Origin of the sequence: Actinosynnema sp. NPDC023587 (assembly GCF_040640215.1) — a bacterium.
GTDB lineage: Bacteria > Actinomycetota > Actinomycetes > Mycobacteriales > Pseudonocardiaceae > Actinosynnema.
In genome coordinates this window covers 283,135-398,477 of record NZ_JBFABG010000006.1, presented here as the reverse complement: position 1 = coordinate 398,477, position 115,343 = coordinate 283,135, and the positions used below count along the sequence as shown (strand labels likewise).

Annotated in this window: 104 protein-coding genes (2 of these 104 only partly in view); 52 read left to right on the top strand and 52 right to left on the bottom strand. The window is 71.9% G+C overall.

Features of this window, described 5'->3' with window-relative positions; genetic code table 11:
- Together AB0G01_RS19630 and AB0G01_RS19625 are read left to right on the top strand one after the other, a co-directional pair.
- Window positions 1-1,874: the 3' portion of a transglycosylase domain-containing protein gene (locus tag AB0G01_RS19630; RefSeq protein ID WP_360947340.1), read on the top strand. Its footprint begins 241 nt before the window's first position; only the last 1,874 of its 2,115 coding nucleotides appear in the window; its start codon lies beyond the left edge, outside the window; its stop codon occupies window positions 1,872-1,874.
- Between the two features lie 697 nt (window positions 1,875-2,571).
- A complete protein-coding gene (locus AB0G01_RS19625; protein WP_360947338.1) occupies window positions 2,572-3,537 on the top strand; it encodes a M23 family metallopeptidase in 966 nt (321 codons plus the stop codon).
- A 146-nt stretch (window positions 3,538-3,683) separates the two neighbouring features.
- Here AB0G01_RS19625 and AB0G01_RS19620 read toward each other — a convergent pair whose 3' ends face one another.
- Window positions 3,684-4,142, bottom strand: a complete 459-nt coding sequence (locus AB0G01_RS19620) for a peroxiredoxin (RefSeq protein WP_360947336.1) — start codon at window positions 4,140-4,142, stop codon at window positions 3,684-3,686.
- 129 nt (window positions 4,143-4,271) lie between these two features.
- On the opposite strand from AB0G01_RS19620, the gene AB0G01_RS19615 reads away from it, so the two are divergent.
- The 6 genes from AB0G01_RS19615 to treZ all read left to right on the top strand — a co-directional run bounded on the left by AB0G01_RS19615 (window position 4,272) and on the right by treZ (window position 13,780).
- A complete protein-coding gene (locus AB0G01_RS19615; protein ID WP_360947334.1) occupies window positions 4,272-5,204 on the top strand; it encodes a LacI family DNA-binding transcriptional regulator in 933 nt (310 codons plus the stop codon).
- 179 nt (window positions 5,205-5,383) lie between these two features.
- The gene (gene malQ, locus AB0G01_RS19610) at window positions 5,384-7,246 is read left to right on the top strand and encodes a 4-alpha-glucanotransferase (RefSeq protein ID WP_360947332.1); all 1,863 of its coding nucleotides are present in this window, start codon (window positions 5,384-5,386) and stop codon (window positions 7,244-7,246) included.
- An 87-nt stretch (window positions 7,247-7,333) separates the two neighbouring features.
- Window positions 7,334-7,717, top strand: a complete 384-nt coding sequence (locus AB0G01_RS19605; RefSeq protein WP_360947330.1) for a hypothetical protein — start codon at window positions 7,334-7,336, stop codon at window positions 7,715-7,717.
- A 50-nt stretch (window positions 7,718-7,767) separates the two neighbouring features.
- On the top strand, window positions 7,768-9,891 hold the full coding sequence (glgX, locus tag AB0G01_RS19600) for a glycogen debranching protein GlgX (protein WP_360947328.1): 2,124 nt from the start codon (window positions 7,768-7,770) through the stop codon (window positions 9,889-9,891).
- Window positions 9,888-12,056 (top strand): malto-oligosyltrehalose synthase, encoded by a 2,169-nt coding sequence (gene treY / locus AB0G01_RS19595; protein WP_360947326.1) that lies wholly within the window; start codon window positions 9,888-9,890, stop codon window positions 12,054-12,056. Before glgX ends, treY begins: the two co-directional genes overlap by 4 nt.
- Entirely contained in the window at window positions 12,053-13,780 is a 1,728-nt protein-coding gene (gene treZ, locus AB0G01_RS19590) for a malto-oligosyltrehalose trehalohydrolase (protein ID WP_360947324.1), read from the top strand. The genes treY and treZ overlap by 4 nt, the downstream gene beginning before the upstream one ends.
- Here the strand turns inward: treZ and AB0G01_RS19585 are convergent.
- Window positions 13,729-14,211 carry an ANTAR domain-containing protein gene (locus tag AB0G01_RS19585; protein ID WP_360947322.1) on the bottom strand — a complete coding sequence of 161 codons (483 nt, stop codon included), beginning with the start codon at window positions 14,209-14,211 and terminating at the stop codon, window positions 13,729-13,731. The genes treZ and AB0G01_RS19585 overlap by 52 nt on opposite strands.
- Before the next feature lie 787 nt (window positions 14,212-14,998).
- On the opposite strand from AB0G01_RS19585, the gene AB0G01_RS19580 reads away from it, so the two are divergent.
- A complete protein-coding gene (locus AB0G01_RS19580) occupies window positions 14,999-15,727 on the top strand; it encodes an SDR family oxidoreductase (RefSeq protein WP_360947320.1) in 729 nt (242 codons plus the stop codon).
- A gap of 94 nt (window positions 15,728-15,821) precedes the next feature.
- Here AB0G01_RS19580 and AB0G01_RS19575 read toward each other — a convergent pair whose 3' ends face one another.
- The 3 genes from AB0G01_RS19575 to AB0G01_RS19565 form a co-directional block, all read right to left on the bottom strand.
- A complete protein-coding gene (locus AB0G01_RS19575) occupies window positions 15,822-16,226 on the bottom strand; it encodes an arsenate reductase ArsC (protein ID WP_360947318.1) in 405 nt (134 codons plus the stop codon).
- 88 nt (window positions 16,227-16,314) lie between these two features.
- The gene (arsB, locus tag AB0G01_RS19570; protein WP_360947398.1) at window positions 16,315-17,343 is read right to left on the bottom strand and encodes an ACR3 family arsenite efflux transporter; all 1,029 of its coding nucleotides are present in this window, start codon (window positions 17,341-17,343) and stop codon (window positions 16,315-16,317) included.
- Window positions 17,344-17,405: 62 nt separating this feature from the next.
- Entirely contained in the window at window positions 17,406-17,774 is a 369-nt protein-coding gene (locus AB0G01_RS19565) for a metalloregulator ArsR/SmtB family transcription factor (protein WP_360947316.1), read from the bottom strand.
- A gap of 83 nt (window positions 17,775-17,857) precedes the next feature.
- On the opposite strand from AB0G01_RS19565, the gene arsM reads away from it, so the two are divergent.
- Window positions 17,858-18,670: an arsenite methyltransferase gene (gene arsM / locus AB0G01_RS19560; RefSeq protein WP_360947314.1), complete on the top strand. Its 813-nt coding sequence runs from the start codon at window positions 17,858-17,860 to the stop codon at window positions 18,668-18,670.
- A 111-nt stretch (window positions 18,671-18,781) separates the two neighbouring features.
- Here the strand turns inward: arsM and AB0G01_RS19555 are convergent, their stop codons facing one another.
- Window positions 18,782-19,300 carry a lytic polysaccharide monooxygenase auxiliary activity family 9 protein gene (locus AB0G01_RS19555; RefSeq protein ID WP_360947312.1) on the bottom strand — a complete coding sequence of 173 codons (519 nt, stop codon included), beginning with the start codon at window positions 19,298-19,300 and terminating at the stop codon, window positions 18,782-18,784.
- A gap of 632 nt (window positions 19,301-19,932) precedes the next feature.
- Window positions 19,933-20,844: a helix-turn-helix domain-containing protein gene (locus AB0G01_RS19550; protein ID WP_360947310.1), complete on the bottom strand. Its 912-nt coding sequence runs from the start codon at window positions 20,842-20,844 to the stop codon at window positions 19,933-19,935.
- Between the two features lie 299 nt (window positions 20,845-21,143).
- Between AB0G01_RS19550 and AB0G01_RS19545 the strand changes: the two genes are divergently transcribed.
- The 4 genes from AB0G01_RS19545 to AB0G01_RS19530 all read left to right on the top strand — a co-directional run bounded on the left by AB0G01_RS19545 (window position 21,144) and on the right by AB0G01_RS19530 (window position 24,912).
- Window positions 21,144-21,638: a hypothetical protein gene (locus AB0G01_RS19545; RefSeq protein ID WP_360947308.1), complete on the top strand. Its 495-nt coding sequence runs from the start codon at window positions 21,144-21,146 to the stop codon at window positions 21,636-21,638.
- A 226-nt stretch (window positions 21,639-21,864) separates the two neighbouring features.
- Complete coding sequence (locus AB0G01_RS19540; protein WP_360947306.1) at window positions 21,865-22,896, top strand: AI-2E family transporter; 1,032 nt, start codon at window positions 21,865-21,867, stop codon at window positions 22,894-22,896.
- A gap of 101 nt (window positions 22,897-22,997) precedes the next feature.
- On the top strand, window positions 22,998-23,171 hold the full coding sequence (locus tag AB0G01_RS19535) for a hypothetical protein (RefSeq protein ID WP_360947304.1): 174 nt from the start codon (window positions 22,998-23,000) through the stop codon (window positions 23,169-23,171).
- Window positions 23,172-23,436: 265 nt separating this feature from the next.
- Window positions 23,437-24,912, top strand: coding sequence for an HEXXH motif-containing putative peptide modification protein (locus tag AB0G01_RS19530; RefSeq protein ID WP_360947302.1), 1,476 nt, complete (start codon window positions 23,437-23,439; stop codon window positions 24,910-24,912).
- 6 nt (window positions 24,913-24,918) lie between these two features.
- On the opposite strand, the gene fxsT is transcribed toward AB0G01_RS19530, so the two are convergent.
- From fxsT to AB0G01_RS19500, 6 genes are all read right to left on the bottom strand, one after another.
- Window positions 24,919-29,250, bottom strand: coding sequence for an FxSxx-COOH system tetratricopeptide repeat protein (gene fxsT, locus AB0G01_RS19525; protein WP_360947300.1), 4,332 nt, complete (start codon window positions 29,248-29,250; stop codon window positions 24,919-24,921).
- Complete coding sequence (locus tag AB0G01_RS19520) at window positions 29,247-30,254, bottom strand: MoxR family ATPase (protein ID WP_360947298.1); 1,008 nt, start codon at window positions 30,252-30,254, stop codon at window positions 29,247-29,249. The genes fxsT and AB0G01_RS19520 overlap by 4 nt, the downstream gene beginning before the upstream one ends.
- Window positions 30,251-31,753, bottom strand: a complete 1,503-nt coding sequence (locus AB0G01_RS19515) for a hypothetical protein (RefSeq protein ID WP_360947296.1) — start codon at window positions 31,751-31,753, stop codon at window positions 30,251-30,253. Before AB0G01_RS19515 ends, AB0G01_RS19520 begins: the two co-directional genes overlap by 4 nt.
- A gap of 120 nt (window positions 31,754-31,873) precedes the next feature.
- Window positions 31,874-32,812, bottom strand: a complete 939-nt coding sequence (locus AB0G01_RS19510) for a hypothetical protein (protein ID WP_360947294.1) — start codon at window positions 32,810-32,812, stop codon at window positions 31,874-31,876.
- A gap of 104 nt (window positions 32,813-32,916) precedes the next feature.
- Window positions 32,917-33,231 (bottom strand): hypothetical protein, encoded by a 315-nt coding sequence (locus tag AB0G01_RS19505; RefSeq protein ID WP_360947292.1) that lies wholly within the window; start codon window positions 33,229-33,231, stop codon window positions 32,917-32,919.
- A gap of 147 nt (window positions 33,232-33,378) precedes the next feature.
- Entirely contained in the window at window positions 33,379-33,615 is a 237-nt protein-coding gene (locus tag AB0G01_RS19500) for a hypothetical protein (protein ID WP_360947290.1), read from the bottom strand.
- A gap of 540 nt (window positions 33,616-34,155) precedes the next feature.
- Here AB0G01_RS19500 and AB0G01_RS19495 point away from each other — a divergent pair.
- From AB0G01_RS19495 to AB0G01_RS19450, 10 genes are all read left to right on the top strand, one after another.
- On the top strand, window positions 34,156-34,563 hold the full coding sequence (locus tag AB0G01_RS19495; RefSeq protein ID WP_360947288.1) for a hypothetical protein: 408 nt from the start codon (window positions 34,156-34,158) through the stop codon (window positions 34,561-34,563).
- Between the two features lie 834 nt (window positions 34,564-35,397).
- Entirely contained in the window at window positions 35,398-35,826 is a 429-nt protein-coding gene (locus tag AB0G01_RS19490; protein ID WP_360947286.1) for a hypothetical protein, read from the top strand.
- Complete coding sequence (locus tag AB0G01_RS19485) at window positions 35,823-36,440, top strand: DUF3558 domain-containing protein (protein ID WP_360947284.1); 618 nt, start codon at window positions 35,823-35,825, stop codon at window positions 36,438-36,440. The genes AB0G01_RS19490 and AB0G01_RS19485 overlap by 4 nt, the downstream gene beginning before the upstream one ends.
- 5 nt (window positions 36,441-36,445) lie before the next feature.
- Window positions 36,446-37,741, top strand: a complete 1,296-nt coding sequence (locus AB0G01_RS19480; RefSeq protein WP_360947282.1) for a hypothetical protein — start codon at window positions 36,446-36,448, stop codon at window positions 37,739-37,741.
- A gap of 45 nt (window positions 37,742-37,786) precedes the next feature.
- Window positions 37,787-38,557 carry an ESX secretion-associated protein EspG gene (locus AB0G01_RS19475; protein WP_360947280.1) on the top strand — a complete coding sequence of 257 codons (771 nt, stop codon included), beginning with the start codon at window positions 37,787-37,789 and terminating at the stop codon, window positions 38,555-38,557.
- A gap of 10 nt (window positions 38,558-38,567) precedes the next feature.
- Entirely contained in the window at window positions 38,568-38,903 is a 336-nt protein-coding gene (locus AB0G01_RS19470) for a hypothetical protein (RefSeq protein ID WP_360947278.1), read from the top strand.
- Between the two features lie 10 nt (window positions 38,904-38,913).
- Window positions 38,914-39,432, top strand: a complete 519-nt coding sequence (locus tag AB0G01_RS19465) for a YbaB/EbfC family nucleoid-associated protein (RefSeq protein ID WP_360947276.1) — start codon at window positions 38,914-38,916, stop codon at window positions 39,430-39,432.
- Window positions 39,426-39,761 carry a hypothetical protein gene (locus AB0G01_RS19460; protein ID WP_360947274.1) on the top strand — a complete coding sequence of 112 codons (336 nt, stop codon included), beginning with the start codon at window positions 39,426-39,428 and terminating at the stop codon, window positions 39,759-39,761. Before AB0G01_RS19465 ends, AB0G01_RS19460 begins: the two co-directional genes overlap by 7 nt.
- Window positions 39,758-41,056 carry a hypothetical protein gene (locus AB0G01_RS19455; RefSeq protein WP_360947272.1) on the top strand — a complete coding sequence of 433 codons (1,299 nt, stop codon included), beginning with the start codon at window positions 39,758-39,760 and terminating at the stop codon, window positions 41,054-41,056. Before AB0G01_RS19460 ends, AB0G01_RS19455 begins: the two co-directional genes overlap by 4 nt.
- The gene (locus tag AB0G01_RS19450; RefSeq protein WP_360947270.1) at window positions 41,053-42,252 is read left to right on the top strand and encodes a hypothetical protein; all 1,200 of its coding nucleotides are present in this window, start codon (window positions 41,053-41,055) and stop codon (window positions 42,250-42,252) included. The genes AB0G01_RS19455 and AB0G01_RS19450 overlap by 4 nt, the downstream gene beginning before the upstream one ends.
- A 659-nt stretch (window positions 42,253-42,911) precedes the next feature.
- Here AB0G01_RS19450 and AB0G01_RS19445 read toward each other — a convergent pair.
- Both AB0G01_RS19445 and gabT read right to left on the bottom strand, forming a co-directional pair.
- The gene (locus AB0G01_RS19445; RefSeq protein WP_360947268.1) at window positions 42,912-44,339 is read right to left on the bottom strand and encodes an aldehyde dehydrogenase family protein; all 1,428 of its coding nucleotides are present in this window, start codon (window positions 44,337-44,339) and stop codon (window positions 42,912-42,914) included.
- Window positions 44,336-45,616, bottom strand: coding sequence for a 4-aminobutyrate--2-oxoglutarate transaminase (gene gabT / locus AB0G01_RS19440; protein WP_360947266.1), 1,281 nt, complete (start codon window positions 45,614-45,616; stop codon window positions 44,336-44,338). The genes AB0G01_RS19445 and gabT overlap by 4 nt, the downstream gene beginning before the upstream one ends.
- An 81-nt stretch (window positions 45,617-45,697) precedes the next feature.
- Between gabT and AB0G01_RS19435 the strand changes: the two genes are divergently transcribed.
- The 3 genes from AB0G01_RS19435 to AB0G01_RS19425 are packed head-to-tail and all read left to right on the top strand — an operon-like array spanning window position 45,698 to window position 48,031.
- The gene (locus tag AB0G01_RS19435) at window positions 45,698-46,990 is read left to right on the top strand and encodes a PucR family transcriptional regulator (protein WP_360947264.1); all 1,293 of its coding nucleotides are present in this window, start codon (window positions 45,698-45,700) and stop codon (window positions 46,988-46,990) included.
- A 47-nt stretch (window positions 46,991-47,037) separates the two neighbouring features.
- The gene (locus AB0G01_RS19430) at window positions 47,038-47,520 is read left to right on the top strand and encodes a hypothetical protein (RefSeq protein WP_360947262.1); all 483 of its coding nucleotides are present in this window, start codon (window positions 47,038-47,040) and stop codon (window positions 47,518-47,520) included.
- A 10-nt stretch (window positions 47,521-47,530) separates the two neighbouring features.
- Entirely contained in the window at window positions 47,531-48,031 is a 501-nt protein-coding gene (locus AB0G01_RS19425) for a hypothetical protein (protein WP_360947260.1), read from the top strand.
- 37 nt (window positions 48,032-48,068) lie between these two features.
- Here AB0G01_RS19425 and AB0G01_RS19420 read toward each other — a convergent pair whose 3' ends face one another.
- Window positions 48,069-48,212 (bottom strand): hypothetical protein, encoded by a 144-nt coding sequence (locus AB0G01_RS19420; RefSeq protein ID WP_360947258.1) that lies wholly within the window; start codon window positions 48,210-48,212, stop codon window positions 48,069-48,071.
- Between the two features lie 190 nt (window positions 48,213-48,402).
- On the opposite strand from AB0G01_RS19420, the gene AB0G01_RS19415 reads away from it, so the two are divergent.
- Window positions 48,403-49,752 carry a serine/threonine-protein kinase gene (locus tag AB0G01_RS19415; protein WP_360947256.1) on the top strand — a complete coding sequence of 450 codons (1,350 nt, stop codon included), beginning with the start codon at window positions 48,403-48,405 and terminating at the stop codon, window positions 49,750-49,752.
- Between the two features lie 7 nt (window positions 49,753-49,759).
- On the opposite strand, the gene AB0G01_RS19410 is transcribed toward AB0G01_RS19415, so the two are convergent.
- From AB0G01_RS19410 to AB0G01_RS19380, 7 genes are all read right to left on the bottom strand, one after another.
- The gene (locus AB0G01_RS19410; protein WP_360947254.1) at window positions 49,760-50,716 is read right to left on the bottom strand and encodes an LLM class F420-dependent oxidoreductase; all 957 of its coding nucleotides are present in this window, start codon (window positions 50,714-50,716) and stop codon (window positions 49,760-49,762) included.
- A gap of 10 nt (window positions 50,717-50,726) precedes the next feature.
- Window positions 50,727-51,374 (bottom strand): HAD family hydrolase, encoded by a 648-nt coding sequence (locus tag AB0G01_RS19405; protein WP_360947252.1) that lies wholly within the window; start codon window positions 51,372-51,374, stop codon window positions 50,727-50,729.
- A gap of 113 nt (window positions 51,375-51,487) precedes the next feature.
- Window positions 51,488-52,210, bottom strand: coding sequence for an alpha/beta fold hydrolase (locus AB0G01_RS19400; RefSeq protein WP_360947250.1), 723 nt, complete (start codon window positions 52,208-52,210; stop codon window positions 51,488-51,490).
- An 81-nt stretch (window positions 52,211-52,291) separates the two neighbouring features.
- Window positions 52,292-53,212 (bottom strand): sensor histidine kinase, encoded by a 921-nt coding sequence (locus AB0G01_RS19395; RefSeq protein ID WP_360947248.1) that lies wholly within the window; start codon window positions 53,210-53,212, stop codon window positions 52,292-52,294.
- A 42-nt stretch (window positions 53,213-53,254) separates the two neighbouring features.
- Entirely contained in the window at window positions 53,255-53,761 is a 507-nt protein-coding gene (locus tag AB0G01_RS19390) for a GNAT family N-acetyltransferase (protein ID WP_360947246.1), read from the bottom strand.
- A gap of 64 nt (window positions 53,762-53,825) precedes the next feature.
- Window positions 53,826-54,203 carry an STAS domain-containing protein gene (locus tag AB0G01_RS19385; RefSeq protein ID WP_360947244.1) on the bottom strand — a complete coding sequence of 126 codons (378 nt, stop codon included), beginning with the start codon at window positions 54,201-54,203 and terminating at the stop codon, window positions 53,826-53,828.
- Between the two features lie 12 nt (window positions 54,204-54,215).
- Complete coding sequence (locus AB0G01_RS19380) at window positions 54,216-55,130, bottom strand: exopolyphosphatase (protein WP_360947242.1); 915 nt, start codon at window positions 55,128-55,130, stop codon at window positions 54,216-54,218.
- Window positions 55,131-55,328: 198 nt separating this feature from the next.
- Here AB0G01_RS19380 and AB0G01_RS19375 point away from each other — a divergent pair, with 198 nt between their 5' ends.
- Complete coding sequence (locus AB0G01_RS19375) at window positions 55,329-56,891, top strand: S8 family serine peptidase (protein WP_360947240.1); 1,563 nt, start codon at window positions 55,329-55,331, stop codon at window positions 56,889-56,891.
- A 108-nt stretch (window positions 56,892-56,999) separates the two neighbouring features.
- Window positions 57,000-58,583 (top strand): S8 family serine peptidase, encoded by a 1,584-nt coding sequence (locus AB0G01_RS19370; RefSeq protein WP_360947238.1) that lies wholly within the window; start codon window positions 57,000-57,002, stop codon window positions 58,581-58,583.
- Window positions 58,584-58,689: 106 nt separating this feature from the next.
- On the opposite strand, the gene AB0G01_RS19365 is transcribed toward AB0G01_RS19370, so the two are convergent.
- Both AB0G01_RS19365 and AB0G01_RS19360 read right to left on the bottom strand, forming a co-directional pair.
- Window positions 58,690-59,298 carry a YdeI/OmpD-associated family protein gene (locus AB0G01_RS19365; protein ID WP_360947236.1) on the bottom strand — a complete coding sequence of 203 codons (609 nt, stop codon included), beginning with the start codon at window positions 59,296-59,298 and terminating at the stop codon, window positions 58,690-58,692.
- An 88-nt stretch (window positions 59,299-59,386) separates the two neighbouring features.
- On the bottom strand, window positions 59,387-61,057 hold the full coding sequence (locus tag AB0G01_RS19360) for a DUF885 domain-containing protein (RefSeq protein WP_360947234.1): 1,671 nt from the start codon (window positions 61,055-61,057) through the stop codon (window positions 59,387-59,389).
- 392 nt (window positions 61,058-61,449) lie between these two features.
- Between AB0G01_RS19360 and AB0G01_RS19355 the strand changes: the two genes are divergently transcribed.
- Window positions 61,450-63,258, top strand: coding sequence for a trypsin-like serine protease (locus tag AB0G01_RS19355; protein WP_360947232.1), 1,809 nt, complete (start codon window positions 61,450-61,452; stop codon window positions 63,256-63,258).
- Window positions 63,259-63,451: 193 nt separating this feature from the next.
- On the opposite strand, the gene AB0G01_RS19350 is transcribed toward AB0G01_RS19355, so the two are convergent.
- Entirely contained in the window at window positions 63,452-63,835 is a 384-nt protein-coding gene (locus AB0G01_RS19350; protein ID WP_360947230.1) for an ATP-binding protein, read from the bottom strand.
- 136 nt (window positions 63,836-63,971) lie between these two features.
- Here AB0G01_RS19350 and AB0G01_RS19345 point away from each other — a divergent pair, with 136 nt between their 5' ends.
- Window positions 63,972-64,295, top strand: a complete 324-nt coding sequence (locus AB0G01_RS19345; protein WP_360947228.1) for an STAS domain-containing protein — start codon at window positions 63,972-63,974, stop codon at window positions 64,293-64,295.
- A gap of 3 nt (window positions 64,296-64,298) precedes the next feature.
- On the opposite strand, the gene AB0G01_RS19340 is transcribed toward AB0G01_RS19345, so the two are convergent.
- Complete coding sequence (locus AB0G01_RS19340) at window positions 64,299-65,690, bottom strand: PP2C family protein-serine/threonine phosphatase (RefSeq protein ID WP_360947226.1); 1,392 nt, start codon at window positions 65,688-65,690, stop codon at window positions 64,299-64,301.
- 152 nt (window positions 65,691-65,842) lie between these two features.
- Here AB0G01_RS19340 and AB0G01_RS19335 point away from each other — a divergent pair, with 152 nt between their 5' ends.
- Window positions 65,843-70,237, top strand: coding sequence for a HAMP domain-containing protein (locus AB0G01_RS19335; protein ID WP_360947396.1), 4,395 nt, complete (start codon window positions 65,843-65,845; stop codon window positions 70,235-70,237).
- A gap of 31 nt (window positions 70,238-70,268) precedes the next feature.
- Here the strand turns inward: AB0G01_RS19335 and AB0G01_RS19330 are convergent, their stop codons facing one another.
- The 6 genes from AB0G01_RS19330 to AB0G01_RS19305 all read right to left on the bottom strand — a co-directional run bounded on the left by AB0G01_RS19330 (window position 70,269) and on the right by AB0G01_RS19305 (window position 74,642).
- Complete coding sequence (locus tag AB0G01_RS19330) at window positions 70,269-70,637, bottom strand: STAS domain-containing protein (RefSeq protein WP_360947224.1); 369 nt, start codon at window positions 70,635-70,637, stop codon at window positions 70,269-70,271.
- A 61-nt stretch (window positions 70,638-70,698) separates the two neighbouring features.
- On the bottom strand, window positions 70,699-71,079 hold the full coding sequence (locus AB0G01_RS19325; RefSeq protein WP_360947222.1) for a response regulator transcription factor: 381 nt from the start codon (window positions 71,077-71,079) through the stop codon (window positions 70,699-70,701).
- A complete protein-coding gene (locus tag AB0G01_RS19320) occupies window positions 71,076-72,137 on the bottom strand; it encodes a PAS domain-containing sensor histidine kinase (RefSeq protein ID WP_360947220.1) in 1,062 nt (353 codons plus the stop codon). Before AB0G01_RS19320 ends, AB0G01_RS19325 begins: the two co-directional genes overlap by 4 nt.
- A gap of 26 nt (window positions 72,138-72,163) precedes the next feature.
- The gene (locus AB0G01_RS19315) at window positions 72,164-72,541 is read right to left on the bottom strand and encodes an ATP-binding protein (RefSeq protein WP_360947218.1); all 378 of its coding nucleotides are present in this window, start codon (window positions 72,539-72,541) and stop codon (window positions 72,164-72,166) included.
- Between the two features lie 87 nt (window positions 72,542-72,628).
- Window positions 72,629-73,276, bottom strand: a complete 648-nt coding sequence (locus AB0G01_RS19310; protein ID WP_360947216.1) for a response regulator transcription factor — start codon at window positions 73,274-73,276, stop codon at window positions 72,629-72,631.
- A 175-nt stretch (window positions 73,277-73,451) separates the two neighbouring features.
- Window positions 73,452-74,642: an XRE family transcriptional regulator gene (locus AB0G01_RS19305; protein ID WP_360947214.1), complete on the bottom strand. Its 1,191-nt coding sequence runs from the start codon at window positions 74,640-74,642 to the stop codon at window positions 73,452-73,454.
- 270 nt (window positions 74,643-74,912) lie between these two features.
- Here AB0G01_RS19305 and pcaH point away from each other — a divergent pair, with 270 nt between their 5' ends.
- Genes pcaH through pcaC form a run of 5 tightly spaced genes read left to right on the top strand, consistent with a single transcriptional unit; the run spans window position 74,913 to window position 78,638 of the window.
- Window positions 74,913-75,641, top strand: a complete 729-nt coding sequence (gene pcaH / locus AB0G01_RS19300; RefSeq protein WP_360947212.1) for a protocatechuate 3,4-dioxygenase subunit beta — start codon at window positions 74,913-74,915, stop codon at window positions 75,639-75,641.
- Entirely contained in the window at window positions 75,634-76,194 is a 561-nt protein-coding gene (gene pcaG, locus AB0G01_RS19295; protein WP_360947210.1) for a protocatechuate 3,4-dioxygenase subunit alpha, read from the top strand. The genes pcaH and pcaG overlap by 8 nt, the downstream gene beginning before the upstream one ends.
- Window positions 76,169-77,509, top strand: coding sequence for a 3-carboxy-cis,cis-muconate cycloisomerase (gene pcaB / locus AB0G01_RS19290; protein ID WP_360947208.1), 1,341 nt, complete (start codon window positions 76,169-76,171; stop codon window positions 77,507-77,509). The genes pcaG and pcaB overlap by 26 nt, the downstream gene beginning before the upstream one ends.
- Window positions 77,506-78,261, top strand: coding sequence for a 3-oxoadipate enol-lactonase (gene pcaD / locus AB0G01_RS19285; RefSeq protein ID WP_360947206.1), 756 nt, complete (start codon window positions 77,506-77,508; stop codon window positions 78,259-78,261). Before pcaB ends, pcaD begins: the two co-directional genes overlap by 4 nt.
- Complete coding sequence (gene pcaC, locus AB0G01_RS19280) at window positions 78,258-78,638, top strand: 4-carboxymuconolactone decarboxylase (RefSeq protein WP_360947204.1); 381 nt, start codon at window positions 78,258-78,260, stop codon at window positions 78,636-78,638. Before pcaD ends, pcaC begins: the two co-directional genes overlap by 4 nt.
- Before the next feature lie 37 nt (window positions 78,639-78,675).
- Here the strand turns inward: pcaC and AB0G01_RS19275 are convergent, their stop codons facing one another.
- Complete coding sequence (locus AB0G01_RS19275) at window positions 78,676-79,215, bottom strand: MOSC domain-containing protein (protein WP_360947202.1); 540 nt, start codon at window positions 79,213-79,215, stop codon at window positions 78,676-78,678.
- Between the two features lie 82 nt (window positions 79,216-79,297).
- On the opposite strand from AB0G01_RS19275, the gene AB0G01_RS19270 reads away from it, so the two are divergent.
- Window positions 79,298-79,534 (top strand): hypothetical protein, encoded by a 237-nt coding sequence (locus AB0G01_RS19270; RefSeq protein ID WP_360947200.1) that lies wholly within the window; start codon window positions 79,298-79,300, stop codon window positions 79,532-79,534.
- A gap of 74 nt (window positions 79,535-79,608) precedes the next feature.
- Here AB0G01_RS19270 and AB0G01_RS19265 read toward each other — a convergent pair whose 3' ends face one another.
- Complete coding sequence (locus AB0G01_RS19265) at window positions 79,609-80,103, bottom strand: FBP domain-containing protein (RefSeq protein ID WP_360947198.1); 495 nt, start codon at window positions 80,101-80,103, stop codon at window positions 79,609-79,611.
- A 67-nt stretch (window positions 80,104-80,170) separates the two neighbouring features.
- Between AB0G01_RS19265 and AB0G01_RS19260 the strand changes: the two genes are divergently transcribed.
- The 5 genes from AB0G01_RS19260 (at window position 80,171) to AB0G01_RS19240 (ending at window position 84,708) form a co-directional block, all read left to right on the top strand.
- On the top strand, window positions 80,171-80,737 hold the full coding sequence (locus AB0G01_RS19260) for a WHG domain-containing protein (protein WP_360947196.1): 567 nt from the start codon (window positions 80,171-80,173) through the stop codon (window positions 80,735-80,737).
- Window positions 80,738-80,749: 12 nt separating this feature from the next.
- Window positions 80,750-81,325 carry a hypothetical protein gene (locus tag AB0G01_RS19255; RefSeq protein ID WP_360947194.1) on the top strand — a complete coding sequence of 192 codons (576 nt, stop codon included), beginning with the start codon at window positions 80,750-80,752 and terminating at the stop codon, window positions 81,323-81,325.
- A gap of 343 nt (window positions 81,326-81,668) precedes the next feature.
- Window positions 81,669-82,997: a lysine N(6)-hydroxylase/L-ornithine N(5)-oxygenase family protein gene (locus AB0G01_RS19250; protein ID WP_360947192.1), complete on the top strand. Its 1,329-nt coding sequence runs from the start codon at window positions 81,669-81,671 to the stop codon at window positions 82,995-82,997.
- Between the two features lie 378 nt (window positions 82,998-83,375).
- Entirely contained in the window at window positions 83,376-84,182 is an 807-nt protein-coding gene (locus AB0G01_RS19245; protein WP_360947190.1) for an ABC transporter ATP-binding protein, read from the top strand.
- A 247-nt stretch (window positions 84,183-84,429) separates the two neighbouring features.
- The gene (locus AB0G01_RS19240) at window positions 84,430-84,708 is read left to right on the top strand and encodes a GNAT family N-acetyltransferase (RefSeq protein ID WP_360947188.1); all 279 of its coding nucleotides are present in this window, start codon (window positions 84,430-84,432) and stop codon (window positions 84,706-84,708) included.
- A gap of 128 nt (window positions 84,709-84,836) precedes the next feature.
- Here AB0G01_RS19240 and AB0G01_RS19235 read toward each other — a convergent pair whose 3' ends face one another.
- Genes AB0G01_RS19235 through AB0G01_RS19225 form a run of 3 tightly spaced genes read right to left on the bottom strand, consistent with a single transcriptional unit; the run spans window position 84,837 to window position 87,950 of the window.
- The gene (locus tag AB0G01_RS19235; RefSeq protein WP_360947186.1) at window positions 84,837-85,274 is read right to left on the bottom strand and encodes a response regulator; all 438 of its coding nucleotides are present in this window, start codon (window positions 85,272-85,274) and stop codon (window positions 84,837-84,839) included.
- Window positions 85,267-86,757, bottom strand: coding sequence for an ATP-binding protein (locus AB0G01_RS19230; protein ID WP_360947184.1), 1,491 nt, complete (start codon window positions 86,755-86,757; stop codon window positions 85,267-85,269). The genes AB0G01_RS19235 and AB0G01_RS19230 overlap by 8 nt, the downstream gene beginning before the upstream one ends.
- Window positions 86,757-87,950 (bottom strand): fused response regulator/phosphatase, encoded by a 1,194-nt coding sequence (locus tag AB0G01_RS19225; RefSeq protein ID WP_360947182.1) that lies wholly within the window; start codon window positions 87,948-87,950, stop codon window positions 86,757-86,759. Before AB0G01_RS19225 ends, AB0G01_RS19230 begins: the two co-directional genes overlap by 1 nt.
- Window positions 87,951-88,060: 110 nt before the next feature.
- Here AB0G01_RS19225 and AB0G01_RS19220 point away from each other — a divergent pair, with 110 nt between their 5' ends.
- Window positions 88,061-88,762, top strand: coding sequence for a lysophospholipid acyltransferase family protein (locus AB0G01_RS19220; protein WP_360947394.1), 702 nt, complete (start codon window positions 88,061-88,063; stop codon window positions 88,760-88,762).
- Window positions 88,763-88,834: 72 nt separating this feature from the next.
- Here AB0G01_RS19220 and AB0G01_RS19215 read toward each other — a convergent pair whose 3' ends face one another.
- On the bottom strand, window positions 88,835-89,287 hold the full coding sequence (locus tag AB0G01_RS19215; RefSeq protein WP_360947180.1) for a YkvA family protein: 453 nt from the start codon (window positions 89,285-89,287) through the stop codon (window positions 88,835-88,837).
- A gap of 192 nt (window positions 89,288-89,479) precedes the next feature.
- Window positions 89,480-90,715: a family 2 glycosyl transferase gene (locus AB0G01_RS19210; protein ID WP_360947178.1), complete on the bottom strand. Its 1,236-nt coding sequence runs from the start codon at window positions 90,713-90,715 to the stop codon at window positions 89,480-89,482.
- Window positions 90,716-90,938: 223 nt separating this feature from the next.
- On the opposite strand from AB0G01_RS19210, the gene AB0G01_RS19205 reads away from it, so the two are divergent.
- Together AB0G01_RS19205 and AB0G01_RS19200 are read left to right on the top strand one after the other, a co-directional pair.
- Window positions 90,939-91,502 (top strand): sigma-70 family RNA polymerase sigma factor, encoded by a 564-nt coding sequence (locus tag AB0G01_RS19205; protein WP_360947176.1) that lies wholly within the window; start codon window positions 90,939-90,941, stop codon window positions 91,500-91,502.
- 3 nt (window positions 91,503-91,505) lie between these two features.
- Complete coding sequence (locus tag AB0G01_RS19200) at window positions 91,506-92,255, top strand: zf-HC2 domain-containing protein (protein WP_360947174.1); 750 nt, start codon at window positions 91,506-91,508, stop codon at window positions 92,253-92,255.
- A gap of 60 nt (window positions 92,256-92,315) precedes the next feature.
- Here the strand turns inward: AB0G01_RS19200 and AB0G01_RS19195 are convergent, their stop codons facing one another.
- The 6 genes from AB0G01_RS19195 to AB0G01_RS19170 all read right to left on the bottom strand — a co-directional run bounded on the left by AB0G01_RS19195 (window position 92,316) and on the right by AB0G01_RS19170 (window position 100,318).
- Entirely contained in the window at window positions 92,316-92,660 is a 345-nt protein-coding gene (locus AB0G01_RS19195; protein WP_360947172.1) for a DUF742 domain-containing protein, read from the bottom strand.
- Window positions 92,661-93,322: 662 nt separating this feature from the next.
- Window positions 93,323-95,089, bottom strand: a complete 1,767-nt coding sequence (locus tag AB0G01_RS19190; protein WP_360947170.1) for a 1-deoxy-D-xylulose-5-phosphate synthase — start codon at window positions 95,087-95,089, stop codon at window positions 93,323-93,325.
- Window positions 95,086-96,012: a 4-hydroxy-3-methylbut-2-enyl diphosphate reductase gene (ispH, locus tag AB0G01_RS19185; protein ID WP_360947168.1), complete on the bottom strand. Its 927-nt coding sequence runs from the start codon at window positions 96,010-96,012 to the stop codon at window positions 95,086-95,088. Before ispH ends, AB0G01_RS19190 begins: the two co-directional genes overlap by 4 nt.
- Window positions 96,013-96,167: 155 nt before the next feature.
- A complete protein-coding gene (locus tag AB0G01_RS19180) occupies window positions 96,168-97,208 on the bottom strand; it encodes a family 2 encapsulin nanocompartment cargo protein polyprenyl transferase (RefSeq protein ID WP_360947166.1) in 1,041 nt (346 codons plus the stop codon).
- A 215-nt stretch (window positions 97,209-97,423) separates the two neighbouring features.
- A complete protein-coding gene (locus tag AB0G01_RS19175) occupies window positions 97,424-98,830 on the bottom strand; it encodes a family 2B encapsulin nanocompartment shell protein (RefSeq protein WP_360947164.1) in 1,407 nt (468 codons plus the stop codon).
- Between the two features lie 81 nt (window positions 98,831-98,911).
- Entirely contained in the window at window positions 98,912-100,318 is a 1,407-nt protein-coding gene (locus AB0G01_RS19170; protein WP_360947162.1) for a family 2B encapsulin nanocompartment shell protein, read from the bottom strand.
- Between the two features lie 929 nt (window positions 100,319-101,247).
- On the opposite strand from AB0G01_RS19170, the gene AB0G01_RS19165 reads away from it, so the two are divergent.
- Window positions 101,248-102,042, top strand: a complete 795-nt coding sequence (locus AB0G01_RS19165) for a cyclase family protein (RefSeq protein ID WP_360947160.1) — start codon at window positions 101,248-101,250, stop codon at window positions 102,040-102,042.
- A 70-nt stretch (window positions 102,043-102,112) separates the two neighbouring features.
- Here the strand turns inward: AB0G01_RS19165 and AB0G01_RS19160 are convergent, their stop codons facing one another.
- Window positions 102,113-103,621: a GGDEF domain-containing protein gene (locus AB0G01_RS19160; protein WP_360947158.1), complete on the bottom strand. Its 1,509-nt coding sequence runs from the start codon at window positions 103,619-103,621 to the stop codon at window positions 102,113-102,115.
- 59 nt (window positions 103,622-103,680) lie between these two features.
- Between AB0G01_RS19160 and AB0G01_RS19155 the strand changes: the two genes are divergently transcribed.
- From AB0G01_RS19155 to AB0G01_RS19140, 4 genes are all read left to right on the top strand, one after another.
- Window positions 103,681-104,199 (top strand): MarR family transcriptional regulator, encoded by a 519-nt coding sequence (locus AB0G01_RS19155; protein WP_360947156.1) that lies wholly within the window; start codon window positions 103,681-103,683, stop codon window positions 104,197-104,199.
- Between the two features lie 252 nt (window positions 104,200-104,451).
- A complete protein-coding gene (locus AB0G01_RS19150; RefSeq protein ID WP_360947154.1) occupies window positions 104,452-105,075 on the top strand; it encodes a DUF4360 domain-containing protein in 624 nt (207 codons plus the stop codon).
- Window positions 105,076-105,155: 80 nt separating this feature from the next.
- Window positions 105,156-105,791 carry a DUF4360 domain-containing protein gene (locus tag AB0G01_RS19145; protein WP_360947152.1) on the top strand — a complete coding sequence of 212 codons (636 nt, stop codon included), beginning with the start codon at window positions 105,156-105,158 and terminating at the stop codon, window positions 105,789-105,791.
- 167 nt (window positions 105,792-105,958) lie between these two features.
- Complete coding sequence (locus AB0G01_RS19140) at window positions 105,959-106,855, top strand: hypothetical protein (protein ID WP_360947150.1); 897 nt, start codon at window positions 105,959-105,961, stop codon at window positions 106,853-106,855.
- Between the two features lie 594 nt (window positions 106,856-107,449).
- On the opposite strand, the gene AB0G01_RS19135 is transcribed toward AB0G01_RS19140, so the two are convergent.
- The 5 genes from AB0G01_RS19135 to AB0G01_RS19115 all read right to left on the bottom strand — a co-directional run.
- Window positions 107,450-108,889 carry a glutamate synthase subunit beta gene (locus AB0G01_RS19135; RefSeq protein WP_360947148.1) on the bottom strand — a complete coding sequence of 480 codons (1,440 nt, stop codon included), beginning with the start codon at window positions 108,887-108,889 and terminating at the stop codon, window positions 107,450-107,452.
- Window positions 108,882-113,366: a glutamate synthase large subunit gene (gltB, locus tag AB0G01_RS19130; protein WP_360947146.1), complete on the bottom strand. Its 4,485-nt coding sequence runs from the start codon at window positions 113,364-113,366 to the stop codon at window positions 108,882-108,884. The genes AB0G01_RS19135 and gltB overlap by 8 nt, the downstream gene beginning before the upstream one ends.
- 401 nt (window positions 113,367-113,767) lie before the next feature.
- On the bottom strand, window positions 113,768-113,980 hold the full coding sequence (locus AB0G01_RS19125) for a hypothetical protein (RefSeq protein ID WP_360947145.1): 213 nt from the start codon (window positions 113,978-113,980) through the stop codon (window positions 113,768-113,770).
- Between the two features lie 226 nt (window positions 113,981-114,206).
- Window positions 114,207-114,911: a VIT family protein gene (locus AB0G01_RS19120; protein WP_360947143.1), complete on the bottom strand. Its 705-nt coding sequence runs from the start codon at window positions 114,909-114,911 to the stop codon at window positions 114,207-114,209.
- 93 nt (window positions 114,912-115,004) lie between these two features.
- Window positions 115,005-115,343 carry the 3' portion of a hypothetical protein gene (locus AB0G01_RS19115; RefSeq protein WP_360947141.1) on the bottom strand. The gene runs 225 nt beyond the window's last position, so the window shows 339 of its 564 coding nt (coding positions 226-564); the start codon falls outside the window, past its right edge — the gene reads right to left on this strand; it ends in the stop codon at window positions 115,005-115,007.

Below are 115,343 nucleotides of genomic sequence, written 5' to 3'. Positions count from 1 at the left end.
CGGTGCCGTCCTCCGGGATCTCCGACACCATGAAGGCCGCGATCATCGCGATCGAGGACAAGCGCTTCTTCGAGCACAAGGGCGTCGACTGGCAGGGCATCGCCCGTGCGGCGGCGAAGGCGGGCGTCGAGGGCGAGACGTCCCAGGGCGCGTCGACGCTGACCCAGCAGTACGTGAAGAACTACCTCGCGTTCGTCGTGGGCGAGGGCAAGCAGGAGGCCTACGAGAAGGCCACCGAGGCGACCATCGGCCGCAAGATCAGCGAGGCCCGGATCGCGACCCAGCTCGAACAGAAGCTGAGCAAGGACGAGATCCTCACCGCGTACCTGAACATCGTCCCGTTCGGCAACGGCACCTACGGCGTCGGCGCGGCGGCCAAGACCTACTTCGCCACGACGCCGGACAAGCTCACCGTCCCGCAGGCCGCGATGCTCGCCGGCCTGGTCAACGAGCCCAGCCGGCTCAACCCCGGCGCGGCCGTGGAGCCCGCGATCAAGCGGCGCAACACGGTGATCGACAAGATGCGCGACAACGGCGCGTTCGGCTCGGACTCGAAGGTCGCCGGGGAGAAGGCCGACGAGTACAAGGCGGCGGACATCGGCGTCGTGCCGGACCTCCAGTTGCTGCCCAACGGCTGCGTCGGGGCGGGCGACGGCCCGGTGTACGGCTTCTTCTGCCGGTACCTGGTCGACTACCTGGACACCGCCGGCATCCCGGTCGACAAGTTGACGCGGGGCGGCTACACGATCCACACCACGATGGACCCGGTCGCGACCCGCGCCGCGAAGGAGTCCGCCGAGGCGCAGGTGCCCAAGACCCAGCCCGGCGTCGCGAACGCGATGGCCGTGGTCGAGCCCGGCGGCGACAAGCACCGCGTCCGCGCGCTGGCCGCCAACCGCGACTTCGGCAACAACGCCGACGCGGGCCAGAGCGCCTACTCGATCCCGGCCGAGGTGACCAAGTTCGGCGCGGGCTCCATCTACAAGGTGTTCACCGCCGCGGCTGCCCTGGAGAAGGGCATCGCCGGCATCGACCGGCCGATCGACGTGCCCGCCACCTACACGTCCAAGGTGTACAAGGACAACGGCAAGGGCTACACGGTGAAGAACGCCGGCACCTACAAGGAGAAGATGACGCTGACCGAGGCGCTCGCGCAGTCGCCGAACACCGCGTTCATCATCCTGGAGGAGAAGGCGGGCCTGGACACCGTGGTCGACATGGCCCACCGGCTGGGCCTGCGCGAGTCGATGCAGGGCGTGAACAAGAACGGCGACCCGCTCAAGCGGGACGGGTCGAACGGCCCCAGCCAGGGTGACGTCTACAAGCGCGACAACAGCGGCTCGTTCACCCTCGGTGCCGGCCCGACCAGCATCCTGGAACTGTCGAACGTCGCCGCGACCATCATGAGCGGCGGCAAGTGGTGCCCGCCCACCCCGGTCGAGAAGATCACCGACCGCAACGGCAACCCGGTGCAGATCGAGGAAGCCGCCTGCGACCAGGCCGTGGCCCCCGAGATCGCCAACGCGCTGGCCACCGGCATGAGCGCCGACACCAAGCCCGGCGGCACCGCGCACGGCGCGGCCGGCGGCTGGGACCGCCCGATGATCGGCAAGACCGGCACCACCGAAGACCACTGGTCGGTCGCCTTCATGGGCGCGACCCCCCAGTACGCGGGCGCGGTGATGACCTTCACCGACGGCGTCGCACCCCAGGTCATCTGTAGCGGCAACCCGCCCCGCCTCTGCGGCACCAACGACGCGGGCGGCGTCTTCGGTGGTCAGGTGGCGGCCCCGACGTGGTTCAACGCGATGCGGACGATCCACGGTGCCTCGGAGATCAGGCAGCTACCGCCGGTGGACCCGCGCTACCGCTAGACCCCGCCCCACGAGCCACTCTCTGCCCACCCCACAGAACCCCGCCTGCCACCCGGCAGGCGGGGTTCGCCACACCCACGCCCCTGCGCGCCGGCCCGCCGCCCTGCCACGCGGCGCTCGCACCGCTCGATGGTTGATTCCCAGGGGTGGGCACCTGGAGCTGAGAGGCGCGCCTCTGCGCACTGGGCGGTCTGCTGGTCGCCTTCGCGTCGACCAGTGCCGGGCCGATGAACGCACCACCGTGCCCGTCCCCCCGACGCCGTTCGGCCAGATGCCCGACTGTGGTGGTGCGGCGGCTGCCTCCTGTCAAAAGTCAGCAAGTCGTCCCGGACGTCACCGCGTCCGCGCGAAGTAAACCGATTCGTGCCCCACATCTTCGCGGTGAGTCAGGGGACCATCGCTGGCCGTAACAAGATCACGGTCCGTTGCCTTCGGGAGGCCGGGGACACCCCACCTCTGACCTGCGGTTTATAACGGAGCAATACGGAACCTGCGAGTATCTCATCACTCCGTGTAGCAATCAGTGGTTTATCTCACCAATTTGCCCCTGTTCGAGAGGTGTGGGTTGCCTTCGTTCATCACGGCGGGTTACGTTCCCCGCCGCATGTCACAGTTCGGTCACCAAAAGGACACGGCGGAGCTCCCCGAAAGCTCCGCCACCCGGATCCCCCGCCGGGTGTCCTGACCGGGCTCCCCGATGCAGGAAGGCACTCCCTTGGCACGGCATACCAAGGCCCGTGGTCGCAGCGTGTTCTGCACGCCCCCGAGCACCACCGGCAAGCGCGGCTCCCACCGCGCGGATGACGAAAGATCCCCGGCTACCGGCAAGATCACCGTTGTGGTGGCGCTCGGAGCACTGACCGCCGGCGTCGGCGTCGCGGCCGGCACGTCCGGATCGCAGATCACGCCGCTGGCGGGGTCCACCAACCTCGCTGCCGCGTTGGCGGTCTCCGTCACCCCGCAGCAGTCGCCCCAGCCCCGACAGCCCCAGGAGATCCAGACCCGGCACGTCATCGAGCCGGGCCTGGAAACCGCGAAGCTCATGCGGTCCGAGGGCCTGTACGCCCGGCAGTACGTCGACCAGGCCATCAAGCACGCCTCGGACGGCTACGCGAACCGCCAGGCCGAGCTCAAGCGGCAGAAGGACGCGGAAGACGCCGAGAAGGCACGCGTCGCCGCCGAAGAGGCCGCCCGGCAGCCCGCTCCGGCTCCGGCCGCACCGGCCGCACCGGCCGCCGGGACCACGCAGTCCGCCGGGGCCGCGAAGTCCACCGGCGCTTCGGCCGCCAAGCCCGCCGAGGGCACCTTCACCTCCGGGTACGGTTCGCGGTGGGGCACCACGCACTTCGGTGTCGACATCGCGAACTCCATCGGCACCCCGATCCTCTCCGCGCTCGACGGCGTGGTGGTCGAGGCGGGTCCGGCCAGCGGGTTCGGGCTGTGGGTGCGCGTCCAGCACTCGGACGGCACCATCACGGTCTACGGGCACGTCAACGAGATCCTGGTGAACCAGGGCCAGCAGGTTTCCGCCGGTCAGCAGATCGCGACCATGGGCAACCGGGGCCAGTCCACCGGGCCGCACCTGCACTTCGAGGTGTGGGTCGGCGGCTCGCAGAAGATCGACCCGATCGGCTGGCTGGGCGCGCGCGGCATCTCGCTCTGACGCTGCTCGGACCACTCGACACCAGCGCCCGACACCAGCGCTCGACACCAGCGCCCGAAACCAGATCCCCATCCGGACCCGTCCCCCTGGTCCGGATGGGGATCTGGTCGTCTGACCCACGGCTGCCCGGGAGCGCGCGGTGGGGGTCAGCGGCCGGTGTGTGCGCGCAGGGTGGTGAGGGCCTTGTCGGCGTGGGTGTTCATGGAGAACTCGGACTTGATCACGTCCAGCACCGTGCGGTCGGTGCCGATGACGAACGTGTGGCGCTTGACCGGCAGGGGGCCGAAGCGGCGCTTCACCCCGAACCGGGCCGCCACCTCGCCCGACTCGTCCGACAGCAGCGGGTAGTCGAAGCCGTGCAGGTCCGCGAACTGCTTCTGCTTCGCCACCGGGTCCGTGCTGATGCCCACCCGCTGCGCGCCCGCCTCGGCGAACTCGGCCGCGAGGTCGCGGAAGTGGCAGCTCTCCGCCGTGCAGCCGCCGGTCATCGCGGCCGGGTAGAAGAACAGCACCACGGGACCGTTCGCGAGCAGGTCGGACAGCGCGCGCGGCGTGCCGTCCTGGTCGGCCAGGGTGAAGTCGGGGGCGGTGTCGCCTGCCTTCATGGGTCGGCGCGTCCTTCCACTCTGAGGTCCACCGGGGGTGGCGATCACCTCCCCCACGGTGTTCGCGGCAGGGCGACCGTACGGTTCTGGCTAATCTCGTGTCAGGCCGGGAGGTGTGCATTGACCAGCATGTCCGATGTCGCGCGGGCCGCCGGCGTGTCGGCGGCCACCGTGTCGCGCGCGCTGCGGGGCGAACCGGGGGTGTCCGAGGCGACCCGCCGCTACGTCACCGAGGTGGCCAAGCGGATGCGGTACGCGATCGCGCGGGACGCGTCCAGCCTCGCGGGCGGGCGCAAGTACGCGGTGGCGGTGCTGACCGCCGACGTCGGGCGCGGTGACGTGCTCACGGGCGCGGAGGGCGCGTTGCGCGACGCCGGCTACGACGTGCTGCTCTACGTGCTGCGCGACGACGCCGCGCGGGCCAGGTTCTTCGACGACCTGCCCCCGCTCGGCCGACGGGTGGACGGCGTCCTCGCGCTGTCCGTCGACTTCTCCGACGACGAGCACCGGGCGCTCGACGCGCTGGACGTGCCGGTGGTCGCGGTGCGGCCCGACGACCTGCGGGACGCGCTGCGGCTCGCGGCCGGGCACGTGCTGGAACTCGGTCACCGCGAGGTGGCGCTGGTGCTCGCCGAGGACGTGGACGAGTCCTACGACGAGCTGCTGGTCGCGGAGGGTCTGGACGTGCGTCCGGAGTGGACGCTGTGGTCGTCCTCCACGGTCGCGGGCGGTGAGCAGGTGGCGGACGCGCTGCTGGACGGCGACCGGCTGCCCACGGCGGTGGTCTGCTCCAGCGGCGAGGTGGCGCTGGGCGTGTTCCTGCGGCTGCGCCGCGACGGTCGGGACGTGCCCGGCGACGTGTCGATCGTCAGCCTCGACGGCCCGGAGCTGGCCCGCGCGGTGGGCATCACGGCCGTGGAGGGCGCGTGGCGGGAACGCGGCGCGCACGCGGTGGCCCGCCTGCTGGCCGAGCTGCGCGACGAGCCGCACGACGACCGCCCACCGCCGTCGCACCTGGTGGTCCGGGAGTCGACCGGCCCACGGGTGACCGGCTCCCGATAACCCCGCCCGGTGGCCCGCGCCCGGTGGCGCACCCCCGGTGGTCGAGAGCCGACGACCGCGCCGGTGACGATCTCCGCGCCGGTGCGGTCCGTGAACGCCGGTGAACCTCCTGCGACCTTCGGGTGACCACCGAGACCCCGCCTGGCACCCGGGCACCGGGAACGACGAAGCTGTCCCACGTGGACGACGATCTGGCCGCACTGGCCGAACTGCACGGCGTAGCCACCTACTACGAGGACGCCGGACAACGCCGCGCGGACGTGGACCCCGACGTGGTCGTGGCCGTCCTGGCGCAGCTCGACGTGGACGCCTCGACCCCGGAAGCGGTGCGCCGCGCGCTCGCCGCGCCCCGCCCCGAGCCGAGTACCGTGGTGCTCCGGGCGGGTGACGTGCTGCCCGGCCCCGGCGTGCTGGGTCTGGAGGACGGCGGCGCGCTGACCCTGCCCGCCGCACCGCCGCTGGGCTACCACCGGCTGGACGACCGCACGGTGGTCGTCGCGCCGCACGCCCTGGCCCCGGTGCCCAAGTCCTGGGGCTGGATGCTCCAGCTCTACGCGATGCGCTCGGACGAGTCCTGGGGCATGGGCGACTTCGCCGACCTGGCCACGATCGCCCGGCGCAGCGCCGACGAGCTCGGCGCGGGCGTGCTGCTGGTCAACCCGGTGCAGGCGATCGCGCCGACCGCCCCGGTGGAGCGCTCGCCGTACTCGCCGTCCAGCCGCCGGTTCGCCAACCCGCTCTACCTGCGGATCGAGGACGTCGACGCGTACCGGGAGGCCGACGACGCCACCCGCGCGGCGGTCGACGCGCTGCGCCCCGACAACGACACCGAGCTGATCGACTACGACGCCGTCTGGGCGGCCAAGAGGGCCGCGCTGGAGCTGCTGTGGCCGCTGGTCGAGCACCCCGCCCCGACGGGCGAGCTGCGTGATTTCGCCCGGTTCTGCGCGCTCGCCGAGGTGCACGGCGCGGACTGGCGGCGGTGGCCCGAGCCGCTGCGCGACCCGGCCACCGCGACCGCCGACCCGGACCGGGTGGCGTTTCACGCGTGGCTCCAGGAGCTGTGCGAGCGCCAGCTCGCCGATGCCCGCCGGGCCGCCGGGTCCATGCCGGTCGGCATCGTGCACGACCTGCCGGTGGGCGTGCACCCCGGCGGGGCGGACACCTGGGCGATCCGCGACGCGTTCGCGCCCGACGTGCGGGTGGGCGCGCCGCCGGACGCGTTCAGCCAGCTCGGCCAGGACTGGGACCTGCCGCCGTGGCGGCCGGACCGGCTCGCGGAGCAGGGCTACGAGCCGTTCCGCGCGGTGCTGCGCAACGTGCTGCGGCACGGCGACGGCATCCGGATCGACCACGTGGCGGGCCTGTGGCGGCTGTGGTGGATCCCGCCGGGCGAACCGGCCAAGCGCGGCACCTACGTGCACTACGACGCCGAGGCGATGCTCGCCGTGCTGACCCTGGAGGCGCACCGGGCGGGCGCGGTGGTGGTGGGGGAGGACCTGGGCACGGTCGAGCCGAAGGTCACCGAGAGCATGCACGAGCACGGCGTGCTCAGCTCGGCCGTGCTGTGGTTCCAGCGCGACTACGACCGGCCCGGCCACCCGCTGGTCCCGCCGGGGCGGTGGACCACCTCGGCGATGGCCAGCATCTCCACCCACGACCTGCCGACGGTGGCCGGTTTCCTGAGCGCGGAACACGTTCGGCTGCGAGCCGAACTGGGGCAGTTTGCGGGCGATCCGGAAGGGGAATTCCGGAACGCCGAGCGCGAGCGCGGCGAACTGCTCGACCTCCTCAAGCGGGAAGGGGTGCCTGCCGATGACCTGGTTATCGCTTTTCACGAGCTGCTAGCCAAGGCTCCGTCGCTGCTGCTGCTGACGTCGCCCCAGGACGCGCTGGGTGAGATCCGCCAGCCGAACCTGCCCGGCACCGTCGACCAGTACCCGAACTGGCGAATTCCGCTGCCGGTCCGGGTGTCGGGTCTGTTCGCGGACGCCCGCGTCCGGCGGGTGGGCGCGGCGCTGGCGAGGGGGCGCGGCCGGTGATCGGGGACGTGCCTGTCACCGCGCACCGCACCGCTGCGGAGTATCGTCGAACGTCACCCGCGTCATGGTTGGAGGTGGCATTCACCCGTGAACACCGACTTGGTGTCCCGCACCGGGATGGTGCCCGAACAGATGTCCCCTAATGTGCCCGCCGTCGCGTTGGAGGGGGCCGTGGAGTACGCGCTGGCCGCCGTCCGCCCGTCGGATCCCGTCGACGCGCTGTCGAATCCGCGCGCGGACGGGGAGCCCGGCGCGGCACCGGACGTGCTGTCCAGTGCGAGACAAGCGGAAGAATCCCTGGTGGACGCCCTGCGCCGTACCGACCCCGGCCTGGACGACGCCTTGGAACAGGCGGTGGCGTGCGCGGCAGCGGCTGCCGAGCACCTGCGCTACGGGGAGCTCCAGGAAGCCAGGCTGCTGCTCGTGGCCGCCCGCGGCCAGCTCGTCCGGTCGCACTCCCGCAGACCATGATCTAAAACGGTGGGGTCGAAATCGTTCCCGCTTTTTCCCGAGGAGCACCTGTGCGGCCCTGGCCCGGAACGCCCTACCCGCTCGGCGCCACTTATGACGGCGTCGGCACGAACTTCACCTTGTTCTCCGAGGTGGCGGAGTACGTCGAACTGTGCCTGTTCGACGAGGACGGGACCGAGACGCGGGTCCGGCTGCCGGAGGTGGACGGCTTCGTCCACCACGGCTACCTGGTCGGCATCGGTCCCGGCCAGCAGTACGGCTATCGCGTGCACGGCCCGCACGACCCGGAGCACGGGTTGCGGTGCAACCCGAACAAGCTGCTGATCGACCCGTACGCGAAGGCGATCAACGGCACCGTGGACTGGCACGAGTCGCTGTTCGGCTACCGGTTCGGTGCACCCGAGGAGCGCAACGACCAGGACTCGGCCGGCCACGTGCCGCTGTCGATGGTGGTCAACCCGTTCTTCGACTGGGCCAACGACCGCCCGCCGAAGACGCCGTACAACGAGTCGGTCATCTACGAGACCCACGTGCGCGGCCTGACCATGCAGCACCCCGAGGTGCCGCACCGGTTGCGCGGCACGTACGCGGGCCTCGCGCACCCGGTGATCATCGACCACCTGAAGGCGCTCGGCGTCACCGCGGTGGAGCTGATGCCGGTGCACCAGTTCGTCAGCGACCACGGCCTGTCCGAGAAGGGCCTGCGGAACTACTGGGGCTATAACACGATCGGGTTCTTCGCGCCGCACGACGGCTACTCCGCGCTGCCGCAGCAGGGGAACCAGGTCCAGGAGTTCAAGGGCATGGTCCGCGCCCTGCACGAGGCGGGCATCGAGGTCATCCTCGACGTGGTCTACAACCACACGGCGGAGGGCAACCACCTCGGGCCGACCCTGTCCATGCGCGGTATCGACAACCAGGCGTACTACCGGCTGGTCGAGGACGAGCCGCAGTACTACATGGACTACACCGGCACCGGCAACTCGCTCAACGTCCGCAGCCCGCACACCCTGCAACTGATCATGGACTCGCTGCGGTACTGGGTGACCGAGATGCGGGTGGACGGGTTCCGGTTCGACCTGGCCGCCACCCTGGCGCGCGAGTTCTACGACGTCGACCGGCTGTCCACGTTCTTCGACCTGGTCCAGCAGGACCCGGTGGTCAGCCAGGTGAAGCTGATCGCCGAACCGTGGGACGTCGGCCCCGGCGGCTACCAGGTGGGCAACTTCCCGCCGCTGTGGACGGAGTGGAACGGCAAGTACCGGGACACCGTGCGGGACTTCTGGCGCGGCGAGCCGGCCACCCTGGGCGAGTTCGCGTCCCGGATCACCGGGTCGTCCGACCTCTACCAGGACGACGGCCGCCGACCGTACGCGTCGATCAACTTCGTCACCGCGCACGACGGGTACACCCTCACCGACCTGGTGTCCTACAACGACAAGCACAACGAGGCCAACGGCGAGGACGGCCGCGACGGCGCGGACGACAACCGGTCGTGGAACTGCGGCGTCGAAGGTCCGACCGACGACCCCGAGATCAACGAGCTGCGCGCCCGGCAGCGCCGCAACCTGCTGGCCACCACGCTGCTCTCGCAGGGCGTGCCGATGCTGCTGCACGGCGACGAGCTCGGCCGCACCCAGCAGGGCAACAACAACGCCTACTGCCAGGACAACGAGCTGTCCTGGGTGGACTGGACGCTGGTCGAGAAGAACCGGGACCTGCTGGAGTTCACCGCCGCGCTCACCGACTTCCGGCGCAGGCACCCGGTGCTCCGCCGCCGCCGGTTCTTCCAGGGCAAGCCGATCCGCAAGGGCGACGAGCTGCGCGACATCGCCTGGTTCACCCCCGCCGGCGAGGAGATGACCGAGCAGAACTGGGGGGACGACTTCGGCCGCTGCGTCGTGGTCTTCCTCAACGGCGAGGGCATCCCGAGCCTGGACCAGCGCGGGATGCGGGTGCTCGACGACTCGTTCCTGCTCGCGTTCAACGCCCACCACGAGGACATCGAGACCACGCTCCCCGATCCGAGCTACGGTCCGCAGTGGACGGTGGTGGTCGACACGGCGACCGGCGTGGTGCAGGACGCCGACCGCGGCGACCCGGTGCCGGCGGGCGGCGTGGTCACGCTGACCGCGCGCTCCCTGGTGGTGCTCCAGCGGACGGGTGTCGAATGAGCCCCACGTCGACCTACCGGATTCAGTTCACCCCCGATTTCACCTTCGCCGACGCCGAAGCGGTCGTCGACTACCTCGACGCCCTGGGCGTCGGCGCGCTCTACGCGTCGCCGCTGCTGGAGGCGGTGCCGGGGTCCACGCACGGCTACGACGTCGTGGACCCGACGCGGGCGCGCGAGGAGCTCGGCGGCGAGGCCGGCCGGCAGGCGCTGGGCAAGGCGCTGCGGCAGGCCGGGCTGGGACTCGTGGTGGACATCGTGCCCAACCACATGGCGGTCGAGGACGGCCCGGTCAACCCGTGGTGGTGGGACGTCCTCCAGCACGGCGAGGAGTCGCGGTACGCGCGGTACTTCGACGTCGACTGGTCGTCGGGGAAGCTGCTGCTGCCGTTCGCGGGGTCACCCGAGGACGAGCGGGAGCACGAGAACTACGTGTCGGCGTTCTGGCGGCGCGGCAACACCGAGCTCAACTACCGGCGGTTCTTCGACATCACCACCCTCGCCGCCGTGCGCGTGGAGGACCCGGAGGTGTTCGAGGCGACGCACGGCGAGGTGCTGCGGTGGGTCGCGGCGGGTGACGTGACCGGGCTGCGGGTGGACCACCCGGACGGCCTGGCCGACCCCGGCGGGTACGTGCGCCGGCTGCGCGACCGGGCCGGCTGCTGGCTGGTGGTGGAGAAGATCCTCGGCCCGGACGAGGCGCTGCCCGCGAGCTGGCCGGCCGACGGCACCACCGGCTACGACGCGCTGCGCGAGGTGTGCGGGCTGTTCGTGGACCCGGCGGGCGAACCCGGCTACACCGCGCTGGCCCGGGAACTGGGCGTGGCCACGGACTTCGCCGCCGTCGAGCACGAGTGCCGGAACCTGGTGACCGACACGATCCTGCGCGCCGAGGTGCGCCGGATCGCGGCGCTGGTGGACCACCCGGACCGGGAGGCCGCCGCCCTGGCCGTGGCCCGGGTGATGGCCGCCTTCCCGGTCTACCGGTCCTACCTGCCGGAGGGCCGGGACGCGTGGGACGCGGCGGTCCGCTCGGCGGCGGGCCCGGGTGCCGACCCGGCGGCGGTGCGCGCGCTGGACGAGCAGGTCCGGGCGGACCCGCGCGGCGAGCTCGCCACCCGGCTCCAGCAGACCTCCGGCATGGTCGTGGCCAAGGGCACCGAGGACACCGCCTTCTACCGGTACACCCGGTTCGTCGCGCTCAACGAGGTGGGCGGCGCGCCGGACCGGTTCGGGATGTCCCCGGACGAGTTCCACGAGCGCGCGGCGGCCCGCGAGGCCGGGTCGCCGGCCGCGATGACCGCGCTGTCCACCCACGACACCAAGCGCTCCGAGGACGTCCGGGCCCGGCTGGCGGTGCTCGCCGAGATCCCGGACGAGTTCGCCGGCGCGGTGCGGCGGTGGACCGCCGCGCACCCGATCGACGAGCCCGCGCTGAACCTGCTGGCCTGGCAGTCGCTGGTGGGCGCGTGGCCGATCACCGCCGAGCGGATGGCCGGGTACCTGGACAAGGCGGCCAAGGAGTCGAAGATCCGCACCACGTGGGTGGACCACGACGAGCCGTTCGAGGCGGCCGTCGCGGCGTGGCCGGACGAGGTGCTGAGCGGTCCGGTCGCCGCCGACGTGGCCGCGTTCGTGGACCGGGTCGAGGCGCACGGCTGGTCCAACGCGCTGGGGCAGAAGCTGGTGCAGCTCACCGCGCCCGGCGTGCCCGACGTCTACCAGGGCACCGAGCTGTGGGACCTGTCCCTGGTCGACCCGGACAACCGGCGGCCGGTGGACTACGCGGTGCGGCGCGACCTGCTCGACGCGATCGCGGACGGCCTGCTGCCGCCCGTGGACGCGACCGGCGCGGCCAAGCTCCTGGTGGTGCACAAGGCGCTGCGGCTGCGGCGCGAGCGGCCGGAGCTGTTCCGCGGCTACCGCCCGCTGCCCGCGTCCGGGCCCGGCGCGGCGCACGCCGTCGCGTTCGAGCGGACCGGCCTGGTCGCGGTGGCCACCCGGCTCCCGGTGGGGCTGGCCGCCGCCGGCGGCTGGCGGGACACCGAGCTGCCGTTGCCGCCCGGCACGTGGACCGACGTGCTCACGGCCCGGCCGGCGCGGGCCCGCCTGGGCGACCTGTTGGACCACTACCCGGTGGCACTGCTGGTGCGAGGAGATCAGTGAGCTTTTCGGTGTGGGCCCCGCGACACGAGCGGGCCCAGGTGCGGGTGGACGGGCAGGACCACGAGATGACCGCCGGCGACGGCGGGTGGTGGCACTCGACGGCGGTCGGCGTGGACTACGCCTTCGTGCTCGACGGCGACGCGCTGCCCGACCCGAGGTCGCTCCGGCAGCCGAACGGGGTGCACGAGGCGTCCCGGGTCTACGACCACGCGGCCTTCGAGTGGACCGACGGGTCGTGGACCGGGCGCGGGCTGCCCGGCGCGGTGATCTACGAGCTGCACATCGGGACGTTCACCCCGGCGGGCACCTTCGACAGCGCCGTCGAACGGCTGGACCACCTGGTCGACCTCGGTGTCACGCACGTCGAGGTGATGCCGGTCAACGCGTTCGACGGGGTCGCGGGCTGGGGCTACGACGGCGTGCTGTGGGGCGCGGTGCACGAGCCCTACGGCGGGCCGGACGGCTTCAAGCGGTTCGTGGACGCCTGCCACGCGCGGGGCCTGGCCGTGCTGCTCGACGTGGTCTACAACCACCTCGGGCCGTCCGGCGCGTACCTGGACCGGTTCGGGCCGTACTTCGCGGGCAGCAACGACTGGGGTCCGGGCCTGAACCTGGACGGCGCGGACTCCGACGAGGTGCGCCGGTACGTGATCGACAACGCGCTGGGCTGGCTGCGCGACTTCCACGTCGACGGGCTGCGGCTGGACGCGGTGCACGCGCTGGTCGACCGGGGTGCGGTGCACCTGCTGGAGCAGCTCGCGGTCGAGGTGGACGCCCTGTCGGCGGCGGTCGGCCGGCCGTTGGAGCTGATCGCCGAGTCCGACCTGAACGACGCGAAGCTGGTCACCGCGCGGGAGGCCGGCGGGTACGGGCTGTCCGCGCAGTGGTCCGACGACCTGCACCACGCGCTGCACGTGGCGTTGAGCGGGGAGACCTCCGGCTACTACCCGGACTTCGTCGGCGCGCTGCCGACGACGTTGCGGGAGGTGTTCTTCCACGCCGGCACGTGGTCGTCGTTCCGCCACCGCCACCACGGGCGTCCGGTGGACAAGCGCCTGCCCGGCTACCGGTTCCTGGCCTACTCGCAGAACCACGACCAGGTCGGCAACCGGGCGACCGGCGACCGGCTGTCCGCGACGGTGCCGTTCGGCCGGCTCGCGGTCGGCGCGGCGATCGTGCTGTGCTCGCCGTACACGCCGATGCTGTTCATGGGCGAGGAGTGGGCGGCGAGCACGCCGTGGCAGTTCTTCGCCTCGTTCCCGGACCCGGAGCTGGCGGACGCGGTGCGCACGGGACGGCGGCGCGAGTTCGGCCGGCACGGGTGGGGCGAGTCGGAGGTACCCGATCCGATGGACCCGGCGACGGTCGAGCGGTCCAAGCTGGTGTGGGACGAGCTGTCCGCCGACCCGCACCGCCGGGTGCTGGAGCTCTACCGGTCGCTGATCGCGCTGCGGCGGGCCCGGCCCGAGCTCTCCGACCCCCGGCTGGACCGGTTCCGGGTCGAGGGTGACGGGGACGTGCTGGTGCTGGTGCGCGGTGGGCTGCGGGTGGCGTGCAACCTCGGCGCGGCGGACGCCGAGGTGCCCCTGTCCGGTGAGGTGCTGCTGGCGTCGGGTGGGGCGGTGGTGGCCGGGCAGGCCTTGCGCCTGCCCGCCGAGTCGTTCGCGGTCGTTCAGTTGTCGGGCAACCAGCCGACTTCGGCCAGTTTCTCGGCGAGTAGCTGACCGGCCAGGGTGACCTGGTCGGCGAGCTGTCTTCGCACCTCGGGGCGTTCCGCGCCGGCGGTGTTGGCCGCGTCGTAGGCCGCGACCAACTGCCGTGCGGCGTGGACCACGTCGACGCCCGGCCAGTCGGCGCGGTCGCCGTTGCGGTCCGACTGGTGCACCGCGCGCAGGGCCCGGCGCGGTCCCAGTTCGGCGGCGAGGTCGAGCAGTTTTACTGCGATCGTGTGCAGCTTCACGTTGTGGTGCTGCGACATGGCGACCAGTAGGCGGAACCCCTGCTGCGGGCTGCACCCCTGCACGGCCGCGATCAGGCCGGTGGCCTGTCCGATGACCGTTCGGGTCTGCACCGCTTTGCGCAGCCCCGCCACCTCGGCCTCCAGGCCGGCGATCCGCGCGGACAGCGTTCCGTCCAGTCCGTCGTCCCCGACCACGGTCGGGCTCCTCTCGCACGTCGAAAACGGGTCGGCGCGCGCGAGGACAGGCGGTGCCAGCACTCCGGCAAGCCCTCAGCGGTCGCTGACCCTGGTGCCCAGCACGCTGGACTCCGGGTGGCTTGCGGCTGGCTTTTCAACCGCGTGAACGATCACCGTAGTCGAGGCCGGCGAGACGTCCGGTTTCGGGGCCGCGGTTCGCGGTCGGAGGTACGCGGCGGTGGTGGCGACCAGCGGAGAGCGGGGTTCGCGGCCGGAACGGGTCGGCTCCCGACGTATCGCCGCGCGGTGCCGCGCGGTCGTCGGACGGCGCGGGACGGGCCCGGGATGTGCCGCTGCGCGGGCGTCGCGGGCCTCTGCCGCGCGGCCGGCGCGGGGTGCCGCTGCGCGGGCGTCGCCGGGGACGTCCGTCGGGCGTGCCGCTGCGGGTGCCATTGGGCGGGTGCCGTCGGGCGGGGCGAGCGCGTGAGCACTGTGCGTGAGCGTCCGGGAACGTGAAACGGCCCCCGGACCGTCTCCCGCACGGGGTGCGGGCCGAGCTGGACTGGGCTCGGGGTCACGGGGGCCGGGTGGCTGCCTGGGATTCGCCCAGACCACCTAGGGGGAGGTCCTAGCGGACGGCCACCTCACGTCGAGTCCTGTAGCTGTGCAACTTCGGACCACCTCCTTCCTCGTGTACCGGGAACGCTAGGCGATCACCGGGGACCTCGCAACGGGTTTCCGGACCGCCGGCGCGACGTCCGATTGCCGCCGGGTTTCCGGTCGCCGACCGGTCACGATCGCTCCCATGAACATCGAAGGCAAGGTCGCCCTGGTCACCGGCGGTAGTCGGGGGATCGGCGCGGCGGTGGCGGCGCGGCTGGCGCGCGAGGGCGCGGACGTCGCCGTGACCTACCGGAACAACGCGGACGACGTGGTGGAGGAGATCAAGGGCATCGGCCGCCGGGTGGTGGCGATCCGGGCGGACAGCGCGGACCCGGCGGCGGTCGCGGCGGCGGTCGCGGAGACCGCCGCGACGCTGGGCCGGCTGGACATCGTGGTGAACAACGCCGCGGAGTTCCTGGTCGGGCCGGTGGAGGAGCTGGGGGTCGAGGAGTTCGACCGGACGTTCGACGTGAACGTGCGCGCGCCGTTCCTGGTGGTCAAGGCGGCGCTGCCGCACCTGGGGCCCGGCGGGCGGATCGTGAGCATCGGCAGCAACGTGGCGGAGCGGGCCGCGTTCCCGGGCTTCTCGCTGTACTCGGCGAGCAAGGCGGCCCTGCTGGGGCTGACCAAGGCGCTGGGCCGGGAACTCGGCCCGCGCGGCATCACGGTCAACCTGGTCTGCCCCGGTGCGACGGCGACCGACCTGAACCCCGAGGACCACCCGATGGCGGACGCGATCCGCGCGTTCACCGCGGTCGGCCGGTACGCCCGACCGGAGGAGATCGCGTCGGCGGTGGCGTACCTGGTCTCCGAAGAGGCCCGCTACATCACCGGGACGCAGTTGGCCGTGGACGGCGGTTTCACGAGCTGAGCGGACGGGGGCGTGCCCGCAGGTCGGGCACGCCCGTGCCGGGCACCGGTCGTACGCGGGGTGGTGCGGCCGTTCCCGCCGCTGCCGCGTGCCGTCAGGCGGGTGCGAGTTCGGCGAGCAGGGCGGTGACGCGGCGGTCGATCTCGTCGCGGATGGGGCGGACGGCGTCGAGGCCCTGGCCGGCGGGGTCGTCGAGTCGCCAGTCGAGGTAGCGCTTGCCGGGGAAGACCGGGCAGGCGTCGCCGCAGCCCATGGTGATCACGACGTCGGCGGCCTGGACGGCTGCGGTGGTCAGCGGCTTCGGGAACTCCCGCGACAGGTCGAGGCCGAGTTCGGCCATGGCCTCGACGACGGCGGGGTTGATCGTGTCGGCGGGTGCGGACCCGGCGGAGCGGACCGTGACGCGGCCTTGGGCGTGGTGGTGCAGCAGGGCGGCGGCCATCTGGGAACGGCCGGCGTTGTGGACGCAGACGAACAGCACCTCGGGCAGGTCGGACACGGTGGCTCCCTGGTTCTTGGCGGTGGCTTCGAGGCGTTGCCGGGCGAAGCGGGCGGCGAGGACGGGCAGGTGGCTGCCGGCCCCCGGGTCAGCGGAGTGCGGGGGCGAAGCGGCGGCGCAGCGCCAGGGAGACGTAGACCAGGCCGACGAGCACGGGGACCTCGATCAGCGGGCCGACCACCCCGGCGAGCGCCTGGCCGCTGGTCGCGCCGAAGGTCGCGATGGCCACGGCGATGGCCAACTCGAAGTTGTTGCCCGCGGCGGTGAACGCCAGGGTGGTGGTGCGCGCGTAGCCCAGGCCGATCGCCCGGCCGAGCGCGAAGGAACCCGCCCACATCAGGGCGAAGTAGACCAGCAGGGGCAGCGCGATCCGGACGACGTCCAGCGGCCGGGTGGTGATCTGGTCGCCTTGCAGCGCGAACAGCACCACGATGGTGAACAGCAGCCCGTAGAGCGCGACCGGGCCGATCTTGGGCAGGAACCGGGACTCGTACCAGTCGCGGCCCTTGGCCTTCTCGCCCAGTCGGCGGGTCAGCCAACCGGCCAGCAGCGGCACGCCGAGGAAGATCAGCACGCTCTTCGCGATCTGCCACCCGGAGATCGCCAGGTCGGTGGTGGGCAGGCCGAGCCAGCCGGGCAGCACGGACAGGTAGAACCAGCCGAGCAGGCCGAAGGCGATCACCTGGAACACGGAGTTCAGCGCGACCAGGACGGCGGCGGCCTCGCGGTCGCCGCACGCCAGGTCGTTCCAGATGACCACCATCGCGATGCAGCGCGCCAGACCCACGATGATCAGCCCGGTGCGGTACTCGGGCAGGTCGGGCAGCAGCAGCCACGCCAGCGCGAACATCAGCGCCGGGCCCAGCACCCAGTTCAACACCAGCGAGGACCACAGCAGGCGGCGGTCGCCGGTCACCGTGTCGAGGCGGTCGTAGCGGACCTTGGCCAGCACCGGGTACATCATCACCAGCAGCCCCAGCGCGATCGGCAGCGAGATCCCGTCCACCGCGACCGCGTCCAGCACCCCGCCCAGCCCCGGAACCCACCGGCCGGCCAGCAGGCCGACGACCATCGCCGCGCCGATCCACACCGGCAGCCACCGGTCCAGCACGGACATCCGGGCCGCGACCGGGCCGGTCGGCGTCGGATCGCCGCCGGGGGCGGTGGTGGGCGACGCGGTCACCGCGCCACCTCCGCCGGGCGGGTGAGCAGCGCGGCGAGCCGGTCGGTGACCTCGGGCCGCAGCCGGTAGTAGACCCAGGTGCCGCGCCGCTCGGAGTCGATCAGGCCGGCCTGGCGCAGCAGCTTGAGGTGGTGGGAGATGGTCGGCTGGGACAGCTCGAACGCCGGGGTCAGCTCGCACACGCACACCTCGCCGCCGGCGCGGGAGGCGATCATCGACAGCAGCCGCAGCCGCACCGGGTCGCCCAACGCCTTGAACACCGGTGCCAGCTCCGCGGCCTGCGCCGCGCCCAACGGCGCGGTCAACAGCCCCGCGCGGCACGCGTCGGTCTGGTCGAGCGCCGCGACCGGCTCTTGTTTCGGCATGCTTCTATATTGACAAGTGTCGATCTAAAGCGCAAGGTCGAATCGAAGAACGTCGAATCAGGAACCACGAGAAGGGCCACCCGATGAGCGACCAGGCAACCGACCTGCGCGAGATCGTCCGGCAGCGCTACGCCGCCTCGGCCGTCGCCGTCACCACCGGCGGCGCGACCGCCGGCTGCTGCGGTGCGGACCCGGTGGAGGTGGACTCCACCTTCGGGGCCGGCCTGTACCCGGGGGCCGACCGCGACGCCCTGCCCGCCGAGGCCGTCGCCGCGTCACTGGGCTGCGGCAACCCGACGGCGGTCGCCGACCTCCGCGAAGGTGAGCGGGTGCTGGACCTCGGGTCCGGGGGCGGGATCGACGTGCTGCTCTCCGCCCGCCGCGTCGGACCCACCGGCAAGGCGTACGGGGTGGACATGACCGAGGAGATGCTGTCCCTCGCCCTGGCCAACGCCCGCGAGGCGGGCGCGACCAACGTCGAATTCCTCAAGGGCACCATCGAGGCCGTCCCCCTGCCCGCGAACACGATCGACGTCGTGATCTCCAACTGCGTGGTCAACCTCTCGGTCGACAAGCCCGCCGTGTTCGCCGAGATGGCCCGCGTCCTGGTCCCCGGCGGGCGGATCGGCATCTCCGACGTCGTGGCCGACGACCACCTGACCCCCGACCAGCGCGCCGAGCGCGGCAGCTATGTCGGCTGCATCGCCGGGGCGCTGTCCTTCGCCGAGTACCGCGACCACCTGACCGCCGCCGGTTTCACCGACGTCGAGATCACCCCCACCCACCAGGTGGCCGAGGACATGTACTCCGCGATCATCCGCGCCACCAGGCCCGCGGTCGGTCCGGCGCAGCCGTCCGTTCCGGCGACGACCGGCGGCTGCTGCGCCGCCTGCTGACTCTCCCGGGACCGGGGGCACACCCGGTCGACGCATCTCACGAGCGGTGTCGCGTCGGACGCCGCTGCGACACCGCCCGTGAGATCACGACATCAGTTCCATGAACCTACGTCAGCTCACGTTGACGTCGATGCACGAGTAGAACGCGTTCGGGGTGTCGCCGATGTTCCAGATGGCGAGCACCTTCTGCGGCCCCGAGACGCCACCGAGGTTGATGGTGTGCGACACGGACGCCGGCGGCTGCTGCATCTTGCCGTCGACGAAGCCGACCCGCTTGCCGCCCACGTAGTACTCGTAGTTGGAGGTGCGGTGCCGAGCGGTGAACACCCAGTTGAACGTCACCGTCTGACCGACGCTCGTGGCCTTCCAGCCCTTGCTGTCGTTGTTGAGGTCGGCGAACCCGGCAACGCCGCCGTTACAGCTCCGCAGGCCCTTCGGGCCTTCCACGCTCTGCGGCTCGTACTTGATGCTGCCGCAGCTCACGGTGCCCTTGGCGCACTGGGCCTGCCTGCTGGGCGGTGAGGACACGTATCCGTGGGCGAACGCCTGGGAGGTCGGCAGTGCGACCACCAGCAGCGGCGCGGCGAGAACACCGGCCGCCAACGCGGCGATCCGTCGGCGGAGTGCCATGTGTCAGCTCCTTTCGGGTGGACAGGACTTCGCTGGGCGGGTCCGTTTCCGAAGCAGCCGAAACCGCTTTGGGTGGACGTTCACCCAACGCGGCGGCAGGTCTAGACCATACTCTCAGTGATTGCGAGGTGACAACTTTTATCGGGAAGCCCAGGTCCGGGATGTCCTGTCCGGCTGAAGGGGTCGGTGTCCGGACCTGATTGTCGGTGGTGATGTCGGCGTCCGGAGGTACCTGTCGGGGCCGGTGAGGCGACGCTCGCGCCGCCCGGGGGAATGCCGCCGTGCCGTCGCTTGATCATCTCTCTGGCGGAGCGCCGTCGGTGCCGGCCGAGCGGTTCGGGCTCGCGTGCGCCGACGAGCGCGGGGAGCAGCGTGTGCCGCTGACCGAGGCGTGGTCAGTGCCGTTCGAGGCGTGCACGCCTGTGCGCGGGTTCCCCTCGTACCAGGGGCAGCGCCACTTCAAGGGGCGCTGGTGGACGGCCACGACCGGCTGGTGCTGCCGGACCTGGTTGTCGGTGAGTCCGCGCTTGCGTCGTCCGGGAGAGTGCGGACCGCACGGCAACGGGTGTGCCGAACATCGTTGCCCCGGAGGCTCAAAGAGCTCTGACCTGCCGTTATAGCTGATATTGGTCCTAGCTGCGCACTTCTTCCAGCAGACCTGTCGCGTGTGCGGTCCGCTGGTACATCACGTAGCGCCCGGCTCTGACCTTGGTGACCAGGCGTGCGCGGTGCAGTGCGCTGAGGTGGTAGGAGACGGTGCTCGGGGCGTATCCGGTCCGGGTGGCGAGTTCTGCGTTGGACCGGGCGGTGTCGAGGTCGGCCAGCAGGGCCGCCCGGACGTTGCCGACCACTTGCGCGATGCTTCCGGACCTGCGACCCCGGCCGGCTCCGATCCGCTGGGCGGGGTAGTAGAGGACGAACTGCCCGGGGGTGTCGACCTGGATGACGACGTCGGGCCGGCTGAGCACGCTGGGGGCGAGGACCAGGTCCCGGCCGGTGACGTCGATTTCGTCGTCCCACGACGTGGCGAGGGTGACCGCGTCCCCGGCCCAGTCGATGTCGGGGTGGAGTGCTCCGAGCGCCCGGCCGACGCCGTGGGTGGCGATGGCCGTCGCGCGCCGGGCGATGTCCTGATCGATGATCGAGCGCAGTTCGGGCCAGCCGTCGGAGAGGGCATCCCGCCAGAACCGGGCGAGACCGTTCGCCAGCCGTCGCTGCATCCGCCCCGATTCCGCGATTCGGCGGGTCGCGGCCCGCAGCGGTCTGCTCCAGTGGGTCTGCGTGTAGGTGAAGACCTGGGTTTCGAGGTCGTCCTGCGCTGCCGCCTCGATCTGCGCGATCTGCTCGTCGAGCAGGTCACGGCGATGGACGTCCGTCCCCGGCTGCGGGGTGAGCAGGTCGGGCGTGTAGGTGTCCCCGTCCTGCGGCAACAGGTCGGCGAGCAGCGCGACGTCGGGATGGGCGAGTGACGCGCGGGCGAATGGTCCGGGATCACCGAACACCGGGTGCTGTCCCGACGCGGCGGTGAGTTTCAGCCACGCCATGGACTCCGCCGCCGGGGACGGCGACAACCGTGTCCTGGCAACAGTGTCAGCGTCTACACGCAGCGTGAGCACCACCCCGACGGTAGCAGTGGTGGCGGTGGATTTGAACGGGCTCGAATTCATCGCGGCGCGAGGTCCACGCGGGGTTGGGTGGTGTCGGGCGAACAACGGCAGCGACGTTCACCGCTCGATCCGAGGCGGTCGCCTCCGCACGGCGGTGATACGTGGCTTGTGCATCCCGTTGCCCGAAGAACCCGGGAGTGGTTGTCACAGTGAGGCGGAGAGACACGATGAAGGCGATGAGCCGCAGAAGGAAGATCGGGGCGGTCGTGGCGGCGGTGACGTGGGTTGCGGGGACGGTCTTGGCGGCGGCACCCGCCACCGCCACCGCCTACCCCACCAGCACCTTCCCGATCGAGGTCGGAGCGAGCTACTACATCGGCACGGTCACCTGGTACAACCGGGCAGTCGGCGTCGACGGAGCGTTCAAGGCCGTCGGGGAGCGGCGGGTCTACGCGCAGGCGTGGGCAGGCAGAACCTGGCTGGACTGGGAGAGTTCCAGCACCTGGACCAACAGGTCCGGGCCCGCGTCCCTTCCCCTCACCGCGGATGTCGCGGGCGGGTCCACCAGGGTCAACGTCTGGATGACCAGCGACGACCCCTACGACGGCCTCGAATACTTCACCTGCTACCCCACCAACAGCGTCTGCTCCGGGCCCTACGTGGGCAAGCCTCCGCAGGTGCCACCCCTCGATGGCCCGCCGATTGCGGCACGGTCCGGCCTGAACCCGTGACCGCGTAGAGGTGCCGAACCCGCCAGGCAGGTCCGGACAACTCGGCGGCCTGCCGTCCGGACCTGCCTGGCGGACCGCAGTTGTCGACGGAACCCGCCGTGTCACCGCGTGCGGGCGCGGCGCGGTGCGCGTCCGACACCGGCACCAGCGCGCCCAGCGCGTCCTCGCGCACGAGCCGGCGCGCTACCGGCGGGCCGGGTCGCCGTGGGCGCTCTACCCTCCGAAGATGAATCTGCCCCGAGGGCTCGTGGTGCTGCTGGGCACGGCCGCCGCAGTGGTGGCGTGCGCCGGGATCTCGGCCCTGTCGTGGCTGATCGGCCCGGTGTTCCTGGCGCTGACCCTGGTCATCGCGGTGAGCCCGGTGCACGGGTGGCTGCGCCGCCGGGGCCTGCCGAACTGGGTCGCCACCACCGCGCTCGTGGTGGGCGTCTACGCGATCCTGCTGTCGCTGCTCGTCGTGCTCGTCGTGTCGGTGGCCCAGTTGACGACGGAGGTGCCCCGGTACGCCGACCGGGCGCGGGACCTGGTCGACGCGGCGGCGGGCGGGCTGTCCCGGTACGGCGTCGGCGCGGAGGAGCTGCGCAAGGTCGCCGACAGCCTCGACGTGGGCAAGCTCGCGGGCATCCTCGGCACCGTGCTGAGCAGCGTGGGCAGCCTCGCTTCCAACATCGTGTTCCTGCTGTCGCTGCTGCTGTTCCTCTGCGTCGACGCGGGCAGCACCGGCGCGCGGGTGGCGGTCCTCGCCGCCGACCGCCCGGAGGCGGCGGCGGCGCTGGGGAGGTTCGCCGCCGGCACCCGGAACTACCTGGTGGTCTCGACGGTCTTCGGGCTGATCGTGGCGGTGCTGGACGGTGTCGCCCTGGCGATCATGGGCATCCCGCTGCCGATCCTGTGGGCGCTGCTGTCGTTCATCACCAACTACATCCCCAACGTGGGCTTCGTCCTCGGCCTGGTGCCGCCGGTCGTGCTGGCGCTGCTGGAAGGCGGGTGGCAGACGGCGGTGTGGGTGATCGTGATCTACAGCGTGCTGAACTTCGTGGTGCAGACCCTGATCCAACCCCGGTTCGTCGGCGATTCGGTGGGGTTGTCCGCGACCGTCACGTTTCTCGCGCTGCTGTTCTGGGCCTGGCTGATCGGTCCGCTCGGCGCGGTGCTCGCCATCCCGCTCACCCTCCTGGTGAAGCTGCTGCTCGTCGACATCGATCCCCGGGCCCGCTGGGCGGACGCCTTCCTCACCGCCCGAGTGCGCCCGGAATAGACCTGTTGGCCGGTGGGGGAATAGCCGGCTGGCGGCAGACGTGGCCGCAGATGTTCGGGCATCATGCGACAGGGGCGGACGAACGTGGGGAGGCGGTCGGCGTGGCAGTGCTTTCACCGACGGAACTGCCGTCGGATTTGCTCGATCTCACTTCGATGTCGTTGGCCGAGCTCAGAGAGCTGCGCGAACCGCGCCTGGACGAGGAGATCCGCCGCGCCGTGGGCCGGGTCCGGGCGGGCCGGTTCGGCGATTCCATCCAGGGGCAGCGTGACTAGTGGTGCCGCGCGACCGGTCGGGTTGACCACGCACCGGCTACCGCGATTCGTCTTCGACGAGATCTGTTCCGGGCCGGTGTCGAGTACCGGAATCGCAATTTTGCGGAAAGGTCAGCACAGTCTGCGCAGGCTTCGACTCCGGGCGTTCGCGGAAGCGGTGCAGCCGCTCTTGCCGCACTTGGGCCCGTTCGCGGATGTCGACCACGCGTGGTCTTTGCTGGCCGACGCCGAGCGAATCGCGCCTGCGGTTGTCGAAGAGGTGCTGATGCACCCCTCGGTCGGGGTGTGGCTGGGCCGGGCCCTGCGCCACGCGGTGGGAGTCGCGCCCGACGCGACCCCGTTGCGCGCCGAAGTCGGCGGGTTCCACGCGCTGGCCGCCGCCGCCGCGCTGCGCTGCGGACTGCCGTGCGAGATCCCGGTACCGGTGGTGCACGGCGCGGTCAGCCTGCCGTCGGTCGGCGCGTTCCGGCTCGACACCGGCTTCCCGGTGGGCCACGCGGTGTTCCGGCACGACACCTCCGGTTCGACGCTGACCGCGCTCGGCGAAACCCGGTCCGTGCCGCTGGACGCGGTGAAGCGGCACCGGAGCACGGCGCGGGGGCGCACCGTCGAGCTCGCGTTCGACGACCTCGACCCGTACCGGGAGTTCGGCGCGCCGATCCGCGCCCGGCCCCTCGGCGAGGCCGAGTACGACGAGTGGCGCAAGCTGATGGACGAGGCGTGGCGGCTGCTCACCGGGGCGCACCCGGCGTGGGCCGAGGAGCTGGCGGCCGGCCTGGCCACGGTGATCCCGCTGGACGCCGCCCGCGACGTGTTCGCCGCGTCGTCGGCCGCCGCGTTCGGCAGCATCGCCATGTCGCCCAAGCCGTCGGCGGTCAAGTTCGGCGAAGCCCTCGTGCACGAGTTGCAGCACTCCAAGGTCAACGCGCTGATGGACCTGGTCGACCTGGACGACGGCAGCGCCGACGAGCGGTTCTACGCGCCGTGGCGCGACGACCCGCGACCGGTGGCGGGCCTCCTGCACGGCGTCTACGCGTTCGTCAGCGTGGTCGAGTACTGGGACGTGCAACGCCACCGGCTGCCGGCCGACCTCGCGGCCCCGGCGCACTTCAGCCACGCCCTGCGGGCGCACCAGGTGGGGGAGGCCGTCGCCGCGCTGCGCGGCCTGGCCGAGCTGACCGACCTCGGCCGCGAGTTCGTCGCCGCCGCGTCGGTCCGCCTCGCCGCGTGCGCACCGGTCGGCCCGGCCGCCGAACCCGCCGGGACCGTCGCCCTGCTCACCGACGTCCACCGGGCCACCTGGCGGCTGCGGCACGCCCGCCCGGACCGGTCCGGGGTGGCCGCGCTGGCCGACGCCTGGGCCGACGGCGGTGCGGCGCACCCGGTGCGCGGACCGGAGATCGTGCCCTCGGCGCAGTCCGGGGACTCCCGGCTCGCCGCGCTGCTCCGGCTGCGGGCGCTGGACCCGCGACGCCACGGCCGGGTCGCCGACGAGGGCGGTCCGGACGCGGCCCTGGTGCGCGGCGACCGCACCGCCGCCGCTACCGGGTTCCTGGCCCGGCTGCGCGCCGCGCCGCACGACGTCCCGTCCTGGGTCGGGCTCGGCCTCGCGCTGGACTCGACCGCGCTGCGCCGCACGCCGGAACTGGTCCGGTCGGTGCACCACCGGATCACCGCGCGGACCGGCGCGGCACCGGACCCGGACCGGTTGGCCGCCTGGCTCGACCAGGCCGCCGGCTGACCCGTCTCAGAGCTGCATGGTGTCGCTGTCGCAGTTGGCCCGGGTGTGCTGGGTGGCCGCGACCGTGCCCGGGTGCTCCTCGCCCAGCACGGTGCGCAGGCCCTGCACGGTCTTGCTGTGCAGCAGCGCCGCCTCCGACTCCTCGCCCAGCGCCGCCAGGTCGATGGACAGGTTCAGCGCCACCGCCAGCGTCGACGGGTGCTCCGGCCCGAGCACCTGCTCGGACTTCGCCCGGGTCTCCTCGTCCAGGCCGCGCGCCGCGAGGTGGTCGCCCAGCGCCGCGAGGTCGCTGGCCAGGTTGGTGGCCGCGATCAGCGTCGTCGGGTGGCTCGCGCCGAAGACCTCCAGCAGGATGGCGTAGGTCTGGCGGTCCAGCTCCAGCGCCTCGGCCAGGTCGCCGCGCAGCCGCAGGATCACCGCCAGGTTCAACGCCGCGACCAGGGTGTACGGGTGCTGCGGGCGGTGGATCTCGCCGAACACCCGGTAGCTGCGCCGGCCCAGTTCCAGCGCCCGGTCCAAATCGCCCAGGTGGCGCAGGTCGGTGGAGACGTTCATCTCCGCCGTGACGGTGTCGAAGTGCTGGTCGCCGTGCCGCTTGCGGTAGCGCGCCAGGCAGTCCTCGGAGTACTCCTTGGCCCGCACGTGGTAGCCCGCCTTGCGCAGCGCCACGGACAGGTTGCGGGTCGCGCCGATCGACTGCGGGTGGTCCGGGCCCGCGACCTCCAGCAGGTGGACCAGCGTCTCCTCCTGCTCCTTGGCCGCGTCCACGTACAGGCCGCACTCGCGCAGGTCCATGCACAGCGCGTTGCGCGAGCCGAAGGTCTGGAGGTGGCTCGCGCCCAGCACGGCGGTGCGCCGGCGCAGGTTCTCCTGGTCCAGGTCGCGGGCCTGCTCGTAGTCGCCCATCAGCCGGTAGCAGCTCGCCAGGTTGTTGGCGTAGGCCAGGGTCTCCGGGTCGTCCTCGCCGAGGATCTCCCGAGCCCGCTCGTACACCTCCTGCTGGAGCCGGAGCTCCTCGGCGAACAGGCCGAGCGCGCGGCGGTCGGCGGCCACCGTGTCCAGGATCGCCAGGTACTGCTCGTCGTCCTCGCCGACCTCTTCGCGCAGCAGTTCCAGCGTCCGCTCGTTGAGCGTCCGCGCCTCGTCGGTGAACCCGAGCCGGCGCAGCGCGATCGCGTACCGCCGGGTGACCTCCAGGGTGTCGCGGTTGTTCTCGCCCAGCGTCCCCGTCCAGTGGCTCCGGGCCTGCCCGGCCAGGTCGCGCGCGCCGCCCCAGTCGCCGATCCGGATCAGGTAGCGGACCAGGTTGATGACCAGGACCCGCACCCACTTGTCCGCGCTGTCCACCGCCCGCGACATCAGCGCGTGCGGCAGCAGCTCGGCGTAGCGGGGCCAGTTGGCGGCGGTGTCCGGGTCGCCGGGGTCGCCGTTGACGAGCAGCACGTGCACCGCGTGGCGCATGGTGTCCTGCTCGGCCGGCGAGAGCTTGTTCTTGAGGACGGTCTGCACCAGCCGGTGCAACTGGAGCGCGTTGTTGCGGTGGTCGATCTTCGCCAGGCTGTACCGGGTGATCTCCTTGACCGCCCGGCTGATCTTGATCGGGTCGCCGAACGCCTCCGCGAGCGCTTCCGGCACCGGCACGTCGCGGGCTCCCCGGAACAATTTCTGGGAAATGGGTTCCGGCCCGAAGAAAGCGCACACCTGGAGCAGTTGCAGCGCGGCCGGCTGATCGGCCGCCAATCGGTTCAACGGCACGTTCCAGGCCGCCGCCACCGGCAACTGGTCCTCGGTCGGGGTATTCGTCTCCAGCAGTTCGGTGCGGTTCTGCTCCAGCAGTTCCAGGTATTCCGAGACCTGCATCCCGGTCTGCGCCCGCCAGGCCGCCGCCTGCTCCACCGCCAGGGGCAGGTCGCCGAGCGCCTCGGCCAGCGCGTCGGCTTCCGCGTGCTCGATCCCACCGCCCCGCCGGCGGAGCAGTTCGATGCTCTCCTCGCGGGTGAACAGGTCGACCTCGACCGGCCGGGCGAATCCGCCCCACTCGGAGTTCCGCGAGGTGACCACGATGTGCCCGGTGCCCGCCGGGAAGAACTGCCGGACGTCCTGCGGGCGGTCGGCGTTGTCGAACACCAGGATCCAGCGCTGGTGCGGCACGCCCTTGCGCAACGCCTCCAGGACGGCGGGCACGGCGGTCTCGGCCGAGCCCGAGGCGGCCACGCTGAGCTTCTTGGCGAGTTCCACGAAACTGGCCCTGATCTGCGCGGGGTGTTCCGCCGGGATCCACCAGACGACCTCGTACTCCGAGGCGTGGCGGTAGATGTACTCGATCACCGTCTGGGACTTGCCGACGCCGCCCATGCCGTGCAGCGCCTCCGGCAGGACCGCCGTCGTACCCGATTCGCCGAGGCGCACCCGGAGTTGGTCGAGGAGTTGTTCCCGGCCCACGAAGATCGGATTTCGCAGCGGCACCTGTCCCCACACCTGCGGTTGGAACGCGGCCGACCGGTGCCCGGTCGCGCCTTCGTCGTGGATACCGGGAGCAGACAAGTTCGCTTCTCCTTGTGGCCCGACAGCCGCGTTGACGATCGGCTGAGGCTCGGTTACAGTCAATTCGTTCTCCCGGTTCGCCTTTGTTTCCGCCCGCCGACCGCGATGCGATACCAGGGGGGTCGAGCCCAAAGCCGCGCGCAAGCGCTTGGACTTGAGCAGATACGGCCCGGACAATGCGCGCAGCACCGCTTCCTGGACCTTGAGGTAAGGCGTCGACTCGGGAGTGACGTCGGGATCGTCGACCGTCGGGTCGTCCACCGCCGCGCGATAGGCGCGCAGCGCCGGGATGTCCGATCCGGCGTGGTCGTCCAGGACTCGCGCCACCCGCGCCGTGTCGCTCCGGCGGCCGATGGCCAGCAGTTCGTTCCGGACCCCGTCGTGGAAGTCGAACGCGACCGCGTCCGGCCGCTCGGGGTCGTCGTCGGCGGGGAGCCGGGTGAGCAGACCGCCGAGCAGCACCTCGGCGAGCACGGTCAGGTCCGAGTTCGGCAGCAGGACCTTCTGCACCAGCGTCATCAGGCGCGGCACCAGCGGCGTGGCCGCCAGCAGCACGGCCAGGTCGATCGCCTGCACCGACGCGTACGTGCGGAACCGGCGCACCCGCTCCCGGCCCGCCACCGCCCGGCGGTCGGGCACCTCCGCCGGGATCGACTCGCCCTGCGGGCCGACCATCGCGGCGGTGGTCTCCACCCACTCGGCACCGGGCGAGGTCAACAGGCGCGCCCAGCCCGCGAGCCACTCCTCGGTCAACCCGAGCACCGGCACCGGGATCGTCCGGGGGTCCGCCTTGCCCGCCGTCCGCAAGCGCCGGTTCGCCGTGCCGGGCGCGGGCGCGGACAGCCGCATCCGCTGGGACGGCAGGCCGCCCCACGGCCACAGCCGGTGGCCGAGGGTCTGCACCACCGCGACCGGCGTCCGGCAGCCGTACTCGTAGAGCACGTGCCCCACCGCGCCGCTGTGCCAGCCGGCGGCGACGGTGTCCGTCAGGACCAGGATGATCCGGTTCCCGGTCGGTTCGACCAGGTGCCGCCAGTCGTGCAACGCGCCGCCCTCGCTGCGCAGCGTCAGCGAGTCGGGGTCGGTGTGCGCCGAGTCGAGGTGGTAGGTCCGGACGTCGCGGAACGCACCCTGCCGGTCGAGCAGCGTGCGGAAGTCGGCGACGGTCGGCCCCCAGATCTCCGGCGCGACCGCCGTGTCGACCACCAGGGCCACCTCGAACCGGTGCCACGGTGCCGCCCGCAACTGCGGTATCCACAGGCCGTCCTGCGCGGCCCGCACGGCCGTCGCCTCCTCGTGCAGGACCTGCCGCCACGGGGACGGCTGGCTGCGCGCCAGCGGGCGCAGCGCGCGGCTCAGGCCGCGCCGGTCCGACAGGCCCGGGATGGTCGGCCAGGTCTGCGCGGCGCGCGGCAGGTCGTCCACACCGTCGAGCGGGGTCTCCGCGGCCGGCACGGAGAGGGGGCCGCGGGTCCACTCCCGCGAATCCGGTCGGGGTTCGGGGGCGGTCTGGTCGGCGGCGTCGGATTCCGTGGCAGCCTCCTCCGGGGGCGGCTGTTCCGTGGCTGCCGGTTCCCGGTCCCCGTCCTGGGCCGCGGGTGGTGGCCGGTCGGGTCGCGGCGCGGACGCGGGCGGTGCGGCAGGGTCCTGCAACCAGGTCGCGAGCCACAGCGCGTCCCGGACCTCCCTGAGGGTGAGGTCCGCGGTGCCCAGTCGCTCTTCCCGGCCTTCGGTCGCCTCCCAATGCTGGAGCAGCACCCGGCGGATCGCGGGCTCGTCAGCCGGTTGGGTCATCCGGATTCCGCCGATAGTGGATGCCACAGGTTGTCGAGGAGCGCGCCCCACTCACCGTCCGGCTTGTAGGCACCCGATGTGCTCAACCGGGTGGCCATCTCGACCGCGTTCAACAACTGGTCCGCCGCCAGCGGGCCGACCTTGTCGGCGCGCCGCTGGAAGTCGTCGATGAGCTGCGCGATGTCCAGGTCGTGGTCGTGCCCGAAGTGCGCGGCGACCATCCCGGCGAGCCGTTCGCGGTCCGGCTGCTCGATCTTGAGCCGCAGGCAGCGCCGCAGGAACGCCGGGGGGAACTCCCGCTCGCCGTTGCTGGTGATGACCACGATCGGGAACTCCCGGCAGCGCACCCGGCCGGCGCGCACCACGGCCTGGTGGCCGGTGTCGGCGGTCAGCACGCCGACCTCCGGTTGGACCTTGGCGTAGCGGACCAGCTCGGGGATGTCGTACTCGCCCTCCTCGAAGATGTTGAGCAGGTCGTTGGGCAGGTCGATGTCGCCCTTGTCCAGCTCGTCGATCAGCAGCACGCGGGGCAGGTCGGCGGCGAGCAGCGCGGTGCCGAGCGCGCCGAGGTGGATGTAGTCGCCGATGTCGGGGACCGCGTCCTGGGTGTTCGCCGCCTGCACGCGCCCGATGGCGTCGTAGAGGTAGAGGCCGTCGACCAGCATGGTCCGGCTGGTGACCGGCCAGCGCAGCACCGGGCCCAGGCCCAGCTCGCGGGCGATCAGGTAGGCCAGCGCCGACTTGCCGGTGCCCGGCGCGCCGGTGACCAGCAGCGGCCGGCGCAGGTAGATCGCCGAGTTGACCATCTCGACCTCGTGGGGCGCGGGCGTGCGCGGCACGCCGGGCACCCGACCGACCTTGCGCGCGCCCTCCCCGCCGTCGTCGGCCGGCCGGGTGGCGTGGCCCTCCCCGGTGAAGCGCCGCCACGACGGCGGTTCGGGCAGGGCGTCGATCGCGGCGGCGGCGACTTCGCCGGTGCCCCGGTAGATGTGCCAGCCGCTCACCCGAGCGCCACCTCCTCGGGCGGGGCGGCCCGGTGGGGCAGCACCCGCCGCATCGGGTCGTCGTAGAGGACGGTCAGGTCGCCGCACGGGTTGCGGCTGTGGTTCTCGCCGAACGCGGTGGCCCGCGCGCGGCGCACCCGTTCCAGGAACGGGTGCTCGTCGTCCTCGTCGTGCAACAGGTACTCCACCGCGCGCACGAGCCCGTCGGCGTGGCAGTCCTCGCGGTGCCAGATGATCAGCGGCACGCCGGCCTTGACCGCCGCCATGACCTCGTCCTGCGGCTCGGGTTCCGCGTGCGGCGGGCGGCTGAGCAGCAGCGAGACGACGTCCTGCCGGCGGCTCAACATGCCGCGCAACTGCTTCACGCCGTCCTGGCCCGCCTCGTCGGCTCGGACGAACCCGTCGCGGGCCACCGGGCGGGTGGTGCGGGCCTGGCCGGCGAGCCGCCGCCAGCGGTGCCGCCACAGGCGGAGGTACTTGTCGTCGGAGTTGCGCTCCAGGCTGCGGACCACCGTCGAGTACCGGCTGCCCAGGGGTTCCGGCACGGCCTCGTCGGCCTCGGCCGGCCACTGGTCCACGGCCAGGTTGATGTTGTCGCGCTCCAGCACGAACTCGACCCGGATGTCGGGGTCGTACCAGGCCCAGTCGCGCTCGGCCTGCTCGACCACCGCGACCACGTGGTCCTTGATGCCCGCCAGCGTGTCGACCCGGTCGCCGACCGGCAGCGGCGACCACACGTCGTCGATGCCGAGGTGGCGGGAGGTGGACAGCCGGTAGCGGTCACCGGTCGGCCCCTCGGTGCGCAGCACCAGCACGACGTAGGCGATCGCGCCCGGCTTGGGCCGCACGTCGTCCGGCGGATCGGTGCGCAGGTCCTCCCGCAGGGACTCGACCTCGGCGACCAGCCCGCGCTTCACGGCCTGGTCGTCCACCCAGCGCCGCAGTTCCAGGGCGAGTTCCTTCCGCACTTTTGCGGCGACGTGTTCGATGAAGACGATCGGGGGCGGGATGCCGTCCGGGCGCGCGTTCGAGTTCTCCAGCGCGCCGATGACCTCGCGGTAGTTCATCGCCCGGCGCAGACCTGGTGCGGCGTCGCCGGCGACCGCGCGGTAGATGTCCGCGATATCGGGTACGACCATGCCGGCGAGCAACTCGAGCAGCCTTGTCAGATCGTCGTTCTCGAACAGTTCGAGGGTGTGCATACCGGCGACGAGTCGCCGGAGATCCATCATCGGCTTGGAATCCTGCTCCATCAGGGCTAGTGCGCGCAACAGGGCGGCCAACCGCTTCGGGTGCTGGTTGCAGGCTTCGGCCAGGTTCAGCAAGTGCACGTTCGGGTTGGCGTGGTCCTCTATTGTGAGCGGTTCTCGCAATTCCGACGCGAGTAGTCTGATCACCATTTTCCGGGAGGCGTGATCGGTCAGGCACGGTATCTGCCGCAACGCCCTGACCAGCGGCAGCAGCAGCCCGCCTGCCACATCCTCGTCCCCGTGGATCATTCCGCGGTTCCCCCGTCCGTGTCCCCGCCCGTGCACCGTAACAACGTGACCGGTCCGCTGTTCCGCACACCCGTCCGTGGCATCGGGTTCACCGCACGGGCGTTACCCGCCGGATCGGTGTCATGTCCACGGTGACAGCGCCGCGTGCAATCTCCGCATGGGCAGGCTTTCCCCCTCCAGGTCGACCAGTGCTTTGTAGAGCTGCGCCAGACCGTCCTCGTAGTCGAGGCACGCGAGGATCAACCCGATCACGTACGGCCTGGTACGGGCGTTGCTCGGGATCGCACCCGCGATTCCGGCCGGCAACAGGCCGAGCACGGTGAGCCGACCGCGCTCGTCGATGATGGACGGAACGGACTGGAGCGCGTCCGCCAGTTCGGCCAACTCGCCGGAGACCGGCGGCGGAACCGGCTGCCGAACCGACTGCGGGATCGACTTCGGTGGTTCCGCCGGAGCGGAATCACCCGGACGGGTGCCCACCGACCCGGACGACCGGATCCAGGCGGTCTCGCGCATCCCCTTCACCGACACCCGCACCTCGCGGAAGGCGCGCGGCTCGGCGGCCGGGTCGTGGGCGACGACGTTGCGGTAGAAGCCGTCGGAGACCATCAGCGTGATCGGCTCGTCGGACGCCTTGTGCGCGGCGCGCAGCTCGTCGGAGTCGAGCAGCCGGCACGCGACCGCGATCGCGCTCCCGATCTGCCCGTCCGGGACCTTGCGGACGGGACCCTCGTGCAGCACGAAGCGCAGGCGCATCCGGGCTTCCAGCGCGGACACCTCGTTGTGCCGGCGCACGGCGGCCGTGATCCGCGAGGGCAACCGGTCCACCAGGAGGCTGCCGGAGACCTGGGCGGGCACCAGGACGATCATCCCGTCGCCGGTGTTCTCCACGGTGCACAGCGCCCAGTCCACCGCCACGTCGGCGAAGGCCTGGCGCAGCGCGGCGAACAGGCCCAGGTGCAGGACGCGGCGGTGCTCGTCGGTCCGGGAGGGGTCGGTCCACCGCTCGATGTCCACGACCAGGATCGTGTGGTGCAGGGGCGGACTCTCCGGTGCCAAGCGCGCTCACCTCGATCCGGGAGGCGTATCAGGCCACCGTCACGGTAACCACCGCCCACTCCCGCAGGCATAACCCGAAAGGGCGATCTGGCGAGCCGATCAGGTCACGAGGCAGGCCACCAACCCCGAACCCGCGTCGCCGAGGCCGCCGGCCCCGCGCCGGGCAACCGGACCAGGATTTCCCACGCGGCGGACAGATCCGCCCGCGCCCGCCCGGAGTTCCCGGCCTCCAGCCACGTCAAGCCCAACTCGGTGCGCGCTTCCGCCTCCCCGTGCAGGTCGGCGAGACCGCTCAACACCGCCAGGCACCGTTCGAGGCACTCGACCGACTCGGGGAAGCGCCGCCACCGCCGGTAGATGACACCCAGGCCGAGCAGGAACCGGGCCATGTCGTGCCGGTTGCCCACCGCCTGCGCCATCCCGATGATCACCCGTGCGGTGGCGATCCCGTCCTCGGCCTCCTGGCAGATGTGCAGCGCAGTGCCGACGGCGTGCGGGGGTGCCGGACTCCTGGAGGGTCCGGAGCGCCTGCTCGCAGGTCGCCACCAAGTCGTCGACCAACCCCATCACGCGGTACACCTCGCCCAAGCGGCGTCGCCGAGGACGGACCGCTCGCGGCCGGTCCACGCCAACACCTCCCGGACGCCGGCGAAGCGGTTGGACGCGGTCGGCCTGCCGCCGCACCACAGGTGGGTGTCGTGGAACGCGGTCGCGTAGTGGTCGACCAGGCGGGTGACCGCGAGTTCGCGCTCGGGATCGGTGGCGGCGAGATCGGTGGCGTACGCGCGGAGCAGGTCGTGCATCCCCCAGGTGTCCGGGGGTGCTCGCCGGGTGGACGAGGTGGGCGCGGGACAGCCTGCGCAGCAGGTCGCGGGCCCGGCCCGGGTCGGTGCCGACCAGAGCCGCGACCGCTTCGGTGCCCAGGTGACCGTTCGGGTGCAGGCCCAGCAGGCGGAACACCCGCGCGTGCTCGGCGTCGAGGTTGCGGTACGACAGGTCGAATGCCGCCCGCACGGCCGGACTCCCGTCGTAGTGCAGCACTTCCCGCCGCCGGTGGACGTCGGCCGGGGAGTCCGCCATGTCGGTGACCGAGCGGTCGGGGCCGGCGACCAGCAGCGCCGCCGTCACCCGGAGGGCCAGTGGGAGGCCGCCGCACAGGGTCGCGCGATCCGGCTCGTCGCGGCGACGTCCGCCGCCGCCCGGCGAGCATCCGCACCGCTTCGGCCGTGGGCAGCACGCCGACGTGCAACGCCCGCGCGCCGTCGAGGTCGGCCAAGCGGTCCCGGCTGGTCACCAGGACACGGTGCGCCGACGTGCCGGGCAGCGGGGGGCGGACCTGGGCGGTGGACGAGGCGTTGTCAGCGACGACCAGGGTCGGTTCCCGGGACGCCAGGACGGTCCGCCACAGCCGCGCCCGGTCGTCCACCTCGTCGGGGATGTGCTCGTCCGGCACGTCCAGCGCGCTCACCAGTGCGGCCGAGGAGGATACCCATTTGTACCCGCGCAGGTCGATCATCCCGCCCACACCACGATTGCTCGACGCACGCGGTAAATGGACCAAGGCAGTCGCCTACGAGGCGACCCGATCTGCACGTGTACTGCCGGCGTTGGATCAAGTTCCCGCCGAAGGAGGGTCGGGCAAGGCGATCGAAATCAGCGACGAGTCCGAGATCCAGCACGCCAACGCGATCCGACGGGCCGTCTTCGGGAGCACCGACGATGACCCGCTGAAGCAACTTGGCGAGGCATAGACCTGCTTCGTCCTCTTGAAGTGGAACGAGTTCGCCGGATCGTGGTGGGTGTCGGACGACCGTGAAGCACTGCGCTAGGCGCGCTTTCAGGGAGTCGCGACTCGTGAAACGATCGACCTCGTCAGCATCGCAGTCGTCAATGGCAACATCGGGTTACAAGAAGGCTTCAATTTAATGCAGCAGAGGGCAGACCGTGGCCGGCGGCTTCGGCTCCCGGCTTCGACCGCAGATCTTCTGCGCTGATCAGCCACAGCGCGCGCCTGGTCTGAGTACAGGCAGGCTACATCCAGGTATTGACCGGGTGGTCATGACGACCCCCGCCTGGCCGGTACCGCAATGCCAGGTGACAGGCATCGCAAGACACCTGTGCGGCACGACGGGCGGGTTCTTCCAAGAAGCCGGCAAGAAAGCCGGCCGAGCGTTGGGTCGGCTGGCTGCTCGTACCAGGGGCGTTGTTCGCGGTCGGTGCGTTCCCGGGCATCCGTCCGAACACGCACTGCGCTGGACGGTGGCAGTACGCGGGTAACCGGAGAATCCTTGTGACCTTTCGGTTTCTGTCGTCCTGCCGACGTGATGGGTGTTCCACACCGACGCCGCCGGACAGCCCGCAGCCCCTAAGCGGCATCGACGAGGGTGCGCGCTGTCTTGACCACGGCCACGGGCGAAGTCCTCCATCTGTCACACCAGGCTGACCAGGCTCCCGGAGAAGTCGGAGACGCCGGCCCGTCACGCTGCGGAGCGCGTTCTGCCACCTGAGTGACGACTTCGCCTGACAGCGGAACCCGTGCTCTGCCATCATCGTCTACCAGTCGGCCGAGGGGAGCGCGGACGGACATGGCTGAAGAGGGCGGCGGGATGTGGGCCCAAGCGGGTGAACGCATCAGCTTCGCGGCCGAAACGGTCGGCACAGTGGCGGCCGGAGTCGCCGGCGGGGTCTGGGCGAACATCACCCAGACGCAGTTCAGCATCGATATCGCTCAAGCACCCAAGCTGATTGAGACCCTTGGGCAAGCCATCAAAGAGCTTGACAAGGCTTACCAGAAGTCGACTGCGCTGCGCAGCATCCAATCTCCAGGAAAAGACCCGTACAGCGGGTTCACCGCCTTGGCTATTCGGCAGTCGGCGGGCGACGGGGAGGGTGGCTACGGTTGGGCGAACAGGGAAGCGCGCAAGGCTTTTGAGCATACGATTGAGAATATCCAGAAGGCGATCGACGATTATGGCAAGACCGATGATGCCGCTCGCGAAGCACTGAAGCAGTGAAGGATGAGCAATTGAAGTCGAAGACTCTGGTCCTGTTTGCTGCGGCAATGCTGGCGAGTATCGTATCCGGCTGCTCCGAGCAGAGTCCCGGCACTCCGACTTCTCCGACTTCTCCGACAACCACTGGCGGGCCAACTCGAACGACGGCCGCCGACAAGTCCGCCTTCCCCGAACCTGAGCTTGACCCCAAGAAGTTCGCCGACCGGCCATGCGACCTGCTCAAGCCTGCCCAGTTGGCCGAGTTGGGCGAGTTCGACGCTCCGGAGCCTGATGACGGGGCTCTCGGCCCTGGTTGTGGCTGGGGAGCAAAGGATGTACTCAAGGGCACTCGTTACGATGTCACCATCTACGATGACGGCAGTACCATCGACACGATCATCGAAAGCGTCGAGGGTTCGCCGGTGGTCAAGGAGACCGAGGTATCCGGCTATCCGGCTGTCAGCTATGACATTACTGACGGAAAAGGGACGTGTTCGACAGCGGTGGGAACGTCGAGCGTCGGCGCAATTCTCGTTCAAGTGCTCAACGAGAATGAGGAGTCTGCCGAGTGGAAAGACTCGTGCGGTGCCAGTGAAAAGGTTGCCGCAACTGTTATCGGAAACTTGAAGGGATAGGGTCCGTGCCTGGTCCGGGCGGCAATGACATCGACATGGACCTAACCCTTTTTCTGCACGGGCCGCTAGGTGCTGCGCTGTGCGCGAAAAAGGTCTACGGCTGGTTTCATGAAGGCAAAGGGCCTGCGCGGACGACAGACCCCGCGTACGAGACGTGGGCCGAGGTCGCCGCGATGCAGTCTGAGATCAGCGATCTGGTCAGCAAGGCTGTGCGGGACTCGGGTGCCACGTGGGGCGGCTCTGCCGGTGATCAGATGCGTGGGTCGACTTCGCCGCTCGGTTCGTGGGCTGATGCCGCTGGTACAAGCGCTGCTGGTGGTTCGGCCACCGTGGCTGAGGTGAGTGACGCTTTCCGCACTACGCAGAATTCGGTTCAGCGGCCGGTGGATGTGCCGGATAAGCCTTGGTACAACGGCGTGGTTCCGTGGGACACGGACTACGACGAGGCGGTGGAGCGCAGCAGCGCCGTGGACGAGGCGAACATGCAGGCGCTCAACGCCTATGCGGAGCGCGCCAGCAGCAGCATGTCGTCGATGCCGAAGTTCGAGTCGCCCAACTCCTCGACGGCCACCGTCGCGGAAACCCCACCGCCACAGATCGAGCAGGTGGACCGGTACGAGGGGCACACCGACCGGACCGGCACCAGTGGTGTGGGCACTACGTCGTATCCGCCGGGTTCGACCTCGGGCACCACGTCGCCGTCGTGGACTGCTCCGATCCCCGCGGGGCAGAATCCGACGCTGCCCGGTGGCAATCCGCCGCCGACCGGTGGCGGATTGCCCGGGGTGCGGCTTCCCGGTGTGCCGTTGCCGGGTGTGCCGTTGCCGGGTGGTGGCCGGAACACCAGGCCCGGTGTCCCCGGACGTGGTGACAGGCCCGGTGTGCCCGTTCCCCGCCCGGGTGGTGCGCCGGGTGTCCGTCCTCCTGGTGCCCCCGGTGGTCCGGCGGCGGTCGGGTTGGGTCGTGGTGGCGCGGGTGGTCTGGGTGGCGGCGGGCCGCACGGGGCCGGTGGTCTGGGTGGTGCGCCGCGGTCGCCGGGTGGGTTCGGGCCGATGGGTCCGGGTGGCGGTAGCGGTGTGCTGGGCGATCAGGGACGCGGTTTCGGCCCGACCGGTGGTTCGGCTGCCGGTGCGGGTGGTCGTGGTTCTGGTGCCGGTGCGATGGGCGGCATGGCCGGCGGCGCGGGTGCGGGTCGTGGTGAGGGCGCTGACGACCTGGAGCACAAGACGAAGTACGTCGAGCCCAACGACGAGGCGTTCGGGGACGGCCGGATGGTCGCGCCACCGGTGATCGGTGAGTAGCGGCGAAGGGTCGGAGTTGTGCTGAGCGGCACGGTTGAGTTGCCCGTGGCGTCGGTGTACGTGGCCTGGCAGGCGGAGGGTCTGCCGGGTCTGCACCGCGCGCTGATGGTGGAGTTGGATGTCGATGGCGAGGCGATCGCCGAAGGCGACCTCGACGGTGGGTTGGCGGTGTTCCGTGGGGGTTGGGCGGCGTTGGAGCAGCACGGCCTGGCGCGTGGGCACCGCGTCCGTGACGACTTCGCCCGCGCATTGCGGCTGATCGCCGAGGCGAGCACCGAGTTCTACGCGTTCTTCAACCACGGTGACGAACCGACCCGCTCGGCGTTGGTCGTCGTGTCGGGTGAGGATGCCCTGCGGGTGGTGGTCACGCCCGACCAGCGATTCGTCCTTGAGTCCGTCCGGGCGGACGACGCCGCGCAGGCGCTGATCGCTGCACTGCCCGAAGCGCCGCCCGGTCGAGGGCGGATGATCTCGCTGCCGGCCGACGTGCTGAGCGAGAAGCCGACAAGCCCGGATGAGGGCGGCGGGTCGTTCCTCCAGGCCAACCGGCCGGTCACCACACCGCACCAGCAGCAGGTGCAGGAGCTGCGCCGGTTGCTGGCCGCGCCGAGGCTGGGCGGCGGGCAGCTGTACGCCTGCCGGCGGGATCGGCACGGCAACCGGGTGCGGTCCGCCGCACCGGTGACGTACTTCGACACGCCCGCCGGCCGGTACCTGCACTACCGCGTCGCGGGCGACGGCGGAACGTGGATGACGGTGCAGCCGGCGGACTTCACCACGATGGCGGGCAGGCTCGGTGCACTGGCGACGGCGTGAGGACCGGGCGGTGACCGGGCGGCTGGACGATCACCGGCCGGCGTTCCCGCGCGGCGAGATGGGCTCGCTGCAACGCCTGGCACGCCGCCGGCTGAACGCCATGCCGACGCTGATGCCATTCGGCACGGGCGTGACCTTCGCCGTCTCCGGGGCGCTGCCCGACGACGAGCGCTGTCGGGTGCTGCTGGCCGGGTTCATGCCCGACGAACCGGACTGGGTGCGCCAGTGGTGGGAGCTGAACTTGTGGAGTCGCCTCGAAGCCTGCGCCCGGCGTGTGCTGTCACACGACCACGGCTGGGTCGCGGGCCGGCTGCGCCGCATCGCCGACATGGTGGTTTCCTCGTGAGGAGAGCTTGATGACCGACCCCCACCGGATGATCGAAGATCACGAGAGCCGCACGTCGGCCCTCTTGGAGCGGGCTGAGGAAGCCAAAGCCAGGATCGCCGAGCTGACCGGTTCCGCCACCAGCTCCGATGGTGCGGTGAGCGTGAGCGTCAGCGCGGGCGGTGCCTTGGTGAGCTTGTCGTTCGGTTCGAAGGCCGACGACATGCCGAAGGAACGCCTGGCCGCGCTGGTGATGTCCACGGCAAAGCGCGCCCAGGCGCGGGCCGTCGACCAAATCGCCACGATCATGGCTCCGGTGGTCGGCGACAACAGCGACGCGATGCGTTTCGTCCGGGAGCAGATCCCGCCGATCGACGTCTCCGACGAGCACACCGGCGAGCCGCAGCCGCAGTTCGTGGTGAACGAGGAACAGCAGGACGCGGCGGCGACCCGGCAGACGCCAGCCGCCCGGCCGGTGCGTCGCCCGGTCGAGGACGACGACACCGATTACGACCAGCGCGGCCTGTTCAAGAAGGACGGTGGTTGGTGATGTCCGGCGGGTACCAAGTCGACCTCGCGGTGCTCGAAGCGCACGAGCGCGAACTCAAGGCGCTCATCACGGGACTCCCGGACGCGGCGGACGCGGCGTCCGACTACGTCGGCAACGTGCAGGCATGGGGCGTCGTCGGCCAGTTCTTCGCGCTGGTGATGAAGAACTGGACGGACGACGCGAGCGAGTACGTCGGCACGGTCAAGCAAGCGGGCGACGCGGTGGTGGAGCGTTTCGCCGGCATGCGCCAGACCTACGCCGACCAGGAAGAGGCAATGGCGCAGGCGTTCGGGAAGCTGCGTGAAGGCCTGGACGGAGCCAAACCGTGAGCGACGAGGAACCGAAGAACACCACGGAACTGAACCCCCTCACCGCGTCCGAGGGATTCGAAGCCGACGATCTCACCGGGTTCTCCAACTTCGACAGCCCGACCCAGGCATGGGACGCCTCCGGCATCTTCGGCAGCGCCGCCAACACGATCTACGACGGGGTCAAGGGCGACTGGGGTGCCGTCGCCGGTGACCTCGCCGCAGTCGGCATGGACCTGCTCGGGTTCGTGACCAACCCGCTGGGCAGCCTGCTGTCCGCGGGCATCGGCTGGCTCATCGAGCACATCGGATTCCTCAAGGAATGCCTCGACCTGCTCGCGGGCGACCCGGACGCTGTGAACGCGATGGCGACGACGTGGAACAACATCGCAGAGCGCATGCGGGAGACCTCCGAGAAGTACTCTGACACCCTCGACACGCTGAGCGGTTCCCAGGGTGCGGCGATCGACGGTTACCGCAAGGCCGTGCGGGACTTCTCCAACGTGGTCGCGGGCGGTGCCGGCCACGCCACCTCCGCCGCCCACGCCATGACCGTGGCCGCGTCGGCCGTCGGTGTCGTGCGCGGCGCGGTCCGTGACGCCATCGCGGCGTTCGTGTCGAACGCGATCATCAAGTTCGCGGCGGCGACCGCGCTGGCACCGGTCACGTTCGGTGCGTCCCAGGCGGCGTTCATCGCCGACACCGTCGTGCAGGGCGCGATCACGGCAGGCAAGAACGCCAAGAAGATCAGCAAAGTGGTCAAGCAGCTTGAGAAGGTCGCCGACGACGCCAAGAACTCGCGGAACATGATCAAGGGAACGACCAGGAACCTCGAAAAGACCGTGACGAACTACAACCGCGACGCCGCGAAGCACGCCAACCAGGCGCTGAACATGGCGAAGAAGGCGCAGGCGGGCAAGCTCGACGCGGGTGACGCCAAGCGGTTGGAGGCTCTCGGCGACCAGGGCGAGAAGCTGAAAGGCGACAAGAAGGACGCGATCGACTCGCTGGCGGGCACGCGCAACGACAACCTCCGCGAACGCATGGGCACCGGCGACCCCCGGCTGGACAACGCCGGCGACATGCTCGAACGAGAGATCTCCCTCGGGCCCGGCCGGCCGGAGGTCAGCCTCCCGAACTACCCCAAAATCCTCGGCAACGCGGCGGTCCAGGAGTGGAGCGACCAGACCCACCGCGAGGCCGATGCCCAGGTCAAACAGGACGTGAAAGACGAAGCCTGGAAAAAGCACTGGGAGGAGCAGCGCGGGAACGCGGGCAGGACGGACCCGTTCCGGCGCGTGGAAGGCGACCTGTGATCGAGGCGTTCGCGCGCAGGACGGCCGGACTGATCCTGGTCACCCTCGGCGCGGCCGTACCGGTCGTCGCCTACACGCGCCTTGATGCGTGGGACGCCGAACTCGCAGGCCGAGCCGATCCGTCCCCGACCGGGCCGGTCGACATGCTGTTGGGCGGCATCGGCATCTGGTTGATCATCGGCACCGGGCTCTGGTGGCATCGGCACCGCACGACGATGTGGCCGATCTGGGTCCGCTGGGCGGCAATTCCGGGTCTGTTCCTCGCGGTCTTCACCTGCCTCTCCCTCACGGAGAAGAGGAACGCGCCGATCGCGCTTGCGGTCGGCGTGGGGTTGATCGTGGCCTGCTGGGCGTTGAGCGAGGCAGTACGGCTCGTCATGACCCGCCCCGTCACGGACGAGTTGATCGCGTCGCGACTGGAGATCCCGTTTCGTGCCAGGGGTCTCAAGGCGCGGTTGTGCGTTCGGCACGACAGACTCGTACTGGACAGTCTGGCCTCACGCCGGAAGCGGTCACGTGACGCGATCGCGGTGCCGTGGCAGGCGCTTCGGTCCATCGAGTTGGTCGACGTCGAACAGGAGACGGTCTGCCGGGTGCTGGTGTTCTCCGGTCTGCCGGAGGCGAACGCACGCGAGTTCGACGTGACTCCCGGTCCCGCGCTGCACATCGTCGGCACCGCACGCGAACTGCTCGTGCCGGTTACGCATGGGGTCGGACGTACCGTTCTGCGCGCGGTCAAGGCGCGATCAGCCGAGGTGGAAGTCGACGACGGCGAACTCGCCGAGGACGAGTGGCGGCGGAAGAGCGGTGTCCGCAGGACCAACGCGCTCACCCGCGCCCAGCGCCGCGCCGGCGTCCACTACCGCACCGACTACCGACCGTACCGCCTGATCCCCGTGGCCGGCTTCCTGCTGATGCCACTGTTCGCCTTGTCGGGCATGACGCTGTCGCTGGCCACGGGCTCGACGAAGTGGCAGGAACAGTTCTACGTCGTGGACGGGGTGGTGAACCCCTGGAACGTCGCGATCCTCGCTGTCGCCTCCATCGGGTTCCTGTACGTCCTGTACCGCTTGGTGGTGAAAAGCTTCCTGAGCTTCATGGAGGGGCAGAACTACATCGAGGCATACCCCGAACCCCCTGCCCGAGTGAAGACCGGGACCGTGCCCGGCTCCGGCAAGCGCAAGAAGAAGCGGTGACCCGGATCGAGCCCCACGAGACCGTCGCTCCCGGCTCCCCGGCACTGTGCTTGCCGGGGATGCCGTTCGTGCAGGCCGGACCGCCTGGTGGTGGGTGTTGAGGAGGCCGCCCAGTCGCTGGTGTCGGCGGCGGCAGTCCGGACTTGTGTGCTCCGTATACCCCAACCTGCGTGGATGGGCTCATCGGCAAGCGCAGGGCAGAGGTGTTCACTACCTGGGCACCTCCGTGCGGCGGGCACGCCACAAACCCGACCGGGCCGTGGTTCGCGCGGGTTCGCACCTCACGGCGACTCTCTGTGGTCAAGCGACGCGGCCGGCCCGAACGAGAGCGGTGCTCACCGCCTCTTCACTCGGTAGGCGCGGACGGCAGAGCGCTGGTTCCGCTGTCACGAGAATCTGTCACTTGTCGCATTGCGTGCTTCATCTGGTGATCGGCTGCGGGCTGCGGGTTTTCCATGAGCATCGCCAGCTCAGTAAGGGTCACTACCGAGCCGCTATGGGTGCGGATCGCGGTTCACACCGCACGCGGTGACCGTGTGTTCGGCGGTTGGGTTCCGCATTGCTGCCGTCGTTCACGCCAGTAGATCCCCAACAGTCTGCCCGTGCGTGCTCTCCACACCGGCAGTGTGGAGAGCACGCGCGGGCAGCGGTCGGGTGGGTTACAGGTCCAGGCCGGTGAGGACCAGAACGCGCTCCTCGGTCAGGTCGGTCATCGCGGCCAGTACGCCTTCGCGGCCGGTGCCGGACTCCTTCACGCCGCCGTAGGGCATCTGGTCCGCGCGGAAGCTCGGGACGTCGCCGACGATCACTCCGCCTACCGCCAGGCGCTTGGACGCCTTGAACGCCAGCCGCACGTCGTTGGTGAACAGGCCCGCCTGGAGGCCGAACCGCGAGGCGTTGACCTTGTCGAACGCCTCCTCGACCGACTCCACCCTGGTCAGCACGACCACCGGGCCGAAGACCTCCTCGTCCACCACCTTGCAGTCCGCCGGCACGTCGGCCAGCACGGTCGGGGCGTACACCGCGCCGTCCCGGGTCCCGCCGGTCAGCAGGGTCGCGCCCGCCGCGACGGCCTCGTCCACCCAGCTCTCGACGCGCTGCGCGGCGGCCTCGTTGATCAGCGGGCCGACGTCGGTCGACGGGTCCTGGGGCGCGCCGGTGCCGAGCTTGCGCACGTGGGCCACGACCGCGTCGGCCACCTCGTCGTACACGTCGGCGTGCAGGTACACCCGCTGCACCGAGATGCACGACTGGCCGCCCTGGTACATGGCGAAGGTGGCGATCCGCTGCGCCGCCCAGTCCAGGTCCGCCCAGTCGGGGCAGACGACGGCGGCGGCGTTGCCGCCCAGCTCCAGCACGACGTGCTTGCGCGGCACGCGGTCCAGGATTCCGTAGCCCACCGGGCCCGACCCGGTGAACGACACGATCGGCAGGCGCGGGTCCGCGACGAGCTCGCCCGCGACCTCGTTGGGCACCGGGATCACCGACCACGACCCGGCCGGGAGGTCGGTCTCGGCCAGGATCGACCCCAGCAGCAGCGCGACCAGCGGGGTCGACGGCGCGGGCTTGAGGACGATCGGCGCGCCGACCGCGATGGCGGGCGCGACCTTGTGCGCCACCAGGTTCAGCGGGAAGTTGAACGGCGCGATGCCCAGCACGACGCCGCGCGGGGCCCGTCGGACCAGCGCCATCCGGCCGGAGGCCGCCGGGTCGGTGTCCAGGCGCTGGAGCTCGCCGGAGAACCGGCGGGCCTCCTCGGCGGCCCAGCGGAACGTCGAGACCGCCCGGGTCACCTCCATCCGGGACCACTTCAGCGGCTTGCCGGACTCGGCGGTGATCAACGCGGCGACCTCCTCGGCGCGCTCGGCCAGCCGGCGGGACACGTGGTCCAGCGCGGCGGCGCGGGCGTGCGCGGGCAGGGACGCGAACTCCTCGGCCACGTCGGACGCGGCGGCGACGGCGCGTTCCACGTCCTGCGCCGTCGCGTTCGACGTCGTGCCGGCGAGCGCGCCGTCGAACGGGCTGCGCACCTCCAGCACGTCCGCGCTCGACGTGGCCTGCCCGGCGACCCAGTACGGGGTGTTCATCGTCCGACTCCTTCGACTATTGCCTGTTCCAGCACCGCCACGCCCTCCGCCAGCACCCCGTCCGGGATCACCAGCGGCGGCAGGAGGCGGATGACGTTGCCGTGGGTCCCGCAGGTGAGGACGACCACGCCGGCCGCGTGGCACGCCCTGGCGACCCGGGCGGCGACCTCGGGGGTCCGGTCGGCGAACTCGACCGCCAGCATCGCACCGCGCCCGCGCACGTCGCCGTGCCCGCCGACGGCGGCGCGCAGCCGGGGGAGCACGGTCTCCTCGATGCGCTGGGCGGCGGCGTTCAGGTCGAGCTCGACCATGGTGTCGATCGCGCCCAGCGCGGCGGCGCACGCGACCGGGTTGCCCCCGTAGGTCCCGCCCAGCCCGCCGGCGTGCACCGAGTCCAGCACCTCGGCGCGACCGGTCACGGCGGCCAGCGGCAGCCCGCCCGCGATGCCCTTGGCGGTCGTGACCAGGTCCGGCACCACGTCCTGGTGCTCGCAGGCGAACCACGCGCCGGTGCGGCAGAACCCGGTCTGGATCTCGTCGGCGACGAGCAGCACGCCGCTCTCCCGGCACCAGGCCGCCAGCGCGGCGAGGAAGCCGGGGGCGGGCTCGATGAACCCGCCCTCGCCCTGGATCGGCTCGATCACCAGGCACGCCGGCTTGTCCACCTGCTTCTCGATCACGTCGACCGTGCGCGCGGCGGCCTCGGGGCCGGTCAGCCCGTCGCGGTACGGGTAGGACATCGGTGCGCGGTACACGTCGGACGCGAACGGCCCGAAACCGTGCTTGTAGGGCATGTTCTTGGCGGTCATCGCCATCGTGAGGTTCGTGCGCCCGTGGTAGGCGTGGTCGAACACGACGACCGGCGCGCGCCCGGTGGCGTGGCGGGCGATCTTCACCGCGTTCTCCACCGCTTCCGCGCCGGAGTTGAACAGCACGGAGCGCTTCTCGTGGGTGCCGGGCGTCAACGCGTTGAGCCGCTCGCACACCTCCACGTACCCCTCGTAAGGCGTGACCATGAAGCACGTGTGGCTGAACCGGTCGATCTGCTCGTGCACGGCCGCCGCCACGCGTGGCGCGGGGTTGCCGACACCGGTCACCGCGATGCCCGACGCCAGGTCGATCAGCCGGTTGCCGTCCACGTCGACCAGCACCCCGTCCTCGGCCCGCTCCACGTACACCGGCAGGGTCGAGCCCACCCCGGCCGCGACCGCGCCCTTGCGGCGGGCGGCGAGCTCCAACGACCGGGGGCCGGGGATCTGGGTGCGCAGTCGGGTCACGGGTCCAGCATCCGTCCCCGGAGCCGAACCGGCCAGTGGAGGGAATGGCGAACGTGGGCAGAGACACTGTACAAAGTGTCCATGCCGCTCACGGTGGAGAGCCTGGCCCGCGAGGTGGGCCTGACGGTGCAGGTCGACGCGGGCCTGGACCGGCCGGTGTCCTGGGTGCACAGCACGGAGCTGGCCGACCCGACGCCGTTCCTCGAAGGCGGGGAGCTGCTGCTCACCACCGGCATCGCGCTCGGCCCGCACCGCGCCTACGTGCGCCGGCTGGTCGGCGCGGGCGCGGCCGGCCTCGGGTTCGGCACCGGGCTGAGCCACCGGCACGTGCCCGCCGACCTGGTCGCCGCCGCCCGCGCGGCCGGGCTGCCGCTGGTGGAGGTCCCGCGCAAGGTCCCGTTCATCGCGATCACCAAGGCCGTGTCGCGGGCCGTCGCGGCGGACGAGTACGCCGCCCTGACCCGCACGAGCGACGCCCAGCGCGCGCTCACCCGCGCCGCGCTGACCTCGACCGGGACCGTGGTGCGCCGGCTGGCGGTGCTGATCGGCGGCGCGGTGGCGCTGCTCGACGAGACCGGCGCGACCGCGCACGCCGACGGGGAGCTGCCCGACCTGCGCGCCGAGGCCCGGCGGCTCGGCGCGGGCCCGGCGGGCTCGGCCTGGGAGGCGGACGGGCGGCACCTGGCGATGCAGGTGCTCGGCCGGCGCGGCTACCTGGCGGTGGCCACGGCCGGTCCGCTGGACGTCGCCGACCGCAACATCGTCAACACCGCCGCGTCCCTGCTCACCCTCGCGCTCGCGCAGTCCGACGCGGTGGGCGCGGTGCGCCGCGAGCTCCGCACCGCCCAGTTCCGCCTGCTGCTGGCCGGGCAGCCGGTCGCCGACGCGCCGGCGGGACCCTTCCGGGTCTTCGTGCTGCCGAAGGAACTCGCGGGGGAGGAGCACGCCGACCCGCCCGGTTTCCGGGCGGATCACGAAGGTCACGTCGTGCTGCTCGCGCGGGAGGTCGACGGGCCCGCGCACGGCTCCGGCGAGGTCGACGCGGGCAGCGTCGCGCGGGGCTACCGGGAAGCGCTGCGGGCCCGGGAGGAGCACGTCGCGAACTTCGCCGACGTGCCCGGATCCGGTTTGCTGGCACCGGATGTCGCCCACCACGCGGCCACCCTGCTGGCCCCGCTGGACGCGTCGCTGCGCGAGTCCCTGCGGGTCTGGCTGGGCTGCCACGGCCAGTGGGACCCGGCGGCGGCGAAACTGGGCGTGCACCGGCACACCATCCGCAACCGGATGCGGCGCGTGGAGGAGCTGCTGGGCCGGCCGCTGGACTCGCCCGGGGTGCGAGCCGAGCTCTGGTTCGCACTGCACGCCGGGGGTTAGGCTGGGCCCGGTGCCGCCGCGACCGTCCTGGATACCAGGGGGTTCTCTTGGCACGATTACGTTTCCTGGCGCACGCAGCCGCAGCGGTGACCGTGGCGGCCGGACTGCTGACCGCCGTGTTCGCGGGGACCGCGAACGCGTGTAGCTGCTTTCCCGGCGACAACGAGTCCTGGCGTTACGCCCGAGCAGACCACGTGTTCGTCGCTGTCGTGACGGCCAAACGCCGTGAAGTCCGCGTCGAAGACCAGTTCATCTACACGGTCCTGGTGGGCAGGGAGTACAAGGGCGACGTCCCGCGCCGCGTCGAGATCGCCACGCACGTCCAGGGGTCTGCGTGCGGCATCGAACTCAAGATCGGCACCAGGTACCTGGTGTTCGGCAAGAGCGACAGCACCGGCGGGCGCGTGAAGTCCGGCCTCTGCGACGGCACCCGCCTCGCCTCGGGCGGTCCGCCGACCACGACCGGGATGCCCACGTCCACCACTGTGGCCGCACCCACCTGCTCCACGTCCACCGCCCTGCCGAGTTGAGGAGCGTCCTGTGACCCGCTTGCGTTTCCTGGCCCACGCCGCAGCCGCGGCGACCATGGCCGCGGGGCTGTTGACCGTGGCGTTCACCGGGACGGCCAACGCGTGCAGTTGCATGCCCGGTGACACCGAAGCCACGCGCTACGCGAGAGCCAGTCAGGTGTTCACCGGCGTCGTGCTCAGCCAGAAGCTGGAGCCCAACAAGCCGGACACGCCCAACGACGACCAGTACCGCTACACGTTGCGGGTGACCAAGGAGTACAAGCAGGGCGACCTGCCGCGCCGCGTCGACGTGTTCACCGCGACCAACGGCGCGATGTGCGGCATCCGGTTGACCAGGGGCGTCGAATACCTGGTGTTCGCGCACAACGCCACTTACGCGACCCTGGGCACCCACCTGTGCAGCGGTACCCGGCTCGCGTCGGGCGGCCCGCCGAACACCTCGCTGCCGCTACCCCCCACCTCCTCCACCTCGGTGTGGCCGACGACGTCCGGAGCCACGTCGGCACCGTGACCCCGGCGCGACCGCCGGACCGCGCGCGGACCGGCGGTCACGTCTCGTCGTGGCGGTACTCCTCGTCCTGGTCGGCGTCCGGGTCCTGGGCTTCCCTGGTCCCGTCGACCTCGCCCAGCGCGTCCAGCTTGGCGTCGGGGTCGTCGATGAACTCGTCGAGCGTCGGCTCGTGTCCGGTCATGGCGGGGGAGTACCCGGTGTCGCGCGAACCCGAACAGCGCGGTCGTCGCGCGACCGGGACACGTGGCGGTCCGTGACCGGAACGTTGCCGGGAGATGGACTCGAAACGGCGAACGGGGTAGCCCGCTGCGGAGCGTGACGGTAGTTTCCGGCGCACGGATGGCTCGGTCAGCGCAGTGGAGGTCGGCCGGATGTGGGACGGGGACCTGACCGGTGAAGTGGTCGACGGGCGGTACGCGTTAGGCGACCTGTACGGGTCCGGCGGCATGGCCGAGGTCTACCGGGCGTTCGACACGCGGTTGGACCGCAAGGTCGCGATCAAGCTGTTCCAGGGCACCGCGACGTCCGAGGACCGGATCCGGTTGGACCGGGAGGCCCAGGTCCTGGCCGGGTTGCGGTGCCCCGGCGTGGTCACCGTCTACGACACCGGCTCGTTCCGGGGCCGGCCGTTCTACGTGATGCAGCCGGTCGAGGGCGGCACCCTGCGCCGCCGGATGCGCGAGCCGCTCCCGCCCGAGGTGGTGGCCCGGATCGGCGCGCAGGTCGCCGAGATCCTCGCCCACGTGCACCGGCACGACGTCGTGCACCGCGACGTGAAACCGTCCAACATCCTGCTCGAACCCGGCGAGCGGCGCGCCTACCTGGCCGATTTCGGGCTGGCGCTCCAGGCCCAGGTGACCCGCGTGACCCGGTCCGGGATTCTGGTCGGCACGGCCGGCTACCTCGCGCCCGAACAGGTGCGCGGCGCGGACGTCGGGCCGGCGTCCGACGTCTACGCGCTCGGCCTGGTGCTGCTGGAGTGCCTGACCGGGCGGCCCGAGTACCCCGGCGGCGACACCGAGGCGGCGCTGGCCCGGCTGCACCGCGAGCCGCGCGTGCCCGAGCACCTGTCCGAGCCGTGGGGCGAGGTGCTGACCGCGATGACCCACACGAGGCCGTCGCGGCGGCCCACCGCCGCCGAGTGCGCCCGGCTGCTCACCGCCGCCGAGCTGGCCAGCGTCGGCGCTTCGCCGTTGACCGGGGCGCAGGCGGCGGCCCGACCCGAGCCCTTCGAGCCGCCCGAGCCCGTCGAACCGCCCGTCGACCCTCCCGGGACGCCTCGGCGGACGACGCGGCGGCGGGCCCTGCTGCTGCTCGGCGGGATCGTCCCGGTGGTCGGCGCGGTCGCCCTGGTGGCGGTGTTCGGCCTGAGCGGGCGCACGCCTGCGGAGACCCAGCAGCCGCCCGCCGTCACCACGGCGCTCACCGTCGTGGTGACCCAGTCGCCGTCCACGGTGACCGTGGTGGAGCAGGAGCAGGAGCAGGAGCAGGAGCAGGAGCAGGAGCGGGCCGGGACGGTGATCGGGGTGGCCACAGAAGTGCCTCGCGGCACGACCGCCCCCGTGCCCGCCGTGTCCACCGCACCGGTGGAGGAGGTCGAGCCCCCCAGCGCGGTGCCGGGAACCTCGGACCTCGACCGGCCGGTGGACGTGCAGCCGACGAAAGCGAAGGGCAAGCCGACGAGGACCGCGGGCGTGACCGCCCCGCCCGGCCGGGGCTGAGCGGTCGTCAGCGCAGGGCGGGCAGCAGCTCGTCCCGCGCGAAGTCCAGGAACCCCTCCTGGTGCGCGCCGCCGATCTGGACCAGGGCGAGGTCGGTGAACCCGGCCTCGGCGAACCCGCGCGCCGCCTCGACCACCGGGCCGACGTCCGGCCCGCACGGGATGCTCCCGGCCACGTCCTCCGGCCGCACGAACTGCGTGGCCCCGGCGAAACCGGCCGGGCCGGGCAGCTCGGCGTTGACCTTCCACCCGCCCGCGAACCAGCGGAACTGCTCGTGCGCCCGCGCGATCGCCTTGTTCCGGTCCGGGTCCCAGCAGATCGGGAGCTGGCCCACCTTGCGCGACTGCCCGCCCTGGAACACGTCCCACTCCCGGGACAGGTCCGCGTCCGGCTCGACCGCCACCATCACGTCGGCCAGCGGCGCGAACGTGCGCACCGACTGGCCGCCGGACACCGCCACGGCGATCGGCACCCGCTGCTCGGGCAGGTCCCACAGCTTCGCCGAGTCCACCCGGAAGTGCCGGCCCGGGTAGTTCACGTACCCGCCGTCGAACAGCAGCGAGATGATCTCCACGGCCTCCCGCAGCATCTCGTGCCGCACGTTCACCGCCGGCCACCCCTGCCCGGCGACGTGCTCGTTGAGGTTCTCGCCCGCGCCCAGGCCGAGGGTGAACCGGCCGTCGCTGAGCAACTGCACGGTGGCGGCCTTCTGCGCGACGACGGCCGGGTGGTACCGGAAGGTCGGGCACGTCACGTAGGTCATCAGCCCGACCCGCTCGGTGGCCTGGGTGACCGCGCCGAGCACGCTCCACGCGTACGGCGAGTGCCCCTGCTCCGCCAGCCAGGGCGAGTAGTGGTCGCTGACCACCTCGAAGTCGAAGCCGGCCCGCTCGGCGAGCCCGGCGTGCCGCACCAGCTCCCGGGGGCCGGCCTGCTCGCTCATCAGGGTGTAGCCGATCCGCACGGTGCCCTCCTCAGGCCAGGGGCAGGTCGGGCAGGTCCGCCCGCACCAGGTCGAGTTCCTCGTACACGGAGGACGCCCCGTGCTCGCGCAGCTCGGCTTCGCCGAACCCGCCGGTCCGCACCGCCACCACCGGTCGCCCGGCCCGCCGCGCGGCCTGGCAGTCCCACACGGAGTCGCCGACGACCACCGCGCGCGCGTCCGGGGCCACCCGGCTCAGCGCGACCTCGATGAGGTCCGGCGCGGGCTTGCTCTCGTCCACGTCCTCCGAGGACGTCGACTCGATCCCGTCGACCTCCAGCAGCTCCACGTAGTGGTCCACGTGCCGGCGCTTGCCCGAACTGGCCAGCACCACCGCGAAACCCGCCTCCACGGCGGCGGTCACCAGCCGGTGCGCGCCCTCCAGCGGGCGCACCTCGTGCAGCATGGGGTCGAAAGCGTCCTCCCACGCCTGGCGGATGTCGTCCCCGCGGGTGTCCTCGACGTGCTGCCCGGCGACGGCCGCGACCAGCTTGTCGCCGCCCATGCCGATGGCGCGGTGGAGCCGCCACACCGGCACCGTCAGGTCGAACTCCCGGAACGCCCGGAACCACGCCACCGCGTGGTGGTAGTTCGTGTCGACCAGGGTTCCGTCCACGTCGAGCACCAGCGCATTGGTCACGGGCAGTGGTTAGCCCGAGCGGACCAGCCGCAAACCGCACCCGTCCCGGGACCACCCCGACCGGGGGTCCGACGCCGTCCCACCAGGCACGACCGCTCGCGGCGGGCCGGCTGTCAGGCCAGGAACGCGGTGATCAGGCGGACCCACTCGGCCGGTGCCTCCAGGGCGGGCGCGTGACCGCTGTCCAGCTCCGCCCAGCGCGCGCCGGGGATGCCGTCGGCCAGCGCCCGCGTGCAGGCCGGCGTGATCAGCCGGTCGTGCTTGGTGCCGATCACCAGGGTCGGCACCCGCACGTCGGCCAGCTCGGCGGTCAGGTCCACCCGCTGCACCAGGTCCACCTGCTCGTCCACGCCGACCGGCGTGGTCAGCGCGACGATCTCCAGGAAGCCCTCGGCCTGCGCGGCGGACATCGACCGGTGGAACGGCTCGCCGAGCACCACCGACACGACGAACCGGGCCAGCTCCACCCGGTCGCCCGCCGCGAGCAGCCGCCGCCACCGGTCGGTGCGGGCGCGGGTCTCGTCGTCGATCCGGGCGAAGCCGGCGGTCAGCACCAGCCCGGTCACGCGGTCGGGGTACCGCAGCGCCGCCCGCACCGCGACCGCGCAGCCCAGCGAGTAGCCGAGGACCGCGAACCGCTCCTCGCCCGCCGCCGCGACCAGCCGGTCGGCCAGGTCGTCGAGTTCCAGCGGGCCGTCGGCGCGCGGGGTGTCGCCCGAGCCGGGGAAGTCCACCGAGTACACCGGGCGGGTGCGGGACAGCACCGGGATCACCGAGGAGAAGTTCGCCCGCACGGTGCCGCCGGCACCGTGCGCGAGCAGGAGGGCAGTGGTCACCCGGTCGATTCTGCCGGGCCCGGCGGCACGAGGTGGCGGTCCGGTGGGGGAGGGGGCACGACCTGCCCGCGCCGCGCGTGGTCAGCGGGGGTCGAGGTAGACCCGGATCGCGGTGCCGTCCTCCCTGGTGTGCACCCGGACCAGGTCGCACAGCAGGTTCACCAGCATCACCCCGTACCCGCCGTGCGCGGACGGCCCGGGGTGCCGCCGGCCGACCATCGGGTTCACCAGCCGGCCCTGGTCGCGCACCTCGCACACCGCGGTCGGGCCCTCCCGCCACAGCAGCACGACGCCGTGCCCGTCGGCGTGCACGACGCTGTTGGTCGCGAGCTCGTTCACCGCGAGCACCAGGTCTTCCACCCGCTCCTCGGGCAGGTGGGCGTCGCGCGCGAACGCGGCCACCGCGTGCCGGGTCTCGGTCAGGCGGTCCACGTCGAAGCGCCGCTCCAGCGCGTCCGGCGGTGGGGGCGGCAGCGGGCGGTTGAACTCCTCGACGACCAGGAACGGGTCCCGGTAACCGGTGCTGGACCGCCGCCGGGTGCCCTCGACCACCACCGGGTGGGTCGTCTCGGCGTCGTGCAGCGCAGAGGGGTCGAGCGCGTCGACGTCGTACGGGCACAGCATCCAGGCGGGCCGGTCCTCGAACGCGGTGTTGACCAGCGCCTCGTGCTGCACGCAGGCGGGGTACTCCAGGTCCGTCCGCCCGGCCCACACCGGTTCGCCCACGATCCGCACCCGGCCGCCGCGCCCGCCGTCGGTGAACGTGGCCAGCACGCCGGGGATGATCCGACCCGGGTTGCGGCCGGCCCGCGCCATGTCCAGGAACTCCACGTGGTCCGCCCGCGCGCCCAGCGCGCGGCGGAGCAGGTCGACGTTCGGCTGGGGCACCACCACCAGCACCGGCTCGCCGGCGGACAAGCCGTCCAGCACGAATGGCGCGGTACCGGCGACGTACTCGTCCGCGTCGCGGTAGAGCAGTGCCTCGTGCACGAAATCGACCACTGGGGGAGCCTCCGAACGGTCGTCTGAGGGAGGTCTACCCGTTCAGTATCGCTTGCGAACACCGTTATCGATCCTCCGGTGCAGGCACACACGTTTGACGGGGTCCAATCCGCGCCGCGCCTCCTCCGCGACGACCGCCGCCAAGGCGGGTGAGAGCTCGGCGACCTCCCGGAAACCGAGGCGCTCGTAGTAGGGGGCGTTCCACGGGATGTCCCGGAACGTGGTGAGCGTCAGCCCCGCCAGGCCGCGACCCGCCGCCCACTCCTGCACGTGGTCCAGCAGCCGCGCGCCGATGCCGCGCCGGGCGTGGTCGGGGTGCACGCTGACCTGCTCGACGTGCGCGTGCCCGTCGAGCTCCACGACGGCGATCCAGGCCACCGGACCGGGATCGGCGGCCACCCACACGTGCGAACGGGCCAGCTCGTCGAGCGGCAGGTGGTCGTCGTCCGCGATCTCGGGCATCCCGAAATCGCGGAACGGCGCTCCGGAGGCGTCCTCGATGCGCTGGAGGAGGGGGAACTCGTCGGGGCGGGCGGGTCGGATGTCCACGCCGGGATGATCGGCCGGCGGACCGGTGCGGCTCAACCCGGTTGCCGACCGGCGGTGGCGCGGGTCACCGGGGCCGCGCGGAGTTCGAGCGCTGGTCCGGGATCGCCCGGCCCGCCGCCGCTGCCGCCACGTCCGGGAAGTGCGGGAACAACCGGTCGAGGTCCATCTTGCCGAACACCCGCCGCACGTGCGGCGGCACGGCCGCCAGGCGCAGCCAGCCACCGGCCCGCTGCGCCCGCGCGCGCGTCCGGACCAGCGCGCTCATCGCCTGCGCGCCGCAGAACGCGACCCCGGACATGTCCAGCACGATCCGGTCCCGACCCTCGGTCACCAGGCGGTCCAGTTTGTCCAGCACCCGGCGGGCCCCCGCCAGGTCCAGCTCCCCGGTCGCGACGACCACCGCGCACCCCGTCCGGTGGGCTTCGACCGACAACGCCAGCATTCCCTGGTCCCCTCACGCCACCCGGCAGATCTCGTCGTCGCCCGCCCCGGTCAGGGTGAGAAGCAGGCCTTCCCGCGTCGACCACGGGCAGATGGCCACCTCGTCGTGCCCGGCGGCCGTCATCAGCGCCTCGGCCACGACCGCGCCCGCCGCGCTCTGCCCCGCCCGGTGGGGGGAGATGCCCGGCAGGCGCGCGCGTTGCCGCTCCGACATCGCGGCCAGCCGGCCGGACCACCGCCGCAGGTCCTCGATGCGCAGCGACCTGCGCACGTCCGGGCCGTCGCGCTGCGGTCGCGCGCCGGACAGCCGGGCCAGTTGCTGGAACACCTTCGAGCAGCCGACCGCGAAGTGGTCGCGGAGGTCGCCCATGCCGTCGATGCCGTGCAGGACCGACGAGCGCAGCTCGATCGGGTCGACCGGGGACCGGGACAGGGTGCGCGCGCCGTAGGGCAGCGAGGCGGCCAGGACAGGTCCCCCGGTGGACCCGGCGGCCACCTCGACCGTGCCGCCGCCGATGTCGAGCACGACCATCGGACCGGTGTCCACGCCGAACCAGCGGCGCGCCGCGAGATAGGCCAGCCGGGCCTCCTCGACGCCGGTCAGGGACCGCAGCGCGACCCCGGTCCGGCTTTCCACCTCGGCGAACACCTCGGCGGCGTTGGGCGCGTCGCGCAGCACGGAGGTGGCCCAGGGCAGCACCGCGCCCACCCCCGCGCGCTCGGCGACGTGGCGCGCCTCACGGACCGCCGCGACCACCTGGTCCACGCCGGATCTGCGAACTCCGGCGTTCCGGTCCAGACTGAGGTCGAGTCGCAGACGGGTCTTGTGGGACAGCACGGGGCGCAACGTCGGGTCTTGGACCACGACGAGGTGCGCGCTGAAGCAGCCGACGTCGAGCACGCCGACCTGACCTGGTCCTCCGGACATCCGTTCCCGCCACCGCCCACTCTTCGAAGCCCCGGGGTTCCCACGGTGACATCGGGTGAAACCACGTTTAGTTTGCGTAGCCCTACGTAGTACTACCCGGGTTGTTCGTGGTCGCGCGCCGCCCGAAGGTGGAAATCACATGGCCGTCAGTCGTCACCGACCCCTGCATGGCGGCCGAGTGGAACGGGAGAACACCCCATGCGACATGATCGCTCGACCCCGCGACGGGTCGTGACCGCCTGTCTGGCGACGACGGCGCTGATGGCAGGTGTGGGCTACGGCTACGGGTACGCCGCCGAGGGCGCGATCCGCGGCGCGGACGCGCCCGGCACGGTCGCGGACGCCTACATCGTCGTGTTCAAGGACAGCGCGGTCGGGGCGCGGCAGACCCCGGCCAAGGCCGGTGACCTGGCCGCGAGGTACGGCGGCAAGCTCAAGCTCACCTACACCGCCGCCCTGCGGGGCTTCTCGGTGTCGATGAGCGCGGCCCAGGCCCGCCGGCTCGCCGCCGACCCGGTGGTGGACTACGTGGAGCAGGACGGCATCGCCAAGGCGTCCGGGGTGCAGGACAACCCCACCTGGGGCCTGGACCGGGTCGACCAGAAGAACCTGCCGCTGGACAAGAAGTACGTCTACGCCAACACCGCGGCGAACGTCACGGCGTACGTCGTGGACACCGGCATCCACAAGACCCACGGCGACTTCGGCGGCCGGGCCGTCGACGGGTACGACTTCATCGACAACGACGCGGTGGCGCAGGACTGCAACGGCCACGGCACGCACGTCGCGGGCACCATCGGCAGCGCCACCTACGGCGTGGCCAAAGGCGTCGAGCTGGTCGGCGTCCGGGTGCTCGACTGCCAGGGTCAGGGCGAGTGGTCGCAGGTCATCGGCGGCATCGACTGGGTCGCCAAGAACGCGGTCAAGCCGGCGGTGGCGAACATGAGCCTCGGCGGCGGCGCGGACTCCTCGGTGGACAACGCGGTCAAGAAGGCCGTCGCGGCCGGTGTCACCTTCGCCGTGGCGTCCGGCAACGACAACAAGGACGCGTGCTCCACCTCTCCCGCGCGGACCCCCGAGGCGATCACGGTCAACGCCACGGACAGCTCCGACACCCGGTCCACGTTCTCCAACCACGGTTCGTGCACGGACATCTTCGCGCCCGGCACCAGCATCACCTCGACGTGGCACAACGGCGGGACCAACTCCATCAGCGGCACGTCCATGGCGACGCCGCACGTGGCGGGTGCCGCCGCGCTGTACCTGTCGGGCAAGACCTCGGCCTCCCCGGCCGAGGTCGCCAAGGCCCTGACCGACAACGCCACGAGCGGTGTGGTGAAGAACCCGGGTTCGGGTTCGCCGAACAAGTTGTTGTACACGGCGAACTTCGGTGGTGACGTGCCCAACCCGCCGTGCTCGGGCGGGTCGAACGCGGATGACGTGGTGATTCCGGATGCGGGTTCGGCGGTGTCGAGTGCTGTGACGGTGGTGGGTTGTGACGGGGTCGGTTCGGTGTCGACGTCGGTGAAGGTGGAGATCGACCACTCCTACTCCGGTGATCTGGCGGTTGACCTGGTGGGTCCGAGTGGTGCTGTGTTCGTGTTGCGCAAGTCCGGTGGTGTGGGTTCGGTGAACGGTGTCCATGAGACGTTCACCGTGAACACGGGGTCGGAGAACAGGAACGGCACGTGGAAGTTGCGCGTGACGGACGTGTACTCCTACGACACCGGCACGGTCGACGGCTGGTCGATCACCTTCTAATCCGCGACCGGACGTCTCCTCTCCACCGGTAATTCCCTCTCGATCGGGCGATCCTCGGCTGCCGTGCCGCGGATCGCACCACCCCTGCGCTCGTGGAGGAAACAGATCATGGGAGCACCACTCAAGACCGTGGCGGTCGTCGCCGCGCTGGCCGCGCTCGGACTGACGCCGCCGGCGTCCGCCCAGGCCGAAGCCGACTACGTCAAGGCGCGCCGGCCGCTCGCGGGCAGTTTCCTGGTGTCGCTGAAGGACGTGCCGCAGAACCGGGCCACCGGGCAGGCCCAGATCCAGGCCCAGATCCAGGCGCAGATCCAAGAGTCCTCGGAGCACCTCGTCGGCCGCTACGGCGGCAAGCTGAAGACGGTCTTCTCCGTGGCCATGCGGGGTTTCCTGGTGCGCGACCTGTCCGACGGGCAGGCCCGCAGGCTGGCCGCCGACCCGGTCGTCAAGCGGGTCTACCAGGACGGCACGGCCAAGGTCGCGGACACCCAGGACAACGCGACCTACGGCATCGACCGGGTGGACCAGAAGAACCTGCCGCTGGACAAGAAGTACACCTACAACACCACCGCGTCGAACGTCACGACGTACGTGCTCGACTCGGGTGTCCGCAAGTCCCACAGCGATTTCGAGGGCCGCGCGAGCTACGGCTACGACTTCGTGGACGAGGACCCGGAAGCGCAGGACTGCAACGGCCACGGCACCCACGTGTCGGGCACCATCGGCGGCAGGACGTGGGGCGTCGCCAAGAAGACCAAGCTGGTCGCGGTGCGCATCCTCGGCTGTGACGGCAGCGCCCCGGACTCCGACGGCGTCGAGGGCATCGAGTGGATCGCCAAGAACGCGGTGAAACCCGCCGTGGTCAACGGCAGCTTCACCTTCGACACCCCCGGCATCGGTGACGACGCGATCACCCGGCTCACGGCGGCGGGCGTGACGTTCGTGGTGGCGGCGGGCAACAGCTCGGCCGACGCCTGCAACACCGGCCCGGCGCGCAACCCCGCCGTGATCTCGGTCGGGGCGACGGACAACAACGACAACCGGGCGTCGTTCTCGAACTACGGTTCGTGCGTCGACATCTTCGCGCCCGGCAACAACATCACGTCGACCAGCCACTCCGGCGACACCGGCAGCGCCACCATGAGCGGCACGTCGATGGCCTCGCCGCACGTGGCGGGCGGCGCGGCGCTCTACCTGGCGGGCAACCCGTCGGCGACGCCCGCCCAGGTGCTGAAGGCGTTGACGGACAACGCGACCAGCGGTGTGGTGAAGAACCCGGGTTCGGGTTCGCCGAACAAGTTGTTGTACACGGCGAACTTCGGCGGCGACGTGCCCAACCCGCCGTGCTCGGGCGGGTCGAACGCGGATGACGTGGTGATTCCGGATGCGGGTTCGGCGGTGTCGAGTGCTGTGACGGTGGCGGGTTGTGATGGTGTTGGTTCGGTGTCGACGTCGGTGAAGGTGGACATCGACCACTCCTACTCCGGTGATCTGGCGGTCGACCTGGTGGGTCCGAGTGGTGCTGCGATTGTGTTGCGCAAGTCCGGTGGTGTGGGTTCGGCGGGTGGTGTCCATGAGACGTTCACCGTGAACACGGGGTCGGAGAACAGGAACGGCACGTGGAAGTTGCGCGTGACGGACGTGTACTCCTACGACACCGGGACCGTGGACGGCTGGAGCATCACCTTCTAGATCTCCCCAAGGCCAACTGACAGGTGCGGGTGAGGCGGGGCGGCGTTCGGGTTGTGGACGCCGCCCCGCTGCCGTTCGCGCGGGGAGGACGTCTCCGGCGGCCCGGTCATGCCGGAGGCAGCGCCCGACCACGTCCCGCGCCGCTCCCCGCGTCCGCCGCAGCGAGTTCGGCGACGATCCGGGCGAGCTGCCCGGACCTGGCCCGGGGCGTCCGGGCCTTCATCAGCCGCAGGAGCAGCCCGTACCGCCGGGTGCGGTCCAGGACCGCGAACCGCTCGCGGGCGGCGGGGTCGCGCTCCAGCGCCTCGGCCAGGTCGTCCGGCACGGTCGCGGTCGCCTGCGACTCGTACGCCGCCGCCCACCGCCCGTCCTCCTGCGCGGCCCGGATCGCGGCCCACCCGCCGTCCCCCATCCGGCCCGCCGCGATCAGCGCCTCGGCCTTGGCCACGTTGACCCGGGACCACGAACCGCCCGCGCGGCGCGGTGAGTAGCGTTGCAGGTAGTGGTCCTGGTCGAGCGCGCGCCGTTGACCGTCGATCCAGCCGTGGCACAGCGCGCCGTCCAGCGCCTCGGCGATCGTGACCGACGTCCGGCCGGAGTTCTTCTTCGCGATCTTCAGCCACACGCCGTCCGACTCGCCGCCGTGGGCGGTCAGCCACCGCTCCCACTGGCCGGCGTCGATCAGGTCGAGGGGTTCCACGGTGTCCTCCGTCATCCCGGGCGTCGTCCCGGGCGTCGTCCCGGGTGACACCCATCGTGCGCCGGGAAAGTGCTCATCCTCCGAGCACTTTCCCGGCGGGTGCTCAGGCCGTTCCGAGCCACCGGTCGACGATGCCGGTCAGCGCCTCCAGCGGCACGGCCCCGTTGGACAGCACCTGGTGGTGGAAGTCGCGCGGGTCGAACCGGTCGCCCAGCGCCCGTTCCGCCCTGGTCCGCAGGCCGTCGATGTGCAGCCGGCCCAGCAGGTAGGCCGTCGCCTGGCCCGGCCACGCGATGTACCGGTCGATCTCGTTGCGCACGTTGGACTCCGTCGCGGCGGTGTTGTCCCGCAGGAACGCCAGCGCCCGGTCCCGCGACCACCCGGAGTGGTGCATCCCGGTGTCCACGACCAGCCGGCACGCCCGCCACGCGTCGAACGACAGCATCCCCATCCGGGTCAGGTCGTCGGTGTAGAGGCCCATCTCGTCGGCCAGCCGCTCGGTGTACAGGCCCCAGCCCTCGGCGTGCGCGGTCACGTAGACGAACCGCCGGAAGTCCGGGACGTCCTTCAGCGACTGCGCCACCGCGATCTGGAGGTGGTGCCCCGGCACGCTCTCGTGGAACGCCAGCGCCTCGTACTCGAACCGGGGCCGCGACCGGGGCAGGTGCGTGTTCACCACGTGCGCGCCGGGCCGCGAGCCGTCGTCGGCGGGCTGCCGGTAGTAGCCCAGCACCGAGCCCTCGGCTTCCGCCGGGTGCATCGGCTCGACCACGCAGGGCGCGATCTCGTAGTGCCGGAACCACCGGGGCAGCGCGCCTTCCGCGCGTTCCAGCGCCGCGACCGCGCACGCCACGATCTCGTCGGCGGTGTCGAAGCGCAGTTCCTCGTCGTCGCGCAACCGGCGCAGCACGTCCGGCACGGCGGACGTGCCGAACAGCCGCGACCCGAGCTCCGCGACCTCGTCGTGCACCTCGGCGAGCCGGTCCAGGCCCACCTGGTGGATCTCCTCGGGCGTGAGCCCGGTCGTGGTGTGCGCCCGCACGGCCGCCGCGTACGCCTCCTCGCCGCCGGGCACGAAGCACACGCCGACGTGCTCGTCGTCCCGCGCCAGGGGCAGCAGCACGTCGGTGAGCACCCCGGCCAGCCGGGCGAGCGCCGGCCGCACGGTCCGCTGCACGACCTCGGCCACCCGGGTCGCGTCGTCGCCCTCCGCCGGGCGCAGGAACGGATCTCCCGCCAGGTCCGACGCCAGGTAGCCGCGGAGCTGCGCCACGGCCTGCCGCACGCCCGACGTGGTCGGGTGCCGGCCGTCCGCGCCCGCCTCCCGGTACCGGTCCCCGGCGGCGTCGAAGTACCCGCCCAGGCCCTCCAGCCGGCGCAGGTAGGCCGCGGTGTCGTCGGGCGTCGCCAACCGCACCACCGGCACCGTGCCGAACACCAGGTTCTGCACGCCGACCAGGCTCGCGGACACCGCGATCTCGGCGGTGCCGAGCCCGAAGCCGCTCACCAGCTCGGCGCGGTGGTCGCGCACCAACCGGTCCAGCATCGCGTGCGTCACGACGTCCTGCCCGGTCAGCCCGCCCGGGTCGATCCCGTCCAGCCGCCGCCGGAACCCGTCCAGCCGGTCGACCCGCTCGCGGTCGGCCTCCCGGCTCGGATCGGGCACGTCGCCGTCGTGCCCCGCGACGCCGTACGCGGTGGCGGCGAACGGATCGGTCTCGATCACGTCCTGGAAGTAGTCCGCCGCCAGGTCGGCGAGCCGCTCGTCGGTCACAGTGCCCCCTCGGGAGAACGGTTCTGGTGGTCGGCAGGGTAGTGGCCGGCCCCGGCCCCGGGCAGGCGTCACAAGGAGGGTCCGCCGGGACCGGGCCGCGTGCGACCCGGGCAGGGGACCCGGCACCGCCGACCGGGTGAACGCGGCGTGCGCCGTCGGGCCGCCGGCGGTGCGAGCGCGGAGCGACCGGTGGTCCCGCCCGCCGGGACGACCGGTCTGTCCTCAAAGGACTTACGCCGGCCCCGCGCGCCACGATCGGCGCGGTGCGGGCGCATTAGTGCCGTACCCCTACGGACCACGACCCTGATTGTTCCCGCACCGGTGCGGCCCGACAGTGAACCTCGCCGCCCCACCCCCTGCTGGAGCGGCTGTCCGCCTGGAAGGGAAACACAGTGAAACGACCACGTCCCAGGGGTCTCGCGCCCCTCGTCGCGGCGGCCTTGCTGCTACCGCTCCTGCCCCTGTCGGGAGCTTCCGCCGCGTCGGGCAACGCCCCCGCCGCGAACTACGAGGGCGACACGGTCCCGGTCAGATCCGACTCCGGCGCGCTGTTCCACAACGGGCAGAGCGCCACGGTCGACGAGTTCCCGGGGATCATCGCGGGCATCCGCGCGGGCGGCACCCGACCGCAGGGCCAGACCTGCACCGGCTCCGTCGTCGCGCCCCGCAAGATCCTCATCGCCGCGCACTGCGCGGACGCCCAGGGCGAGAAGAGCTTCGTCTACGGCCTGGACGACCTCGACGCGGGCGGCGGGTTCCGCACCAAGGCGGTCGAGTACAAGAAGCACCCGAAGTACGTCAACTTCGACCAGGGCTACGACGTCGCGGTCGTCACCACCGCCGACGACATCCCGGTGCGCGGCGGCGCGTACGCGCGGTTCGCCACGTCCGCCGACGCCGGGCTGGCGACGCCGGGCAAGAACGGCCTCGGCTTCGGCTACGGCAAGAAGGACTTCGACGACAACCGGCGCGACGTCACGCTGGACAAGGCCACCCTGCCGATCGTGAACGGCGACTCGGTGTGCCAGGGCGTCGGCGCGGGCTTCAAGTCCGCCACGATGATCTGCGCCGGGTACCCCGACGGCCGCACCACGATCCTGCCCGGTGACAGCGGCGGCCCGCTGATCGTGGACGGCAAGATCGTCGGCGTCGCGTCGTGGAGCCGCAGCGACTTCAAGTGGTACGGCGTCTACGGGCGGCTGACCAACGACATGGGCGACTGGGTAGAGCAGGAGGTCGGCGCGCCGCAGTCCGACTTCACGCTGGGCGCGTCGCCGTCGAGCCTGGAGGTCGTGGCGGGCAAGCACGCGTCCACCACGGTCACCTCGGTGGCCGGGTCCGGTGGTGCGGAGGGCGTGACGCTGTCCTCCTCGGGGCTGCCCGGTGGGGCCAGGGCGGTGTTCCAGCCGACGTCGATCCGCACCGGGTCGAACGCGAAGTTGACCGTGGAGACCAGCGCCTCCACGCCCAACGGCACCTACACCGTGACCGTGACCGGCACCGGTTCCGGCGGCAAGACCGCCACCGCCACGGTGTCGCTGACCGTCAAGGGCGGCGACCAGGTGCCCGGTGACTTCACCCTCGGCCTGTCGCCGTCGAGCCTGAAGGTCGCGGCGGGCAAGCACGCGTCCACCACGGTCACCTCGGCCGCCGGGTCGGGCGGTCCCGACACGGTGGCGTTGTCCGCCTCGGGGCTGCCCGGTGGAGCCAAGGCGGTGTTCCAGCCGACGTCGATCCGCACCGGGTCGAACGCGAAGTTGACCGTGGAGACCAGCGCCTCCACGCCGGCCGGCACCTACACCGTGACCGTGACCGGCACCGGGTCCGGCGGCAAGACCGCCACCACCGCGCTGGCGTTCACCGTCGAGGGCGACGCGCCCGGCGGCGACGTGGCGGTCCGGCTCAGCCCGTCCTCGGCGTCCGTGCAGCAGGGCTTCTTCGCCCAGTTCTCGGTCACCGCGTCCGGCGGCACCGGCACCCTGTCGCTGACCGCGACCGGGAACCCGGCGGGCTCGCAGTTCCAGTTCAACCCGCGTTCGGTCGCCCAGGGCGGCACGAGCACCGTGTTCGTGTCGACCGGCTTCTCGACGCCGCCCGGGACCTACCAGGTCACGATCAAGGCGACCTCGGCCGACGGCCGCAGCGGAACGGCCGCGTTCACCCTGACCGTGACCCGGTGGGGTGGCTTCGGAGTGGCCTAGCCCCGGCGGAGGGCTCGTCACCGGAGCGGACCCCGGCCCACCGGCCGGGGTCCGCCCTGTGCCGGGGGTACCTCGCCCGCCCTGCCGGCCCGGGAAAGGGCCTCGGGACGTCGGGACCGGGCGGGGTCGCCACACGTGATCTTGGTCACCGCGGCCCGGTGTGGGGCGGTGCCGTCCCGGGGTCGGGCGGGGGTCAGCCGAGCTCGGCCCAGACGACCTTGCCGTCCGGGGTGGGTGACGTTCCCCACTCCCGGCTCAGCGCCGCCACGATGATCAGCCCGCGCCCCCGCGCCGAGTCGACCTGCACCGGTCTGGGTTCGGGCAGGTCGGGTGACTGGTCGGCCACCTCCAGGCGGACACCCGCCTCGGTGCGGCTCACCGTCAGCTCCAGCGGTCCCGACGCGTGGTCGACCGCGTTGGACACCAGTTCCGTGACCACCAGTGCCGCGTCCTCGGCGACGTCCGGGGACACGCCCCACGCCGCCACCGCCTCGCCGACGATGCGCCGGGCCTGGGCGGACGCGCCGGCGGTCGCGGGCAGCGTCACGGCCACCGGCGTCGCTGGCTCGTTGCGCACAATCGCTCCCGTTGATCGGCCGTTACCGCATCGTCGCACATCCTGTCTCTTGGACCACCCAGTGGTCGCGTCCCACGCCCCGGTGCTGCACGATCTGTAGCGGCGCGGCACCCGCCGTGCGGGAAGGCGCGACGCGATGGACTTGCAGGTGCGCAGTGAGGTCCGCGGCGGTTGGACCGTCGTCGCGGTGTCGGGCGAGCTGGACGCGGACACCGTGCCCGTGCTCTCCGACCACCTTGAGGAGACACCGGGCCAGAGGGTGGTGCTGGACCTCAGCGGGGTGCCGTTCATGGACACCACCGGGTTGTCCCTGATGCTCGACTGGCACCGCCGGCTCGACGTGGTCGGTGGCCGGTTCCGGATGGCTTCGCTGCAACCGTCGGTGCACAAGCTGTTCCGGCTGACCGAGCTGACGGAGGTCATGGACATCCACGGGTCGGTGGACGACGCCACGGCCTGACGGTCAGCTCTCGGCCTGCACGACCAGCAGGGTCAGGTCGTCGTGCTCGGCGGTGCCCAGCCAGGAGAACACCGTCCGCCGCACGTGCTCGGCGACGGCCTCGGCCGGCAGCCCCGCGCACTCGGCCAGGGTCGCCCTGAGCCGCGCGTCGCCGAACAGCTCCTGCCGGTCGTCCTGCGCGCGGGCCTCGGTCACGCCGTCGCTGTAGAGCAGGAGCGTCTCGCCGGGCCCGAGCGCGACCGTGGTCTGCTGGAAGCGCACCTCGGACAGCACGCCGACGATCCCGCCGTGCACGGCGACCTCGTCCACCCGGCCGCCGGAGCGCAGCACCAGCGGCGCGGGGTGCCCGCCCGCCGACAGCGACACCCGCAGCCCGCCGGCCTGGACCGGGACCAGGTTCCCGATCACCAGGGTGGTGAACAGCTTGCTGCCCGCCGCCCGCAGCGCCGCGTTGAGCAGGTTCAGCAGTTGCGCGGGCCGCTGCTCGACCACCAGCAGGGCGTGCAGGCTCTGCCGCACCCGCCCGGAGTGCACCGCGGCCTCCAGGCCGTTGCCGGCCACGTCGCCGAGCACGAACGCGGCGCTGCCGTCCTCGCGCGGGTGCACGTCGTAGAAGTCGCCGCCGACCAGCATGCCGCGGTGCGCGGGCTCGTAGACCTGGGCCAGCCGGACGCCGGCCACGACCGGCAAGGGGCTGGGCAGCAGGTGCGCCCGCAGCGCCGCCACGGCCCGCTCCTGCTCGTCCAGGCGGGTGCTGACGCGGACCGCCGCCGCCGCGCGCTCGGCGTACCGGGTGACCAGGTCGGGGTCCCGGGGGCCGCCGAAGCAGACCAGCGCCCCGCCGTCCGTCAGCGGCACGGCCAGACCCGGCCCGGTCGCACCGCCCCACGCGCCCTCGCCCGGCGCGGTGATCTCGGCGTGCGGCGCGGTGCCGTCCAGCACGGCCGCCAGCGCCGGCGTGGCACCGGCCGGCTGCCGGGTGGTGCGGGCCGCCGTGACGAGGCCGTCGGGGCCGCGCCGCCACCACTCCAGCCGTCCCCGGGCCCCGGGAACGATCACGACCGGGTACGGGGAGGGGGCCATTTCGACCACGGTGCGCAGCGTCCCGGCGCGGTCGGTGATCGTCAGGAGTCGGCGCGAGGCGTCCTCCAGGAATTCGTCCGCTCCCCGGTACCAGGCCGTCCAGCCGCCGCCGAGGTCCTGCGAGCGGCCCGTCGCGATCGTCGGCGCACCCGGTCTGGCCTGCGGGAACAAGATCGCCGCGAGCGGATTGGCCAAGCGCACGACCCCGTCCGGGTCGAGCACGACCACGGCTTCGTGGAAGCCGTCGACGAGACGGTGCCACGCGTCGAGGTCGAGGCCCGCCTCGGAACCTTGCCGGTAGCCCTGGGCCATCCGCGGCTCCTGTGTGTCGGGTCGTGCCCAACCTAGCGGACACGCCACCTCCGACAGTGGCAGGCTTGGCGCAGATCCGCTGACGTTGGAGGCCCCTCGTGACGACCGCGCAGGACGACACGGACGTTACCCTCGCCCGACTGCTGACCGCGATGCGCGAGATGCGCGACGGCAACTTCCGCCGTCGCCTCGTCGTGCCGCAGGGGCGCGCGGGCGAACTCGCCGAGGTCTTCAACGAGATCGCCGAGCGCAACCAGTGGCTGGTCGGCGAGCTGGTGCGGGTGCGCCAGGCGGTCGGGCAGGAGGGCAGACTGGCCGAACGGCTCGCGCCCGGCTCCGGGCCGGTGGGCTGGGAGATGGCCGCCGACTCGGTGAACGGCCTGATCGACGACCTGACCCGGCCGACCACCGAGCTCAGCCGGGTGCTCGCGGCGGTGGCCGAGGGCGACCTGTCGCAGGAGATCACGGTGACCGGTCGCGGCGAGGTCGCGACCCTGGTGGAGAGCTTCAACTCGATGACCGCCACGCTGCGCACGTTCGCGGGCGAGGTGACCCGGGTGGCGCGTGAGGTCGGCACGGACGGCCGGCTGGGTGGTCAGGCGCAGGTGCCGGGGGTGGCGGGCACCTGGAAGGACCTCACCGATTCGGTGAACTTCATGTCGGACAACCTGACCGCGCAGGTCCGCGACATCGCCCAGGTGGCGACGGCGGTGGCGCAGGGCGACCTGTCGCAGAAGATCACCGTCACGGTGGCGGGCGAGATGCTGGAGCTCAAGGACACCGTCAACACGATGGTGGACCAGTTGTCGTCGTTCGCCGACGAGGTGACGCGGGTGGCGCGCGAGGTCGGCACGGACGGCCGGCTGGGCGGTCAGGCGCAGGTGCCCGGGATCGGCGGCACGTGGCGCGACCTCACCGACAACGTCAACTTCATGGCGAACAACCTGACCTCGCAGGTCCGCAACATCGCCCAGGTGGCGACGGCGGTGGCGCAGGGCGACCTGTCGCAGAAGATCACCGTCGACGCGCGCGGCGAGATCCTGGAGCTCAAGTCGACCATCAACACGATGGTGGACCAGTTGTCGTCGTTCGCCGACGAGGTGACGCGGGTGGCGCGCGAGGTCGGCACGGACGGTCGGTTGGGTGGTCAGGCGCAGGTGCCGGGGGTCGCGGGCACGTGGCGGGACCTGACCGATTCGGTGAACTTCATGGCGGGCAACCTGACCTCGCAGGTCCGCAACATCGCCCAGGTGACCACCGCCGTCGCGCAGGGCGACCTGTCGCAGAAGATCGACGTGGACGCGCGCGGCGAGATCCTCCAGCTCAAGACCACGATCAACACGATGGTGGACCAGCTCTCGTCGTTCGCGGCCGAGGTGACCCGGGTGGCGCGCGAGGTCGGCAGCGACGGCCGGTTGGGCGGTCAGGCGCAGGTGCCGGGGGTCGCGGGCACGTGGCGGGACCTGACCGATTCGGTGAACTTCATGGCGGGCAACCTGACCTCCCAGGTTCGCAACATCGCCCAGGTCGCGACGGCCGTGGCGCGCGGCGACCTGTCGCAGAAGATCACCGTCAACGCGCGCGGCGAGATCCTGGAGCTCAAGGACACCGTCAACACGATGGTGGACCAGCTCTCGTCGTTCGCCGACGAGGTGACGCGGGTGGCGCGCGAGGTCGGCACGGACGGTCGGCTGGGTGGCCAGGCGCAGGTGCCCGGCGTCGGCGGCACGTGGCGCGACCTCACCGATTCGGTGAACTTCATGGCCAACAACCTCACCGCGCAGGTCCGCAACATCGCCCAGGTGACCACCGCCGTGGCCGGCGGCGACCTGTCGCAGAAGATCACCGTCGACGCGCGCGGCGAGATCCTGGAGCTCAAGTCGACCATCAACACCATGGTCGACCAGCTCTCCGGCTTCGCCGACGAGGTGACCCGGGTGGCGCGCGAGGTCGGCACCGACGGCCGGTTGGGCGGGCAGGCGCGGGTGCCGGGCGTGGCGGGCACCTGGAAGGACCTGACCGACAACGTCAACGTCATGGCGGACAACCTGTCCACCCAGGTCCGCAGCATCGCCGCGGTGGCCACGGCGGTGGCCGGCGGCGACCTGTCCAAGAAGATCACCGTCGAGGCCAAGGGCGAGATCGCCGCGCTCGCCGACACCATCAACGGCATGGTCGACACGCTGCGGGCGTTCGCCGACGAGGTCACCCGGGTCTCCCGCGAGGTCGGCACCGAGGGCATCCTCGGCGGCCAGGCGCGGGTGCCGAACGTGGCGGGTACCTGGAAGGACCTGACCGAGAACGTCAACTTCATGGCGAACAACCTGACCAACCAGGTCCGCAACATCGCCCAGGTGACGACGGCGGTGGCGCGCGGCGACCTGTCGAAGAAGATCGACGTGGACGCGCGCGGCGAGATCCTGGAGCTCAAGACCACGATCAACACGATGGTGGCCCAGCTCTCGTCGTTCGCCGACGAGGTCACCCGCGTCGCCCGCGAGGTCGGCACCGAGGGCAAGCTCGGCGGCCAGGCCGAGGTCGAGGGCGTCTCCGGCACCTGGAAGCGGCTCACCGAGAACGTCAACGAGCTCGCCGGGAACCTGACCCGGCAGGTGCGCGCGATCGCGATCGTGGCGACGGCGGTGACGGCGGGCGACCTGACCCGGCAGATCACCGTGGACGCCTCCGGCGAGGTCGCCGAGCTCAAGGACAACGTCAACCGGATGATCGGCAACCTGTTCGAGTCCACCCGCGCCAACCAGGAGCAGGACTGGCTCAAGACCAACCTGGCCCGGCTGTCCGGCCTGATGCAGGGCCACCGCGACCTGCACGCCATGGCGTCGCTGGTGATGAGCGAGCTCACCCCGCTGGTGTCCGCGCAGCACGGGGCGTTCTTCCTGGTGGGCGGCGAGTCCGACGTGCTGGAGCTGACCGCGACCTACGCCTACCAGCCCGCCGGCCGGCCGACCCGGTTCGCCCGGGGCGAGTCGCTGATCGGCCAGGTCGCGGTGGAGAAGAAGACCGTGCTGGTCACCGCCGTGCCGCCGGGGTACCTGGAGATCGGGTCCGGGATGGGGTCCGCGCCGCCGGCCAACCTGGTGATCCTGCCGATCGTGTTCCAGGGCGAGGCGCTGGGCGTGATCGAGCTCGGGTCCTTCGGCGAGTTCACCGAGGTGCACCTGGACCTGCTCGACCAGTTGAAGGAGAACATCGGCGTCAACCTGAACACCATGCTCGCCAACGCCCGCACGGACAGCCTGCTGGTGGAGTCGCAGCGGCTCACCGAGGAGCTGCGGGCGGGTTCGGTGGAGCTGGAGGCGCGGGCGCGGCAGCTCTCCTCGGCGTCGAAGTACAAGTCGGAGTTCATGGCGAACATGTCGCACGAGCTGCGCACGCCGTTGAACTCGCTGCTGATCCTGGCGAAGCTGCTGGCCGACAACCTGGACGGCAACCTCAACCCCAAGCAGGTCGAGTTCGCCCGGACCATCCACTCGTCCGGCACGGACCTGTTGCAGCTCATCGACGACATCCTGGACCTGACCAAGGTCGAGTCCGGGCACATGCAGGTGCAGACCGACCCGGTGCGGGTGTCCGACGTGGTCGGCTACGTCGAGGCGCTGACCCTGCCGCTGGCCGCCGAGAAGGGCCTGGGGTTCGACGTCACGGTGGACGAGGACGTGCCGTCCACGCTGCACACCGACGAGCACCGGTTGCAGCAGATCCTGCGCAACCTGCTGTCGAACGCGGTGAAGTTCACCCACGACGGCGAGATCCGGCTGGTCATCCGGCTCGGCGACGGCTCGGTGGCCTTCGACGTGCGCGACACCGGCATCGGCATCCCGGCGGACAAGCTGTCGGTGATCTTCGAGGCGTTCCAGCAGGCGGACGGGACCACGTCGCGCAAGTACGGCGGCACCGGCCTGGGCCTGTCGATCAGCCGGGAGCTGGCGACCCTGCTGGACGGGCGGCTGGACGTGCGCAGCGAGCCCGGCGAGGGCTCGACGTTCACCCTCCACCTGCCGCTGGGGGAGCAGGCGCTGGTGCCGGTGCCGGTCGAGTCGGAGCCCGCCGAGCTGGTCAGCGCGGACGACCCCGTGCCGGCCACCCGGGCGGCCGTGCCGCCGGTGCCCGCACCCGTCGAGCTGCCGCCCGCGCCGATGCGCTTCCACGGCGAGAAGGTGCTCATCGTGGACGACGACCTGCGCAACGTGTTCGCGCTGACCAGCGTGCTGGAGCTGCACGGGCTGGAGGTGATCTACGCGGACAACGGGATCACCGGGGTGCGCGCGCTGGAGCAGTACGACGACGTGTCGTTGGTGCTGATGGACATCATGATGCCGGAGCTGGACGGCAACGCGACCATGGCGGCGATCCGGGCGATGGCGCGGTACGCCGACCTGCCGGTGATCGCGGTGACGGCGAAGGCGATGAAGGGCGACCGGGAGAAGAGCCTGGCCTCCGGGGCGACGGACTACGTGACCAAGCCGGTGGACACCGAGCACCTGCTCCGCCTGATGGCGTTCTACCTCGACCTGGAGCAGGACTGACCGGTACCGCGGGGACGGACCCGCGCCGGCGTCATCGGGGCTCGGCCGGCGACCGGGCCCACCCGCGCCGCACCCCTCGGACGCGCTCCAGGGCGGCGTCCGGCGACGCGCACAGCGGCAGGCGGACGTCCAGGCCCGTCACGACGAGGGGGCGCAGCACGAGCCGCGTGGAGGCCACCACGGCGAGGGCCTCGATCTCGCGGTCGGCGTCCACCAGCAGTTGGATCCCCGCCGAGCCGAAGAACGTGACGGCGGCCAGGTCCAGCACGACGGCGGGCGCGGGCGCGCTCAGGGCGGTGCGGATGTCGGGCACCGTGTCCAGGTCCACCTCGCCGACCACCTCCACGAGGAGGACGTCGTCGAGCAGGGAAGACCGGACGGTGACTAGCGGCTGCTCCATGTCGGCACTCCCGACGCCGTGGCTGGCTGCGCTGCCCGACGTTACGGGAGGTCGGGGGTGGTCACAACTCCCCGAAGGGTCCTCGGCCCAGCCTGCGGACGGTGTCCACGATCTCCGCGTTCGGCACGCCCTTCACCAGGTACTCGGTGACGCCGGTGTGGCGCATCTCGACGATCGTGGCCGGATCGGCGTGGGCGGAGAAGACCATGACCCGGATCTCCGGGCGGCGGTGCCGGAGCTCGCGGGCGACGTGGACGCCCCCGCCGCCGGGCATCCGGACGTCCAACACCACCACATCGGGTGAATGCCGTTCGGCCAGCTCGACGGCCTCGGGTGCGGTGCGGGCGACGGCCACCACGGTCAGGTCGGCCTCGGCCTCCAACACCTCCTGGAGCGCCTCGCTGATCATGGCGTCGTCGTCGCAGACGAGGATGCGGGTCACGGGACGGTGGTGGGCAGCCAGAACCGGACGGCGGTGCCGCCGCCGGGGCGGTCGGCGAAGGTCCACCAGCCGCCCGAGGTCTCGGCGCGCTCCCGCATTTCGAGCATGCCGAAGTGCTCCAGCCCCGCTTGGACGGCGGGGATGGCGGTGACGCCGATCCCGTTGTCCGCGACCTCCACCAGCGTGCCGTGGTCCTCGGTGGACAGGGTGACCTGGACGGTGGACGCCCGCGCGTGCTTGTGCACGTTCGCCAGGGCCTCCTGGAAGATGCGGAAGATCGTGATGGCCGCGTCGTTCGGCGGCTCGCGCTCCAGGCCGTCCTGGACGGTGCAGGTCAGGCCCCACCCCGGCGCGACGTCGCCCAGGTACTCCGTCAGCGCCCGGACCAGGCCGTGGCGGTCGATCTCCGGCGGGCGCAGGCGGAAGACCAGGGCCCGCAGCCGGGCGATCGCGCCGCGCACGGCGTCGTCCAGCCGCCGCACGGTGCCGGCGTGCTCCTCGGGCAACCTGCCTTCGAGCAGTTGCAGGCGCATGCCGACGGCGACCATCGACTGGATCGAGTCGTCGTGCACGTCCCACGCGATCCGCCGCCGCTCCAGCTCCTGCGCCTCCACCAGGTGGGTGACGAGCCTGCGCCGCTCCAGCAACTCCTGCTCGGCGCGGCGGCGCTCGGTCATGTCGCGGGTGACCTTGCCGAACCCGTGCAACCGGCCGGTCCGGTCGAACAGCGCGGTGATCACGACGTTCGCCCAGAAGCGGGTGCCGTCCTTGCGCAGCCGCCACCCCTCGTCCTCCAGCCGGCCGTCGGCGACGGCGGACTCCAGCTCGCGGCGGGGCTTCTCCGCGATGACGTCCTCCTGCGGGTAGAACGTGGAGAAGTGCCGGCCGAGGATCTCCTCCGCGCGGTAGCCCTTGATGCGCTCCGCGCCGGAGTTCCAGCTCACCACGTGCCCGTCGGGGTCCAGCATGAAGATCGCGTAGTCGACCACGCCCTCCACGAGCAGTTGGAACGCGGAGTCGGGCATGCGGTCCGGAGGCCGTCGGGGTGGGCTCGCCATACCGGTACTGTGCACCACCCCGGGCTCTAGCCCAGTTCGCACCACACGACCTTCCCCGCACCGCGCGGGGTCACGCCCCACCGGTGGGCCAACCGGTCGACCAGGGGGATGCCCCAGCCGCCGTCGGTGCCGTGCGGGCGGATCCACGGCGGGGTGGGGCTGCCGTCGCCCACCTCGACCAGCACCCGGTCCGCCCCTCCGGTCAGCCGCAGCACGGTCTGACCGCCCGCGTGGCGGTGCGCGTTGGCGACGAGTTCGGAGACGACGAGCACCACGTCGTCGTGATCGCCCCGGTAGCTCCAGCCGGCCAGCGTCCGCCGGGTGAAGTCGCGGGCCAGGGACGCGCAGCCGGAACCCCTCGGCGGGCTGAAGTCCGCCACCTGGTCGGTCACCGGGACATCCACGTTGGCACTGTGGGGCACGACGCCCCCCGTGGCGAGACGCAGCGGTGTCACCGCGACTAGTGCGGATGCACCAGGAACCGGTCGGGGTCAGTCGAGCAGGCCCTCGCGGCGGGCGATGGACACCGCTTCCAGCTTCGACCGCGCGCCGAGCTTGTCGAGCACGCGTTGCACGTGGTTGCGCACGGTGTTGCGGGCGACGCCGAGCCGCTGCCCGATCTCCTCGGTGGACGCCCCGTCCGCCAGCAGTGACAAAGTTTCACGTTCGCGCGAGGTGAGGGACGACCCGGCGACGGACGTGCGCCCGGTGAGCCGGTCGAGCACGCCGGCCAGCAGGCCGCCGTCGAACACCGCCTCGCCCTCCGCGACCCGCCGCACCGCCTCGGCCAGCTCCTCCAGCCGCGCCGACTTCAGCACCAGCCCCGAGCCGCCGGCGTCCACCACGCGGGCGGCCACCGCCGCGCCGGCCTCGCCGGTCAGCACCAGGACCCGCGCGCCCGCCGCGCACAGCTCGGGGATCGCGGTGATGCCGTCGCCGTCGGGCAGCCGGCGGTCGAGCACCACCACGTCCGGGCGGTGCCGCGCGGTGGCCTCCCGGGCCGTGGCGATGGACCGGACGGCGGCCACGACCACGACCTCGGGGTTCCGCTGGAGCGCCAGCCCGATCGCCTCGGCCACCATGTCGTGGTCCTCCACCAGCAGGACGCGGATCGGACCGGGACGGGGTGGATCGGACATGTGCGACGTCCTCGTGGCGGGTGGAGCCGCTCGCGCGCGACCCCTCAGCGTGGCACGGGCCACCCTAGACGGGGAACCTCGGCGAAGTGGAGGCCCGCTGCCGTGCTGCCTCGCGGGCAGCCTGGTCGGGGACCGCGCCGGCCCGGCGTCCTCGCGGAGGCGGACCGCGCACCGGTCAGCTTCCGAGGATGATCCGCCGATCGTTCCACGCCATCCGGAGCAACGTGAGGGCGCTTGCCGACAGGCGGGGTTCGAGGCGGTCGATGGTATCCGCCGTGAAAGGGATGTGCTTGGCGTCGCCCTTGCCGATGACCCGCCCCTCGTCGTTGACCGCGACCATGTCGTGGAACAACCTGTCGAATTCAGACGCGTCGACGACGGCTACGGTCAATTGCTGCGCGCCGAGTTCCAAGGGCTCCATCACCAAGCCGTAGTGCCACATTCGGAAGCTGCCGCGCCTGCGCGCTTCTTCGAATCGCGCGAACGGCTCATCTCGTGCGTAGTCGACAGACCGGGGACCGCCTCCGTCGTGCTCGGGGTTGCCCAGGAACTCCTCGGAGAACTCCCGCATGATGTTCCGCCACAGTGAAAAATCGTTCTCCACGTCGACGGGCGCGCCCGACGAGGGCTGGAACTCCCCGGCGGGCATCGTGTGGCACAGCCCGCCGCCATCCGCCACCTTGCCGCCGTCCCGCTCGTGGAGGACGAAGCCGGCACCCTCGCCGAGGCCCCCGCGCCGGATGGTCAACGTGCTGATACCGGGGGACATCAGCAGGTTCCCGGGGTCGAACGGAGTGCCGATCGCCTGCCGCAGGGTAAGGTCTTCGATCCTCGGGACGGCCCTGCCTGACCCAAGCCACGCCCGCTTGAACTCGTGCGCGACCATCTGCTTGAGGTTGAAGACCTCGAAGAAGGTCGTGTGTCCGAAGCGCAGTCGCAGCCCACCGCCACCGCGGACGGCCACACCTGTCAGTCGATAGCTCAGGCGGTTCTCCAGCAGCCTCGGGCGAACGAGGTCGCGGACGGCACGGCTGTAGTCCCGGTACCGCACGCCCTGGTCGTTCAGCGGCAGCAAGGCGGCCACGTCGACCTGTGCCGGAAACTCATAGCACGGAAAATCGCTCGCCCACTCCAGTTCGACGGAATCCAGTTCGACCGGTCGGTCGATCAGCCAGCCGGGTCCGACCAGCACGTGACCACCGGGCGCGCGGACCGATTCCGGATACATCCAGGCGGCGAGTTCGGCCAACTCGCGCCCACGGACACCGGGCGCACTGCGAACCCGCAGCCATTCTTCCTGGTCGGACTCGACCGTGGCCACTCCGCTCTGGTCGACATCGACGCGCCCGGTGGTCGTCCTGGGCATCGCCCCTTCTTCCTGTGCGTCCGTCGAACCTCTACCGCCGACCACGGTGGACCTGTACCGGCCCGGAACGCCACGAGCAACGCCGCAGTTCACCGTGCGTACGACTCCGTGCCGACGTGAGGGACGGCGGGTCGGACTTCCGATCAGTGGAACCGGCCGTTGACCCGTCCCGGGGCCCAACTTACGGTCCGACCACCCCGACACGGGCCCGGCGTGGCAGGCGGGCGACGCGTCGGCCGATCCCCTCGGCGACACGAACAGGAGGGCGCGGTGCCACTCGACACCACCACGCCGCACTACCGGCCGGACACCGGGTCCCACCCGCCGGTGCGCTGGCCGGACTACCGCTCCAACGCGGCCAGGTCGCCGCACCGCCCCTTCGCCCTGCTGCCGCAGCGGCTCGGCGAGATCACCGGACCGCTGCTCGGCGAGGGCCGGGTGGGTCCGCACGACCACGACCTGACCGCCGGTCACGACGGCGAGCCGCAGGGCCAGCGGATCACCGTCTCCGGACGGGTGCTCGACGGCGACGGCCGTCCCGTCGCCGGCACCCTGCTGGAGGTCTGGCAGGCCAACGCGGGCGGGCGCTACCGGCACGACGGCGACCGGCACCCCGCGCCGCTGGACCCGAACTTCAGCGGCGTCGGCCGCACCCTCACCGACGCGGACGGCCGCTACTCGTTCACCACGATCCAGCCCGGCGCGTACCCGTGGCGCAACCACGACAACGCGTGGCGGCCCGCGCACATCCACTTCTCGCTGTTCGGCACCGCCTTCACGCAGCGGCTGATCACCCAGATGTACTTCCCCGGCGACCCGCTGTTCGACCAGGACCCGATCTTCAACTCGGTGCGCGACCCGAAGGCGCGGGCGGCGCTGATCGCGCGGTTCGACCTCGACAGCACGGTTCCGGAATGGGCGTTGGGGTACCAGTGGGACATCGTGCTGCGCGGCACGAACCCCACTCCGCTGGAGGACGAGGACGACCACGATGACTGAGCTCCAGACCACGCCGTCGCAGACCGTCGGTCCGTTCTTCGAGAACGGGCTGTTCTGGGAGGACGGCGTGCACGTGGTGCCGGAGGGCACCGCGGGCGCGTTCCGGATCGAGGGCCGGGTGCTCGACGGCCGCGGCGAACCCGTGCCCGACGCCGTGGTGGAGACCTGGCAGGCCGACCCGGACGGCCGCTTCGACCACCCCGACGACCCGCGCGGAGCGGTGCGGTGGAAGGATTTCCGGGGCTTCGGCCGCAGCGCCACCGACAGCGGCGGGCGCTGGGGCGTGCTGACCGTGAAACCCGGTCCGCTGCCCGCCGGCGACGGTTGGGAGGCACCGCACCTCAACGTGTCGGTGTTCTGCCGGGGGATGCTGGTGCGCCTGGTCACCCGGATCTACTTCCCGGACGAGGAGGCCAACGCGGACGACCCCGTGCTGGGCTCGATCGCCGACCCGGCCGCGCGGAGCACGCTCATCGCCGCGAGCGCCCCGTCCGGCTACCACTTCGACATCCGCTTGCAAGGGGAGCATGAAACCGTCTTCTTCGACGTCTGAGCTGTTCGGGCCGCTGTTCACCGACCCGGCCGTGGAGGCGGAGATATCCGACCGGGCGTGGCTGCGGGCCATGCTGGACTTCGAACGCGCCCTCGCGATCGTCCAGGCGCGGGCGGGCGTGGTCTCCGAGGAGGCGGCCCGGATGGTGGTGACCGCGATCGACGTCGGCCACTACGACCCGGCCGCGCTCGGCGCGGCGGCGCGCGGCAGCGGCACCCCCGTGGTGCCGCTGGTCCGGGCGATCGGCGAGCACGTCACCGCCGAGGGCCGGGCCGCCGTCCACAACGGCGCGACCAGCCAGGACGTGCTGGACACCGCGCTGTCGCTGGTGGCCTTCCGGGCGCTGGGCCCGATCCTGGCCGGCCTGGCGGGCGTGGCGGGGGAGTGCGAGCGGCTGGCCCGGCGGCACCGCGCGACGCTGATCGCCGGGCGAACGCTGGCGCAGCACGCGCTGCCCACCACCTTCGGCCTCAAGTGCGCCGGGTGGCTGGTGGCCGTGCACGAGGCCGCCGAGGTGCTCGACCGGGTGCGGGAACGGCGGTTGGCCGTCCAGTTCGGCGGCGCGGCGGGCACGCTGGCGGCCGTCGACGACCCGGACCTGGTCGACCAGCTCGCCGTGCAGCTCGGCCTGGTCGCGCCGCTGATCCCGTGGCACACCGACCGGACCCGGGTCGCCGAGCTGGCGTGCGCGCTGGGCGGTGTCTCGGGCGTGCTGGCGAAGATCGCGCAGGACGTGGTGCTGCTGGCGCAGACCGAGGTGGCCGAGGTCGCGGAGGCCGAGGGCGGCACGTCGTCGGCCATGCCGCACAAGCACAACCCGGTGCGCGCGGTGCTCGTGACGGCGGGGACGCGGCGGGTGCCCGGTCTGGTGTCGACGGTGCTGTCCGCGATGGCGCAGGAGCACGAGCGCGCGGCCGGCGCGTGGCACAGCGAGTGGCAGACGGTCACCGAGTTGCTGCGACTGGTCGGCGGCGCGGTGCACGGGCTGCGCGAGCTGCTGTCCCGGCTGCACGTCGACCCGGATCGGATGCGGCGCAACCTGGAGCTGACCGGCGGTCTGCTGATGGCCGAGAACGTGGCGGTCCGGCTGGCCGCGCGGATCGGCCGCGCCGAGGCGCAGGAACTGGTGGCCGAGGTGTGCCGGGCCGCCGTCCTCAACGGCTGCTCGCTGCGCGAGGCGCTGCGGGCGGACCTGCGGATCGGCTTGTCGGAGCAGGAGATCGGCGAAGCGCTGGACCCGGCCGGGTACGTCGGCAGCGCGGGCGAGTTCGTGGACCGGGCGCTGGCGGCGCACCGGGGGAAGGCCGGGAGATGAAGCCGCACCACGAGGTGAGCGGACCCGAGGGCGCGCCGGTCGTCGTGCTCGGCAACTCGCTGGGCACCACCACCGCGCTGTGGGAGCCGCAACTGGCGGAGCTGTCGGAGCGCTTCCGGGTGGTGCGCTACGACCACCGGGGGCACGGTGGCAGTCCCGCGTCGCCCGGTCCGTACCGGATCGACGACCTCGCGGGCGACGTGCTGGAACTGATGGACGCCTTGGGTCTCCAGCGGGTGTCCTACTGCGGCGTGTCGATGGGCGCGATGGTCGGGATGTGGCTCGCCGGCCACGCGCCGGAGCGGGTCGACCGGCTGGTGCTGTGCTGCACCACCGCGTCCTACGACTCCGCGCGGCCGTGGGAGGAGCGCGCGGCGACCGTCCGCGCGTCGGGCACGGGTTCGATCGCGCCGGCGGTGGTGAGCCGCTGGTTCACCCCCGCGCTGGGCGAGCGGTCCCCGGAGACGGTGGCCCGCTTCGAACGGATGCTGTCCACTGTGGACGACGAGGGCTACGCGGGGTGCTGCGAAGCGTTGGGAGCACTCGACCTGCGCCCCGTGCTGCCGCTGATCCAAGCGCCGACCGCGGTGATCGCCGGCGCGTGCGACGAGGCCACGCCGCCGGAGCGCCTGCGGGCCATCGCGGACGCGATCCCCGGCGCGGAGCTCACCGTGCTGCCGGACGCCGCCCACCTGGCCAACGTCGAGGCGGCCGGGGCCGTCTCGCAGATCCTGCGGAGGCACCTGGGATGAGCGACTACGACGAGGGGATGCGGGTCCGCCGGGAGGTGCTCGGCGACGAGCACGTGGACCGCGCGGTGGCGCGCGCGGACGAGTTCACCGCGGACTTCCAGGAGCTGATCACCCGCTACGCGTGGGGCTCGATCTGGACCCGGCCGGGCCTGGACCGGCGCACGCGCTCGTGCATCACCCTGGCGATGCTGGCGACCCTCGGGCACGACGCCGAGGTGGCCATGCACGTGCGCGCCGCGCTGCGCAACGGGCTGACCCGCGAGGAGATCAAGGAAGTCCTGTTGCAGGTGGCCGTCTACGCGGGCGTGCCCGCCGCCAACCGGGCGTTCGCGATCGCCCAGCCCATCCTCGCCGAGACGCCGGAGTCGCGGCCCTGACCGGCCCGGCGCGTTCCGCGTGACCGCCGGCTCCCCGCTAGACCGGGGCCAGCGGGGTGTGCGGGCCGGCGGGGACCTCCACCCGGATCTCGTCGCCCGGCCGGACGTCGCCGCCGACCAGCACCACGGACATGATCCCGGCCCGGCGCACGACGGTGCCGTGCTCGTCACGGCCCACCACGTGCTTGAGCAGCCCGGTGCGGAACGCCTCGATCTGCGGGCACGGGTTGCGCAGGCCGGTCACCTCGACCACGGCGTCCGGACCGAGCCGCAGCAGCGCGCCGGTGGGCAGTCCGAGCAGGTCGACGCCCCGGGTGGTGATGTTCTCGCCCAGGCGACCCGCGCCGACGTCGAAACCCAGGGCGTTGAGCTCGTCGTGCAGCTCGGCGTGCATCAAGTGCACTTGGCGCAGGTTCGGTCGCGTAGGGTCACGACGCACCCGTGACCGGTGCCGCACCAGCTCGCCCGCGTGGACGTCGCCGGCGACGCCGAGACCGGCCACCAGCCGCACGCCGTCGCAGGTGGGTTTGGTGAATGCGTACTCCGCGCTACGACTCACCGCCACGATCGTCCCCATGCCGCCGACCCTAATCGGTAAGACTTCGGCCTGTCGCGGCGATAACCAGGGTGTAAAACCCTGCGGACAACGGTGAAAGATCATGGACGACGAATTGACCCATCGGGCACGCGCCATGCTGCGTGCCGTCGCGGCCGGCCGCGCCGAGGTGACGCACAGTCGAGAACCCGACCTGCGGTTCGACGGCCTGCTGTGCAGCGACCAGGCCACCGCACGCCAACTGGCGCGCGCCGGGTTGGTCCGACCGGTCCAGCTCGGCGGTCACGGGCAGTGGTCGCCGGCCGAGCTGACCCCGGAGGGCCGCGCCCTGCTCGCGTAACCCCGGAAAAGCGCCCGGCGCGCGGCCCGATCGCCGGCCACGGCCCGGTGCCCGCCCGACGGCTCGCGGACGGGTCAGCCCGTGACGCGGCCGAGGAACGCGGCCAGGTTGCCGGCGGTGCGCTCGATCAGCAGGTCCAGCGGCAGCGATTCGTGGAACCGCCCGCCGGGCCCGGCGTCCTTCTTCCCGCGCAGGTACAGCGAGCACGCCAGGTCGGCGCAGAAGTACGCGCCCACCGAGTTGCCCTGCTGCCCCTCCTTGCCCGCCTTGCGCGCGGTCATCAGGGTCACGCCGTCGCCCGGGTGCGTGGTCAGGCACAGCGAGCACATGCCGCGCCGCACCTGCCCGGCGCGCGGCGCGGCCCGGCGCAGCGCGATCCCCACGAACCCGTCGCCGGACTCGGTGACGAGGTAGGCGCGCTCGGTGGAGGCGGGGTCCTGCCAACCGAGGAAGTCGAGGTCGTCCCACGGTCGCGCGTCGAGGTCCCGGGGCACGGCCAAGCGCTGGGACTCGCCCTTGGTGCAGTTGACGAACGACGCGCGAATGTCGCGTTCGGTAACCGGTTTCATGCGCGGCACGCTAACCTCGGCTAGAGGGCCTAGGCAAATGAATAAGTCCTCTAGGCAAGGGGGTGGGATGGCGCGCGCGGGGATCACCGCCGAGCGCCTGGTGCGGGCGGCGGTGGAGCTGGCCGACGAGGTCGGCTTCGGGAACGTGACCGTGTCGGCGCTGGCCCGCCGGTTCGGCGTCAAGGACGCGAGCCTCTACTCGCACATCCGCAGCGCCCACGACCTCCGCTCGCGGGTGGCCGTGCTGGCGCTCGCGGAACTGGCCGACCGCGCGGCCGAGGCGCTCGCCGGCCGGGCGGGCAAGGACGCGCTGGTCGCGTTCGCGAACGCCTACCGCGACTACGCGAAGCGGTACCCCGGTCGGTACGCCGCCGCCCGGTACCCGCTGGACCCGGACGTCGCGGAGGCCGGTGCGGCGCGCCGGCACGCGGACCTGACCCGGGCCGTCCTGCGCGGGTACCGGCTGGCCGAACCGGACGAGACCGACGCGGTGCGGCTGCTGCACAGCACGTTCCACGGGTACGTCGACCTGGAGGCGGCGGGCGGGTTCGGCCACCACCCGCGCGGCGCGGACCTGTCGTGGTCGCGGTCGCTGGACGCGCTGGACGCCGTGCTGCGGAACTGGCCCGCCTGACATGCTGTGCGGGTGCCCCACCCCGGTTCCCGCACCAGGTCGACGGACCTGTGGCTGCTGCCCGAGGACGAAGCCCTCCTCGGCCGGCGGATCGCCGAACTCCTGCCCGCCGCCTGGCTGTGCAGCCAACCCGGGCCCGCCGGGTCGCACCGGGTGCACCTGCACGCCACCGTGGAGGAGGCGCTCGGCTGCGGCGGCGTCCAGGCGTTCCTGCCGCTGCCCGCCGGGTCCGCCGCACCGGACGGGGTCGAGCCGGCCGGCGGCCTCGTCGCGGACCCGGGTTCGCGGCCCGCGGCGATCGTGCAGTTGTTGCGCTCGCGCGTCCGCGACGAGGTGTTCGAGTGCGGCCGGCTCGCGGTGCGCTGGTCCGAGCCGGCCGTGGGGCCGGAGGTGCACCGGGTGCTCGGCGGGCAGGTGGCCGAGGTGTGGCGGGCACTGCGCGCGGCCACCCGGCCCGCCGCCCTCGCCGACGCCGACGGGCGCACGTCCTCCGGCACGCGGATCGGCGACGCGGCCCGCGAGTTCGTTGCCCGCACGGGGATTCCGCTCGCCCGCCACGGTGGCCCGCACTGGTGCCTCGTCCGCTAGCCGGCCATCGGCGGTCCACAATGGACTGTGAGGTCCGGCGGTTACGACGCACGCTCCGTCGTCGGGCCGCCCCGGGCGGTCGGGTCCCGGCCCGGATCGCCGTCGTGCCCGGTGGTGCACCCGTTTCGCCCACTTGGCGGATCGTGCCGGGGGAGCGGCGGGGACCCCGCGCTTCCGGTCGGCGAAGCCCGGACCGGCTTCACCCGCGCGACCGCCTTCCGCCGACCGGCAGGTGAGGCTACCCTAACCAGCGGAGAGGTCCGGATCACTCCCACAGGTGGCGGACTTAGGTTAGGGTAACCGAAGTTCGATCACTCCCTGTTGCCGTACCGATGGGACAGTCATGCCACAGCCACCTGTCTTCGACGTCCTCGGCGTCGGCTTCGGTCCGTCGAACCTGGCGCTCGCGATCGCCGTCGCCGAGCACAACGCCGCCGCGCGGCCCGAAGACGTGGTCACCGCCCACTTCCTGGAGCGCCAGCCCGGCTTCGGCTGGCACCGCGGCATGCTGATCGACGACGCCACCATGCAGGTGTCCTTCCTCAAGGACCTGGTGACGCTGCGCAACCCGATCAGTTCCTTCAGCTTCCTGAACTACCTGCACGGCCAGGGCCGGTTGGTGGACTTCATCAACCACAAGAACCTGTTCCCGCTGCGGGTGGAGTTCCACGACTACTTCGAGTGGGCCGCCGGGAAGGTCGACGACCTGGTGTCCTACGACCACGACGTGGTGTCCGTGGCACCGGTGGTCGACGGCGGCGCGGTCACCCACTTCGACGTCACCTCGCGGACCTCGACCGGTGAGGTGGAGGTCCGGCGCGCCCGGAACCTCGTGCTGGCGACGGGTTTGCGCGCCTGCCTGCCGGACGGGGTGACCCAGTCCGAGCGGATCTGGCACAACCGCGACTTCCTGCACCGGGTGGCGGCGCTGGAGGACCCGCGCCGGCTGGTCGTGGTCGGCGCGGGGCAGAGCGGTGCGGAGGTGACCGCGTTCCTGCACGAGAAGTTCCGCGACACCGAGGTCTGCGCGGTGTTCGCCCGCTACGGCTACAGCCCGGCCGACGACAGCCCGTTCGCCAACCGGATCTTCGACCCGGCCGCCGTGGACGACTTCTACACCGCGCCCGAGGACGTCAAGCGGCGACTGATGGACTACCACGGCAACACCAACTACGCGGTGGTCGACCACGACCTGATCGCCGAGCTGTACCGGCGGGTCTACCGGGAGAAGGTCCTTGGCGCACAACGCCTCCGGCTGCTGAACGTGTCCCACGTCGCCGGCCTCGAAGAGCACCCGGACGGGGTGCGGGTGACGGTCGAGTCGCTGTCCGACGGTGCCCGCGTCACGCTCGACGCGGACGCCATCGTCTACGCCACCGGGTACCGCGAGGCCGACCCGACCGGTCTGCTGGGCGACCTGGCGAACCGCTGCCTGCACGACGAGCGCGACCGCCTGCGGGTGGGCCGCGACTACCGCCTGGAGACCGACGAGGCCGTGCTCGGCGGCATCTACCTCCAGGGCGGCACGGAGCACACGCACGGCATCTCGTCGTCGTTGCTGTCCAACACCTCCGTGCGGGTGGGCGAGATCCTCCAGTCCGTGCTCGACCGCCGCGAGCCCACCGTGCCGGCGCAACCCGCGTACGCCGTCAGTGCCTTCCGGCGCGCCTAGCCCTGTCAGTCCACTGTGGACGATGTGCTGCCCGCCGGGGGCGGTGCGGAACGGGGCGGGGCCGGAAAGCCCCGACGACCGGCCCGGCCCGACCTGCCGGCTCGACGTGGGGCCGGCTCCCCATTCACCCGACATTCGGTTAGCCTTGCCTAAATGTCAGGGGGAGGTGGGGGTGGGCGGCACATGGGCGACCGCACTCATCGGGCCGGGACCGGCCGGCCCACCGGCACCGCCCCGCGACCCCGTGATCCGAGCCGGCTCCGCCGTGCGACAGCAGTTCCCGACGACACCGCTCCCGCTGGGCACCGCCACCGGGGCGATCGGCGGTCCGTACCCGATGAGGCCGTCGGCCCAGGAGTGGCGAAAGGGGACCGGGCGATGACGACCCGCCTGCACGCGGAGAACCTCACGCTGGCCTACGACGAGCGCCTGGTGGCCACCGCGCTCGACGTGGACATCCCGGACGGCTCCTTCACCGTCATCGTCGGACCGAACGCGTGCGGCAAGTCCACCGTGCTCAAAGCGTTGGCGCGGATGCTGAAGCCGCGCGCCGGCACGGTCTACCTGGACGGGCAGGCGATCTCCGCCTACCGCTCGAAGGAGGTCGCCCGGCGGCTCGGCCTGCTGCCGCAGACGTCCATCGCACCGGGCGGCATCACCGTCGGCGAACTCGTCGCCCGGGGTCGGTACCCGCACCAGCGGCTGCTGCGCCAGTGGTCGGTGGAGGACGAGGAGACCACCTCGCGCGCCATGCGGCTGACCGGCGTGCAGGACCTGGCCGACCGGTTGGTGGACGAGCTGTCCGGCGGTCAGCGGCAGCGCGTGTGGCTGGCGATGGTGCTGGCCCAGGAGACGCCCATCCTGCTGCTCGACGAACCGACCACGTTCCTCGACATCGCGCACCAGATCGAGGTGCTCGACCTGTGCGCGGACCTGCACGAGGACGGCGGGCACACGCTCGTCGCCGTGCTGCACGACCTGAACCAGGCGTGCCGGTACGCCTCCCACCTGATCGCCATGAAGCCCGGCGAGGGCGTCGTGGCGCAGGGCCGGCCGGCCGACATCGTGACGGCGGACCTGGTGGAGGACGTCTTCGGGCTGCCCTGCCGGGTCATCTCGGACCCCGAGACCGACACCCCGCTGATCGTGCCGCTGCGCCGGCAGCGCGTCCCGGTCCCCGGCTGACCGCTCCCGCGCGTCCCGTCCGCCGTCCGCCGTCCGCCGTCCGCCGAAGACTTCCGGGCCCGACCCGGACAGCGTCCACGACGAGATCCGGCTCGCGAAAGCGGTCCGAAATGGACCCAGGGGGGGCACCGGCGGTCGACCACCGCACCCGGCGGTGATCAGGCGCTGCGCGTGGAATGCCGGGCCGCCCGGCGCGCGTTGATCCTGACGGGACGAAGTCGCCGCACCGCCGGAAGGGATCTCGAACGTGGCACAAGATGTGGACGTGACCGTGTCCGACAACACCGCCGAGTCGCGCTTCGAGGTCTTCCTCGACGGCCGGCTGGGCGGGTTCGCCGAGTACGCGCTGGAGCCCGGCCGCGTCACCTTCACCCACACGGAGGTGGCCGTCGAGGGCAAGGGGCTGGGGAGCAGGTTGGTGCGCCAGGCCCTCCTGTCGGCCCGTGAGCGCAGCCTGGCGGTGGTCCCGCAGTGCCCGTTCGTGCGCGACTACCTGGACAAGCACCCCGAGCTCGCCGAGCGGTAGCACCGGAGGAGCCGCCCGCCGACGCCCCCTCGGCCACCACGACGGCCGATCGCCCCGGCGGTCACGGCACCACCGCCGGACAGGGCCCCGGCGTCGCCGGGGCCCGGGGGCGCGGTCGCAGCGCCCCGCTAGCGGGGCAGCTTCACCACGGTCACGAAGAAGTCGTCGATCTGGCGGACGACCTCGATGAACCGGTCGAAGTCCACCGGCTTCGTGACGTAGGCGTTGGCGTGCAGGTTGTAGCTGCGGAGGATGTCCTCCTCCGCCTCCGACGTGGTCAGCACCACGACCGGGATGGTCCGCAGGTCCCGGTCCGCCTTGACCTCGGCCAGCACCTCCCGCCCGTCCATCTTCGGCAGGTTCAGGTCGAGCAGGATCAGGCCCGGCCGGGGCGCGTCGGCGTACTCGCCCTCGCGGCGCAGGAACTCCAGCGCCTCGACACCGTCGCGCACCACGTGGAGCTGGTTGCGGATCTTGTGGTGCTCGAACGCCTCCTGGGTCATCAGAGCGTCGCCCGGGTCGTCCTCGATCAGCAGGACGTCCACCACGTTCAGCGAGTCATTCATCGGTGTCCTCTACTACCGGCAGGGTGAACTTGAAGGTGGTGCCGGCGTCGCTATCGGTGTCGAGCCAAATGGTCCCGCCGTGGTACTCGATGATCTTCCGGCACATCGCCAGGCCGATCCCCGTGCCCGGGTAGGCGTCCTTGTGGTGCAGGCGCTGGAAGATGACGAAGATCCGCTCAGCGTACTCGGGCTCGATCCCGATGCCGTCGTCGCTGATGGTGAACGTCCAGAGGTCACCGGTCCGCTCCACCCCCACCCGCACCTCGGGCGGCTGCTCGCCGTGGAACTTCAGCGCGTTGCCGATCAGGTTCCCGAACACCCCGCCCAGCAACGACGCCTCGCCGCGCACGGTGGGCAGCTCGGGCACGGCCACCGTCGCGCCGGTCCGCTCGATCACCTCGGAGTAGCTGTCCAGCACCTGCGCGACGGTCTCGTTCAGGTCGACCGGCACGTGCTCGCGGATCATCCGGCCCACCCGGGAGAACGCCAGCAGGTCGTTGATCAGCACCTGCATCCGCTTCGCGCCGTCCACCGCGAACCGGAGGTACTGCTCGCCCCGGTCGTCCAACTGGCCCGAGTAGCGGCGCTCCAGCAACTGGCAGAAGCTCGCCACCTTGCGCAACGGCTCCTGGAGGTCGTGCGAGGCGACGTAGGCGAACTGCTCCAGCTCCGAGTTCGACCGGCGCAGCTCCTCGACGTCGTTGAGGATGCGGGCCCGCATCACGTCCACGTCCTGGCCCAGCATCACGATCTCGCGCGGCCCGCCGGTCTCCACCTCGTGCGCGAAGTCGCCCGACGACACCTGCCGCACCTGGGCGGCCAGCCCGGTCAGCGGCCGGATCAGGATCCGGTGCAGCACGACGGCCACCCCGGCGATGATCACCACGAGCAGCACGCCCAGCGCGACCACCAGCAGCAGCACCTGGTCGGCCACCGCGTCCAGCTCGGTCCGGGCCTTGGTCGACCCGTCGTTGAGCTCCCGCTGGAGGTCGGCGACCGACCGGCGCACGGTGTCGAACAGCTCCTTGCCGCGCGTGGCGTCGGCCTGGTCGGCCCGGGGCTCGCCCGCCGACCTGACCTCGGCGACGACCACCTCGGCGTACCCGGCGCGCCAGCCCACCGCGAGGCTGCCGATCTCGTCCACCCGCTCGGCCAGGTCCGGGCGCACCGGCGTGATCGCGGTGCGGGCGTTGCGCAGCGCGACCTGCTCGGTCCGCATCCCGTCCTGGTAGGGGCGCAGGAAGTCCTCGCTCGCGGTGAGCGCGAAGCCGCGCACGCCGTTCTCCTGGTCGATCAGGGCGTTGTCGAGCTCCAGCGCGTGCCGCCGGGCCGGGCCGAACTGGTCCAGCAGCAGCACCCGGGCGTCGGTCAGGCTGACCAGCGCGACCGCGACCCCGCCGATCGCGCCCGCGCAGACGATGATCAGGATGGCCACCGACGCGACCAGCAGCCTGCTCGCGGGCCACCGCGTGCGGTAGTCCATCAGCCCTCGTCCGAGATCAGCAGCACGGCCATGTCGTCGTCCAACTCCCCGCCGTTGAGTTCCTTGACCCGCGAGATCAGCTCGTCCAGCAACCCCTCGGGGTGGCTCCGCCAGTCCGGTCGGGTCTTGGTGACCCGGCCGATCAGCTCGATCAGCCGTTCCGAACCGAGCCGCTCGGTGTCGCCGACCACCCGACCCTCCACCAGGCCGTCGGTGTAGAGCAGCAGGGACCAGCCCGGGGGCAGCGGCACGTCCAGACCGCTCCAGGTGCTGTCCGGCAGCACGCCCAGCGGCAGGCCGGCGCGGTCCCGGGGCAGCTCCACCACGCGGTCGCCGACCAGCAGCATCGGTTCCGGGTGGCCGGCCAGGTAGATCCGCGCCCAGCGCCGGTCCGGGGCCACGGTGATCATGCACGCGGTGGTGAACAGGCCCGGCTGGTGGCGTTCGTGCTCCAGGATCTCGTGCAGCGTGCGCAGCACCCGGGAGGGCTCCTGGTCGGCCAGCACCAGCGCCCGCCACGCGATGCGCAGGAACACGCCCAGCGCGGCCTCGTCCGGGCCGTGCCCGCACACGTCGCCGACGATCGCCTGGAGCGTGCCGTCCGGCGTGCGCACCACGTCGAAGAAGTCGCCGCCCAGCAGCATCCGGCTCCCGCCGGGCTGGTAGCGGAAGTCCAGGCCCAGGCCCTGGCCGCGCTCCAGGATCGGCGAGGGCAGCAGGCCGCGTTCCAGCCGGGTCTTCTCGGCCGCCAGGAGCTGCTCGTCGCGTAGCTGCCGCTGGGTCTCCTCGACGTGCTTGCGGCCGACCGCGTAGCGGATTCCGCGCAGCAGCGCCGAGCCGTCCACCTGGCCCTTGACCAGGAAGTCCTCCGCGCCGGCGGCCACCGAGCGCTCGCCCTGGCGCTCGTCGTCCAGTCCGGTGAGGACGATGATCGCGGCGGGGGAGGACAGCGCGAGCAGCCGGGCGAGGCCGTCGAGCCCGGTGGTGTCGGGCAGTCCCAGGTCGAGCAGCACGCAGTCCACCCTGGGCACCAGGGGCACCGCGTCGCGCAGGGTGCGCACGCGCCGCAGGTCGACGTTCGCGCCCACCTCTTCGAGCAGCGCTTCGACCAACACCGCGTCACCCTCGTCGTCTTCGACGAGCAGCACGGTGATGCGGCCGACCGCCGCACGAGTTCCGATGGACCCGGTCACGGGAAGGGACGATAGCCGAACCGTGATCACGGCCGGTCCGCACCGGTTCGGTGGGTCGCCGGAACCGGCCGGGGGTGATGACCGAAGATCCCGGTGTGAGTTTCACTCGGATGGTGTCGTTGACCGCGCGGTTGCCCAGGCGCGGCAGGGGGTTCTGGTACTCGGTGGCGATCGACCTGCTGTGGCCGTTCGTCGTCGTGTTCGTGCGGATGCGGATGGCGGGCGGGGCGAACGTCCCGCGCGAGGGGAAGGTGCTGCTGGCGTCGAACCACCTGTCGTTCGCCGACCCGGTGACGCTGACCGCGTTCACCCTGGCCTCCGGGCGGGTGCCGCGCTACCTGGCGAAGGCGAGCCTGTGGAAGGTGCCGGTCCTGGGCTGGGTGATGTCGGGCGGGCGGCACATCCCGGTCGACCGGGGCACGGCGCGCGCGGGGCGGGCGCTGGACGCGGCCCGGACGTCGCTGGACGACGACCAGTGCGTGATCGTCTACCCCGAGGGCACGTTCACCAGCGACCCCGACGGGTGGCCCATGCGCGGCAAGAACGGCGTGGCGCGGCTGGCGCTGGAGACCCGCACGCCGGTGGTGCCGGTGGCGCAGTGGGGCACCCAGCGGCTGCTGCCGCCCGACGGGTTCGTGCCGCGACCGTGGACGAAGGTGCACGTGGTGGCGGGCGCGCCGGTGGACCTGTCCGACCTGTACGGGCTGGAGACCACCAAACAGGTGCTGGACGAGGCGACCGGGCGGATCATGGCGGCCATCACCACGTTGCTGGTGGGGGTCCGGGAGCTCCCACATCCTGGGAAGCCGTGACGCGGCCCGTCGCCCGGCCCGGACGAGGACCTGGGGGCGGCCGGTCCGGCGGGGGTGGGCGCGTCGGCCGCGCTAGGGCCGGCGGTCCCGCTGCTTCGACCGCTCCCAGCTCAGGTACTGGCCGGCGGCGGTGGACAGGCTGGTGAGCAGCCACACCGCCACGCCCGCGTCGTCGGTCACGCCGATGAGCGGCAGGAACTCCGGCAGCACGTCGAACGGCGACACCAGGTAGACGAGCGCGAAGCCCCACTGCGCCAGCCGGGTCGTCGGCAGGCCGTACGCCTTGCGCGCCCGCAGCAGCCGGGGCAGCGCCTTCGCGCGGTCGATCACCGAGCCGACCGGTTCGGGTTCGCCGCGCGCGACCCGGGCGCGCTTGCGCCGCGTGATGCCCAGCGCGAGGGAACCGGCGGACAGGACGAGCAACGCGGTGCCGACCGCGACCGGCGGCAGACCGATCAGGTCGGCATCGCGCCAGACCAGGGTCGACACCCCGATCGCGGCGAGCATGATGCCGAGGAAGATCACCGGCTCATGGTATCGAGTTTCGGGTGATCGGATACCGCGAGACGGCCCGGACCCGGGACCGACCGCCGCCGAACTCGGCGTGCGCGTGGTCACCGCAGCCGGGGAAGGCGTGGTCACGGCCCTGCGGACGTCGTCGCGGACCGCGTTGCCGCGCGTTCGACCTGTCCGAGCCCCCCGCTCGCCCCGACGTCGTCACCGGGCGGGCACCGGCTCGCCGTTGAACCCCGCCCAGTGCCGCACGTCGAACCGGTCCGGTCCGGTCGCGCCGCCCAGCACGACACCCCGCTCCCGCACCGCCCGCGCGGTCGCCGCCGCCTGCCGGTCCAACAGCCGGTCGACCTCCCCGCCGGTCAGCCCGTCGATCTCCTCCCAGAACGTCAGCACCCGGTTCACGTACAGCGCCACCAGGTGGTCGCGCGCGGCCTCGAACCGGCCGCCGGCCACGGCGACGAGCGCGTCGGCCAGGACGTGCGGCCAGTCCTCCGAGGTCACCCGCAGCCCCCACGGCGCGGCTCCCACCGCCCGCGCCGACGGGAACAACCGCCGCACGTCGGCCCGGTGCGCCGCCAGGTACCGCGCCACCGAGGCCGTCACCCGTGCCACCACCGCCGGGTCCTGCCGCACCGACGTGCCGTCCACCGCCGCCCGCGCGCCCGGCGCGCCCGGGACCGCCGGGCGCACCCGGTCGGTGCGCAGCACGACGTGGAACAACGAGTCGAGAACCTGCTGGGGCAGCCGCAGGATCTTCGGGAACGGCGAGTTGTGCAGCTTGCGCCCCAACGGCACCTCCACCACCCGCACGTGCTCGCGCAGCGCGTTCGCGGTCAGCCACACGTCGATCCCGTACAGGGAGGCGCTCGCGGGCCGGGGCCAGCCCCGCGACCGCTCCAGGAAAGCCCGGTTGAACGCGAACTCGCCCCCGATCGGCTGCTGCACGTGCACCCCGAACACCGCCGCCAGCAGCGGGCCCGCCAGGTGGTTCGTCGTGTTCGCCTCGTACCGGTCGCGCCGGTACGAGGGCACCGCCAGCACCGGCTCGGCACCCGCCACCGCGTCCGCCAGCCGCCCGACCCACGCCGGTTCGGCCGAGCGGACGTCGGCGTCGAGCAGCAGCACCCGATCGGCGGCCAGCTCCAGCGCCCGCTCCATCACGGCGAACACGTTCGTGCCCTTGCCGGTGCCGCCGCCCGGCGCGGAGACGACCACCTTGCGCGCCCGCGACGGCGTCTCGGCGAACCGCGCCACCGTCCCGTCCGTGCTGCCGTTCTCGGCCAGCACGACGACGTTCGTCCCGTGCGGGAACGCCCGGTGCAGGCCGTCGTCGGCGGTGGCGGCCACCGCGCCGACCGTGTGCGCCTCGTCACGGGCGGGGATGCCGACGACGGTGACTCCACCGCCGTGCGCCAGGGGTCCGGATGCTTCGTGCACGGGATTACCGAAACACGGCCCCCGCGCACCGGCTCACCGGGGTCGGGCGCGCGGCCCGCCGCCCGCCGGCCGTGCCGGAGCGCGGTCCGGCAGAACGCCGTCCCGGCCCGGTCGAACGGGCGGACACCGGGAGGTGCGGACACGTTGCGGTGACGGTTCCCCAACGAAACGGGGACTTTTTCTTTCGCCAACCTCTCGACTTCTCACCCGTTCGCGCGCTTGGATGCATCGCGTGGCGCGGCACAGACGCAGCACTCAACCCCGGAGAGATCACGTTCCACCGGAACTCGGCCTGGAAGACGAGCTGATCCGCAGGCTCTACCGGGAGTTCGGCAGTGCGCTGCTCGGGCATGCCATGCGGCTCACCGGCAGTGACCGGCAGTGGGCGGAAGACATCGTGCAGGAGACGCTGGTGCGGGCCTGGCGCAACGCCGAGAAGCTGGAGCGGGACCCGGTCCTGTTGCGCTCGTGGCTGTTCACCGTCGCCCGCCGCCTGGTCATCGACGACCGGCGCAAGCGCAGCGTCCGACCGCGCGAGTCGGAGTTGACCCCGTCCGACGAGGCCCCGGTGCGGGACGAAGCCGATCGCACCCTGGCGGCCATCGTGGTCGCCGAGGCCATGAACGGACTGACGGAGGAACACCGGGAGGCTATTCTCGAAACCTACCTGCGGGATCGGACCGTCGGGGAAGCCGCAGCGGTGCTCGGGGTGCCGCCGGGCACGGTGAAGTCCAGGGTGTACTACGCACTCCGCGCCCTGCGCCGGGCGTTGCAGGATCGGGGCTGACAGGTGACATCGCGGCCGGACCACGTCGACGTGGCGGCGTACGTCCTCGGGGTCCTCGACGAGGACGAGGTGGACGCCTTCGAGAACCACCTCGCCCAGTGTCGGCGCTGCGCGTTGGACCTGCGCGATTTCGCCGTCCTCCCGGACCTGCTGGACGAAGCCGACGCGAACGGCATGCTCCGCGCGAACGCGGGGGAGCGCCCGGACGGGCGTTCGGTCCGCGCGATGCTGGACACCGTCACCGAGGACCGGGCCCGCCGCCGCCGCACCGCGCTGCTGCTGTCCGCCGCAGCGGCCGTGCTGCTGATCGTGCTGACCGCCGTGACCACGGTCGCCTTGTCGCCCTCCCCGGGCGGCACCGCGAAGGGCGGACCGGGGGAGGCCGGCCCGCCCCCGACGGTGGCGGGGCTGACCGCGGTGGCGAAGAACGCCCCCGACGCCTCCGGCACCGTCACCGGGACCGACCAGTCGACGGGGGTCAGGGCGCGGCTCGACGCCACGGCGGAACCCTGGGGCACGTCGGTGTCCCTGGAGGTGACGGGTGTCCGGGGTCCGACCCGCTGCGAACTGGTGGCCACCGCCGCCACGGGCGAGAGCGCGGTGGCGGCCTCCTGGTCGACCGGAGCGTCCACAGCGGACGAAGACCCGCTGCGGCTGCACTCCTCGGTGGGCCTGCGGTGGCACGAGATCACGGAGTTCTCGATCCGCGACACCGGGAACGGCACGACCTTGATCCGCCTGCCCACCGCCTGACGCGCCACCGCCTGACGTGCCACCGTCCACACCGGACGGACGGTCTCCCGTCGATCGCGGTCAGATCCGCTGCAACCCGGCCAGCACCCGTTCCATCAACGTGATCGAGGGCCGCCCGTCCCCGCCGCCCTCGTCCTGCTCGTGCACGTTGATCAGCGACAGGTCCGACATGTCGGCGAGCAGCACCCGGATCACGCCCAGCGGGAGCCGCAGCCGCGCCGCCACCTCGGCCACCGAGTGCGGGTGCCGGCACAGGTCGCTGATGATCCGGTGTTCCGCCGTGGAGGACAGCGCGTCCCACGCCGCCCGCTCGTTCGTGGTCACGATGGTCTCGATGGCGAGCGTGGTGGCGGAGCGGGTACGCCCGCCCGTCCTGGTGTAGGGGCGCACCCGGAAGGTCGACACCACCAGCTCCTCAAGCGGTCGGGATGATCTTCTCGGCCGTGTGGGCGAGGACGCCGACGCTGTGGTGAGGGTCACCGCCGACGCCAGACCCTACAAACAACAGGGGCTCCTGTCGCGGTTTTCGCGGAATTTGGGAGACAACGCACGTCCGTCACCACACACCGTGGTTAATCGATTCCCTTGGGTGGCCGAACGTGCGGGCAGCGGTCGGATCATCACCCGACCGACGGGCGTCACCGGTGTCCGGAGTCGCGAACGCGCTCCAGGCGACCGATTCCCCGGATTACCCGATGGGTGTCGGATTCACCTTCACCTCGAACCTCGCGCCACTCCCGGCCGGAACCGATCCCCGGCCGAGGCCCGGTCGGGCCGTCAGCCAAGGTAGAACGCGGGGGAGCGCTCTCACAACTCCCGACGCCCAAGGTTCGGCCGTTCGAACCGAGATGGACACCCCGGGTTGGGGCCACCGACAACTACCGACACCCAACACGAATGAACGGTGACTTATCCACCTCGCCGACCTTCGCCCCGACCCGTCCACGTCGACCTCGAATCCCCGGAACCGGGGAATTCTCCCGAGAACGGATCAGAGGCGATACCGGAGGGATTCTCGGCTTTCCCCGAGGAGCATTGCCACCGGGGACCGCGAACGACCTCCGGGGTCAGCCGCCGGGCTCCTCCAGTCGCTTGAGGACGGTCGTGGTGATGCCGGCCGCGTCGAGGCCGTGCGCCCGCAGGATCTCGGCCCGCGTCCCGTGCGGCAGGAAGCTCGAGGGCAGCGCGAACGTGCCCACCCGGGTCGGCCCGCCGAGCGCCGCGAGCGCTTGCGCGAGCCGTCCGCCGAGCGCACCGGTGGCGGTGGTGTCCTCCACGGCGAGCACGAACCGGTGCGCGGCGGCCAGCTTGACCAGCGCCGGGTCCAGCGGGGCGATCCAGCGCGGGTCGACCACGTCGACCGGGACGCCGTGGCCGGCGAGCTCCTCGGCGGCCTCCAGGCACGCCCGCGCCATCGGTCCGACCGCCACCAGCAGGCCGACCGGCTCGGGTTCCTCGCGCAGCACGTCGCACCGGCCGATCCGGCGCAGCGCCGGGATGTCCGCGCCCGCCGACGCCTTCGGGTACCGCAGGGCGGTCGGCCCCTCGGTGACCGCGACGGCCTCGCGCAGCAGTTCCCGCAGCCGGGCCGGGTCGCGCGGCGCGGCCAGCCGCAACCCGGGCACGACCGGCAGCAGCGAGGCGTCCCACATGCCGTGGTGGCTGGGCCCGTCCGGTCCGGTCACCCCGGCCCGGTCGAGCACGAACGTCACCGGCAGCCGGTGCAGCGCCACGTCCAGCAGCACCTGGTCGAGCGCCCGGCTGAGGAACGTCGAGTACACCGCCACCACCGGGTGCAGCCCGGCCATCGCCAGGCCCGCCGCGCACGTCACCGCGTGCTGCTCGGCGATGCCCACGTCGAAGACCCGCTCCGGGAACCGCGCGGCGAACGCGTCCAACCCGGTCGGTCCCTGCATGGCGGCGGTCAGGCACACCACGTCGGACCGGTCCTCGCCGATGTCCGCGATCTCCGCGCCGAACACGTCGGTCCAGGTGCGCCCGCCGTTGGACCCGGTCGCGGACACCGCGTGCCGGCGGTCGGCCTCGTCCAGCTCGGCGGGCGGGTGCCCCTTGCCCTTGTCGGTCACGCAGTGCACCACCACGGGGCGGCCCAGCGCGGCGGCCTCCCCGAGCGCGTGCTCCAGTTCCGCCGGGTCGTGCCCGTCGACCGGACCGAGGTACGCCAACCCGAGTTCCTCGAACAGCGTGTGCCGCTCCGGCCGCTCCGGGCCGCCGGGGCCGCCGGACGGGCCGCCGCGCAACGATGCCAGGTGCGTGCCGAGCCCGCCGACGGTCGGCGCGTAGGAACGGCCGTTGTCGTTGAGCACGACCACCACCGGGTTCCGGGTGGCGGCCAGGTTGTTCAGCGCCTCCCACGCCATCCCGCCGGTCAGCGCGCCGTCGCCGACGATCGCCACCACCCGCCGCGCGGACCCCCGGAGCCGCAGGCCCTTCGCCACGCCGTCCGCGTAGGACAGCGCCGTCGACGCGTGCGAGTTCTCGATCACGTCGTGCGGCGACTCGGCCGCCGAGGGGTACCCCGACAGCCCGCCCGCCCGGCGCAGCGTCTCGAACTCGGCCGCCCGGCCGGTGAGCACCTTGTGCACGTACGCCTGGTGCCCGGTGTCGAACAGCAGCACGTCCTGCGGCGAGTCGAACACCCGGTGCACCGCGATGGTCAGCTCCACCGCGCCCAGGTTCGGCCCGAGGTGCCCGCCCGCGCGGGACACGTGCTCGACCAGGAACCGCCGGATCTCCGCCGCCAGCACCGGCAGCGCCGACGCCGGCAGCGCGCGCACGTCACCGGGCCCGGTGATGGCCTCCAGCAGGCTCATCGCGGCCTCACCGCCGAGGGCAGGGTGAACGTGATCGTCTCCCGCGTCGTCTCGCGGACCTGCACGTCCCAGGCACCCAGCTCCTCGATCACCTCGTCCACCAGCTCCGGCGGTGCGGACGCCCCGGCGCTGAGCCCGATCACCCGCACGCCGTCCAGCCACTCCGGCCGGATCTCCGACACGTCGTCGATCAGGTGTGCGGGCGTGCCCTGCCGGCGCGCGAGCTCCACCAGCCGCACCGAGTTGGACGAGTTCGCCGACCCGACCACGAGCACCAGGTCCGCGTCCCGCGCCACGTCGCGCACCGCTTCCTGCCGGTTCGTGGTGGCGTAGCAGATGTCGTCGGACGCCGGACCCCTCAACGCCGGGAACTTCGCCTTGAGCGCCGCCACGACCTCCGTCGTCTCGTCCACCGCCAGCGTGGTCTGCGTCAGGTACGACACCCGCGCGGGGTCCGCGACCTCCAGCCGCGCCACGTCCTCCACCGTCGCCACCAGCACGATCCGGTCCGGGGCCTCGCCCAGCGTGCCCTCCACCTCCTCGTGCCCGGCGTGCCCGATCAGCACCACCGTGTCGCCGCGCGCGACGAACCGGCGGGCTTCTGCGTGCACCTTGGTCACCAGCGGGCAGGTCGCGTCGACCACGGCCAGGTCCCGCCGCGCGGCCTCGGCGCGCACCGCCGGGGACACCCCGTGCGCGGAGAACACCACCGTCGCGCCGTCCGGCACCTCGTCCAACTCGTCCACGAACACCGCGCCGCGCGCCTCCAGACCGGCGACCACGTGCGTGTTGTGCACGATCTGCTTGCGCACGTGGATCGGACCGCCGCGCTGTTCGAGCAGGTGTTCCACGATCTCCACGGCCCGCTCGACCCCGGCGCAGAACGACCGGGGCGAGGCGAGCAGCACAACGGGAAGGGCCATGCCTGGCTCCTGACTCAGCGGGTCTGTTGAGACGTACGGCTTGTCGACGTGCCACGGCAGCGCCGCGCCACCGCGCGGCGTCCTCGCGGTGGCAGACCGCGAAGACGCCGCGGCGGTGCCACAGCGGGAGATGTCGGGTGTGAAGGGGGGAGCGGTCAGTGGTCCCGGCGCGTGGCGATCCCCGCCAGGGCGTCCAGCTCGCGCGCCGCCCGCGTCACGGGCTCGGCCGCCCGCAGGTGCGCGCGGGCCTGCGTCAGCAGGTCCTCCGCCCGACCCAGGCTCCACTCGCGCGCCCCGGACGCCTCGATCAGCCCGGCCGCCCGCACCAGCTCGGCACCGGTGAGCTGACCGTCGGTGTGGTACAGCCCGTCGAGCGCCCGCCCGGCCTTGGTGTCGGAGTTCAGCGCCGCCACCACGGGCAGCGACTTCTTGCGGTTGTGCAGGTCGGAGAACACCGGCTTGCCGGTCACCGCCGGGTCTCCCCAGATGCCCAGCAGGTCGTCGGCGAACTGGAACGCCAGGCCCACGTGCTCGCCGAACAGCCGCAGCTGCTCGACCTGCTCGGCCGTGCCGCCGCCGAACAGCGCGCCCACCGCGCACGCCGCGCCGATCAGGCCGGCCGTCTTGTTCTGCGCCATCCGCACGCACTCGTCGAGCCGCACGTCACCGCGCTCCTCGAACGCGAGGTCGGCGGCCTGCCCGTCGTTGAGCCGCTGGGTCGCGGCGGCCAGCACCCGGATCGCCTGCACGGCGGCCGGGTGGCCGCTGCTCGCGAGCACGTCCAGGGCTTGCGTGAGCAGCGCGTCACCGGCCAGGATCGCGGCGTTCACGCCGAACACGGTCCACGCGGTCGGCCGGTGCCGGCGGGTCGCGTCGCCGTCCATGACGTCGTCGTGCAGCAGCGAGAAGTTGTGCACCAGCTCCACCGCCACGGCGGCGGGCAGGGCGATCGCGGCGGTGCCGCCCACGGCCTGCGCGCTGAGCAGCGCCAGCGCGGGGCGCAGCGCCTTGCCGGGGTCCGCGCCGGTCGGGTGGCCGTGCTCGTCCCACCACCCGAGGTGGTAGCCCGCGATGACCCGCATCGAGTCGGGCAGCCGGTCCACCGCCGTGCGCAGCGCCGGGTCCACGCCGGCGCGGCTCCAGCTCAGCACCTCGCGCGCGGATCGGTGCGCGGTGGTGACGTCCAGGTCGGTCATCGGCGGAACTCCTTCGGGGAAAGCGCCCGGCTGGTCGGGGGATGCGCCCGGCTGGTCACTGGATGCGCCGAGCGGAAGGTGCGCGGGATCGTGCGGTGGGTGCTCTTCGCGGCGCGCGGGACGTGGTGCGCGCCGTGCCCGGCGGTCCGGCGTTCGGGGCGGGCGGACCGGCGGGGGCGGCGGGCGGTCGGGCGGACCCGACCGCGCCGCCTCGGTCAGTAGCGGCCGATCTCCACGTGCTCCAGCACGCCCAGGGCGTCGGGCACCAGCACGGCCACCGAGTAGTACGCGCTGACCAGGTAGGAGATGATCGCCTTCTCGTCGATGCCCATGAACCGGACGTTCAGGCCCGGCTGGAACTCGTCGGGGATGCCGGTCTGGTGCAGCCCGATCACCCCGCCGTCCTGCTCGCCCACCCGCATCGCCAGGATCGAGCTGGTGCCCCGGGCGGTGATCGGGATCTTGTTCGACGGCAGGATCGGCACCCCGCGCCACGTCGTGACGTGCGTGCCGTCCACGTCGACCGTGCCGGGGTAGATGCCGCGCTTGGACGCCTCCCGGCCGAGCGCGGCGATGGCCCTCGGGTGGGCCAGGAAGAACGCCGTCTTGCGCCGCCTGCTGAGCAGGTCGTCCATGTCGTCCGGGGTCGGCGGACCGGAGCGGGTGTGGATGCGCTGCTTGAGGTCGGCGTTGTGCAGCAGGCCGATCTCGCGGTTGTTGATCATCTCGTACTCCTGGCGCTCGCGCAGGGCCTCGACGGTCAACCGCAACTGCTGCTCGGTCTGGTTCATCGGCTGGTTGTAGAGGTCCGCGACGCGGGAGTGCACCCGCAGCACGGTCTGCGCCACGCTGAGCTCGTACTCGCGCGGCGCGATCTCGTAGTCCACGAACGTGGTCGGCAGGTCGGGTTCGCCCTCGTGGCCCGACGCGACCTCGATCGCCGCCTCGCCGTGCTTGTTCTGCGGCTTGCCCTGGCTGCGCGCCACCTGCTCGATGTGCGTGCGCAGCGCGTCGGCGTGGCCGTTGAGCTGCCGCAGCGCGAGCCGCGACAGCACCAGCACGATCACCGGCGTCACCGCCTTGACGGTGAAGTCCCACTCGACGTCCTCGTCGGTGAGCACCTCGTCGCCGAAGTGGTCGCCGTTGGCGAGGGTGTCCAGCACGGACTGGTCGCCGTACTCGCCCTCGCCGATCCGGTGCACCTTGCCGTGCGCGATCAGGAAGACCTCGTCGGCCCGCCCTCCCGCCTGGACCACCACGTCGCCGGGCGCGTACTCGCGCTGCTCGAACCGGGCCGCCAGGGCGGTCAGCACCCCGTCGTCCGGGAAGTCCCGCAGCGCGGGCAGTTCCCGCAGCTCCTGCGGGATGACGCGGATGTCCGCCCCGGTGCTGGTGAAGGTCACCCGGCCGTCGCCCACCGCGTAGCTGAGCCGCCGGTTGACCCGGTAGGTGCCGGCCTGGGTCTGCACCCAGGGGAGTTTGCGCAGCAGCCACCGGGGCGAGATGCCCTGCATCTGCGGTGCGGACTTGGTCGTGGTGGCCAGGTTCCGCGCGCCCGCCGTGCTCAGGCTCTGCCGCTGCTCGGCCTCTTCCGCGATGGGGCCGGGGTCGATCACGGTCACGTCAGGTGTCCTGTCTCGTCGTGGGGGTTGCCTTCGCGGATCTCCGCTGGACGACGGCCGGCCGTCGTCGCGGGGTGGTGCTCAGTCCTCACGGCCGAGTTCGACGTGTTCGAGCACGCCGAGCGCGTCGGGCACCAGGATCGCCGCCGAGTAGTACGCGCTGACCAGGTAGGAGATGATCGCCTTCTCGTCGATGCCCATGAACCGCACGCTCAGGCCGAGCTGGTACTCGTCGGGCAGGCCCGTCTGGTGCAGCCCGATGACGCCCTGGTTCTGCTCGCCGGCGCGGAGCAGCATGATCGAGCTGGTGCGGTTCTTGCTGATCCCGATCTTGCCGCAGGGCAGGATCGGGACACCGCGCCACGCGGGCACCTGGTGGCCGTTGATGTCCACGCTGGACGGGTAGATGCCGCGCTTGGTGAACTCCCGGCCGATCGCCGCGATCACCCTCGGGTGCGCCAGGAACGCGGTCGGCTCCTTCCACACCACGCCCAGCAGCTCGTCGAGGTCGTCCGGGGTCGGCGGGCCGGAGCGGGTGTGGATGCGGTGCTTGAGGTCGGCGTTGTGCAACAACCCGAATTCCCGGTTGTTGACCATCTCGTACTCCTGGCGCTCGCGCAGGGCCTCGATGGTCAACCGCAACTGCTGCTCGACCTGGTTCATCGGCTGGTTGTAGAGGTCCGCGACGCGGCTGTGCACCTTCAGCACCGTCTGCGCGACGCTGAGCTCCAGCTCGCGCGGGGCCAGCTCGTAGTCCACGAACGTGCCGGGCAGGTCCGGTTCGCCCTCGTGCCCGGACGCGATGTCGATCTCGGCTTCGCCGTGCGCGTTCTGGCGCTGCGCGCCGCCCGCGAGCCCGCGCTGGATGTGCGCGCGCAGGCCGCCCGCGTTGCCGTTGAGGGTCTCGAAGTCCGACCAGCTCAGGGTGAGCGCGATGACCGGCGTGACCGCCTTGACGGTGAAGTCCCACTCGGCCTGCGGCCCGGCGAGCACCTGGTCGCCGAAGTAGTCGCCGTTGGCCAGCACGCCGAGCACGGTGTGGTCGCCGTACTCGCCCCGGCCGATCTTGTTGACCTTGCCGTGGGCGATCAGGAAGACCTGGTCCTGCGGGCCGCCCGCCTCGACGATGACGTCGCCGGGGGCGTACTCGTGCTGGCGGAACCGGCCGGCCAGCGCGGCCAGCGCCTCGACGTCGTCGTAGCCGCGCAACAGCGGGAGCTCGGTCAGCTCCTGCGGGATGACCTGCACCTCCGCGCCGGTGTTGGTGAACGTCAGCCGGCCGTCGCCGATCGCGTAGCTGAGCCTGCGGTTGACGCGGTAGGCGCCACCGGCGGCCTGCACCCAGGGGAGCACCTTGAGCAGCCACCGCGAGGTGATGCCCTGCATCTGCGGGACGGACTTGGTCGTCGTGGCCAGGTTCCGCGCCGCCGCCGTGCCGAGGCTCAGCCTGGGCCGATCGGTGTCCACGTCCGCATCGGTCACAGTCACCACTCACACCGCCAATCGGATTCGTTCGTTGGGCCGGATTGACGGTAGTGACGCCGAATGCGCAGCGGGAAGCGGCCAACACGGCGACCTTCCATAGAGCTATTCGGAGGGCATTGGTATACGCGGAGTACAGGTCGTGGGCCTCGCAAGCAATTACGGGTGAACTTGCGCGGCGTTAGGGGGGCCATTCGTGGTCACTTGGAATTTGTACCTCTACTGGGCTAATAAAATTCACCTGAAGGTGCTGTTGACGCCGGGGTTTGTTGTCATTCCGGTCTGCATACCGCCGATCTGCGGCTTGAAGATCATCCATCAGGAGGAAGGCTTTCGCGGTACCGCACCGGGATTCTTTGGCCGAATGATCGTCCTGGTGGTGCCGGACGGGGGCGCGGAGGGGTGCGGAGTGTGCGGACGTTGCTCCGTCCGATCACACAGCGGTAGCCAGGTGGGTGTGTGGGGTTGCGCCGGCGCGGGATGTGATGTCGATCAAATCGTGGGTGCCGCTTCGTAAGACCGCACGATCGAGTGATGCGCATCAGGATGAGACCGGTACCCGTCCGGGTGACGGCGGGCGAATCGCCGGACGAAACCGACGCCGGCGGTCGAACGCGACACCGGATTTCCACTGGCCCGTCCGGGCGCGAGGGGTCGATCCCGCCGGCACCGGACCGCCGGGGGTGCGGGTGGGCGCGCTCGCCGCGCCGGTTGGGGGTTGCTGCCCGTGTCGAAGCTGGTGACAGGGCGTGCGGAACGGGTGCGGTGAAGGACCGGTGCGCCCGTTCGGCCTCCGGGGAAACCGTCCGGCAGATCATCGTTATGTGATCGGCCAGCGGTTAAGGTTGCCCGGATCGGGTGACAGCTAGGCGGAGGAGTGGCCGACAGTGCGCAGGCGGTCGATGCTCGCGGGCGTGATTTCTACAGTGGGCGGCATGTTCACCGGAGCTGGGGCCGCCGTGGGTGGCGAAGCGGGTTCATCGGGTGGTACCGGTTCGTCGAGCGGTGTCGGCTCGCCGTTGCGGGGCTACCGGCTGGTGAACCTGGCGCACGTCAACGACCCGGGGCGGACGAACGTCTACCCGGGAGACCCGGCGTTCACCATGGAGACCGTGACGACCGTCCCGGACGACGGCTTCTACCTCCAGTACGTGCGCCAGGGCGAGCACACCGGGACCCACTGGGGCGCGCCGGCGCACTTCAACGAGGACCAGCCCCACGCGGACGAGCTGGACGCCGAGGACCTCTTCCTGCCGGCGGTGAAGATCGACGTGCGCGAGCAGGCCCGGCGGAACGCCGACTACGAGGTCGGCGTCGCCGACCTCCAGCGCTGGGAACGGCGGCACGGCCGCATCCCCCAGGAGGCGGCGGTGGTGCTGTGGACCGGCTGGGAGGACAGGTGGGGGACACCCGCGTTCTTCAACCACGACGAGTCCGGCCAGATGCACCAGCCGGGGTTCTCGCTGGAAGCCGTGCGGTGGCTGGTGCGCACCGGGCGGCTGGGCCGCCGTGGAGCGCTCGGGACCGACACGTTCAGCCCCGAATCGGCGTTGGACACCTCCTACGCGGTGTCGAAACTGCTCTACCGGGAACACCGGATCAGCCTGGAGATCCTGGCCAACCTGGGGCGGTTGCCGGAGACCGGGGCCTACCTGCTGGTCGGCGGCACGGTCAACCGACGGGGATCGGGGTCACCGGCCAGCGTCTACGCGTTCGTGCCCAAGCGCTGAGGGAGCAGGGCGCTGGTGGCGGCGCTCGTCCCGGCCGGACCCCGGCTGGTCGCGGACGGTGCCCGAGCGCTCAGGGGTGGATCACCAGACCTCGGCCGCCGTCGCGCTTCGCTTCGTACATGGCCTTGTCGGCCCGGTTCAGCACCGACTGCGCGGTGTCCTCCGGGTCCGGGCTCGCGCAGACCACCACCCCCACGCTGGCGCTGATGTCCTCGCCGAGCGCGTCCAAGATCCGGAAAGCCACCTTCTCCGGTTCTTCCACGCCTTTGACCAGCACGCCGAACTCGTCGCCGCCCAGGCGGGCCACCACGTCGGTGTCCCTGATGCACTTCCGCAGGCGTTGGGCCACCTGCTCCAGCACCGCGTCACCCTGGGCGTGGCCGGACTGGTCGTTGACCGACTTGAAGTCGTCCAGGTCCACGAACAGGAGGCCGAAGGGCGTGCCGTCCTCGTGGTGGGCGGCCATCGCCTGGTCCAGTCGTCGTTCGAACAGCGCGCGGTTGGCCAGGCCGGTCAACGGGTCGTGCTGCGCCTGGTGGGCCAGGACGTGTTCGGACTCCCGCAGCAGGGCGGCCAGGGTGGTGTTGTCCACGATGGTCGTCAACTGGCGCAGGATCACCGCGACGAACACCGTGAAACCGCAGGCGATCTCCACGCCGTCCAGGGGTGCCAGGTCGCCGATGAGGGTTCGGCGCAGCACCAGCACGCTGCTCACCAGCAGGGGCACGTACGGCATGAGCAGGTACGCCCACTGCCACGACCGGGCGGTCCTGGACGGGGCGGTGTGGTGCGCGGGCGGGACCAGCGCCGCCAGGGCGATCAGCACCGGACCGACGACGAAGCCCGCGTTGGCCAGCGGCGGCACCTCGGGGGCCTGGATGCTGACCAGGTAGGCGAAGGCGCTGTCCGACGCCGCCAGGCCCACCAGGCCCAGGCCCAGCAGGCGTAGCTGGGGGCGCAGCACGACCTTCCGGTCCGCGCTCAGCACCACCACGATGACCAGCAGGACCAGGTCCGTGAGCGGGTAGGCGATGGCCACCAGGAACGCCGCCGTGCTCGGGTTCCCCGCCTGCACCAGACCGCCCAGGGACGTCGTCCAGGTGAGCAGGAACAGGGAACCGACCACGATCAGGCCGTCCAGCAGCAGGACCAGGCGGGCGCTGCGCGACCTGCGGTCCAGCAGGGCGTCCGGGTTCTCCGAGCGGCGGTGGCTGCCGATGACCAGCAGGGCCACGAAGGCGAACGGGACGATGCTCAGGTAGCCCGCGTCCGCCGGCGACGGGGACGGCACCGCGCGCTCCTCGACGAGCTGGTACCAGGTCCACAACGACTGGCCGACCGACCAGCCCAGCATCCCGAAGCCCATGACGACCCGCCACGCCCGGTCGGGGCCCCGGGTCGCGCGTGCGGTCCACCAGCACGCGGCGGTGGCGAAGAGGCCCGTCGCGAGCTGCGCCAGGTCGTCCAGCGCCACGGCGGCGTCGCCGGTGACCACGTCGAAGCTGGCCGCCACCGAGGCGGCGGTGGCCAGGGCGAGCGCCAGCGCCGCCGTGATGCCGAACCGCCTTGTTCCCAGCACGTCGGCAAGTGTGCCCCATTCGCGTTCCGCTGACCGGGTTGCCCTGCGAGGATGCGCGGGTGGCAGAGCAGGAGGTCCCCCTCGCGGAGGACGTGGCGACGGAGCAGGATTACGAGCGGTTCGCGCGGCACCGGATCGCGGAGAGCGGCGGTGACGCGGAGGCGTTCGGGCTCTCGTACAACGTGCTGCACCTCGCGTACATGATGATCACGGACTACGAGGCGCTGGTGCACCGCGAACAGGGGTGGACCATGCCCGGGTTCCGGTTGATGTTCAAGCTGTGGATCCTCGGGCCCACCCAGCCCGCCCGGTTGGCCGACCTCTCCGGCACCACCCGGTCGGCCATGTCCAACCTGATCAACACGTTGGAACGGGCCGGGCTCGTCGAACGCACCCGGGACGACCAGGACCGGCGCGTCGTGTTCGTCGCGCTGACCGAAGAGGGCCGCACGGCGGTCTCCGGGATCTTCCCCCGGCAGAACGGCCGGGAAGCCCGGTGGTTCGAGGCCCTCGATCCGGGCGAGCGCGCCCACATGGTCGAACTCATCCGACGGGTGGTCGCGGCCCGCCCCGACTAGGCCGGTCGTCGAATGTTCCCGGCGCGGTGTCGGGTTTTTCGTCCGAACGGGAGAGACAGTATTAGATAAAAGTGTTGTTGCGGGTGTGACGAGTTTCGCGCGGTGTGGTCATCCGACGTTGTGGAGAATTTCCGCCGGCTATCGGCGGACGTTTGAAATAAGGTCGCCACCCGGTTGGCGGAACGTGCGGCATGATTCCTGCGCTACATTTCCAGCGCGCCGCCGCGTCACCACGCAGCAGAAAGGCCCTTCATGCTGACCACAATGGCAGCGGCTGCCCTCGCATTGACCGCGCTCGTGCCCACCGGCGGAGTGGTGCAGACGGAGGCCCCGCCCGACTACGTCACGGTCGACCTCGTCACGGTCAACGGCTCGGGGTGCCCGGCGGGCACGACGGCGGTCGCCGCGTCGCCCGACCGGACCTCGTTCACCGTCACCTACAGCTCCTACCTCGCCCAGGCCGGCGCGGACACCGAACCGACCGACTTCCGGAAGAACTGCCAGCTCGCACTCCGGGTCAACTACCCGCAGGGTTTCACCTACGGGGTGGCCCAGGCCGACTACCGCGGGTTCGCGCACCTCCAGCCCGGCGCGAGCGCCCTGGAGCAGGCCGGCTACTACTTCCAGGGCCAGTCGGGCACCACGCGCAAGAGCCACACGTTCCGCGGCCCGCAGAGCGACAACTGGCAGGCCACGGACAGCACCGAATGGGGTTCGATCGTGTTCGCGCCGTGCGGCGAGCGCAAGATCCTCAACGTGAACACCGAACTGCGGGTCAACGCCGGTAATTCGCGCGGGACGAGCTTCATCGTGATGGACTCGACCGACGGCAGCGCCGGCACCCGGTACCACTTCTCCTGGAAGCGCTGTAGCTGATCCCTCCGGACAGGCCGCCGCCGCGAGCTCAGCGTCAATTTCCTGCCGCCGCCGCGTGGAACTAGTCGGAAGGTGCATTCATGCTCAACTTCGTGGCTGCGGCCGCCCTGGCTTCGACAGCGATCATCTTTCCCCCCGGAGGTGCGCCCGGTGACGATGCGCCGCCTCCCGGCGTGATCTACGTGAAGCTGCTGACCGTCAACGGCTCGGGCTGCAAGCCCGGCACCGCGGCCGTCGCGGTCTCGGACGACCGCCAGGCGTTCACCGTGACCTACAGCGAGTACCTGGCCAAGGTCGGGCCGGGTGCCGGACCGGCGGACTTCCGGAAGAACTGCCAGCTCAACCTGGAGGTCCACGTGCCGCAGGGCTTCACCTACGGCATCGCCAAGGCCGACTACCGGGGCTTCGGCAAGCTGGAGCGGGGCGCGTCCGGTACCGAGAAGGCGAACTACTACTTCCAGGGGATGTCCGAGACGACCTACAAGTCGCACTCCTGGAACGGCCCGCTCGACGACAACTGGGAAGCCGACGACGAGGTCCCGATCGGGGCGGTCGCCTACGCGCCGTGCGGGGAGAAGCGGAACTTCAACATCAACACCGAGCTGAGAGTCAACGCCGGCACGTCCGGCACCCGGGCCACCAGCTTCATGGCGATGGACTCGACCGACGCCAGCCTGAAGACGACCTACCACTTCGCCTGGAAGGCCTGCCCGTAGGCGGCGGTGCGCGGGAGCGGTGAACGCGGACGGGCCGGGCAGGCGCGCGGCTGCCCGGCCCGTTCCGTCCCCCGTCCGAGTGGATTCCCGGCGTGTGGTCGGGCCGGATCGATCACCGGTGTGCACGCTGGGGGGCCACGTGGCGCGACACGAGTGTTGGGGGCGCGATGAGCACTTCCCAGGACCGGGCGGGACGCGGCCACCGGCCGTTGCGGCGGGAACCGCCCCCCGAGCCGCGTCGGGCGTCGGCGCGCCGGACCGGCCCACCGCCCCGGCGGCGGCCGAGGTTCCTGACGACCGGGCGGGTCGTGCTGTGCCTGGTGCTCGTGCTGGCGGTGACGGCGGTCGCGAAAGTGGTCGAGCCTACTCTGACCCCGCTGATGACGGCGGGTCTGGCGGTCGCGCTGGGCGCGGTGCCGCTGATCGTGCACCTGCTGCGCGAGCTGCCGGAGGTCCGGACGCGCGGCACCGGCCCGGGACCGCTGGTGCGGGCGGCGTTCCTGCTGCTCGTGGTCGGGGGTGCGGTCGCGTACCTGATCGCGGCGTTGACCGACCGGGTGACCGCCCACGAAACCGTGCTGGCGCAACGACTTGCCACGCCGGTCGGCGGCCACGTGGGACCGGTGGAGGTCACGGTGGAGCGGGTGGAGGTGACCGACAACTTCACCAAGGTGACGGTGTCGGCGGTGAACCGGAGCGCGCTCACGGCGAAGGTGAGCGTGGTCGACTCGTGCCGCCTGACCGGCGCTGCCGGTGCGGCTGGCGCGGATGGCGCGGCTGGCGGGGACAGCGGAAACAGCGGAAACAGTGGGGACGGTGCGGAGCTGAGGCTCGACGGGTTGCTCGACGTGGTGCGGGAGCGGTTCTTCCTGAACGTGCCGGGAGGTGGCGCGGAGGTGCGGACGACCCTGGCGTTCCCGGGCACGCCGACCGCGCACGAGACGACCGTGGCGCTGAACTGCGGGTCGGTGTCGTGGAGCGGGACCGACCCCCGGTGGACCGGCGGCGATCTGGCCGGCCGACCGCTGCGCGTGACCGACATCCACCTGCTCGCAGTCCACTGAAGCGGTCGGCCAGGGCGTTCGGCCAGGGCGTTCGGCCACAGCGTTCGGCTGGGCGGTCTGTGGGGCGGGCGACTGCTCGCAGTCCACTGAAGCGGGCGAGCGGCGGGTGCCGGTCGGAGGGCCGGCGGCTGACGGTGGCACGCGGCTGGCGGCGGGCGGCGGGCGGCGGGCGAGTGGCTGGTGGTGGCGGGCTACTGGCGGCGGTGAGTCGCTGGCCGTGGTTGGCGGGTGGTCCGGAACGAGAACCGAGGCGCGAGAGGCGAGATGCCTCCCGGCCATCGGGCTCGCGGGACGCCGGCTCGTCGTTGCGGGTAGTCGGCGTTGTCTGGCCGGCATTGTCTTGCCGGCGTTATGTGGCTGGCGTTATCTGGCTGGCGTTGTCTTGTCTGTGTTGTCTTGTCTGGGGTGCGTTGGCGTGGGCTCGTGCGGTGGGAAGCCTCCGATGGGCGGACTACGTTGTCCGGCCACCGGAGGCCGTCTCGGGGGTTACCGGGGTGGTTCGAGGCGGTCGATTTATCAAACCGAGCATCTGGAACGGTGTTTTCGTACAAACTGCCGGGATCATTCACCCGTTCGTGCCAGTGGCCGTTCCGCCTAGGTCAGGGGGCGGTCGGTCGGTTCGATCGGCCTGGGCAGGACCTGCCGCCCCGTCAGGTACGCGTCGACGCCCGCTGCGGCCGAGCGGCCCTCGGCGATCGCCCACACGATCAGGGACTGGCCCCGGCCCATGTCGCCGGCCACGAACACGCCGTCGACCGACGTCGCGAACTCCTGGTCGCGGGCCACGTTGCCGCGCTGGTCCAGGTCGACGGCCAGGCCGTCGAGCAGCCCTTCCGTCTCCGGACCGACGAAGCCCATGGCCAGCGTCACCAGTTGGGCCGGGAGCTCCCGCTCGGTGCCCGGCACCGGCTCGAAGCCGTGCACCTCGACCAGCTTGATGGCGCGCACGGCACCGTCCGCGTCGCCGAGGAACTCCACCGTGGACACCGCGTAGACCCGCTCGCCGCCCTCTTCGTGCGCCGAGGTGACCCGGTACAGCGTCGGGTAGGTGGGCCACGGGTTGATCTCGGCGCGCTGCTCCGGCGGCCGGGGCATGATCTCCAGTTGGGTCACCGAGAGCGCGCCCTGGCGGTGGGCGGTGCCGACGCAGTCCGCGCCGGTGTCGCCGCCGCCGATGACCACGACGTGCTTGCCCTCGGCGGTGATCGGCGGTGCGGCCAGGTCACCGCGCGCCACCCGGTTCGCGCCCGGCAGGTACTCCATCGCCTGGTGCACGCCGGCCAGTTCACGGCCCGGCACGGGCAGGTCGCGCCACGCGGTCGCGCCGCCCGCGAGCACCACGGCGTCGTAGGACGCGCGCAGCTCCTCGATCGTGACGTCCACGCCGACGTTCACGTTCGTCCGGAACTCGGTGCCCTCGGCCCGCATCTGGCCCAGCCTGCGGTCCAGCCGCCACTTCTCCATCTTGAACTCGGGGATCCCGTAGCGCAGCAGGCCGCCGATGGCGTCCGCCCGCTCCAGCACCACGACGTCGTGGCCGGCGCGGGTGAGCTGCTGCGCGGCGGCCAGGCCCGCGGGCCCCGAACCCACCACGGCGACGCGCCGGCCGGTGCGGGTCCGGGGCTCCTGCGGCGTGACCCACCCCTCGTCCCAGGCGCGGTCGACGATCGAGATCTCGACCCGCTTGATGGTGACGGGATCGCCGTTGATCCCGACCACGCAAGCGGCCTCGCACGGGGCGGGGCACAACGTCCCGGTGAACTCCGGGAAGTTGTTGGTGGCGTGCAGGCGTTCCGCCGCTTCGCGCCAGTCCTGCTCCCACACCAGGTTGTTCCACTCGGGGATCAGGTTGCCCAGCGGGCAGCCCTGGTGGCAGAACGGGATGCCGCAGTCCATGCAGCGCCCGGCCTGCTTCTCCAGCCGGGGTCGCTCGAACTCCTCGTACACCTCGCGCCAGTCCCGCAGCCGCAGGAACACCGGCCGGCTGCGCGGGGTCTCGCGCTCCGTGGTCAGAAAACCGCGCGGATCAGCCATGTGCGGCCTCCATGATCGCCTCGTCGACGTCGCGGCCTTCCTGCTCGGCCCGCGCCTGTGCCGCCAACACCCTCTTGTAGTCCTTGGGCATGACCTTCGCGAACCGGTCGACCGCGAGGTCCCAGTCCGCCAGCAGCCCGTGGGCCACCGCCGAACCCGTTTCGGTGTAGTGCTTCTCCACCGCGGACCGCAGGAAGTCGCGGTCCGCGTCGTCCAGCGGGTCGAGGTCGACCATCTCCGGGTTGACCCGCAGTTCGGCCGCGTCGAGCAGGTAGGCGATGCCGCCGGACATGCCCGCCGCGAAGTTGCGGCCGGTCTGCCCGAGCACGACCACCCGGCCGCCGGTCATGTACTCGCAGCCGTGGTCGCCCACGCCCTCGACCACGGCCAGCGCGCCCGAGTTGCGCACGCAGAACCGCTCGCCGACCTTGCCGCGCAAGAAGATCTCGCCGCCGGTCGCGCCGTAGCCGATCACGTTGCCGGCGATCACGTGCTGCTCGGCGGCGAACCGCGCGTCGGGCACCGGGCGGACGGTGATCCGCCCGCCGGACAGACCCTTGCCCACGTAGTCGTTGCCGTCGCCGATCAGCCGCAGGGTGATGCCGCGCGGCAGGAACGCGCCGAACGACTGCCCGGCGGTGCCGGTGAACGTGATGTCGATGGTGTCGTCCGGCAGGCCCGCGCCGCCCCACCGCTTGGTCACCGCGGAGCCGAGCATGGTGCCGACCGTCCGGTTCACGTTGCGCACCGGCAGTTCCAGCCGCACCCGGTCGCCGGTCGCGATCGCGCCCTCGGCGAGCTGGATCAGCGTGTTGTCCAACGCCTTCTCCAGCCCGTGCTCCTGGGCCGTGGTCCGGTGCCGGGCCGCGCCTGCCGGCAGCTCGGGCACGTGGAAGATCGGCGACAGGTCGAGCCCGGCCGCCTTCCAGTGGTCCACCGCGGCCCTGGTGTCCAGCAGCTCGGCGTGGCCCACGGCTTCGGCGAGGGTGCGGAAACCGAGCTGCGCCAGCAGTTCCCGGACCTCCTGCGCGACGAACTCGAAGAAGTTCACCACGTGCTCGGCCTTGCCCGCGAACTTCGCGCGCAGCACCGGGTTCTGGGTGGCCACGCCCACCGGGCAGGTGTCGAGGTGGCAGACCCGCATCATGACGCAGCCCGACACGACCAGGGGAGCGGTGGCGAAACCGAACTCCTCCGCGCCGAGCAGCGCCGCGACCACCACGTCCCGCCCGGTCTTGAGCTGACCGTCGGTCTGCACCACGATCCGGTCGCGCAACCGGTTGAGCAGCAACGTCTGCTGCGTCTCGGCCAGGCCGAGCTCCCACGGGCCGCCCGCGTGCTTGATGGACGACAGGGGGGACGCGCCGGTGCCGCCGTCGTGGCCGGAGATCAGCACGACGTCGGCGTGCGCCTTGGACACCCCCGCCGCGACCGTGCCGACGCCGACCTCGGAGACGAGCTTCACGTGCACGCGCGCCGCCGGGTTGGCGTTCTTCAGGTCGTGGACGAGCTGCGCCAGGTCCTCGATCGAGTAGATGTCGTGGTGCGGCGGCGGCGAGATCAGGCCGACGCCGGGCGTGGAGTGCCGGGTCTTGGCGATCCACGGGTACACCTTCGCACCGGGGAGCTGCCCGCCCTCGCCGGGCTTCGCGCCCTGGGCCATCTTGATCTGGATGTCGTCCGCGTTGACCAGGTACTCGCTGGTGACCCCGAACCGGCCGGAGGCCACCTGCTTGATCGCGGACCGGCGCAGGTCGCCGTTCGCGTCCCGGACGAACCGGTCGGCGTCCTCGCCGCCCTCGCCGGTGTTGGACTTCGCGCCCAGCCGGTTCATCGCGATCGCCAGGACCTCGTGCATCTCCTTGGAGATCGAGCCGTAGGAGATCGCTCCGGTGGCGAACCGCTTGACGATCGCGGAGACCGGCTCGACCTCCTCGACCGGGATCGGCGTGGTGTCCTTGAACGCGAACAGGCCGCGCAGCGTCATCAGCCGCCGCGACTGGTCGTCCACGGCCTTGGTGTACTCCTTGAACACGTCGTAGCGCCCGGAGCGCGTGGAGTGCTGGAGCTTGAACACCGTCTGCGGGTTGAACAGGTGCGCTTCGCCTTCGCGCCGCCACTGGTACTCGCCGCCGGTCTCCAGCTCGCGGTGGTGCGGGCGCACGCCGTCCGCCGGGAACGCGACCCGGTGCCGCCGCGCGACCTCCTCGGCGATGACGTCGAAGCCGATGCCGCCCAGTCGTGAGGTCGTTCCGGTGAAACAGGAGTCGACGACCTCGCTGCCCAGGCCGATGGCCTCGAAGATCTGCGCGCCGGTGTAGGAGGCGACGGTCGAGACGCCCATCTTGGACATCGTCTTGCGCACGCCCTTGCCCAGCGCCTTGATCAGGTTCCGGGTGGCCGCCTTCGCGGTCGGCTCGGGCAGTTCCTCCACCGAGGCCATGGCCAGGTAGGGGTTTACCGCCTTCGCGCCGTAGCCGACGAGCAGCGCGATGTGGTGCACCTCGCGGGCGTCGCCCGCCTCCACGATCAGGTCCACCTGGGTCCGGGTCTTCTCCCGCACCAGGTGGTGGTGCACCGCGCCGGTCAGCAGCAGCGACGGGATCGGCGCGCGCGTGGCGTCCACGCCCCGGTCGGACAGCACGACCAGGCGCGCCCCGTCCCGGATCGCCGCCGACACCTCGGCCTTGATCTCCGCGAGCCGGCCGACCAGCGCCGCGCCGCCGCCGGCGACGTCGTAGGTGCCGTGCACGGTGTGGGTGCGGAACTCCGGCAGCTCGCCGTCGTCGTCGACGTGCACCAGCTTGGCCAGCTCGTCGTTGTCCAGCACCGGGAACGGCAGCGAGATCCGCCGGCACGAGTCCGCGCCCGCCACCAGCAGGTTGGGTTCCGCGCCCAGGGTGGCGTGCAGGCTGGTCACCAGCTCCTCGCGGATCGCGTCCAGCGGCGGGTTGGTGACCTGGGCGAAGAGCTGGGTGAAGTAGTCGAACAACTGCCGGGGGCGGTCCGACAGCGGCGCGAACGGGGCGTCGTTGCCCATCGAGCCGATCGGTTCCGCACCGGTCCGGGCCATCGGCCGCAGCAGGAGCGCCAGCTCCTCCTCGGTGTAGCCGAACGCCTGCTGACGGCGCACGAGGGAGGCGTGCGTCGGGATCTCGCGCTCGCGCGCGGGCAGGTCGGCCAGGTGCAGGACGCCGTCGGCGACCCACTCCCGGTACGGGTGCGCGGCGGCGAGCTCGCCCTTGATCTCCTCGTCGTCGATGATCCGGCCCTGCGCGGTGTCCACCAGGAACATCCGGCCCGGCTCCAGCCGGCCCTTGCGCACGATGGTGGCCTGGTCGAACTCCAGCACGCCCGCCTCGGAGCCGAGCACCACCAGGCCGTCCTCGGTGACCCAGTAGCGGGCCGGGCGCAGGCCGTTGCGGTCCAGCACCGCGCCGATCAGCGTGCCGTCGGTGAACGACACCAGCGCCGGGCCGTCCCACGGCTCCATCAGCGTGGAGTGGAACTCGTAGAACGCGCGTCGCTGCGGGTCCATCTCGGCGTGGTTCTCCCACGCCTCGGGGATCATCATCAGCACCGCGTGCGGCAGCGACCGGCCGCTCAGGTGGAGCAGCTCCAGCACCTCGTCGAAGGACGCCGAGTCGCTCGCGCCCCGAGTGATCACCGGGAAGACCCGCTCCAGGTCGCCCGGGATCAGGTCGGTGGCCAGCACGGACTCGCGGGCGTCCATCCAGTTCCGGTTGCCGCGCAGGGTGTTGATCTCGCCGTTGTGCGCCACGTACCGGTACGGGTGGGCCAGCGGCCACGACGGGAACGTGTTGGTGGAGAACCGGGAGTGCACCAGGCCGATGGAGCTGGTCACCCGCTCGTCGGTGAGGTCGGGGAAGAACTTCTCCACCTGGGGTTCGGTGAGCATCCCCTTGTAGACGATGGTCCGCCCGGACAGCGACGGGAAGTAGACGTCGGTCGCGTGCTCGGCGCGCTTGCGCACCACGAACGCCAGGCGTTCCAGTTCGAGGCCCTCCTCGCCGCCGAGGAAGAGCTGGCTGAACGCGGGCATGGTGGTCCGCGCGGTGGGTCCGACGTGGTCGGCGTCCACCGGCAGGTCGCGCCAGCCGAGGACGGTCGCGCCCTCTTCCGCCGCGATCCGCTCGATAACGGCCCTGACCTGCGCGTTGTCCTGCGGGAGGAACGCCGTGCCGACCGCGTAGCCGCCCGCTTCGGGCAGCGCGAAGTCGACCACCTCGCGGAAGAACGCGTCGGGCACCTGGATCAGGATGCCCGCGCCGTCGCCGGTCTCCGGCTCCGCGCCGCGCGCACCCCGGTGTTCCAGGTTGCGCAACGCGACCAGCGCTTTCGCGACGATCGCGTGGTTTCGCCGACCGGCCAGGTCGGCGACGAACGCGACGCCGCACGCGTCGCGCTCGAACTGCGGGTCGTAGAGACCCTGCGGCTGGTTGTGGTGGTGGGTCACAACGGGCCCTCCCGTGGCAGCGCCTGACAAGGCGTGTGGGCAAACGGAGATGGCCGAACGCCTGAGGACGCGCTTCGTTGACGCGTGGCGGCTCGGCCTGTGACTGGCTCTGGGACCCCGCGCCGGAAGATCGGCGGCGCGGGTTCCGCACTCCGTTGTGCGGTAACTGCACTTCCTTGCGCGCGGGTCCTGCGGGGGCCGGATCGGGCCGCTGGGACACGCGGAGCGGTGCACCGGGATTGCCGGGGTCTTGTGACGATAGTGTGAATTCGCGGTTATGGCTCTAGTCCGAGAGGGCGTCGTGGGGAATCCCACCCGCGGTTGACATCCATCCGACCACCGGGTTACACCCGGTCGGACTAGGCCCTCTGCTCAATCAGTGACTTCAGTGCGTTATGAAGTCACTTCCGGGTGGTGCGGGTGACGCGCCCGCAGCCCACGGCGGCCACCACGGCGAGACCGGCCAGCGCGCCCTGCCACCACTGCGCCTCGCTCAGGGCCATGATCGCGTTCACCCCGGCGACCAGGGCGAACAGGGCGGTGAGCAGCGCCCACACCCGGCGCTCGGCTCGAATGGTGCGCGGGGCGAAGAGGGTGGTCGAGGGGTGGGTCACGGCGGGCACCTCCGCTCCGGGGGCTCGACACGCCCGAACGGCGTCGAGTGCGACGCGAGTACCCGCCCGACGCGGACCTCACACCTCCGATGCGCGACTTTTTTGCCGATCTTGTCGGTGGCGGGGCGGAAGGCGACGGTCGAAGACCGATTTATCACCGAGCGTCTTCGAGTTTGACGGAACGTGACCGGGAGAGCGTGAGTCCGCGCCGCTCCCAGGGTCCGCGCTAGCCGACGGCGACGCCGAACAGCAGCCCGACGCCGTAGGTCACCACCATGGTCAGCGTCCCCACCACGACGTTGCGCCGCACCGCCCGCCACACCGGGCTGGACCCCAGGCGCGCGCTGACCACGCCGGTGAGCACCAGGCCGACCAGCACCGCCGCCGCGCACGCCCACACCCGCCAGGCGAGCGGCGGCAGCACGATCGCCACCAGCGGGATCAGCGCACCGAGCGCGAACGACACCAGGGACGCCCACGCCGCCTGCCACGGGCTGGTGAGGCTGTCCGGGTCGATCCCGAGCTCGGCCTCGGCGTGGGCGCGCAGCGGGTCCCGGTCGGTCAGCTCGCGGGCGACCCGCGCGGCCAGTTCCGGCGACAGGCCCTTGTCCTGGTAGAGGAGCGCGAGCTCGCGCTCCTCCTCGTCGGGCATCTCGCGCAGCTCGCGTTCCTCCAGCGCCAGCGCGGCCCGCTCGGTGTCGCGCTGGGTGCTCACCGACACGTACTCCCCGCCCGCCATGGACAGCGCGCCCGCGACCAGCCCGGCGACGCCGGCGGCGAGGATCGCGGTCCGGTCGGCCGACGCGCCGGCGACGCCGACGACCAGGCCGGCGGTGGAGACGATCCCGTCGTTCGCGCCGAGCACGCCCGCGCGCAGCCGGTTCAGGCGCTCGGAGAGGTCGTCGTGGTGGGGTTCGCCGGCGTGCGTCATGGGCGTGATCGAACCACCGGTGCCGTGGCTGTGCCGCGCTCGGCGGCGGGGGAGTCCGGGATGCCGGCCGGTGGACGTGTCGCGGTGCCGGGTTCAGCCCTCTTCGATGATCTGCCAGCGGGGGCCGTCGATCCAGGTGGCTTCGACGCGGGAGTGGTGGTCGGGGCTGTCGAACATGACCACGACGGCGTCCGCCGGCCGGCGGATGTCGACCGCGAAGCCCTGCCGGGGGGTGGCGGAGACGGGGTCCATCTCGCGGGGGGAGAACTTGATGGCCACGACCCCGCCCTGGAGCCGGAAGCTGCGCAGGTAGACCCGTTCGCCCTCCTGGACCTGCCAGGTGCCCTCCTCGGTGGCCAGGGCGGTGGCGGTGGGCGTCGTCGTGGTCGTGGGGGGCGTGGTCGTGGTGGTGGTCGTCTCGGGCGGTGCGGT

Coding starts and splice junctions, on each gene's coding strand:
- AB0G01_RS19625 (WP_360947338.1), top strand. CDS start 2,572: ATGCAGGAAGGCACTCCCTTGGCACGGCATACCAAGGCCCGTGGTCGC.
- AB0G01_RS19620 (WP_360947336.1), bottom strand. CDS start 4,142: ATGAAGGCAGGCGACACCGCCCCCGACTTCACCCTGGCCGACCAGGAC.
- AB0G01_RS19615 (WP_360947334.1), top strand. CDS start 4,272: ATGTCCGATGTCGCGCGGGCCGCCGGCGTGTCGGCGGCCACCGTGTCG.
- treY (WP_360947326.1), top strand. CDS start 9,888: ATGAGCCCCACGTCGACCTACCGGATTCAGTTCACCCCCGATTTCACC.
- AB0G01_RS19580 (WP_360947320.1), top strand. CDS start 14,999: ATGAACATCGAAGGCAAGGTCGCCCTGGTCACCGGCGGTAGTCGGGGG.
- arsB (WP_360947398.1), bottom strand. CDS start 17,343: ATGTCCGTGCTGGACCGGTGGCTGCCGGTGTGGATCGGCGCGGCGATG.
- AB0G01_RS19565 (WP_360947316.1), bottom strand. CDS start 17,774: ATGCCGAAACAAGAGCCGGTCGCGGCGCTCGACCAGACCGACGCGTGC.
- arsM (WP_360947314.1), top strand. CDS start 17,858: ATGAGCGACCAGGCAACCGACCTGCGCGAGATCGTCCGGCAGCGCTAC.
- AB0G01_RS19555 (WP_360947312.1), bottom strand. CDS start 19,300: ATGGCACTCCGCCGACGGATCGCCGCGTTGGCGGCCGGTGTTCTCGCC.
- AB0G01_RS19550 (WP_360947310.1), bottom strand. CDS start 20,844: ATGGCGTGGCTGAAACTCACCGCCGCGTCGGGACAGCACCCGGTGTTC.
- AB0G01_RS19545 (WP_360947308.1), top strand. CDS start 21,144: ATGAGCCGCAGAAGGAAGATCGGGGCGGTCGTGGCGGCGGTGACGTGG.
- AB0G01_RS19540 (WP_360947306.1), top strand. CDS start 21,865: ATGAATCTGCCCCGAGGGCTCGTGGTGCTGCTGGGCACGGCCGCCGCA.
- AB0G01_RS19530 (WP_360947302.1), top strand. CDS start 23,437: ATGCACCCCTCGGTCGGGGTGTGGCTGGGCCGGGCCCTGCGCCACGCG.
- fxsT (WP_360947300.1), bottom strand. CDS start 29,250: ATGACCCAACCGGCTGACGAGCCCGCGATCCGCCGGGTGCTGCTCCAG.
- AB0G01_RS19515 (WP_360947296.1), bottom strand. CDS start 31,753: ATGATCCACGGGGACGAGGATGTGGCAGGCGGGCTGCTGCTGCCGCTG.
- AB0G01_RS19505 (WP_360947292.1), bottom strand. CDS start 33,231: ATGGCGCAGGCGGTGGGCAACCGGCACGACATGGCCCGGTTCCTGCTC.
- AB0G01_RS19500 (WP_360947290.1), bottom strand. CDS start 33,615: ATGCACGACCTGCTCCGCGCGTACGCCACCGATCTCGCCGCCACCGAT.
- AB0G01_RS19490 (WP_360947286.1), top strand. CDS start 35,398: ATGGCTGAAGAGGGCGGCGGGATGTGGGCCCAAGCGGGTGAACGCATC.
- AB0G01_RS19465 (WP_360947276.1), top strand. CDS start 38,914: ATGACCGACCCCCACCGGATGATCGAAGATCACGAGAGCCGCACGTCG.
- AB0G01_RS19445 (WP_360947268.1), bottom strand. CDS start 44,339: ATGAACACCCCGTACTGGGTCGCCGGGCAGGCCACGTCGAGCGCGGAC.
- AB0G01_RS19435 (WP_360947264.1), top strand. CDS start 45,698: ATGCCGCTCACGGTGGAGAGCCTGGCCCGCGAGGTGGGCCTGACGGTG.
- AB0G01_RS19420 (WP_360947258.1), bottom strand. CDS start 48,212: ATGACCGGACACGAGCCGACGCTCGACGAGTTCATCGACGACCCCGAC.
- AB0G01_RS19415 (WP_360947256.1), top strand. CDS start 48,403: ATGTGGGACGGGGACCTGACCGGTGAAGTGGTCGACGGGCGGTACGCG.
- AB0G01_RS19385 (WP_360947244.1), bottom strand. CDS start 54,203: ATGCTGGCGTTGTCGGTCGAAGCCCACCGGACGGGGTGCGCGGTGGTC.
- AB0G01_RS19380 (WP_360947242.1), bottom strand. CDS start 55,130: ATGTCCGGAGGACCAGGTCAGGTCGGCGTGCTCGACGTCGGCTGCTTC.
- AB0G01_RS19375 (WP_360947240.1), top strand. CDS start 55,329: ATGCGACATGATCGCTCGACCCCGCGACGGGTCGTGACCGCCTGTCTG.
- AB0G01_RS19370 (WP_360947238.1), top strand. CDS start 57,000: ATGGGAGCACCACTCAAGACCGTGGCGGTCGTCGCCGCGCTGGCCGCG.
- AB0G01_RS19365 (WP_360947236.1), bottom strand. CDS start 59,298: ATGACGGAGGACACCGTGGAACCCCTCGACCTGATCGACGCCGGCCAG.
- AB0G01_RS19345 (WP_360947228.1), top strand. CDS start 63,972: ATGGACTTGCAGGTGCGCAGTGAGGTCCGCGGCGGTTGGACCGTCGTC.
- AB0G01_RS19340 (WP_360947226.1), bottom strand. CDS start 65,690: ATGGCCCAGGGCTACCGGCAAGGTTCCGAGGCGGGCCTCGACCTCGAC.
- AB0G01_RS19335 (WP_360947396.1), top strand. CDS start 65,843: ATGCGCGAGATGCGCGACGGCAACTTCCGCCGTCGCCTCGTCGTGCCG.
- AB0G01_RS19330 (WP_360947224.1), bottom strand. CDS start 70,637: ATGGAGCAGCCGCTAGTCACCGTCCGGTCTTCCCTGCTCGACGACGTC.
- AB0G01_RS19320 (WP_360947220.1), bottom strand. CDS start 72,137: ATGGCGAGCCCACCCCGACGGCCTCCGGACCGCATGCCCGACTCCGCG.
- AB0G01_RS19310 (WP_360947216.1), bottom strand. CDS start 73,276: ATGTCCGATCCACCCCGTCCCGGTCCGATCCGCGTCCTGCTGGTGGAG.
- AB0G01_RS19305 (WP_360947214.1), bottom strand. CDS start 74,642: ATGCCCAGGACGACCACCGGGCGCGTCGATGTCGACCAGAGCGGAGTG.
- pcaG (WP_360947210.1), top strand. CDS start 75,634: ATGACTGAGCTCCAGACCACGCCGTCGCAGACCGTCGGTCCGTTCTTC.
- pcaB (WP_360947208.1), top strand. CDS start 76,169: ATGAAACCGTCTTCTTCGACGTCTGAGCTGTTCGGGCCGCTGTTCACC.
- pcaD (WP_360947206.1), top strand. CDS start 77,506: ATGAAGCCGCACCACGAGGTGAGCGGACCCGAGGGCGCGCCGGTCGTC.
- pcaC (WP_360947204.1), top strand. CDS start 78,258: ATGAGCGACTACGACGAGGGGATGCGGGTCCGCCGGGAGGTGCTCGGC.
- AB0G01_RS19275 (WP_360947202.1), bottom strand. CDS start 79,215: ATGGGGACGATCGTGGCGGTGAGTCGTAGCGCGGAGTACGCATTCACC.
- AB0G01_RS19270 (WP_360947200.1), top strand. CDS start 79,298: ATGGACGACGAATTGACCCATCGGGCACGCGCCATGCTGCGTGCCGTC.
- AB0G01_RS19265 (WP_360947198.1), bottom strand. CDS start 80,103: ATGAAACCGGTTACCGAACGCGACATTCGCGCGTCGTTCGTCAACTGC.
- AB0G01_RS19260 (WP_360947196.1), top strand. CDS start 80,171: ATGGCGCGCGCGGGGATCACCGCCGAGCGCCTGGTGCGGGCGGCGGTG.
- AB0G01_RS19250 (WP_360947192.1), top strand. CDS start 81,669: ATGCCACAGCCACCTGTCTTCGACGTCCTCGGCGTCGGCTTCGGTCCG.
- AB0G01_RS19245 (WP_360947190.1), top strand. CDS start 83,376: ATGACGACCCGCCTGCACGCGGAGAACCTCACGCTGGCCTACGACGAG.
- AB0G01_RS19235 (WP_360947186.1), bottom strand. CDS start 85,274: ATGAATGACTCGCTGAACGTGGTGGACGTCCTGCTGATCGAGGACGAC.
- AB0G01_RS19230 (WP_360947184.1), bottom strand. CDS start 86,757: ATGGACTACCGCACGCGGTGGCCCGCGAGCAGGCTGCTGGTCGCGTCG.
- AB0G01_RS19220 (WP_360947394.1), top strand. CDS start 88,061: ATGGTGTCGTTGACCGCGCGGTTGCCCAGGCGCGGCAGGGGGTTCTGG.
- AB0G01_RS19205 (WP_360947176.1), top strand. CDS start 90,939: ATGCATCGCGTGGCGCGGCACAGACGCAGCACTCAACCCCGGAGAGAT.
- AB0G01_RS19190 (WP_360947170.1), bottom strand. CDS start 95,089: ATGAGCCTGCTGGAGGCCATCACCGGGCCCGGTGACGTGCGCGCGCTG.
- ispH (WP_360947168.1), bottom strand. CDS start 96,012: ATGGCCCTTCCCGTTGTGCTGCTCGCCTCGCCCCGGTCGTTCTGCGCC.
- AB0G01_RS19180 (WP_360947166.1), bottom strand. CDS start 97,208: ATGACCGACCTGGACGTCACCACCGCGCACCGATCCGCGCGCGAGGTG.
- AB0G01_RS19165 (WP_360947160.1), top strand. CDS start 101,248: ATGTTCACCGGAGCTGGGGCCGCCGTGGGTGGCGAAGCGGGTTCATCG.
- AB0G01_RS19150 (WP_360947154.1), top strand. CDS start 104,452: ATGCTGACCACAATGGCAGCGGCTGCCCTCGCATTGACCGCGCTCGTG.
- AB0G01_RS19145 (WP_360947152.1), top strand. CDS start 105,156: ATGCTCAACTTCGTGGCTGCGGCCGCCCTGGCTTCGACAGCGATCATC.
- AB0G01_RS19140 (WP_360947150.1), top strand. CDS start 105,959: ATGAGCACTTCCCAGGACCGGGCGGGACGCGGCCACCGGCCGTTGCGG.
- AB0G01_RS19135 (WP_360947148.1), bottom strand. CDS start 108,889: ATGGCTGATCCGCGCGGTTTTCTGACCACGGAGCGCGAGACCCCGCGC.
- AB0G01_RS19120 (WP_360947143.1), bottom strand. CDS start 114,911: ATGACGCACGCCGGCGAACCCCACCACGACGACCTCTCCGAGCGCCTG.